The sequence below is a fragment of the Frigoribacterium sp. CFBP 8751 genome, assembly GCF_014841545.1.
Classification (GTDB): domain Bacteria; phylum Actinomycetota; class Actinomycetes; order Actinomycetales; family Microbacteriaceae; genus Frigoribacterium.
In genome coordinates, this window is record NZ_JACYUB010000002.1 from 169,244 (window position 1) to 284,586 (window position 115,343).

At 70.8% G+C, this 115,343-nt stretch carries 103 protein-coding genes, 1 tRNA gene and 1 pseudogene (2 of these 105 running past the window's edge); 62 read left to right on the forward strand and 43 right to left on the reverse strand.

The features are described from left to right. Window positions 1–245 carry the 3' portion of a RidA family protein gene (locus tag IFT88_RS06635; RefSeq protein WP_192119633.1) on the forward strand. The gene continues 226 nt to the left of window position 1, outside the view, so 245 of the gene's 471 nt are visible here — the last part of the coding sequence; the start codon falls outside the window, past its left edge; its stop codon occupies window positions 243–245. 69 nt (window positions 246–314) lie between these two features. Here IFT88_RS06635 and acs read toward each other — a convergent pair whose 3' ends face one another. Then, a complete protein-coding gene (gene acs, locus IFT88_RS06640) occupies window positions 315–2,267 on the reverse strand; it encodes an acetate--CoA ligase (protein WP_192119635.1) in 1,953 nt (650 codons plus the stop codon). 369 nt (window positions 2,268–2,636) lie between these two features. On the opposite strand from acs, the gene IFT88_RS06645 reads away from it, so the two are divergent. From IFT88_RS06645 to IFT88_RS06715, 15 genes are all read left to right on the forward strand, one after another. Beyond that, window positions 2,637–3,719, forward strand: a complete 1,083-nt coding sequence (locus IFT88_RS06645; protein WP_192119637.1) for a TadA family conjugal transfer-associated ATPase — start codon at window positions 2,637–2,639, stop codon at window positions 3,717–3,719. Beyond that, the gene (locus IFT88_RS06650; RefSeq protein ID WP_192119639.1) at window positions 3,716–4,777 is read left to right on the forward strand and encodes a type II secretion system F family protein; all 1,062 of its coding nucleotides are present in this window, start codon (window positions 3,716–3,718) and stop codon (window positions 4,775–4,777) included. The genes IFT88_RS06645 and IFT88_RS06650 overlap by 4 nt, the downstream gene beginning before the upstream one ends. Before the next feature lie 102 nt (window positions 4,778–4,879). Next, on the forward strand, window positions 4,880–5,140 hold the full coding sequence (locus IFT88_RS06655) for a DUF4244 domain-containing protein (RefSeq protein WP_137846666.1): 261 nt from the start codon (window positions 4,880–4,882) through the stop codon (window positions 5,138–5,140). A gap of 8 nt (window positions 5,141–5,148) precedes the next feature. After that, a complete protein-coding gene (locus IFT88_RS06660) occupies window positions 5,149–5,523 on the forward strand; it encodes a TadE family type IV pilus minor pilin (RefSeq protein WP_192119640.1) in 375 nt (124 codons plus the stop codon). After that, a complete protein-coding gene (locus IFT88_RS06665; protein ID WP_056225561.1) occupies window positions 5,520–5,900 on the forward strand; it encodes an Rv3654c family TadE-like protein in 381 nt (126 codons plus the stop codon). Before IFT88_RS06660 ends, IFT88_RS06665 begins: the two co-directional genes overlap by 4 nt. Window positions 5,901–6,059: 159 nt before the next feature. Next, entirely contained in the window at window positions 6,060–9,011 is a 2,952-nt protein-coding gene (gene topA, locus IFT88_RS06670) for a type I DNA topoisomerase (protein ID WP_043594793.1), read from the forward strand. A gap of 40 nt (window positions 9,012–9,051) precedes the next feature. Then, window positions 9,052–10,200 (forward strand): DNA polymerase III subunit delta', encoded by a 1,149-nt coding sequence (locus IFT88_RS06675; RefSeq protein WP_056225566.1) that lies wholly within the window; start codon window positions 9,052–9,054, stop codon window positions 10,198–10,200. Window positions 10,201–10,316: 116 nt separating this feature from the next. Beyond that, window positions 10,317–10,979 carry a TetR/AcrR family transcriptional regulator gene (locus IFT88_RS16785; RefSeq protein WP_199859006.1) on the forward strand — a complete coding sequence of 221 codons (663 nt, stop codon included), beginning with the start codon at window positions 10,317–10,319 and terminating at the stop codon, window positions 10,977–10,979. A gap of 57 nt (window positions 10,980–11,036) precedes the next feature. Further along, window positions 11,037–11,112, forward strand: a tRNA-Thr gene (locus tag IFT88_RS06685). A 209-nt stretch (window positions 11,113–11,321) separates the two neighbouring features. Next, window positions 11,322–12,050 carry a hypothetical protein gene (locus IFT88_RS06690; RefSeq protein ID WP_192119642.1) on the forward strand — a complete coding sequence of 243 codons (729 nt, stop codon included), beginning with the start codon at window positions 11,322–11,324 and terminating at the stop codon, window positions 12,048–12,050. 67 nt (window positions 12,051–12,117) lie between these two features. After that, complete coding sequence (locus IFT88_RS06695; RefSeq protein WP_043594796.1) at window positions 12,118–13,101, forward strand: Gfo/Idh/MocA family protein; 984 nt, start codon at window positions 12,118–12,120, stop codon at window positions 13,099–13,101. A gap of 31 nt (window positions 13,102–13,132) precedes the next feature. Further along, window positions 13,133–14,668: a D-alanyl-D-alanine carboxypeptidase/D-alanyl-D-alanine endopeptidase gene (dacB, locus tag IFT88_RS06700; RefSeq protein ID WP_199859007.1), complete on the forward strand. Its 1,536-nt coding sequence runs from the start codon at window positions 13,133–13,135 to the stop codon at window positions 14,666–14,668. A gap of 38 nt (window positions 14,669–14,706) precedes the next feature. Then, complete coding sequence (locus IFT88_RS06705; protein WP_192119644.1) at window positions 14,707–15,315, forward strand: isochorismatase family protein; 609 nt, start codon at window positions 14,707–14,709, stop codon at window positions 15,313–15,315. Next, window positions 15,312–16,805, forward strand: coding sequence for an NAD-dependent succinate-semialdehyde dehydrogenase (locus IFT88_RS06710; RefSeq protein WP_192119646.1), 1,494 nt, complete (start codon window positions 15,312–15,314; stop codon window positions 16,803–16,805). Before IFT88_RS06705 ends, IFT88_RS06710 begins: the two co-directional genes overlap by 4 nt. Next, window positions 16,802–17,854, forward strand: coding sequence for a Gfo/Idh/MocA family oxidoreductase (locus IFT88_RS06715; RefSeq protein WP_192119647.1), 1,053 nt, complete (start codon window positions 16,802–16,804; stop codon window positions 17,852–17,854). The genes IFT88_RS06710 and IFT88_RS06715 overlap by 4 nt, the downstream gene beginning before the upstream one ends. A 59-nt stretch (window positions 17,855–17,913) precedes the next feature. Here IFT88_RS06715 and IFT88_RS06720 read toward each other — a convergent pair whose 3' ends face one another. From IFT88_RS06720 to IFT88_RS06760, 9 genes and pseudogenes are all read right to left on the reverse strand, one after another. Continuing rightward, the gene (locus IFT88_RS06720; protein WP_192119649.1) at window positions 17,914–18,948 is read right to left on the reverse strand and encodes an enoyl-CoA hydratase/isomerase family protein; all 1,035 of its coding nucleotides are present in this window, start codon (window positions 18,946–18,948) and stop codon (window positions 17,914–17,916) included. Between the two features lie 55 nt (window positions 18,949–19,003). Beyond that, a complete protein-coding gene (locus IFT88_RS06725; protein ID WP_192119651.1) occupies window positions 19,004–20,950 on the reverse strand; it encodes an ABC transporter ATP-binding protein in 1,947 nt (648 codons plus the stop codon). A gap of 174 nt (window positions 20,951–21,124) precedes the next feature. After that, complete coding sequence (locus IFT88_RS06730) at window positions 21,125–22,471, reverse strand: MFS transporter (RefSeq protein WP_192119653.1); 1,347 nt, start codon at window positions 22,469–22,471, stop codon at window positions 21,125–21,127. Between the two features lie 215 nt (window positions 22,472–22,686). Then, window positions 22,687–23,307, reverse strand: a pseudogene (gene ribA, locus IFT88_RS06735) (GTP cyclohydrolase II); the annotation flags it as partial. Window positions 23,308–23,324: 17 nt separating this feature from the next. Continuing rightward, on the reverse strand, window positions 23,325–24,326 hold the full coding sequence (gene ribD, locus IFT88_RS06740; protein WP_192120166.1) for a bifunctional diaminohydroxyphosphoribosylaminopyrimidine deaminase/5-amino-6-(5-phosphoribosylamino)uracil reductase RibD: 1,002 nt from the start codon (window positions 24,324–24,326) through the stop codon (window positions 23,325–23,327). Window positions 24,327–24,364: 38 nt separating this feature from the next. Further along, a complete protein-coding gene (locus IFT88_RS06745) occupies window positions 24,365–25,069 on the reverse strand; it encodes a GNAT family N-acetyltransferase (RefSeq protein WP_052505425.1) in 705 nt (234 codons plus the stop codon). A 2-nt stretch (window positions 25,070–25,071) separates the two neighbouring features. Further along, on the reverse strand, window positions 25,072–26,076 hold the full coding sequence (gene trpS / locus IFT88_RS06750; RefSeq protein WP_082060174.1) for a tryptophan--tRNA ligase: 1,005 nt from the start codon (window positions 26,074–26,076) through the stop codon (window positions 25,072–25,074). Window positions 26,077–26,124: 48 nt separating this feature from the next. Next, window positions 26,125–26,970 carry an exodeoxyribonuclease III gene (locus IFT88_RS06755; RefSeq protein WP_043596874.1) on the reverse strand — a complete coding sequence of 282 codons (846 nt, stop codon included), beginning with the start codon at window positions 26,968–26,970 and terminating at the stop codon, window positions 26,125–26,127. 10 nt (window positions 26,971–26,980) lie between these two features. Continuing rightward, a complete protein-coding gene (locus tag IFT88_RS06760; RefSeq protein WP_192119655.1) occupies window positions 26,981–28,129 on the reverse strand; it encodes a YihY/virulence factor BrkB family protein in 1,149 nt (382 codons plus the stop codon). 165 nt (window positions 28,130–28,294) lie between these two features. Here IFT88_RS06760 and ptsP point away from each other — a divergent pair, with 165 nt between their 5' ends. Then, window positions 28,295–29,944, forward strand: a complete 1,650-nt coding sequence (ptsP, locus tag IFT88_RS06765; RefSeq protein WP_137846654.1) for a phosphoenolpyruvate--protein phosphotransferase — start codon at window positions 28,295–28,297, stop codon at window positions 29,942–29,944. Between the two features lie 42 nt (window positions 29,945–29,986). Here the strand turns inward: ptsP and IFT88_RS06770 are convergent, their stop codons facing one another. After that, a complete protein-coding gene (locus IFT88_RS06770; protein WP_192119657.1) occupies window positions 29,987–30,730 on the reverse strand; it encodes a hypothetical protein in 744 nt (247 codons plus the stop codon). A 189-nt stretch (window positions 30,731–30,919) separates the two neighbouring features. Here IFT88_RS06770 and IFT88_RS06775 point away from each other — a divergent pair, with 189 nt between their 5' ends. Further along, complete coding sequence (locus IFT88_RS06775; RefSeq protein ID WP_192119659.1) at window positions 30,920–32,059, forward strand: DUF6177 family protein; 1,140 nt, start codon at window positions 30,920–30,922, stop codon at window positions 32,057–32,059. Next, the gene (locus IFT88_RS06780) at window positions 32,059–32,406 is read left to right on the forward strand and encodes a hypothetical protein (RefSeq protein WP_043594422.1); all 348 of its coding nucleotides are present in this window, start codon (window positions 32,059–32,061) and stop codon (window positions 32,404–32,406) included. The genes IFT88_RS06775 and IFT88_RS06780 overlap by 1 nt, the downstream gene beginning before the upstream one ends. A 97-nt stretch (window positions 32,407–32,503) precedes the next feature. Here the strand turns inward: IFT88_RS06780 and IFT88_RS06785 are convergent, their stop codons facing one another. The 5 genes from IFT88_RS06785 to IFT88_RS06805 form a co-directional block, all read right to left on the reverse strand. Beyond that, window positions 32,504–33,259: a succinate dehydrogenase iron-sulfur subunit gene (locus IFT88_RS06785; RefSeq protein ID WP_043594421.1), complete on the reverse strand. Its 756-nt coding sequence runs from the start codon at window positions 33,257–33,259 to the stop codon at window positions 32,504–32,506. 1 nt (window position 33,260) lies between these two features. Next, on the reverse strand, window positions 33,261–35,069 hold the full coding sequence (gene sdhA, locus IFT88_RS06790) for a succinate dehydrogenase flavoprotein subunit (RefSeq protein WP_043594419.1): 1,809 nt from the start codon (window positions 35,067–35,069) through the stop codon (window positions 33,261–33,263). A 58-nt stretch (window positions 35,070–35,127) separates the two neighbouring features. Then, window positions 35,128–35,577: a succinate dehydrogenase, hydrophobic membrane anchor protein gene (sdhD, locus tag IFT88_RS06795; RefSeq protein ID WP_043594417.1), complete on the reverse strand. Its 450-nt coding sequence runs from the start codon at window positions 35,575–35,577 to the stop codon at window positions 35,128–35,130. Between the two features lie 4 nt (window positions 35,578–35,581). Further along, entirely contained in the window at window positions 35,582–36,034 is a 453-nt protein-coding gene (gene sdhC / locus IFT88_RS06800; protein WP_082059901.1) for a succinate dehydrogenase, cytochrome b556 subunit, read from the reverse strand. Between the two features lie 185 nt (window positions 36,035–36,219). Continuing rightward, window positions 36,220–37,362 carry a glycosyltransferase family 4 protein gene (locus IFT88_RS06805; protein WP_192119660.1) on the reverse strand — a complete coding sequence of 381 codons (1,143 nt, stop codon included), beginning with the start codon at window positions 37,360–37,362 and terminating at the stop codon, window positions 36,220–36,222. Window positions 37,363–37,458: 96 nt separating this feature from the next. On the opposite strand from IFT88_RS06805, the gene IFT88_RS06810 reads away from it, so the two are divergent. The 10 genes from IFT88_RS06810 (at window position 37,459) to IFT88_RS06855 (ending at window position 47,884) form a co-directional block, all read left to right on the forward strand. Continuing rightward, window positions 37,459–38,577 (forward strand): mannose-1-phosphate guanylyltransferase, encoded by a 1,119-nt coding sequence (locus IFT88_RS06810; protein ID WP_137846646.1) that lies wholly within the window; start codon window positions 37,459–37,461, stop codon window positions 38,575–38,577. A 167-nt stretch (window positions 38,578–38,744) separates the two neighbouring features. Beyond that, window positions 38,745–39,830 (forward strand): BMP family lipoprotein, encoded by a 1,086-nt coding sequence (locus IFT88_RS06815; protein ID WP_043594413.1) that lies wholly within the window; start codon window positions 38,745–38,747, stop codon window positions 39,828–39,830. A 156-nt stretch (window positions 39,831–39,986) separates the two neighbouring features. Then, window positions 39,987–41,507, forward strand: coding sequence for an ABC transporter ATP-binding protein (locus tag IFT88_RS06820; protein ID WP_043594411.1), 1,521 nt, complete (start codon window positions 39,987–39,989; stop codon window positions 41,505–41,507). Continuing rightward, entirely contained in the window at window positions 41,504–42,778 is a 1,275-nt protein-coding gene (locus tag IFT88_RS06825; protein ID WP_043594409.1) for an ABC transporter permease, read from the forward strand. Before IFT88_RS06820 ends, IFT88_RS06825 begins: the two co-directional genes overlap by 4 nt. After that, the gene (locus IFT88_RS06830; protein ID WP_082059900.1) at window positions 42,775–44,064 is read left to right on the forward strand and encodes an ABC transporter permease; all 1,290 of its coding nucleotides are present in this window, start codon (window positions 42,775–42,777) and stop codon (window positions 44,062–44,064) included. The genes IFT88_RS06825 and IFT88_RS06830 overlap by 4 nt, the downstream gene beginning before the upstream one ends. Next, entirely contained in the window at window positions 44,061–44,498 is a 438-nt protein-coding gene (locus IFT88_RS06835; protein ID WP_082059899.1) for a cytidine deaminase, read from the forward strand. Before IFT88_RS06830 ends, IFT88_RS06835 begins: the two co-directional genes overlap by 4 nt. An 83-nt stretch (window positions 44,499–44,581) precedes the next feature. Beyond that, window positions 44,582–45,877, forward strand: coding sequence for a thymidine phosphorylase (locus tag IFT88_RS06840; protein WP_043594407.1), 1,296 nt, complete (start codon window positions 44,582–44,584; stop codon window positions 45,875–45,877). A 135-nt stretch (window positions 45,878–46,012) separates the two neighbouring features. Further along, window positions 46,013–47,134: an adenosine deaminase gene (locus IFT88_RS06845; protein ID WP_056225606.1), complete on the forward strand. Its 1,122-nt coding sequence runs from the start codon at window positions 46,013–46,015 to the stop codon at window positions 47,132–47,134. A gap of 2 nt (window positions 47,135–47,136) precedes the next feature. After that, window positions 47,137–47,583, forward strand: a complete 447-nt coding sequence (locus tag IFT88_RS06850; RefSeq protein ID WP_043594404.1) for a PTS sugar transporter subunit IIA — start codon at window positions 47,137–47,139, stop codon at window positions 47,581–47,583. Window positions 47,584–47,611: 28 nt separating this feature from the next. Further along, a complete protein-coding gene (locus IFT88_RS06855; RefSeq protein ID WP_043594402.1) occupies window positions 47,612–47,884 on the forward strand; it encodes a PTS sugar transporter subunit IIB in 273 nt (90 codons plus the stop codon). Window positions 47,885–47,998: 114 nt separating this feature from the next. Here IFT88_RS06855 and IFT88_RS06860 read toward each other — a convergent pair whose 3' ends face one another. The 4 genes from IFT88_RS06860 to IFT88_RS06875 all read right to left on the reverse strand — a co-directional run bounded on the left by IFT88_RS06860 (window position 47,999) and on the right by IFT88_RS06875 (window position 53,131). Continuing rightward, window positions 47,999–49,714 carry a phospho-sugar mutase gene (locus IFT88_RS06860; RefSeq protein ID WP_231567058.1) on the reverse strand — a complete coding sequence of 572 codons (1,716 nt, stop codon included), beginning with the start codon at window positions 49,712–49,714 and terminating at the stop codon, window positions 47,999–48,001. Then, window positions 49,711–50,544, reverse strand: coding sequence for a purine-nucleoside phosphorylase (locus IFT88_RS06865; protein ID WP_043594401.1), 834 nt, complete (start codon window positions 50,542–50,544; stop codon window positions 49,711–49,713). The genes IFT88_RS06860 and IFT88_RS06865 overlap by 4 nt, the downstream gene beginning before the upstream one ends. Before the next feature lie 60 nt (window positions 50,545–50,604). After that, window positions 50,605–52,362: an acetyl/propionyl/methylcrotonyl-CoA carboxylase subunit alpha gene (locus tag IFT88_RS06870; RefSeq protein WP_192119662.1), complete on the reverse strand. Its 1,758-nt coding sequence runs from the start codon at window positions 52,360–52,362 to the stop codon at window positions 50,605–50,607. 79 nt (window positions 52,363–52,441) lie between these two features. Further along, complete coding sequence (locus tag IFT88_RS06875) at window positions 52,442–53,131, reverse strand: Maf family protein (RefSeq protein ID WP_192119664.1); 690 nt, start codon at window positions 53,129–53,131, stop codon at window positions 52,442–52,444. A 26-nt stretch (window positions 53,132–53,157) separates the two neighbouring features. Here IFT88_RS06875 and IFT88_RS06880 point away from each other — a divergent pair, with 26 nt between their 5' ends. The 4 genes from IFT88_RS06880 to IFT88_RS06895 all read left to right on the forward strand — a co-directional run bounded on the left by IFT88_RS06880 (window position 53,158) and on the right by IFT88_RS06895 (window position 57,521). Beyond that, on the forward strand, window positions 53,158–54,399 hold the full coding sequence (locus IFT88_RS06880; RefSeq protein ID WP_043594396.1) for a class I SAM-dependent RNA methyltransferase: 1,242 nt from the start codon (window positions 53,158–53,160) through the stop codon (window positions 54,397–54,399). Window positions 54,400–54,470: 71 nt separating this feature from the next. Further along, complete coding sequence (locus tag IFT88_RS06885; RefSeq protein ID WP_369700691.1) at window positions 54,471–55,181, forward strand: response regulator transcription factor; 711 nt, start codon at window positions 54,471–54,473, stop codon at window positions 55,179–55,181. Then, complete coding sequence (locus tag IFT88_RS06890; protein WP_192119666.1) at window positions 55,171–56,478, forward strand: sensor histidine kinase; 1,308 nt, start codon at window positions 55,171–55,173, stop codon at window positions 56,476–56,478. Before IFT88_RS06885 ends, IFT88_RS06890 begins: the two co-directional genes overlap by 11 nt. An 8-nt stretch (window positions 56,479–56,486) precedes the next feature. After that, on the forward strand, window positions 56,487–57,521 hold the full coding sequence (locus tag IFT88_RS06895; RefSeq protein WP_342212092.1) for a hypothetical protein: 1,035 nt from the start codon (window positions 56,487–56,489) through the stop codon (window positions 57,519–57,521). Window positions 57,522–57,798: 277 nt separating this feature from the next. On the opposite strand, the gene IFT88_RS06900 is transcribed toward IFT88_RS06895, so the two are convergent. Both IFT88_RS06900 and IFT88_RS06905 read right to left on the reverse strand, forming a co-directional pair. After that, on the reverse strand, window positions 57,799–58,080 hold the full coding sequence (locus IFT88_RS06900) for an acyl-CoA carboxylase epsilon subunit (RefSeq protein ID WP_082059898.1): 282 nt from the start codon (window positions 58,078–58,080) through the stop codon (window positions 57,799–57,801). Next, on the reverse strand, window positions 58,077–59,690 hold the full coding sequence (locus IFT88_RS06905; protein ID WP_043594391.1) for an acyl-CoA carboxylase subunit beta: 1,614 nt from the start codon (window positions 59,688–59,690) through the stop codon (window positions 58,077–58,079). Before IFT88_RS06905 ends, IFT88_RS06900 begins: the two co-directional genes overlap by 4 nt. Before the next feature lie 107 nt (window positions 59,691–59,797). On the opposite strand from IFT88_RS06905, the gene IFT88_RS06910 reads away from it, so the two are divergent. The 7 genes from IFT88_RS06910 (at window position 59,798) to IFT88_RS06940 (ending at window position 66,068) form a co-directional block, all read left to right on the forward strand. Then, window positions 59,798–60,577, forward strand: coding sequence for a biotin--[acetyl-CoA-carboxylase] ligase (locus IFT88_RS06910; RefSeq protein WP_192119670.1), 780 nt, complete (start codon window positions 59,798–59,800; stop codon window positions 60,575–60,577). Between the two features lie 4 nt (window positions 60,578–60,581). Next, window positions 60,582–61,130, forward strand: coding sequence for a PH domain-containing protein (locus IFT88_RS06915; RefSeq protein WP_342212093.1), 549 nt, complete (start codon window positions 60,582–60,584; stop codon window positions 61,128–61,130). 28 nt (window positions 61,131–61,158) lie between these two features. After that, the gene (locus IFT88_RS06920) at window positions 61,159–62,463 is read left to right on the forward strand and encodes a UDP-glucose dehydrogenase family protein (RefSeq protein ID WP_043594386.1); all 1,305 of its coding nucleotides are present in this window, start codon (window positions 61,159–61,161) and stop codon (window positions 62,461–62,463) included. Window positions 62,464–62,561: 98 nt separating this feature from the next. Continuing rightward, window positions 62,562–63,038 (forward strand): hypothetical protein, encoded by a 477-nt coding sequence (locus IFT88_RS06925; RefSeq protein ID WP_043594384.1) that lies wholly within the window; start codon window positions 62,562–62,564, stop codon window positions 63,036–63,038. Next, on the forward strand, window positions 63,035–64,174 hold the full coding sequence (locus tag IFT88_RS06930; protein WP_192119674.1) for a 5-(carboxyamino)imidazole ribonucleotide synthase: 1,140 nt from the start codon (window positions 63,035–63,037) through the stop codon (window positions 64,172–64,174). The genes IFT88_RS06925 and IFT88_RS06930 overlap by 4 nt, the downstream gene beginning before the upstream one ends. A gap of 17 nt (window positions 64,175–64,191) precedes the next feature. Beyond that, the gene (gene purE / locus IFT88_RS06935; RefSeq protein WP_342212094.1) at window positions 64,192–64,728 is read left to right on the forward strand and encodes a 5-(carboxyamino)imidazole ribonucleotide mutase; all 537 of its coding nucleotides are present in this window, start codon (window positions 64,192–64,194) and stop codon (window positions 64,726–64,728) included. Then, entirely contained in the window at window positions 64,725–66,068 is a 1,344-nt protein-coding gene (locus IFT88_RS06940) for an LCP family glycopolymer transferase (RefSeq protein ID WP_192119676.1), read from the forward strand. Before purE ends, IFT88_RS06940 begins: the two co-directional genes overlap by 4 nt. 136 nt (window positions 66,069–66,204) lie before the next feature. Here the strand turns inward: IFT88_RS06940 and IFT88_RS06945 are convergent, their stop codons facing one another. Genes IFT88_RS06945 through rfbB form a run of 3 tightly spaced genes read right to left on the reverse strand, consistent with a single transcriptional unit; the run spans window position 66,205 to window position 69,192 of the window. Next, complete coding sequence (locus tag IFT88_RS06945; protein ID WP_192119678.1) at window positions 66,205–67,344, reverse strand: glycosyltransferase family 4 protein; 1,140 nt, start codon at window positions 67,342–67,344, stop codon at window positions 66,205–66,207. After that, window positions 67,319–68,209 (reverse strand): dTDP-4-dehydrorhamnose reductase, encoded by an 891-nt coding sequence (gene rfbD / locus IFT88_RS06950; protein WP_043594378.1) that lies wholly within the window; start codon window positions 68,207–68,209, stop codon window positions 67,319–67,321. Before rfbD ends, IFT88_RS06945 begins: the two co-directional genes overlap by 26 nt. Then, window positions 68,209–69,192, reverse strand: coding sequence for a dTDP-glucose 4,6-dehydratase (gene rfbB / locus IFT88_RS06955; RefSeq protein WP_056225636.1), 984 nt, complete (start codon window positions 69,190–69,192; stop codon window positions 68,209–68,211). The genes rfbD and rfbB overlap by 1 nt, the downstream gene beginning before the upstream one ends. A gap of 267 nt (window positions 69,193–69,459) precedes the next feature. On the opposite strand from rfbB, the gene IFT88_RS06960 reads away from it, so the two are divergent. The 4 genes from IFT88_RS06960 to rfbA are packed head-to-tail and all read left to right on the forward strand — an operon-like array spanning window position 69,460 to window position 72,114. After that, on the forward strand, window positions 69,460–70,338 hold the full coding sequence (locus tag IFT88_RS06960) for a D-alanyl-D-alanine carboxypeptidase family protein (RefSeq protein WP_192119680.1): 879 nt from the start codon (window positions 69,460–69,462) through the stop codon (window positions 70,336–70,338). 25 nt (window positions 70,339–70,363) lie between these two features. Further along, complete coding sequence (locus IFT88_RS06965) at window positions 70,364–70,594, forward strand: hypothetical protein (protein WP_192119682.1); 231 nt, start codon at window positions 70,364–70,366, stop codon at window positions 70,592–70,594. Between the two features lie 37 nt (window positions 70,595–70,631). Further along, window positions 70,632–71,246 carry a dTDP-4-dehydrorhamnose 3,5-epimerase family protein gene (locus IFT88_RS06970; protein ID WP_192119684.1) on the forward strand — a complete coding sequence of 205 codons (615 nt, stop codon included), beginning with the start codon at window positions 70,632–70,634 and terminating at the stop codon, window positions 71,244–71,246. A gap of 1 nt (window position 71,247) precedes the next feature. Continuing rightward, complete coding sequence (gene rfbA / locus IFT88_RS06975) at window positions 71,248–72,114, forward strand: glucose-1-phosphate thymidylyltransferase RfbA (RefSeq protein ID WP_192119686.1); 867 nt, start codon at window positions 71,248–71,250, stop codon at window positions 72,112–72,114. Between the two features lie 55 nt (window positions 72,115–72,169). On the opposite strand, the gene IFT88_RS06980 is transcribed toward rfbA, so the two are convergent. Together IFT88_RS06980 and IFT88_RS06985 are read right to left on the reverse strand one after the other, a co-directional pair. Next, on the reverse strand, window positions 72,170–73,030 hold the full coding sequence (locus tag IFT88_RS06980; protein WP_192119688.1) for a glycosyltransferase family 2 protein: 861 nt from the start codon (window positions 73,028–73,030) through the stop codon (window positions 72,170–72,172). Continuing rightward, entirely contained in the window at window positions 73,027–74,148 is a 1,122-nt protein-coding gene (locus IFT88_RS06985) for a glycosyltransferase (RefSeq protein ID WP_192120168.1), read from the reverse strand. Before IFT88_RS06985 ends, IFT88_RS06980 begins: the two co-directional genes overlap by 4 nt. Window positions 74,149–74,228: 80 nt before the next feature. Between IFT88_RS06985 and IFT88_RS06990 the strand changes: the two genes are divergently transcribed. Continuing rightward, window positions 74,229–75,653: a glycosyltransferase family 4 protein gene (locus IFT88_RS06990; protein ID WP_192119690.1), complete on the forward strand. Its 1,425-nt coding sequence runs from the start codon at window positions 74,229–74,231 to the stop codon at window positions 75,651–75,653. 30 nt (window positions 75,654–75,683) lie between these two features. On the opposite strand, the gene IFT88_RS06995 is transcribed toward IFT88_RS06990, so the two are convergent. Genes IFT88_RS06995 through IFT88_RS07005 form a run of 3 tightly spaced genes read right to left on the reverse strand, consistent with a single transcriptional unit; the run spans window position 75,684 to window position 78,645 of the window. Further along, a complete protein-coding gene (locus IFT88_RS06995) occupies window positions 75,684–76,667 on the reverse strand; it encodes a glycosyltransferase (RefSeq protein WP_192119692.1) in 984 nt (327 codons plus the stop codon). 8 nt (window positions 76,668–76,675) lie between these two features. Next, window positions 76,676–77,878: an ABC transporter ATP-binding protein gene (locus IFT88_RS07000; protein WP_192119694.1), complete on the reverse strand. Its 1,203-nt coding sequence runs from the start codon at window positions 77,876–77,878 to the stop codon at window positions 76,676–76,678. Beyond that, entirely contained in the window at window positions 77,878–78,645 is a 768-nt protein-coding gene (locus IFT88_RS07005; protein ID WP_249408869.1) for an ABC transporter permease, read from the reverse strand. The genes IFT88_RS07000 and IFT88_RS07005 overlap by 1 nt, the downstream gene beginning before the upstream one ends. 171 nt (window positions 78,646–78,816) lie before the next feature. Between IFT88_RS07005 and IFT88_RS07010 the strand changes: the two genes are divergently transcribed. The 4 genes from IFT88_RS07010 to IFT88_RS07030 all read left to right on the forward strand — a co-directional run bounded on the left by IFT88_RS07010 (window position 78,817) and on the right by IFT88_RS07030 (window position 87,885). Beyond that, window positions 78,817–80,919, forward strand: a complete 2,103-nt coding sequence (locus IFT88_RS07010; protein ID WP_342212095.1) for a glycoside hydrolase family 99-like domain-containing protein — start codon at window positions 78,817–78,819, stop codon at window positions 80,917–80,919. A gap of 855 nt (window positions 80,920–81,774) precedes the next feature. Next, window positions 81,775–83,910, forward strand: coding sequence for a glycosyltransferase family 2 protein (locus IFT88_RS07020; RefSeq protein ID WP_192119700.1), 2,136 nt, complete (start codon window positions 81,775–81,777; stop codon window positions 83,908–83,910). A gap of 178 nt (window positions 83,911–84,088) precedes the next feature. Further along, entirely contained in the window at window positions 84,089–86,515 is a 2,427-nt protein-coding gene (locus IFT88_RS07025) for a hypothetical protein (RefSeq protein ID WP_192119702.1), read from the forward strand. 113 nt (window positions 86,516–86,628) lie between these two features. Next, the gene (locus IFT88_RS07030) at window positions 86,629–87,885 is read left to right on the forward strand and encodes a lipopolysaccharide biosynthesis protein (RefSeq protein ID WP_192119704.1); all 1,257 of its coding nucleotides are present in this window, start codon (window positions 86,629–86,631) and stop codon (window positions 87,883–87,885) included. Between the two features lie 8 nt (window positions 87,886–87,893). Here IFT88_RS07030 and IFT88_RS07035 read toward each other — a convergent pair whose 3' ends face one another. From IFT88_RS07035 to IFT88_RS07045, 3 genes are read right to left on the reverse strand one after another with little or no spacing between them, the layout of a single operon-like run. Next, a complete protein-coding gene (locus IFT88_RS07035; protein ID WP_342212096.1) occupies window positions 87,894–88,901 on the reverse strand; it encodes a glycosyltransferase family 2 protein in 1,008 nt (335 codons plus the stop codon). Between the two features lie 29 nt (window positions 88,902–88,930). Then, entirely contained in the window at window positions 88,931–89,338 is a 408-nt protein-coding gene (locus IFT88_RS07040; RefSeq protein ID WP_192119707.1) for a DUF2304 domain-containing protein, read from the reverse strand. After that, entirely contained in the window at window positions 89,335–90,075 is a 741-nt protein-coding gene (locus IFT88_RS07045) for a glycosyltransferase family 2 protein (RefSeq protein ID WP_192119710.1), read from the reverse strand. The genes IFT88_RS07040 and IFT88_RS07045 overlap by 4 nt, the downstream gene beginning before the upstream one ends. 64 nt (window positions 90,076–90,139) lie before the next feature. Between IFT88_RS07045 and IFT88_RS07050 the strand changes: the two genes are divergently transcribed. Beyond that, window positions 90,140–91,591, forward strand: coding sequence for a hypothetical protein (locus IFT88_RS07050; protein WP_192119711.1), 1,452 nt, complete (start codon window positions 90,140–90,142; stop codon window positions 91,589–91,591). Window positions 91,592–91,697: 106 nt separating this feature from the next. Next, complete coding sequence (locus IFT88_RS07055) at window positions 91,698–92,483, forward strand: polyprenol monophosphomannose synthase (RefSeq protein ID WP_192119715.1); 786 nt, start codon at window positions 91,698–91,700, stop codon at window positions 92,481–92,483. Window positions 92,484–92,547: 64 nt separating this feature from the next. Here the strand turns inward: IFT88_RS07055 and IFT88_RS07060 are convergent, their stop codons facing one another. The 3 genes from IFT88_RS07060 to IFT88_RS07070 form a co-directional block, all read right to left on the reverse strand. After that, complete coding sequence (locus IFT88_RS07060; protein ID WP_052505180.1) at window positions 92,548–93,867, reverse strand: hypothetical protein; 1,320 nt, start codon at window positions 93,865–93,867, stop codon at window positions 92,548–92,550. Continuing rightward, window positions 93,864–95,183, reverse strand: a complete 1,320-nt coding sequence (locus tag IFT88_RS07065; RefSeq protein WP_056225679.1) for an O-antigen ligase family protein — start codon at window positions 95,181–95,183, stop codon at window positions 93,864–93,866. Before IFT88_RS07065 ends, IFT88_RS07060 begins: the two co-directional genes overlap by 4 nt. 64 nt (window positions 95,184–95,247) lie before the next feature. Beyond that, a complete protein-coding gene (locus IFT88_RS07070) occupies window positions 95,248–96,444 on the reverse strand; it encodes an acyl-CoA dehydrogenase family protein (RefSeq protein WP_137846616.1) in 1,197 nt (398 codons plus the stop codon). 154 nt (window positions 96,445–96,598) lie between these two features. On the opposite strand from IFT88_RS07070, the gene manA reads away from it, so the two are divergent. The 5 genes from manA (at window position 96,599) to IFT88_RS07095 (ending at window position 103,735) form a co-directional block, all read left to right on the forward strand. Then, window positions 96,599–97,765 (forward strand): mannose-6-phosphate isomerase, class I, encoded by a 1,167-nt coding sequence (manA, locus tag IFT88_RS07075; RefSeq protein WP_137846615.1) that lies wholly within the window; start codon window positions 96,599–96,601, stop codon window positions 97,763–97,765. Window positions 97,766–97,847: 82 nt separating this feature from the next. After that, the gene (gene galE, locus IFT88_RS07080; RefSeq protein WP_043594330.1) at window positions 97,848–98,807 is read left to right on the forward strand and encodes a UDP-glucose 4-epimerase GalE; all 960 of its coding nucleotides are present in this window, start codon (window positions 97,848–97,850) and stop codon (window positions 98,805–98,807) included. 185 nt (window positions 98,808–98,992) lie between these two features. Then, complete coding sequence (locus tag IFT88_RS07085) at window positions 98,993–99,328, forward strand: WhiB family transcriptional regulator (RefSeq protein WP_167599050.1); 336 nt, start codon at window positions 98,993–98,995, stop codon at window positions 99,326–99,328. 167 nt (window positions 99,329–99,495) lie between these two features. Continuing rightward, a complete protein-coding gene (locus tag IFT88_RS07090) occupies window positions 99,496–102,327 on the forward strand; it encodes a glycosyltransferase family 2 protein (protein WP_043594328.1) in 2,832 nt (943 codons plus the stop codon). Further along, a complete protein-coding gene (locus IFT88_RS07095; RefSeq protein WP_192119717.1) occupies window positions 102,320–103,735 on the forward strand; it encodes a DUF5719 family protein in 1,416 nt (471 codons plus the stop codon). The genes IFT88_RS07090 and IFT88_RS07095 overlap by 8 nt, the downstream gene beginning before the upstream one ends. An 87-nt stretch (window positions 103,736–103,822) precedes the next feature. Here the strand turns inward: IFT88_RS07095 and IFT88_RS07100 are convergent, their stop codons facing one another. Then, entirely contained in the window at window positions 103,823–104,272 is a 450-nt protein-coding gene (locus IFT88_RS07100; RefSeq protein WP_043594324.1) for a metallopeptidase family protein, read from the reverse strand. 71 nt (window positions 104,273–104,343) lie between these two features. On the opposite strand from IFT88_RS07100, the gene IFT88_RS07105 reads away from it, so the two are divergent. The 3 genes from IFT88_RS07105 (at window position 104,344) to IFT88_RS07115 (ending at window position 106,369) form a co-directional block, all read left to right on the forward strand. After that, window positions 104,344–104,556: a DUF3499 family protein gene (locus tag IFT88_RS07105; protein WP_043594322.1), complete on the forward strand. Its 213-nt coding sequence runs from the start codon at window positions 104,344–104,346 to the stop codon at window positions 104,554–104,556. After that, window positions 104,546–105,967, forward strand: a complete 1,422-nt coding sequence (locus IFT88_RS07110; RefSeq protein ID WP_192119719.1) for a phosphomannomutase/phosphoglucomutase — start codon at window positions 104,546–104,548, stop codon at window positions 105,965–105,967. Before IFT88_RS07105 ends, IFT88_RS07110 begins: the two co-directional genes overlap by 11 nt. A 150-nt stretch (window positions 105,968–106,117) precedes the next feature. Continuing rightward, a complete protein-coding gene (locus IFT88_RS07115) occupies window positions 106,118–106,369 on the forward strand; it encodes a metal-sensitive transcriptional regulator (protein WP_233568399.1) in 252 nt (83 codons plus the stop codon). A gap of 40 nt (window positions 106,370–106,409) precedes the next feature. Here IFT88_RS07115 and IFT88_RS07120 read toward each other — a convergent pair whose 3' ends face one another. Next, on the reverse strand, window positions 106,410–107,294 hold the full coding sequence (locus tag IFT88_RS07120) for an RDD family protein (protein WP_192119720.1): 885 nt from the start codon (window positions 107,292–107,294) through the stop codon (window positions 106,410–106,412). An 18-nt stretch (window positions 107,295–107,312) separates the two neighbouring features. Between IFT88_RS07120 and IFT88_RS07125 the strand changes: the two genes are divergently transcribed. Next, window positions 107,313–108,308 (forward strand): stage II sporulation protein M, encoded by a 996-nt coding sequence (locus IFT88_RS07125; RefSeq protein WP_192119721.1) that lies wholly within the window; start codon window positions 107,313–107,315, stop codon window positions 108,306–108,308. A gap of 33 nt (window positions 108,309–108,341) precedes the next feature. Here IFT88_RS07125 and IFT88_RS07130 read toward each other — a convergent pair whose 3' ends face one another. The 5 genes from IFT88_RS07130 to IFT88_RS07150 form a co-directional block, all read right to left on the reverse strand. Further along, window positions 108,342–109,634 carry a DUF58 domain-containing protein gene (locus IFT88_RS07130; RefSeq protein WP_192119723.1) on the reverse strand — a complete coding sequence of 431 codons (1,293 nt, stop codon included), beginning with the start codon at window positions 109,632–109,634 and terminating at the stop codon, window positions 108,342–108,344. 2 nt (window positions 109,635–109,636) lie between these two features. Further along, complete coding sequence (locus tag IFT88_RS07135) at window positions 109,637–110,590, reverse strand: AAA family ATPase (RefSeq protein ID WP_043594313.1); 954 nt, start codon at window positions 110,588–110,590, stop codon at window positions 109,637–109,639. A 70-nt stretch (window positions 110,591–110,660) separates the two neighbouring features. Next, window positions 110,661–111,845 carry a DUF4350 domain-containing protein gene (locus tag IFT88_RS07140; protein WP_192119725.1) on the reverse strand — a complete coding sequence of 395 codons (1,185 nt, stop codon included), beginning with the start codon at window positions 111,843–111,845 and terminating at the stop codon, window positions 110,661–110,663. Beyond that, complete coding sequence (locus tag IFT88_RS07145; protein WP_192119727.1) at window positions 111,842–112,480, reverse strand: DUF4129 domain-containing protein; 639 nt, start codon at window positions 112,478–112,480, stop codon at window positions 111,842–111,844. Before IFT88_RS07145 ends, IFT88_RS07140 begins: the two co-directional genes overlap by 4 nt. After that, complete coding sequence (locus IFT88_RS07150; RefSeq protein ID WP_192119729.1) at window positions 112,477–113,700, reverse strand: hypothetical protein; 1,224 nt, start codon at window positions 113,698–113,700, stop codon at window positions 112,477–112,479. Before IFT88_RS07150 ends, IFT88_RS07145 begins: the two co-directional genes overlap by 4 nt. A 149-nt stretch (window positions 113,701–113,849) precedes the next feature. Between IFT88_RS07150 and mtrA the strand changes: the two genes are divergently transcribed. Then, entirely contained in the window at window positions 113,850–114,530 is a 681-nt protein-coding gene (mtrA, locus tag IFT88_RS07155; protein WP_043594311.1) for an MtrAB system response regulator MtrA, read from the forward strand. Between the two features lie 18 nt (window positions 114,531–114,548). Further along, on the forward strand, window positions 114,549–115,343 hold the beginning of the coding sequence (gene mtrB, locus IFT88_RS07160; protein WP_192120171.1) for an MtrAB system histidine kinase MtrB. The gene runs 969 nt beyond the window's last position; the window shows 795 of its 1,764 coding nt (coding positions 1–795); the start codon lies at window positions 114,549–114,551; the stop codon falls past the right edge of the window.

The following is a 115,343-nucleotide window of genomic DNA, read 5'->3' on the forward strand; positions in this document are numbered from 1 at the left end:
ACGCCCTCGCCGCTGCGGCGACGGTGCTCGATTCGCTCGACGACGTCGTCCGCGTCGTCAAGCTGACCGGTTTCGTCGCCTCCGATCCCGACTTCTCCGGCCAGCCCGGGGTGATCAACGGCGCGTCCGACCTCCTCGGGCAGATCTTCGGCGTGGCCGGGCGTCACGCCCGAAGTGCCGTGGGGGTCGCGGTGTTGCCGCTCGACTCGCCCGTCGAGGTCGAGCTCGTCCTCGAGGTCCGCTGACGCGCCTCCTCGTCCGGTCACGACGACGGCCCCTCCTCTCGACGAGGAGGGGCCGTCGTCGTGCCGGGGTCAGCGCATCTCGGCGGTGATCACCGACATGACCGACGTGTCCGCCAGCGTGGTCGTGTCGCCGACCTCGCGGCCCTCCGCCACGTCCCTCAGCAGGCGGCGCATGATCTTGCCCGAGCGCGTCTTCGGCAGCTCGTCGACGAGCACGACGGTGCGCGGACGCGCGATCGCGCCGATCTGGTGGGCGACGTGCGCACGCAACGCGGCCACCGCCTCCTCGGGTGTCTGCGTGGTCTTCGCCTTGTTCCGCAGGATGACGAATGCCACGACCGCCTGACCGGTGGTCTCGTCGGCCGCACCGACGACCGCGGACTCGGCGACGATCGGGTGCGACACCAGGGCCGACTCGATCTCGGCGGTCGACAGGCGGTGACCCGAGACGTTCATCACGTCGTCGACGCGGCCCAGCAGCCAGATGTCGCCGTCCTCGTCGCGGCGGGCGCCGTCTCCGGCGAAGTAGCGGTCGCCGAAGCGGCTCCAGTACGTCTCGACGTAGCGGTCGGGATCGCCCCAGATGCCCCGCAACATCGACGGCCAGGGCTCGGAGACGACCAGCAGGCCGCTCTCGCCGTTCGCCACGGGAGTGCCGTGGTCGTCGACCACGTCCACCGAGATGCCCGGCAGGGGGGTCTGGGCCGACCCGGGTTTGGTGGTCGTGACGCCGGGCAGCGGCGAGATCATCTGCGCTCCCGTCTCGGTCTGCCACCACGTGTCGACGATGGGCGTGCGGCCGGAGCCGATCACCTCGCGGAACCACAGCCAGGCCTCCGGGTTGATTGGCTCGCCGACCGACCCGAGGAGGCGCAACGACGTGAGGTCGCGGGCCCCCGGGATCTCCCTCCCGGACTTCATGAAGCCCCGGATGGCCGTCGGGGCGGTGTAGAAGATCGTCACGCCGTACTTCTCGACGAGGTCCCACCAGCGGCCCGGCGCAGGGAAGTCGGGGGTGCCCTCGTAGAGCACCTGCGTCGCGCCGTTGGCCAGCGGGCCGTAGACGACGTAGCTGTGCCCGGTGATCCACCCGACGTCCGCCGTGCACCAGTAGACGTCGGTCTCGGGACGCAGATCGAAGACGACTGAGTGCGTGTAGGCGACCTGGGTGAGGTAGCCGCCCGAGGTGTGCAGGATGCCCTTGGGCTTCCCGGTCGTGCCGCTCGTGTAGAGGATGAAGAGCGGGTGCTCGGCCTCGAAGGGTTCGGCGACGTGCTCGTCGTCGACGGTCTCGATCGCGTCGTGCCACCAGACGTCGCGGCCGTCGGTCCACTCGACGTCGTTGCCGCCCCGCCGGACGACGAGGACGTGCTCGACCGTGGAGTCGCCGTCCACCGCCAGGGCCTCGTCGACGGCGGCCTTGAGGGGGGAGACCGCCCCCTTGCGCCAGCCGCCGTCCGCCGTGACGACCAGGCGGGCTCCGGCGTCGTCGATGCGCGCCCGCAGGCTCTCGGCGCTGAAGCCGCCGAAGACGACGGAGTGGACGGCTCCGATCCGGGCCACGGCCAGCATGGTGACCACGGCCTCGGGGATCTGCGGCAGGTAGACGACGACGCGGTCCCCGGCCCGCACGCCGAGCGACAGCAGCAGGTTCGCCGCGCGCTTGACCTCGTGGGTCAGTTCGGCGTAGGTCAGCGAGCGGGCGTCGCCGGGCTCGCCCTCCCAGTGCAGCGCGACGCGATCACCGTGTCCGGCCTCGACATGCCGGTCCAGGCAGTTGTAGGCGACGTTGAGCGTGCCGTCGGCGAACCATCGGGCGAAGGGCGCGTCCGACCAGTCGAGCGTCTCGGTCGGGACCCGGGACCAGGTGAGCCGTTCGCGGGCCTGGTCGCCCCAGAAGGCGAGGCGGTCGGCAGCGGCTCGTCCGGCGAGGTCGGAGCCGGCGACGGCCGTCCGGACGAAGTCGGCGGGCGGGGCGAAGGTGCGTCCTTCGGTGGGCTGGTCGTCGGTGCCGTCGAGCATCGGAAGTCCTCTCGCGTCGTTGCGTGAACCGCGGCACGGAGCCGCGCCGACGACCTTACTCCGCAGGCGACGCCGGGCAGGGGTGGACGACACGCCTGGCAGGAGCGCACGGCGTGGTGTTCCCGGAGCGTTCTGGGGTACAGTGAGCGAGTCGGATTCAATTCCGACGTGCGTCGCGCTGATTCCCCCCAATCGCCCGACGCACGTGGCGGCACCGGTTCCCCCCAACCGGTGCCGCCCCTCTCTTTTAACCCGGTGCTCGCCCGGGTGGTCGGTCGGCTCGTCCCCAACGGCGGCGACGGACGATTCGTCCCCACGCTGCTCCACCGATCTGTCTGTTCCGGTCGGGCCCTCCCTACGGTCGGGACCATGTCCTACGCGCCTCCGGTCGGCACCGCCCGTCACCCCTCCCTCACCCTCGATCACCCCCCTTCTCGCTTCGCCCTGCCTCCTGCGGCGGCGCTCGGTACCATCCGGGGTACAGAAGCCCGTTTCGGGGTACAGGCACGGCTCAGCCGACACGAGCGTTCCGCGTTCGGCCCCCTGGGACGCCTCCTCGACGATCCGGCCGTCACCGACGTGTTCGTGACCGGCGGAGTGGGCGTCTGGGTCGATCGGGGTGACGGGGCCGAGCCCGAGACGAGCCTCCATCTCTCGGAGGCCTCGGCGCGGCAGGTGGCCGTGCGACTGGTCGCGCTCGGGGGACGACACGTCGACGAGTCGAGCCCCTGCGTCGACGTGCGCCTGGGCGACGGTCTCCGGGTGCACGTCGTCCTGCCTCCGTTGGCGGTCTCGGGGACGGCTCTCTCGATCCGTGTGCCGCGTGCCGAGTCGATGACGCTCGTCGACCTCGATCGGCGGGGATTCTTCCCGGCGGGAGCGCTCCAGACGGTGATCGGCTGCGTCGAGCGACGGGCCAACGTCCTGGTCAGCGGATCGGGTGGGGCCGGCAAGACGACCTTCCTCGCCGCGCTGTTGTCCGAGGCTCCCGGCTCCGACCGCATCGTCACCATCGAGGACGTCGCCGAGTTGCGACCTCGTCATCCTCACGTGGTGGCCCTCGAGACCCGTCAGCCCAACCTCGAGGGGGCGGGCGGGGTCGACCTGTCCCGTCTCGTCCGTGAGGCGTTGCGGATGCGACCCGACCGTCTCGTGGTCGGCGAGGTCCGCGGACGCGAGATCCGCGACCTGCTCTCGGCCCTGAACACCGGGCACGACGGAGGCGCGGGCACCGTCCACGCCAACGGTCTCCAGGACGTCCCCGCACGGCTCGAGGCGCTCGGGGCGCTCGCGGGACTCGGGGTGGACGCACTGGCCCGACAGGCCGTCAGCGCGATCGACGCCGTGTTCCACCTCGAGAGACGAGGCGGCCACCGGAGGCTCGCCGAGATCGGCCACCTCGCCGTGACGCCCGACGGGCGGTTGGTCGCGCGGTCGGGATCACGGGGGTGAGCGGCGGCCCGGGTCCCGGACGCCTGAGTACCGGGCGCCTCGGGCCCGGGCGCCCGAGGACGAGGCGGACCCGACCCACGCCGGCCGCCGTCCTGGTCGAACGCCTCGCCGTCCTCGTCGGCGCCGGTGTCGCGCCCGCCCGGGCCTGGGGCCACGTCGCCGCGGTCGAACCCCCGGGGGCCGTCCGACGGCTGGCCGAGGCCGTCGCGCTCGACGGCGACGTCGGCGTCGCGGTCTCCACCAGCCTCGTGTCGTGGCTCGACACCCGGCCCTTCGAGGGTGCCGTGGACTCCGACGGGCACGACCGCACGTGGAGGCAGGTGGCCTGCGCCTGGCGCGTGGCCGAGACGAGCGGTGCACCGATGGCCGACTGCCTCCACTCCCTCGTGTCGGCCCTCCGGGCGGCCGGTGAGGCCCGCCGCGACGTCGAGGTGGCCCTGAGCGGACCACGGGCGACGGCGAACGTGGTCCTCGCCCTCCCGCCCGTGGGTCTCCTCTTCTCCTTGGGGCTGGGCTTCGACACCGGCGCGGTGCTCGCCGGCACCCCGATCGGATGGGCGTGCGTCGGTGTCGCGAGCGGCCTCGTGCTCGTGGCGCGTCGGTGGAACGCGCGACTCGTCCGTGGCGCCCTGCCGTCGTCGAGGGTGCCCGGGTTGCGCCCCGAGCTCCTCGCCGTGGCGCTGTCCGGGGGAGCCTCGTGGTCGTCCGGCCTCGCCGCCGTCGACGAGGCGGTCGCCTCGTGCGGGGTCGAGGCCGTCGCGCCCGACCCACGAGGAGGCGCGGGCTCGGTCGACGAGACCGCCGACCGGATCGAGCGGCGTCGGTGCGAGGCGGTCCTCGACCTGTCCCGTCGTGCCGGGGCGCCGGCGGGGTTGCTCCTGCGCTCCGAGGCTCGCGAGCTGCGCCTGGAGGCCCGCACGGCCGCCCAGACCGCGGCGGGTCGGCTCGGGGTCACCTTGATGCTGCCGCTCGGCGTGTGCATCCTGCCGGCGTTCCTGGTCATCGGCGTCGTCCCGTTGGTGGTGTCACTCGTGTCGTCCACAGCGGGCTCGTGGTGACGGGCCGTCCCCAGCGCGGGACGACGTCCGCTGGCCACCCGCGGACTGCCGCCAGGCTCGATTCGTCACCGGAGAGGTGCCGACACCCACGAGAGGAACATCATGACCGTTGCCGCGAACCCCTCGCCCGCCGTCCCCACGGCGAGCCCTCCGTCCTCCACCTGCCGTACCTCGGCGGCCGGCCGCCTCGCCTCCGCCGCCCGTCGCCTCGTCCGGGCCGACGACGGTGCGGCCACGGCCGAGTACGCCATCGTGATCATGGCCGCGGTGGGCTTCGCCGGCCTCCTCGTCACGATCATGAGGTCGGACGAGGTCCGGGGCATCCTGTCCGACCTGGTCCGGTCGGCCTTGTCGGTCGGGTGATCGCCGTCGTGACGACCAGGGTCCAGGGGCGCCTCGTCCGTCTCTTCCGTCTGGTGGACGGCGAGGGGGGAAGCGCGACGGTCGAGTTCGCGATGACGATGCCCGCCGTGATCCTGGTCGTCGCGATCGTCGTCGCGAGCCTGGGCGTCACCTCGCAGTCGGTCCGCCTCGCCGACGCCGCTGCCGTGGCGGCACGGCAGACCGCCCGGGGCGATCGCGGTTCGGTCGGCGCGACCCTGGCGCGGCTCGCGCCGGGCGCCTCGGTGTCCGAGTCCGTCGGTGCCGACCTCGTCTGCGTCGACCTCCGCCAGGAGGTGCGGGTCGGCCCACTCGGCGAGGTCACGTTGACCTCCCGCAGCTGCGCGCCGACGGCCGGGCGATGACCGTCCGCCACGTCCTGGCGAGCGACCGCGGCAGCTCGAGCGTCCTGTCGGCCGCCGGCCTCGTGACGATCACGGTCCTCGCCGTCGCGCTCGTCGGATCGCACTCGGCCCTCGCCGTCCGGTCACGCACGGCCGGGGCAGCCGACGCCTCTGCGCTCGCCGCGGCCGACGCCCTGTCGGGGCTCGCCACCGGCGCGGTCTGCGACCGGGCCGCCGCGACCGCGAAGGCGAACGACGTCGCGCTCTCGGCCTGCGTCGTCGCGGGCGCGGAGGTCACGGTCGAGGTCTCCACGGCCCTCGGTCCCCTCGTCGTCAGGGCCCGGGCGACGGCCGGTCCACCGCCCGCGACGGCCCCGCCCCGGGGCGGTGGTCCGTGAAGAGAGCCCGAGCGTCGGGTGTGTATGGTGTGGCTGTCGGCTGCACGGCTCCCGACGTTCCTCGGGGTCGGTGGGAGCGATCGAGCACCCCGTCCTCGCCCTGCAGCCCCTCGCCCGGTCCGTCGGACCGGGTCGCCGCACCACCACCCAAGGAGTCCCGTGCCAGGCACGAAGAAACTGGTCATCGTCGAGTCGCCCGCCAAGGCCAAGACGATCGGGCAGTACCTCGGCGACGGATACGAGGTGCTGGCCTCCGTCGGCCACATCCGCGACCTCGTCGAGCCCAAGAACCTCCCGGCCGAGCTGAAGAAGGGGTCGATGGGCAAGTTCTCCGTCGACGTCGAGAACGGATTCGAGCCCTACTACGTCGTCTCGGACGCCAAGAAGAAGACGGTCTCCGACCTCAAGCGCGCCCTGAAGAACGCCGACGAGCTCTACCTCGCGACAGACGAGGACCGCGAGGGCGAGGCCATCGCGTGGCACCTCCTGCAAGAGCTCAAACCCAAGGTGCCGGTCAAGCGCATGGTGTTCCACGAGATCACCAAGGACGCCATCCAGAAGGCGCAAGAGAACACGCGTGACCTCGACACCGCCCTCGTCGACGCGCAAGAGACCCGCCGCATCCTCGACCGCCTCTACGGCTACGAGGTCTCGCCCGTGCTGTGGCGCAAGGTCGGACCGGGGCTGTCCGCCGGGCGCGTCCAGTCGGCCGCGACGCGTCTCGTCGTGGACCGCGAACGCGAACGCCTCGCGTTCGTCTCCGCGTCCTACTGGGACCTCACCGCGACCTTCGAGCCCGTCGCGGCCGAGGGCGAGGCGAGGGTCGCCTTCGGGTCGCGCCTCGTCCGCGTCAACGGGGGACGAGTCGCCGCCGGTCGCGACTTCGACGACCGGGGTCGACTGAAGGGCGAGGCCGTCGCGCTCGACGAGGCGGCGTCGCGGGCACTCGCCGAGGCGTTGAGCTCGTCCGACGTCGAGATCGTCGTCGGGTCGGTCGACTCGAAGCCCTACACCCGTCGTCCGGCTGCCCCCTTCACGACGTCGACCCTCCAACAAGAGGCGGCGCGCAAGCTGCGGTTCTCCGCGCGGCAGACCATGAGCGTCGCGCAGTCGCTCTACGAGAACGGCCACATCACCTACATGCGCACCGACTCGCCGGCGCTGTCCCAGCAGGCGATCGGTGCGGCACGCAGCCAGGCGGCCAAGCTCTACGGGTCCGACACGGTTCCCGACAAGCCGCGGCTGTACACGGGCAAGAGCAAGAACGCCCAAGAGGCCCACGAGGCCATCCGCCCGTCGGGTGACACCTTCAAGACCCCCTCCGAGATGCAGAACGTCCTGCGGGGCAACGACTGGAAGCTCTACGACCTCATCTGGAAGCGCACGGTCGCCTCGCAGATGGCGGACGCCAAGGGATCGACCGCCTCGGTCGTCGTGGCGGCGACCACCTCGGGGACGGTCGAGGGCATCGCCCCGCGTGCCGCCACCGGGACGCTCGCCGAGTTCGCCGCGTCCGGCACGGTGATCACGTTCCGCGGGTTCCTCAACGCCTACGAAGAGGGTCGCGACGAGGACCGCCACGGCGCGGCCGAACCCGCCGAGGCCAAGCTGCCCCCGCTGACCGCCGGTCAGGCACTCGGCCTCGACGAGGTCGAGGCGAAGGGGCACGACACGTCGGCCCCGCCGCGCTACACCGAGGCGAGCCTGGTCAAGACCCTCGAAGAGCTCGGCATCGGACGGCCCTCGACCTACGCCGCCATCATGTCGACCATCGTCGACCGCGGCTACGTGACGCCGCGCGGCACGGCCCTCGTCCCGAACTGGATCGCGTTCTCGGTGGTCCGTCTGCTCGAGGACTACTTCGCCGACCTGGTCGAGTACGACTTCACGGCCAGCATGGAGGACGACCTCGACCTCATCGCCGGCGGCGACGCCGACCGCGTGGACTGGTTGAACGGTTTCTACTTCGGCAACGAGTCGCACCGTGGTCTCCGCAAGGTCATCGACAACCTGGGCGAGATCGACGCGCGCGACATCAACTCCATCGTGCTCGCCGACGGCGTGACCCTGCGCATCGGTCGCTACGGTCCCTACCTCGAGGCGCCGGGCGACGACCCCGAGACGCCCCGTCGGGTGAACGTGCCCGAAGACCTCGCTCCCGACGAGTTGACCGCCGAGAAGGCGCGCGAGCTGATCGACGCCCCCGTCGTCGGCGACCGTGTGCTGGGGCTCAACCCCGAGACGGGCAAGGAGGTCATCGCGAAGGACGGCCGCTTCGGCCCGTACGTCACCGAGCGGACCCCCGAGTCGGCGTCCGACGAGATCGCGGCCGACCCGGCGACGGGCGAGGTGACCGAGCCGGCGGCTACCACGACGACCACGACGGGGGCGAAGAAGGCTCCGGCGAAGAAGGCCCCCGCCAAGAAGGCCGCCGCTCCGAAAGAACGCACGGCGTCGCTCTTCAAGAGCATGGGGGTCGACACGGTCGACCTCGACACGGCGCTGCGACTGCTCGACCTGCCCCGCACCGTCGGCACCGACCCCGAGAGCGGCGACGAGATCCAGGCGCAGAACGGGCGCTACGGTCCCTATCTCAAGAAGGGGACCGACACCCGGTCGTTGACGAGCGAGGACCAGATCTTCGAGATCGACCTGCCCGGGGCGCTCGAGCTCTACGCCCAGCCGAAGTACGGCGCCCGCAAGGCCAGCAGTGCCCTGAAAGAGTTCGAGGCCGATCCGGTCAGCGGCAAGCCCATCAAGGTGAAGGACGGGCGGTTCGGCGCGTACGTCACCGACGGCGAGACGAACGCCACGATCCCGCGCGGTGAGACGGTGGAAGAGGTCGACTTCGATCGCGCCGTCCAGTTGCTCGCCGACAAGCGGGCCAAGGGGCCGGCCAAGCCCAAGACGGCTGCGAAGAAGGCACCGGCCAAGAAGGCGCCCGCCAAGAAGGCGAGCACCACCAAGGCGCCGGCCAAGAAGGCGACGACCGCGAAGGCGACCACCACGAAGGCGTCGACGACGGCTGTCAAGAAGACGCCGGCGAAGAAGGCTCCTGCCGCCAAGGCTCCTGCGGCGACGGCGACGGCGCCGGAGGCCACGGCCGAGTGAACGGCGCGGTCGGTCCCCGAGCCGAGGGTGCACGCTGACCATGCCCCTCTGGGAACACCTCACGGGTCAGCCCGATGCCATCGAGGCGTTGACCGCGGCGGCCTCCACGCAGCCCGGCAACGCCTCGATGACCCACTCGTGGCTCATCACCGGGCCGCCCGGCTCGGGTCGCTCGAACCTGGCCTACGCCTTCGCGGCCGCGCTGCTCTCACGAGAACCGGCCGACGAGGAGGCCACCCTCCGGCAGGTCGCCGCGAGGTCGCACCCCGACCTCGCGGTGCTCAGCACGGAACGCATCATCATCACGATCGACGAGGTCCGGTCGCTGGTCGCGGCGAGCCAGTTCTCGCCGTCGGTGGGTCGCTACCGGGTGGTCGTCATCGAGGACGCCGACCGCATGACCGAGCGCACCTCGAACCTCTTGCTGAAGGCGCTCGAAGAGCCGCCGCCCCGGACGGTCTGGCTGTTGTGTGCCCCGAGCGAGGCCGACCTCATCCCCACGATCCGCTCCCGCGTCCGCAGCGTGCGCCTCCGCATGCCCGCCGTGGGTGACGTCGCCGCGCTCCTCGAGAACCGCGACGGCGTCGACCCCGACATCGCGCTCGTGGCGGCCCGCGAGGCCCAGAGCCACATCGGCATGGCGCGGCGCCTGGCACTCGACGCCTCGGCGAGGTCGCGACGTCGTCAGACCCTCGAGACCGCCCTGGGCATCCGCAGCGTCTCGGACGCCGTCATCGCGGCGGCCACCCTGCTCGCGGTCGCGGGCGACGACGCGAAGGCGATCACGGAAGAGCGCGACGCCGAAGAACGGGCGAGTGCGTTGCGGTCGCTGGGCGTCGAGCCGGGCGGCACCGTGCCCCCGGCGCTGCGCAGCCAGCTGCGTGCCCTCGAGGACGACCAGAAGCGCCGGGCGACCCGGAGCCTCCGCGACGGGATCGACCGCATCATGGTCGACCTCCTCTCGCTGTACCGCGACGTCCTGTTGCTGCAGCTCGGGGTCGACGAGCAGCCCATCAACGAGGCCATCCGGGCGCAGCTCGACGCCGCGGCGGCCGCCTCCAGCCCGGCCGCCACCCTGGCCGTGCTCGACGCGATCGCCCTGGCCCGTCGCCGCATCGAGGCCAACGTGTCGCCGGCCATGGCTCTCGAGGCCATGCTGGTCGTCGTCAGTCGTCACGCCACCCGCTGACCGGCGCGCGCGGCACCGCCACGAGCACCCGTGGCGCTCGCGGCAGCCCCACGAGCACCGGGGCGGCGAGCGGGCCGTCCACCCGTTTCCCCGGGTGCATGCGCGATGATGGCCTGATGAGCGACCCGAACGCCGCCCCCGGCCTGCGCGAGCGCAAGCGTCTGGCCACCCGACGAGCGATCCAGGTCGCCGTCCTCGACCTCATCGTCGAACACGGGCTCGACGCGGTGACGGTCGACATGGTCAGCCGCCGGGCCGACGTCTCGCCGCGGACCTTCTTCAACTACTTCCCGTCCAAAGAAGAGGCCGTGGTCGGCGATCCGCCGGCGCTGCCCGACGGTCGCGACCTCGAGCGGTTCGTGGCCCAGCGCGACGAGCCCGTGTTGTCGAGCCTCATCCAGCTGTTGACGCACGCCGTCGAGTCGGCGACGGTCGATCGAGAACTGGTCGTGCTGCGCCGGCGGGTCCTCCGGGCGCACCCCGACCTGCTGGCCCGTCGCATCGCGTCGACGCGGGTCTTCGAGGAGCGCCTCACGACCGTCGTCGCGCAGCGCATGGCGGCCGACGAGGGCGTAGCGGACGACGCCGTCGACGCCTCGTTGCTCAGCCGCGCGCACCTGGTGTCGCTGGTCAGCATCGCCACCCTCCGCCACGCCTGGGCCGAGTGGATCGACGACGACGACGTGGACCACCTCGGCGACATGCGGTACAGCCTCCGCGCCCGCATGGAGGCCAGCTTCGTCGAGCTCGGTCGCCTCGTGACACGTGAGGTCCGCTGATCCTGTACAGTATCTAATCGTGCCGCGAGGCACGGGCAACCGGCCGAGGTCGGTCCCGCCGCTTTAGCTCAGTCGGTAGAGCGTCTCACTCGTAATGAGAAGGTCATCAGTTCGATTCTGATAAGCGGCTCCACCACAGCCCCGGGTCACGACGACCCGGGGCTGTTCGCATCCGTCGGCCGCGCCGAGGGCGTGCCGGCCTGAGGCCCCCGTCCCGCTCCCTGCGCCCCCAGTAGTGGTGAGCGCGTCGCCGGGTTGTACCCCGATCGGCCCACGGGCCTCGTCCCGTCGCCCTACGGTCGATCTGCGACGCCCACCGCTCGCCGGAAGGAGGTGGCCCGCATGCCCCTCCGAGTGATCTGCACCGCTCTGCTCGCCGCCGTCCTGGCGGGCATCCTCCTCGTGGTCTGGGCCGGAGGCGACTCCTCGGCCCTCGCGACGGCCGGCGTGGCCGACGGGCCGACGACGGTGGTCCTCGCGAGCGGCGACCCCGGACCCGAGGTCGGCCCCGCGGCCGAGGACGCAGGAGGCGCGGGGTGCGTCGACGACGCCACCAGCGCCTCCGTCCCCTCGCCCGTGCAGCCCGGCACCGACGCCCTGAGCGGCGCGACGGGCGCCCCCGACGCGGCGAGCGGCGCGACGGGCACGACCGCCGCCGACCTCGACGCGTTCCGGACGGCCTACGAGGAGCATCGTGAGGCGGCGTGCCTCGGGCTGCTGCCGGCCGCGAACGTGCGTCACGACGCGTGCCTCGAGCAGTACCTCTTCTGGGTCGCCGGCGACCCGAGCCCCGATCCGTTGAGCGCCTGGGGGCACAAGGGCGAGGTGGTCCGCAGTGACGGGGTGCCCCCGGTCGGCTGCGACGGCAACCTCGCGGGCGGCACCGCGACCACGGGCGACGTCGCCGCCGCCAAGTGGTGGGCCTCGGCCCCGCACCGCTCGACCGTCTACCGACCGGACTTCCGCGGAGACCTCGCCCACGCCTGCGTCGGGTTCGCCGCGGTGCACGGGGGAGCGCCGGACGACAGTCCGGACTTCGTCCGCTCGGCCAGTCGCTGGTACGCCTGCTGACCGGAGAGGTGGCACGGGCCTCGAACCGGAGGGCCTCGCCGACGGCGGTGGCTGGTAGACAGTCCGCATGACACTTCGATGGGGAATCCTCGGCGCCGGCGGCATCGCCTCCACCTTCACCTCCGACCTGCAGGGTGCAGGGCTGACCGTCTCGGCCGTCGGGTCGCGCGACCTGGCCAAGGCGCGCGAGTTCGCCGACCGTGCCGGGGTCCCGGGGGCGCACGGCAGCTACGACGACCTGGTCGCCGACCCCGAGGTCGACGTGGTCTACGTCGCCACGCCGCACCCGTTCCACGCCGAGAACGCCCTGCTGGCCATCGCGGCCGGCAAGCACGTCCTCGTCGAGAAGGCCTTCACCGTGAACGCCGCCGAGGCCGAGCGGGTCCACGCGGCCGCTCGCGAGGCCGGCGTGGTCGTCCTCGAGGCGATGTGGACGCGGTACACGCCGCAGAGCGCGCGGCTGCGCGAGGTCGTGCGCTCCGGCGTCATCGGCGAGGTGCGCCTCCTGACGGCCGTGCACGTCCAGTCGCTGCCCACCGATCCCCGCCACCGCATCAACGACCCGGCGCTCGGTGGCGGGGCCCTGCTCGACCTCGGGGTGTACCCGGTGTCGTTCGCGGACGACCTGCTCGGGGCGCCCTCGACGGTCTCGGCCGCCGCCACGCTCAGCGACCAGGGCGTCGACGCCCGCGTCGCGATCCAGCTCGGTCACGCGTCGGGTGCGACGGCCCAGCTGTACGCCGCGCTCGACACCTCGGGCCGCAACACGGCGACGCTGCTCGGCACCGCCGGCCGCATCGACGTCGACGACACCTTCTACGCGCCGGGCGGCTTCACCGTGCGCGACTCGGACGACGCCGTGGTCGAGCGCTTCGACGCCGACGAGGGCGGTCTGCGCGGCATGCACCACCAGGCGCTCGAGCTCGAACGGGTCGTCGCGGCGGGCGAGCGCGAGAGTCCGTTGCTGACCGCCGCCGACGGTGTCGGTGTCATGCGCACGATGGACGAGGTCCGTCGACAGATCGGCGTGCGGTACCCCTCCGAGGGATGACGTCGGCGCGAGGCTCCGTATGATGTCCTCGATGAGCGATCAGGGTGAGCCACGTCACGACCGTCCCGAGGCGACCACGGGTGGTGACGGCGCCGGCCCCCGCGACGCGGCCACGGTGACGTCCGCCGGTTCGGGGTCGTCCGTGTGGCGATGGGTCTCGTCGCGGCCGCGAGGGGTCCTCGTGGCGGCGGGCGTCCTCGTGTTCGCCCTGCTGGGCGGCGGCGCCGTCGCCGCCGGGGCCGCCACCGCGCCCGACGCCGCGACGGTGCGGGCCGCCTCCACCTCCCCCGAGCCGGCGGTCACCATCACACCGACGGTGACTCCCACGGTCGACCCCGCTCGGTCGGTACCGGGCGTCATCCCGGGGGCCACGCGCCTGCGGACCTGCTCGGTCGCCGGTGCCGCGTCCGACGCCCGTCTGGCCCAGTTCGAGGGCAGCGTGGTCAACGCCACCACGGGTGAGGTCCTCTTCGACCGCAACGGCTCGACCCCGGCGCGCACGGGCAGCGTGCTGAAGACCCTGACGAGCGCGGTCGCCCTGTCGGTCCTCGGGCCCGACGCCCGTCTCACCACCCGCGTGACCGGCGACGCCGGGACGGGTGCCGTGTCCCTGGTCGGCGGCGGCGACGCCACGCTCAGCGCCACGGGTTCGAGCGTCTACGCCGGGGCCCCCACGGTCGCCGACCTCGCGACCCAGGTGAAGGCGTCGCTCGGCGAGCAGCCCCTCACGCAGATCACGCTCGACGCCACCTACTGGAATCCCGCCGACAAGTGGGACCCGTCCTGGAAGCGCACCGAGCAGACCATCGGCTACCACTCCGAGGTCACCGCGCTCATGGTCGACGGTGACCGGGCGAACCCCGCCGCGCAGACGAGTCCGCGCAGCACCGACCCCGTCGCCCGTGCCGGCGACGCCTTCCGCTCGGCGCTCGTCACCGCGGGCGTGGTCGGTGCCGACTCCGCCACCATGACCCAGGGCACCGCCTCGAGCGGCACGGTGATCGCCCAGGTGACGTCCCAGCCGGTCAGCCGCCTCGTCTCGCAGCTGCTGCCGACCTCCGACAACACCCTCGCCGAGATGCTCGCGCGCGTCTCGTCGAAGGCGTCCGGTGCCGACGGGTCGGCCGCGTCGCTCACGGCGCTCTACAAGTCCGTGCTCTCGTCGACCTACGGTCTCGACACGTCGTCGCTCACGATCATCGACGGGTCCGGCCTGAGCGAGAACGACGCCGTGCCCTCGACCTTCGTCGCGCGGCTCATGATCCAGGTGCTGAACCGCGAGCACGGCCTCGGCGTCGTCTACGACGCCCTCCCGGTGTCGGGCAAGACGGGCACGCTCGCCTCCCGCTTCACGGGCTCGAACGCCGTGGCCCGAGGCGCCGTGCACGCCAAGACCGGCTGGATCGACACGGCCTACACGCTCGCGGGCACCGTCGACGCGGCGGACGGCACCAAGCTCACCTTCGCCTTCTACGCGATCGGCTCCGTGCAGGACAACGCCCGGGCCGCCCTCGACACCCTGACGACGGCCGTCTACAGCTGCGGCGACAACCTCGCCAACAGCTGAGGCGAGCCGCTGTCGGCGCGGCGCGCGAGAATGGTCGCATGACCAGAGCACTCTTCGTCATCGACGTCCAGAACGACTTCACCGAAGGAGGCGCGCTCGGGGTCACCGGCGGCGCCCACGTCGCGCAGGCGGTCACCGACCACCTCCGCGCCCACCGCGACCGGTACGACCTCGTCGTCGCCAGCCGCGACTGGCACGCGCCCGACGGCGACAACGGCGGCCACTTCAGCGCCGAGCCCGACTTCGTCGATTCATGGCCGACGCACTGTGTGCAGGGTTCGACCGGCGCCGACTACCACCCCGACCTCGACACCGCCCTCGTCGACGTCCACGTGCTCAAGGGCGACGGTCGGCCGGCCTATTCGTTGTTCGACGGGCTCGTCGACGACGGGCGGCCGTTCGGTGACGTCCTCGCAGCGACGGGCGTCGACGAGGTCGACGTCGTCGGTCTGGCGACCGACCACTGCGTCCGGGCCTCGGCCCTCGACGCCGTCACCGCCGGGCTCGGGGTCACCGTGCTGACCGACCTCGTGGCGGGTGTGGCCCCGGCTCCGAGCGAGGCCGCCCTGGCCGAGCTCCGCGCGGCCGGCGTCCGCACGGCCCCGTCGTCGGATGTCGTCGACGGCTCGACCGGGGTCCCGGCATGAGCCGCCCGGTCCTGACGGCCGCCGAGCGTCGTCGCGTGGTCGAGACCGTGCCCACCGGCCTCTTCGTGGGGGGCTCGTGGGGCCCGTCGTCCTCGGGCGACACCATCGACGTCGTCGACCCCGCCACGGGCGAGGTCCTCGTCGCGGTGGCCGACGCGACTCCCGCCGACGGCCTGCGGGCCCTCGACGCCGCGGTCGCCGCGCAGGACGCCTGGGCGGCGACGTCTCCCCGTCACCGCAGCGAGGTGCTGCGCCGCGCCTTCGACCTGCTGATGCAGCGGCACGACGACTTCGCCCTGCTGATGACGCTCGAGATGGGCAAGCCGCTGGACGAGTCGCTCGGCGAGGTCACCTACGGCGGCGAGTTCCTCCGCTGGTTCTCCGAAGAGGCCGTGCGCGTCTCGGGTCGCTACGGCACCAACCCCGAGGGCACCGGCCGGACGACCGTGCTGCACCGCCCGGTGGGCCCCTGCCTGCTGATCACCCCCTGGAACTTCCCCCTCGCCATGGCGACCCGCAAGATCGCGCCCGCCCTCGCGGCCGGCTGCACGGTGGTCGTCAAACCGGCCGAACTGACGCCGCTCACGACCCTCGCCTTCGCCGCGCTGCTCGCCGAGGCGGGCGTGCCCGACGGCGTGGTGAACGTCGTGACGACGCTGTCGGCGAACGACGTGTGCGAGCCCCTGATCCGCGACCCGCGCCTCCGGAAGCTCAGCTTCACGGGGTCGACGCCGGTCGGCTCGACCCTGTTGACCCAGGCCTCCGAACAGGTGCTGCGCACCTCGATGGAGCTCGGCGGCAACGCCCCCTTCGTGGTCTTCGACGACGCCGACCTCGACGCCGCGGTCGAGGGTGCGATGCAGGCGAAGTTCCGCAACGTGGGCCAGGCCTGCACGGCCGCCAACCGGTTCATCGTGCACGAGTCGGTCGCCGACGAGTTCACCGCCAGGGTGGTCGAGCGCGTGCGCGGGCTCCGGGTGGGCGCGGGGACCGACGACGGGGTCTCCGTGGGCCCGTTGATCGACGACCGGGCCGTCGACAAGGCGGACCGGCTCGTCCGCGACGCGGTCGGCCGCGGGGCGGTGGTCGAGACCGGCGGCCATCCCGTCGACGGGCCGGGCACCTTCTTCGAGCCGACCGTCGTGTCGGGCGTCGCCCCCGGCAGCGAGATCCTGACCACCGAGATCTTCGGCCCGGTCCTGGCGATCTCGACGTTCCACGACGAGGCCGAGGGCGTCCATCTCGCGAACGACACCGAGTTCGGGCTCGTCGCCTACGCCTTCACCCGCGACCTCGCCCGAGGGCAGCGGCTCGCCGAACGGCTGCAGACCGGCATGCTCGGTCTCAACGTCGGCGTGGTGTCGAACGCCTCGGCGCCGTTCGGCGGCGTCAAGTCGTCGGGCCTCGGTCGCGAAGGCGGTGCCGAGGGCATCCACGAGTACCTCGAGACGGTGTACGTGCTGACCCCCGACCCGTTCGCCGGCTCATGAGCGCCGTCGAGCCGCTGCGCGTCGGCATCGTGGGCTACGGGCTCGCGGGTCGGGTGTTCCACGGCGCGCTGCTGGCCGCCGACCCGGCCTGGCAGGTCGACGCCGTCGTCACGCGAGACCCCGACCGTGCCGGGCAGGCCGCCGCGGCGCATCCCGGGGCCGAGGTCGTCGCCGACGTCGACGAGCTCTGGGGCCGTGGACTCGACCTGGTCGTCGTGGCCACCCCCAACGACACCCACGTCGAGACCGCGACGCGTGCCCTGCAGGCTGGGGCGGCCGTCGTCGTCGACAAGCCGCTCGCGACCTCGGCCGCCGACGCCCGCGGGCTCGTCGAGCTCGCCGAGTCTCTCGGCCGGCCGCTGAGCGTCTACCAGAACCGGCGGTGGGACGGCGACTTCCTGACGGCGACGCGCCTCGCGGCGTCGGGCGAGCTGGGCGACGTGCACACCGTCGAGTCGCGCTTCGAACCCTGGAAGCTCGAGAACCGCGCCGGCTGGAAGCGTCGGGCGACCCCGGCCGACGGCGGGGGCATCCTGTTCGACCTGGGCCCGCACCTCGTCGACCAGGTGGTACGACTCCTGGGGCCGGCCCGGGCGGTCCACGCCGAGATCGCGACCCGCCGCCCGTCCGGGACGGCCGACGACGACGTGTTCCTGTCGCTCGAGCACGAGGGTGGTCGGCGGTCGCGGCTGGCGATGAGCCACGTGGCAGCCCTCCCCGGGCCGAGGTTCCGTGTGCTGGGGTCGGCGGGGGCGTACGAGGTGCACGGTCTCGACCCGCAAGAGGCCCAGTTGTCGTCGGGACTCGCGCCGACCGACCCCGCCTACGGTGTCGACGCGGGCGATCGTCGGGGCGAGGTGTCCGAGGGCGGCACCCGCCGTGACGAGACGACCGATCCGGGCCGGTACCCCGCGTTCTACTCGCAGCTGGCCAGGGCGTTGGTCGGCGGGGGCGACCTGCCGGTCGACCCTCGCGACGCCGTCCGGGCACTCGAGGTGATCGAGGCTGCGCGTCGTTCGGCCGACGAGGGACGCACGATCCGCCTGTGACCGGCGGCAGCGACACGCGACACGCGGACCACGGCCCGTGGACGACGCTCGCCCCTCGGTCAGAGCCGCGTCGTCCAGTCGACCGTCGCGAGGGTCGCGGCGACGTCGACCTCGGCGAGCGTCGGAGGTGACCAGCGGGGTCGGCGGTCCTTGTCGATCACCCGTGCGCGGACGCCCTCGACGAGGTCCGGCGACGCGGCGAGCGAGGTGACGATGCCCAGCTCCTGCCCCAGCACCGCCTCGAGGTCGGGCAGACGGGCCGCCCGCCGCCGCGCCTCCAGGGTCAGCACCACCGACGTGGGCGAGGCTGCCTCGAGGTCGTCGGCCACGGCTCCGGCGTCGGCGAGACCCGACGCCGAGAGTTCGCGGAGGCGTCGCACGATCGTCCGGGCGTCGTCGCCTCGGTAGGCGTCGTCGATCCACTCGGCGGCCCCGGCGAGATCGGACGGTCCCGCGTCCGTGCCGAGTGCCCGCACGGCCTCGGGGCCCCCGTCGGCCAGTGCCGGCAGGACCCGCGTCAGCTCGGACGACAGGACGAACAGGTCGGCGAAGCCTGTGTGGAGGGCATCGGCAGCCGTCATCGCACGACCGGTCAGGGCGAGATGGGTGCCGAGCTCACCCGGGGCCCGCGACAGCAAGAAGCTGCCGCCCGCGTCGGGGGAGAGCCCGATGCGGGTCTCCGGCATGCCCACCGAGCTTCGTTCGGTGACGATGCGGAGCGTGACGTGACCGCCGAGCCCGATGCCCGCACCCATCGCGATGCCGTCCAGAAGCGACACGATCGGCTTCGACCAGCGTGCCAGGCGCAGCGTTCCCCGGTACTCGCGCCGCCACATGTCGACGCTGCGTCGCGGGTCCGTCGTGGCGGCGGCGTGGATCCACGCGATGTCGCCCCCGGCACAGAACCCCCGGGGCCCGGCACCCCGCAGCAGCACGGACGAGACCCCGGGGTCGTCCTCCCAGACGTCGAGCGCCTGCTCGACGAGCCCGAGCATCTCGATCGTCACCGCGTTGATCTTCTGCGGGCGGTTGAGGGTGATCACGCCGACCCCGCGGTCGACGTGGGTCAGGACGGTGGGGGCGACGTCGCTCATCGGGCCATCGTCGCACGGCGTCGCGGCCGTGCGCCGACACCCCCGCACCCCGGTCTCAGACGAGGAGTTGGTGCTTCGCCAGATCCTTGTAGAGCGGCGTCGTCTGCACGAGTTCGGAATGGGTGCCCACGCCCACCACCCGGCCGGCTTCGACGACGACGATCTGGTCGGAGTCGACCACGGTCGAGAGCCGGTGGGCGATCACGATGAGCGTGCGGTTCTCGGCGACGGCGTCGATCGCCTCGCGGAGGCGCTGCTCGTTGAGACCGTCGAGACTCGAGGTCGACTCGTCGAGCAGCAGGATCGGCGGCGCGTTGAGCAGCGTGCGGGCGATGGCCAGGCGCTGACGTTCGCCCCCGGAGAGCATCACCCCGTCCTCGCCCACCTGGGCGTCGAGACCCTCGTCGCCGCGTTCGACCACCCCGGTCAGGTTCACGGCCTCGAGGACCCGACGGCAGTCGTCGTCCGTGGCCTCGGGCGAACCCAGGGTGAGGTTGTCGCGGATCGTCCCGGCGAGCACGGGTGCGTCCTGTTCGACGTAGCCGATGCGCGACCGCAGGTCGCGCCGGTCGAGGGTGCGGACGTCGGCCCCGCCCACGCGCACGGCACCCGAGGTCGGGTCGTAGAAGCGCTCGATGAGCGACAGGATCGTGCTCTTGCCCGCTCCCGAGGGGCCGACGAGGGCCGTGCGCTTGCCGACGGGCACCGAGAAGCTCACCCCTCGCAGCACCGTGAGGTCGTCGTCGGCGGGGCCCCCGCCCGAGTCGTGGGCCGGGGCACCGGACAGCTGCGGCCCACGCGTCGCCGGCCCGGTGGCGACCGGCGAGTCGGGGTACCGGAAGTGCACGTCGTCGAACCGGACGGCGATGCCGTCCTCGGCCGTGAGACCGGCGCCCGCCTCACGGGTCGCCACCTCGGCCGCGAGGCGTTCGTCGCCGTCGGTCTCGCTCGGCAGGTCGAGGATCTCCTGGATGCGTCCGAGCGCCCCCAGGGCCTGGTTGACGCTGAGCACGGCACCGAGGGCCTGACCTAGCGGCATGATCATGAGGAAGAGGAAGAGCACGAACGAGACGAGCGAGGCGATCTCGATGGCTCCGCTGGCCACCCGGTACCCCCCGACGCCGAGCACGACGAGGAACGAGGCCTGGAGGGCGACGGACGAGATCGGCACGACGAGTGCCGAGATGCGCGCCACCTGCAGCCCCCGTTGGTAGGCGCCCTCGGCGTCGCGTTCGACGGCGACGATCTCGCGTTCGGTGGCGCCCGAGGCGCGGATCGTGCGGACCGAGCTGATGGCGCGTTCGACGGCGGCCGTCAGGTCGCCCACCTTCTCCTGTGCCTGGCGGCTCGCCACGCGGATGCGACCGGACAACAGCACGACGACGACGACCGAGACGGCGACGACGAGCACGGTCAGTCCGAGCAGCACGGGGTCGATCAGGAACATGCCGACCAGGGCGCCGACGAAGGTGAGGCTGCCACCGATCGCCTCGACGAGCCCCTGCGTGAGCACGGCCCGCAGCAGGGTGGTGTCCGAGCCGACCCGCGACACGAGGTCGCCCGTCCGGCGCGTGTCGAACTGGCTGACGGGCAGCCGGAGCATGCGTCCGACGAGGCGACGACGGCTCGAGAGGACGACGCCTTCGCCGGTGCGCTGCAGGAGGTAGTGCTGGAACCCGCTGATCAGCCCGGCCACGACGACCAGCGCGACCAGCGCCCAGACGAGGGGTCCGAGCGTGACGCCCTGCTGCACGGCCGAGATGACCTGCTGCACGAGCAGCGGCTGACCGAGCGACGCGGCGGCACCCAGGACGCTGAGCACGATGATGAAGGCCATGACCTTCTTGTGCTCGAACAGGTAGGGCAGCAGCTGACGGAACGTGGCACGGGGACCCTCGGGCTGCGGGCGGCGACCCCACCGCGACCGGGGCGCGGCCGGTGGGTCGACCCGCGCCTCCTCGCCCTCGGACGTCGTCGTGCGCGCTCGTGTGTCGGAGCTCATGATGCCTCTCGTGCCAGGTGACCGGCGTCGCGGGGTGCGGCGGTCGGATGTCGCGGGCGGTGCCACCGCCGACTACGACCGTACTTCGTCCCGGTGACTTCCACCTGCGTCACGGAACCGGCCCGCGTCCCCGGTCAGGAGGCGCGGGCCGGGCGGCAGGGCACGTCGCGTCGGTCAGCCGGCCGTGTCGTAGTCGACGTCGCGGGTCTCGCGGCTGAGCACGAGCGCGATCAGGGTCAACACCGCCATCGACGACAGGTAGAGGCCCACGAGCCAGGTGCTGCCGCCCGCCGCCGTCCAGAGTGCCACGGCGATGAAGGGGGCCACGGCGGCTCCCAGGATGCTGGCCACGTTGTAGCTGATCGCCGAACCGGTGTAGCGAACGCTCGTGGGGAACAGCTCGGGCAGCACGGCCCCCATCGGTCCGAAGGTCAGCCCCATGAGGACGAAGCCGATGATGAGCAGCGCCTGAGCCCCGAGGGCTCCGGCCGCGAACAGCGGGGCGAACGTGAAGCCGAAGACGAGGATGCCCGCCGTCACGCAGATGAGCATGGCGCGGCGCCCGTACTTCTCGGCGAGCGGCCCCGACACCAGGGTGAAGATGCCGAAGAACACCACGCCGAGGATCAGCATCCAGAGGAACTGCGTCCGGGGGATGCCCAGACCTGCCGGGTCACCCGCGGCGTCGGCCGTGCCGAACGTCAGCGTGAACGTCGTCATCAGGTAGAAGAGCGTGTACGTCGCCAGCATGATGAACGTGCCGAGCAGCAGGGGGCGCCAGCTCGACCGGACGACGCGGGCGAGTGGCAGCGTGGCGACGTTGCCCGAGTCGACGACCTTCTGGAACGCCGGGGTCTCGATGAGCTTGAAGCGCACGTAGAGGCCGATGATCACCAGCACGGCACTCGCCAGGAACGGCAGGCGCCAACCCCAGGCCAGGAACTGCTCCTCGGTGAGGGTCGTGTTCAGCAGCACGAAGAGCAGGTTGGCGATGATGAAGCCGATGGGCGCACCGAGCTGGGGAAACGTGCCGTAGATCGCTCGACGGTTCGCCGGGGCGTTCTCGGTCGCGAGCAGCGCGGCACCGCTCCATTCGCCGCCGAGGCCGAGGCCCTGGCAGAAGCGCAGCACGACGAGGCAGGCGGGGCCGGCGACCGCCCAGCCGGGCGTGGTGCCGGCCGGGATGCACCCGATCAGCACCGTCGCGATGCCCATCGTCAGCAGCGAGGCCACGAGGGTGCCCTTGCGACCGATGCGGTCACCGAAGTGCCCGAAGACGATCGACCCGACGGGCCGGGCGATGAACGCGACGCCGAAGACCGCGAACGAGGCGAGGCGCGCCACGGCGGGGTCGTCGTTGGCGAAGAAGATCGTGGGGAAGACGAGCACCGCGGCGGTCGCGTAGACGTAGAAGTCGTAGAACTCGATCGAGGTGCCGATGAGGCTCGCGACGATGACGCGCGAGCGCTTGTTGGTGGTGGGGGCGGACGACGTCGACGGGTCGATGGTGGGTACGGACACGGGGCACTCCGGGGCAGGGGTCGAGGTCCCGGCGGGCGTCGACGACCGGGCGCGTGATGCGGCGCAGCGGGTCGGACGGAGGCGCGGTGCAGGGATCTGCGGATCGCTCGGCCGGGTGAGACGGGGGCCGCTCGTGACAGCCACGTCCATCGTACTCCGGCTCGTACCCCGGCGGGGACGCGCGTCAGGGCCGCAGGAGCGCCCCGGTCGCGGGCTCAGTCGTCGGAGCCGAGGTGGCCGGGCAACTCGTGACCCATGCGGTCACGCTTGGTGTCGAGGTAGCCCTCGTTGAACGCACCGACGCCGACGACGAGCGGAACCAGTTCGGTGACCTCGATGCCGTGTTCGCCGAGCTGACGTCTCTTCTCGGGGTTGTTGCTGAGCAACCGGACGCGGGTGAGGCCCAGGTCGCGCAGCACGTCGGCAGCCGCGCCGTAGTCTCGGGCGTCCGCCGGCAGCCCGAGGGCGAGGTTGGCGTCGAGGGTGTCGAGGCCGTCCTCTTGCAGGCGGTAGGCCCGGAGCTTGTTGACGAGGCCGATGCCCCGACCCTCGTGGCCGCGCAGGTAGACGACCACACCGCCGTGGTCCCGGATGGTGTCGAGCGCGGCGTCGAGCTGCGGGCCGCACTCGCACTTGAGCGAGCCGAAGGCCTCGCCGGTCAGGCACTCGGAGTGGACGCGGACGAGGGCGTCGTCCGCCGGGGGGAGGCCCGTCGGGTCGCTCGCGATGATCGCCACGTGGTCGGCCCCGGTGACCGTGTCGCGGTAAGCCCTCATGCGGAAGGTGCCGTGGCTGGTGGGGACCGTGGTCTCGACCTCGAACGACACCTGGGACGATGCGGCGGGGGTGGTGGTCATGCGGGTCTCCTGGGGGTGTCGCGGGCGACGACCACCAGGTCGTCGCCGAGGGGGTGCGCGTCGGTGACGCGCAGTCGTCGTTGCCCGTCGATGTGGTCGACGCCGAGGTCGTCGAGGGCGGTCCGAGGGCCGCCGAGCAGCGTGGGCGCGAGGTAGACCACGTAGTCGTCGACGAGTCCGAGCCGGACGAACGCACTCGCCACGGTCGGCCCGCCCTCGACGAACACACTGCGGACCCCGCGGCGTCCGAGGTCGTCGAGCACGGCCTCGAGGTCGTGCGTGCCCGTCGCGACGAGCTCGCGGGGATGCCGGCGCAGGGCGGCGTCGGCGGGCACGGGGCGCGTGCCGACGACGACGGGCAGGGGCTGGTCGGGCAGCAGTTCGCCGCCGTCGCCCCGGGCGGTCAGGCTGGGGTCGTCGGCCAGCACGGTGCCCGTGCCCACCAGGATCGCGTCGTGGGCCGCCCGCTGCTCGTGGACGTGCTGCCGCGCCGCCGTGCCGGTGATCCACCGGCTGCTGCCGTCGGACGCGGCGGTGCGGCCGTCCAGGCTCGAGGCCCACTTGAGCGTCACGAAGGGTCGGCCCGTCCGGGCCGTCACCAACCAGCGGCGAGCCATCTCGGCGGCCTCGTCGGCGAGCACGCCGTCGACCACCTCGACACCCGCCCGCCGCAGCCGGTCGGCCCCGCCACCGGAGGACGCGCCGGGATCGGCGACGGCATGGACGACGCGGGAGACGCCCGCCTCGATCAGGGCGACGCTGCAGGGGCCGGTACGCCCCACGTGGTCGCAGGGTTCGAGCGTGACGACGGCGGTCAGGCCGCGGGCCTCGCCGGGGGAGAGGTGCGAGAGGGCGTCGACCTCGGCGTGCGGGGTGCCGGCACCCCGGTGCCACCCCTCGGCGGCCGTGCTGCCGTCGGGGCGCAGCAGGACGCAACCGACCTGGGGGTTGACCCCGCGGGCCGGCCCCCGGCGGGCGAGCGCGACGGCCCGTCTCATGGCGTGCTCCAGGAGCTCGTGGTCGATCGAGTCGATGCTCACGGGGCCTCCGGGACGGAACGGTCGCGCGCCGGGGCGTGCGCGGTGGGGGACGGGCGGACGACGCCGTCGACGGCATCGGTGAGGGAGTCAACGCCGTCGGCGACGGGGTATTCCGTCGAGCGGCCGGGGCGGGTCCCGGGACGTCCCAGGTCGGGCCAGCCCGGCCGCGCCACCCGCGCGTCGTCCGGTCGCAGGCGGGCCTTCCAGCAGAGGGGGTGGCCCCCGTCACGGTCGGGGTGGAGCCCCGGACCGACACCCTGGTACGTGAACCCCGTGCGTCGGGCGACGGCGGCCGAGGCGTCGTTGCCGACGTAGCCCTCCCAGAAGAGTTCGCGCAGCCCGCCGGCACCGAAGGCCCAGTCGGCCACGAGGCCGAGGGCCTCGGTCATCAGGCCGAGCCCACGCGAGGCCGGGGCCGTCCAGAAGCCGACGTCGGACGAGCGGAGTCGCACGCTGATGACGCCCTCGAGCAGGCCCGACCCCGGGCGGCGCAGCCCCCACGTGAACTCGCGTCCGGTTGCCCACCCGTCGTCCACGATGCGCCGCAGGAAGAACTCGGCGTCGGACCGTGCGTACGGGACGGGCACCGTGGTGAACCGCTGCAGCGTCTCGTCGCGGCAGGCGTCGACGATGGCCGGCACGTCGGCCGCGCTCGGCACCACCAACTCGAGGGTCGGTGACGCGAGCACGAACGGCAGCACGATCAGGCCTTGCGGACGAAGCCGATGCGGTCGTACACGGTGTCGATCGTGGCCTGGGCGATCTCGTTCGCCCGATCGGCGTTGACCGCGAGGATGCGGTCGAGCTCGGTCGGGTCGTCGAGCAGTTCGAGCGCCCGGGTGCGGACGGGTGCGAAGGTCTCGACGACGACCTCGGCCACGTCCTTCTTCAGGTCGCCGTAGCCGCGACCGGCGTAGCGCTCCTCGAGGTCGGCCACGCTGTCGCCCGAGAACGACGACAGGATGGTGAGCAGGTTCGACACACCCGCCTTGGCCCCGCGGTCGAAGCGGATCTCGCGCTCGGCGTCGGTGACCGCCGACTTGATCTTCTTGGCGGTGCGGCTCGGCTCGTCGAGCATCCACACGACACCCGAGTCGGTCGCCGCGGACTTGCTCATCTTCGACTCGGGCGACTGCAGGTCGTAGATGCGCGCGGACTCTTTCTGGATCGTCGCCTCGGGCACGACGAACGTCTCGCCGAAGCGGGAGTTGAACCGGGTGGCGAGGTCGCGGGTGAGCTCGACGTGCTGACGCTGGTCGTCACCCACCGGAACCGTCTCGGCCTGGTAGAGCAGGATGTCGGCGGCCATCAGCGTCGGGTAGGCGAACAGTCCGAGCGAGGCCGCGTCGGACCCCTGCTTCGCCGCCTTGTCCTTGAACTGCGTCATGCGGCTGGCCTCGCCGAACCCGGTCAGGGTGTTGAGCACCCAGGCCAGCTGCGTGTGCGCCGGCACGTGCGACTGGATGAACAGGGTCGACTGCGCCGGGTCGATGCCCGCGGCGATGTACTGCGCGGCGGTGCCACGGATCTGGGCCCGCAACGCCGCGGGGTCCTGCGGGACGGTGATGGCGTGCAGGTCGACGACGCAGAACAAGGCGTCGTGCGTCGTCTGCAGCGACTTCCACTGCTGCAGGGCGCCGATGTAGTTGCCGACGTGGAGCGAGTCGGCGGACGGCTGCATGCCGGAGAAGAGACGGGGCTTGGTCATGGGGTCCTCGGTCGGGGTGGTGCGAGAAGGGAGGGGTGGGGCGCGGGGTCAGAGTCGGTAGTCGACGACGACCGGAGCGTGATCCGACCACCGCTGGTCGTAGGCGGCCGCCCGGTCGACCACGTAGTGCTCGACCTTGTCGGCCAACGCCGGGGTGGCCAACTGGTAGTCGATGCGCCAACCGGTGTCGTTGTCGAAGGCCTGACCCCGCCACGACCACCACGAGTAGGGCCCCTCGACCTCGCCCGCGAAGCGTCGGCCCACGTCGACCCACCCGAGGCCTTCGCCGCCGGTGCCGTCGACCGTCTCGACCTGCTGGCCCGCCGGCCCGAGGAAGCGGTCGAAGTACGACCGCTCACGGGGGAGGAAGCCGGCGCGCTTGACGTTGCCCTTCCAGTTCTTGATGTCGAGCTCGCGGTGCCCCACGTTGAGGTCGCCCGTGACCACCGAGAGCTCGTTGTGGGCGGCGAGCTCGGGGAGTCGCGCCGACATGGCGTCGAGGAACGTCCATTTCTCGTCCTGCTTGGGGGTGTCGACCTCGCCCGAGTGGACGTAGGTGCTGACCACGGTGACCACGGTGCCGTCGATCTCGTAGTCCGCCTCGAGCCAGCGGCCGGCGCTGTCGAAGTCGTCGGGCCCGAGCTCGACGCGGTGCACGTGGGCCGTGCCCCGACTGGCGATGGCGACCCCGGCCCGGCCCTTGGCGGTCGCCGGGTCGTGGACGACGTTCCACTCGGGGCCGAGCAGGCCCTCGAGGTCGTCGGTCGAGGCGCGCACCTCTTGCAGCGTGAGGACGTCGACGTCGCGCGCCGAGAGCCACTCGCCCATGCCCTTGCGGAAGGCGGCACGGACGCCGTTGACGTTGACGGTGGCGAGACGGAGGCGCGTGGACATGGGCTCCAGACTAGCGGCGGGCACCGTCAGGAGGGCTCGTGGGCGGGACGTCGGGCGGGTCACCTCGACGGACGGCACGCAGCGACCGCGAGAGCAGGGCGCGGGCGCCGTCGACGAAGCGACCACCGCGCGACCGGGCCCGCGCCTCCTGGGCTCGCCGTTCCTCCTCGAGGCGCCGCAGACGGGCCGCCTCTTCGTGCGGGTCGGCGAGGACGCCGAGGTCGTCCATGCCGACGGCGATCCAACCGGCGCTGAGCAGCAGCACCTGGCACAGCAGGTTGATCACGATCAGCAGTCCGACGATCGCCGCGAACGAGGCGACGAGGGGGTTCGAGCCCGTGGCGCGCAGCACGACGCCTCCGACCACGGTCAACGAGACGAACCCGGCCGCGCCGATCATGGCCCCCGCGAGGAGTCGACGGAAGGGGATGTGGAGTCCGGCCAGCACGCGGAAGAGCACCGCGAGCACGGCGGTCTCGAAGGCGAACACGAGCACGATGCCGACCACGCGCAGGGTCGCCTCGCCGACGATCGACCGGGTCGAGACGCCGACCCCGGACAACAGGCCCGAGACCGCCGTGGTGCTGAGCAGCGACAGCGTCGCCGAGACGACGACGGCGGCGCCGAAGCAGAGCGCCAGGCCGAGGTCGCGCACGATCAGGCGACCGAGCGGAGTGACGGGTTGGGGTGCCCGGAACACGATGCGGACGCAGTCGCGCATGCTGCCGAGGAGCGTGATGGACGACACGAGCAGGCCGAGCAGGGCGACGGCCCCGGTCCAGCCGAAGACCGACGCGTCGAGCAGCAGTTCCGGGTCGACCACGCCCGTGCCGTCGACGTCCTGGATCAGCCCGGGCACGGCCGACCGGATGAACACGATCAACTCGTCCCGCAGCAGCTGGTCGCCCGAGACGACGAACCCGGCGACCGAGAAGCCCACCCACAGGGCGGCGAACAACGCGAAGAGCGCCTGGTAGGTGAGCCCGGCCGCGAGCAGGGGCCCCTTCGCCGTGACGTGCCGTGCCAGCACCCGGGTCGGGCGCGACCCCGCGACGCGCGACCCGGCCCGCCGGGCACGTCCGGGCGGACCGCCCGCCGAGGAGGCACGGGCCGCCTCGGCCGGGTCGGGCGTCGGTTCTCGGGTCCACGGCGCACGCATGCGTCCAGGGTAGGGGTGGCCGCGCGAGGCGGTCCGGAGCACCGGGATCGGCGCCGGCGACGGTGCAGACCGGACGTCCGGGCGTTCCGTCTACGATGGACCGACCGTGGGCGTGCCCGGCGTCGTGCCGTACGTCCCCATCATCGAGACTCGAAGAGGTTCACCGTGGCACTACAGGGCGTTGGCGTCGGACGTGGAGTGGCCGTCGGCCCCGTCAGGAAGATGCCCGATCCGCTGCCCGAGCCGGGCACCGACCCTCGCACGGCCGACGCGGCCCTCGAGTACGACGCCGTGCTCACGGCACTCTCCGCCGTCGCCGCCGACCTCACGGCCCGGGGCGAGAAAGCCGGTGGCGAGGCGAAGGACGTCCTCGACGCCCAGTCGCTGATGGCGCAGGACCCCACCCTCACCGACGACGTCAAGGCCCGCATCGACGAGGGTCGCACCGGCGAACGCGCCGTGCACGAGGCGTTCTCCGCCTTCCAGGACCTCCTGATCGGCATGGGGGGCTACATGGCCGAGCGAGCCACCGACCTCGGCGACGTGGCGCAGCGCGTCATCGCCTCGCTGCGCGGCGTCCCGGCCCCGGGGGTGCCCGAGAGCGACACCCCGTTCGTCCTCGTCGCGCCCGACCTCGCGCCCGCCGACACCGCCCTGCTCGACCTCGACAAGGTGCTCGCGCTCGTCACGCGCGACGGCGGGCCCACGTCCCACACGGCCATCCTCGCCCGGTCGAAGTCGATCCCCGCGATCGTCGGCGTGACCGGCGCCCTCGACCTGGCCGACGGCACCGTCGTCGTGGCCGACGCCGCGACCGGCGTCGTGACGGTCGACCCCTCCGCCGACGAGGTCGCCGACGCCGAGAAGCGCATCGCCGACCGGGCCGCCGCGGCCGCCGCACCCCTGACCGACGGTGCCCTGGCCGACGGCCACGTCGTCCCGCTGCTCGCCAACCTCGGCGCGCCCGCCGAGGCCGCGGGGGCGATCGAGCTGGGTGCCGAGGGCGTCGGCCTGTTCCGCACCGAGTTCCTCTTCCTCGGCAACTCCTCCGCGCCCACCGTCGAGAGCCAGACCGCGAGCTACACCGCGCTGCTCGAGGCCTTCCCGGGCAAGAAGGTCGTCGTCCGCGCCCTCGACGCCGGCGCCGACAAGCCGCTCAGCTTCTTGAACGACGCCCACGAGGAGAACCCCGCCCTCGGCCTGCGGGGCCTCCGCGCCCTCCGTGTCAAAGAAGACATCCTCCGCGACCAGCTCACCGCCCTGGCGGCGGCGCAGGCCGCCACCACCGCCGACCTCTGGGTGATGGCACCCATGGTCAGCGACGCCGAAGAGACCGAGTACTTCGTCACCCTCGGACGCGAGCTCGGACTGAAGACCGTGGGCGTCATGGCCGAGGTCCCTTCGCTCGCCGTGCTCGCCGACCAGATCTTCGCCACCGCCGACTTCGTCAGCGTCGGCACGAACGACCTGACCCAGTACACGATGGCGGCCGACCGCATGCTCGGCTCCGTCGCGGCCTACCAGGACCCCTGGCACCCGGCCGTGCTGCGCCTGGTCAAGTCGCTCGGAGACGCCGGCGCGGCCGCGGGCAAGCCCGTGGGCATCTGTGGCGAGGCCGCCGCCGACCCGCTGCTGGCCGTCGTGCTCGTCGGACTCGGGGCCACCACGCTCTCGATGACGCCGGCCGCACTGGCCGACGTGCGGCTGGAGCTCTCGCGCTACACCCTCGAGCAGGCTCGCACGCTCGCGACCGCCGCCGTCGCGGCGACCACCGCCGCGGGCGCGCGTCAGGCCGCCGAAGCCGTCACCGTCTGACCCGTTCCGGCGGTCGGCCCCGGGGTCGACCGCCGCCCGTCCTCAGCGCGAGTCGGTCTCGGTGCGACGTTCGTCGAGGTGGTCCGCGAGTTCGCCCCAGGCGACGACCACGTCGCGGAGCGCGCCGGCCGTGCTCTCGTCGAGCACCGAGACGAGACCGCGAGGATCGTCGACGAGGACGAGTGCACTCGACCGCGAGAGCACGGCGTACGACGACGACCGGTCGCCGACGGGCGCGTTCGTGCCCCGCAGTTCGAGGTGCAACCGACCCGACGATCGCGTCAGGCGCGCCCGCACCGGGTCTCCGTCCGACGCGAAGAACTCGGCCAGCGCCTCCCGGTCGTCCGACAGGACGTCACGCTCCCACCCGTTCTCGGCGAGTCGCGAATCGGCGCCGGCCACGGACTGCCAGAGGACTACCGACCTCTCGGTGGGGGATGCTCCGGGACGCAGGCCGAACCGCGCCTCCAGGTTGTCCGCGACGGCGGCGGCCACCGCCGCACGGTCGACCGACGGCGGCGGATCGAGCCGGTCCACCACGACCGTGACGACGGCGTCGAGTTCTCGCGGCCAGACCGACACACGGGTCTCGTCGAGCAGGCGGTCGTGGTCGCCCGAGAGCAGGGTCTTCTCGACGAGCTCGTCGAGGCGGGCGAGGGCCCGGCCGAGCTCGCGGTCGGCGGTGGGGCGCAGGGGCGGCCTCGTGCGGACGGCGGCGGCGAACGCGCGACGGCGTTCGCGCTGGTCGTCGGGGCGTTCGCCGTTGCGGTACGGGCGTCGCCTCACGAGATCGCTCGCGGATCGGACCGGCGGGGTCGTCGGTCGAGACGTCGGACGTCGTGCATGGCGTGCCTCTCGAGGGTCGGGGGCGATGACGGGGACCCAGCCTAGGCCGCGGCGGGCGTCACGGGCCGCGCTGATCCGAGTCCGCCGTGCATCCGGTCGCGGCCGTCCGGCACGGAGCAGAATCGACGAGTGGGCACCCCAATCCGACACCCGTTGGTCGACGCGATCACGTCGCGCGCCGTCCGGGTCGACAGCAGGGCCCGCGTCGTCCGACTCAGTCGTCCGCTCGCGGACCTCCTCGGTCGACCCGCGACGAGTCGACGGGTCGTGCTGGTCACCAGTGAGCGGTCGCGCCTCACGGTCGGACTCCGGGCAGCCCTGGTCGCCGCCGGGGGAGTCTGGGCGGTCCACGACGACCAGGACCTTCTTCGCGACGGCCTCACGGGCGTCCCCTACGAGGACGTCGACGCCGCGGCCACCGAACCGGATGCCTCCGCCGTCGCCGTGCCCGCCGCCGAGCGGCTGCCGGTCATCGCCGACGCCGTCGACACCACCTGCCAGCTCAGCGTCGACCTCACGGTGCTGCACCGGGCGTCCCACGACACGAGCCTCGGAGGCGCGGTCGAGACCCTGGGAGCGGCCGTCTCGGGCTCCGTCCCGACCCGCTGGGGGACGACCGAGCCCCTTGGGCACGTCTGGGACCGGTGGGTCCTCACCCAGCACGCGCGTCACCAGGCGCCCGAGACCGTCCGGGTCGTCGTCGAGGGGCCGCATCTCTCGGCGACCATCACCGCGCGGGTCACCGACCACGGCATCGAAGAGACCACGGCGTTGACGGTCGACGTGACCGACGGGTCGCTCGACGACGCGATCGCGCGACTGACCGACGCCCTCGACCACATCGCCCGGTCGTCGCTGCCGACGTTCGCCCTGGTCATCGCCCGCGAGGGGGAGTCCGACCGGTGCGTCCGGGCAGTCACCTATCCGCCGCCGAACCCGGTCGCCCTGCTGATCGGAGCGCCGTCCGTCCGGCGACTCGGTCTCGAACGTTCCGCCCTCGACGCCGACCGGCCCGTCGTGGTGGTCGGCCGTCCTCGCTTGCCGGCATTCGTCGTCCCGCTGGGTGACGCGGCCACCTCGGGTTGGAACGCCCTGCACCGTACCCTCGAGGCCGTCGGCCCCGAACGGCTCGCCCAACTCGTCGCCAGCCCGCTGCTCCAGGCGTGGGAGGAAGACCTGCACGAACTCGACCTGTTGCACGAGAGCTCGACCGGGGCCGCGGCCGACATCGAGGCCGCGACCGAGCCATCGGCCGAAGACGAGGTCTGATGCCCCGCGACATCACCATCCTGAGTCCGCACGTGTACGACCAGCTCGATCTCGCCACCGCGGCCCATGCTGTCGACGGGTCTCTCGGCGTGCGTGAGATCGACGGCGGTGACGCCCTCCAGGTGTTCGGGGTGGGCGGGGTGCCCCTGCTCACCGTCTACCAGGCGGCCGAGTTGACCGAGGCGGGCGAGCTCGATCGGTTGCTGCCCGACCCTCCTTCGGTGCGCCTCCCGGTGTTCTGGATCGACGCCGTCGCCCCGATGGGCGACGAGGGCGAGACCGGTGTGTCGGTCGCCTTGCGCCTCGCTCTCGGCCTCGAGGCCGCCTGCATCGTCGAGGACGACTGACCGCGCATCGGGGTTCGCCCACGCGCCGCGACGACGCGTGAGACCAGGAGGGCCCGACCACCAGGTGGTCGGGCCCTCTCAGGTCGGTGCGTCGCCGTCAGGCGCGACCGCGCAACACGGCCTGCTTGACCTCGGCGATGGCCTGGGTCACCTGGATGCCACGCGGGCACGCCTCGGTGCAGTTGAACGTGGTGCGGCAACGCCACACGCCCTCTTTGTCGTTGAGGATGTCGAGGCGTACCTGGGCGCCCTCGTCGCGGGAGTCGAAGATGAAGCGGTGCGCGTTGACGATCGCCGCCGGGCCGAAGTACTGGCCGTCCGTCCAGAAGACGGGGCAGCTCGACGTGCACGCGGCGCAGAGGATGCACTTGGTCGTGTCGTCGAAGCGTTCGCGCTGGGTGGCACTCTGCAGGCGCTCCTTCTCGGGCTTCGACGAAGCCATCAGGAACGGCTGGATCTCACGGTACGACTGGAAGAAGGGCTCCATGTCGACGACGAGGTCCTTCTCGAGCGGCAGGCCCTTGATGGCCTCGACGTAGATCGGCTGCGAGATGTCGAGATCCTTGATCAGGGTCTTGCAGGCCAGCCGGTTGCGGCCGTTGATGCGCATCGCGTCCGAGCCGCAGACGCCGTGGGCGCACGAGCGGCGGAAGGTCAGCGAGCCGTCCTGTTCCCACTTGATCTGGTGCAGGGCGTCGAGCACACGGTCGGTCGGCAGCACCTGGACGTCGAAGTCCTGCCAGCGGGGCTCGTCGTCGACCTCGGGGTCGAAACGACGGATGATCAGGGTGGCCGTGAACGTGGGGACGGCGTCGGAGCCCTGGGGCTTGTTCTCGAGGACAGCGGTGCTCATGTCAGTACTTCCGTTCCATCGGCTGGTAGTTCGTGATCACGACGGGCTTGGTGTCGAGCCGGATGTGGTCGCCGGCCAACGACGAGTGGGCGTCGCCGGTCAGGTAGGCCATCGTGTGGACGAGCCAGTTCTCGTCGTCGCGGGTGGGGTAGTCCTCGCGGAAGTGTCCGCCACGGCTCTCCTGGCGGGAGCGTGCCGAGTAGACGACGACCTCGGCGAGGTCGAGCAGGAAGCCCAACTCGATCGCCTCGAGCAGGTCGGTGTTGAAGCGCTTGCCCTTGTCCTGCACCGAGATGTTCTTGAAGCGATCGCGCAGGTCGGCGATCACGTGGGTGACCTCGTCGAGCGTCTCCTCCGTGCGGAACACCTGGGCGTTGCGGTCCATGCTGTCTTGCAACTCTTTGCGCAGCGTCGCGATGCGCTCGGTGCCCGTGGCGTTGCGGACGTCCTCGACCAGACCGCGCACGAAGCCGGCGGGGTCCGCCGGAAGGGGCACGAACGGGGCGTCCTTCACGTACTCGACGGCGTTGTTGCCGGCCCGCTTGCCGAAGACGTTGATGTCGAGCAGCGAGTTGGTACCGAGACGGTTCGACCCGTGCACGCTGACGCAGGCGCACTCCCCGGCGGCGTAGAGGCCAGGCACGACCGTGGTGTTGTCTCGCAGCACCTCGGCCTTGACGTTCGTCGGGATGCCGCCCATGGCGTAGTGGGCGGTCGGCAGCACGGGCACGGGTTCGGTGTAGGGCTCGACGCCGAGGTAGGTACGGGCGAACTCGGTGATGTCGGGCAGCTTGGCGTCGATCACGGCCGGGTCGAGGTGGGTGATGTCGAGGTAGACGTAGTCCTTGTGCGGCCCGGCGCCCCGGCCCTCGCGGATCTCGGTGGCCATGCAGCGCGCCACGATGTCGCGGGGTGCGAGGTCCTTGATGGTCGGGGCGTAGCGCTCCATGAACCGCTCGCCCTCGCTGTTGCGCAGGATGGCACCCTCACCGCGGGCGGCTTCGCTCAACAGGATGCCGAGGCCGGCGAGGCCGGTCGGGTGGAACTGGAAGAACTCCATGTCCTCGAGCGGCAGGCCCTTGCGCCAGATGATGCCCACGCCGTCGCCCGTGAGGGTGTGCGCGTTCGACGTCGTCTTGTAGATCTTGCCGAAGCCACCGGTGGCGAAGATGACGGCCTTGCCCTGGAACACGTGCAGGTCACCGGTCGAGAGCTCGTAGGCGATGACGCCGGCCGGACGTTCCTCGCCGTCGATCTCGCCCATGATGAGGTCGAGGACGTAGAACTCGTTGAAGAAGTTGATGCCGTGCTTGACGCAGTTCTGGTACAGCGTCTGCAGGATCATGTGCCCCGTGCGGTCGGCGGCGTAGCAGGCCCGGCGGACGGGGTTCTTGCCGTGCTCGGCCGTGTGGCCGCCGAATCGACGCTGGTCGATCTTGCCCTCGGGTGTGCGGTTGAACGGCAGGCCCATGTTCTCGAGGTCGAGGACGGCGTCGATCGCTTCCTTGGCGAGGATCTCGGCGGCGTCCTGGTCGACGAGGTAGTCACCGCCCTTGACGGTGTCGAAGGTGTGCCACTCCCAGTTGTCGTCCTCGACGTTGGCGAGGGCCGCAGCCATGCCGCCCTGCGCCGCCCCGGTGTGCGAACGGGTCGGGTACAGCTTCGAGATCACCGCGGTGCTGGCGTTCGGGCCTGCCTCGATGGCCGCCCTCATGCCCGCACCCCCGGCCCCGACGATGACGATGTCGTGCTGGTGGTAGTGGACGCCGTCGACGACGGTGCTGGCGGGGGCGGGGGAGGGTGTGGTCACGGTTCTTTCCGGTGGGGGACGTGCGGCCGGGGGCCGGAGTGGACGGTGGGCCGGGTGGCTAGCCGGCGGTGCAGAACGACGGCAGCAGGTCGGCCGGGGCGTTCGCGGGGCACGGGTCGAACGTGTAGATCACGAGCGTGCCGAGGACGAGCAGGACCACCGTCGACACGATCAGCGTGACGAGCAGCACCTTGCGCACCGTGGGCTTCGACACGTAGTCGTTGACGATCGTGCGCATGCCGTTCGTGCCGTGGATCAGCGCGAGCCAGAGGAGGAGGGTGTCGTAGACCTGCCAGAACGGGCTGGCCCACTTGCCGGCCACGAAGGCGAAGTCGATGGCCTTGACGCCGCCCTCGCTCGCGAGCAGGTTGATGAACAGGTGGCCGAACACGAGCACGACGAGCAGCAGGCCGCTGGCTCGCATGTAGATCCAGCCCCACTTCTCGTAGTTGGTGGAGCGCTGGGCCGCGCGGGCGGAGCGCGGGGCTTCGACGGTCTGGGTGGTCATGGCTCTACTCCGAGAAGACGTTCATCAGGTGGCGCGGCGCGAAACCGGCGAACAGGACCACGGCGAGGCCGATGACGATCCAGAACATGACGCGCTGGTACTTGGTGCCCGGGCCCCAGAAGTCGATCAGGATGATCCGCAACCCGTTGAGGGCGTGGAAGAGGATCGCCGCCACGAGGCCGGTCTCGCCGAGCCCCATGATCGGGTTCTTGTAGGTGCCGATGACCGCGTTGTAGGCCTCGGGACTGATCCGGACGAGGGCGGTGTCGAGGATGTGCACCAGCAGGAAGAAGTAGATGCTCACGCCGGTGATGCGGTGCAGCACCCACGACCACATGCCCTCACGGCCCCGGTAGAGGGTGCCGGCGATCTTCCCGGGCGCTTTGGGCGCACTGATCTTCGGTGCACCCGGTCTGCCTGCCGGTGATGCGACCGTTCCCGTCGACTGCTCGGCCATGAGCACTTCTCCTCGCGGATGGGGCGGACGACGCTCTCACTCGGTCGGTACGAGGGACAGCCGTGTCCGCTGGTGGCGTTCTCAGAACCTGTCCAGTCTATGTTCCCGCCGAGCGGGGCCGCCGCCCCGCCCCGCCGAAGTCGTTCGACGTCGAGACAAGACGGACCCGTCGGCCCGCGTCGCGATCAGCGGACGGAGGCGCGCTCGGCCCCGTCGCGGACGCTCGCCATCGCGCGTCGGTAGTGCTCGACGAGTTCGTCGCCGAGGGTCTCCCACGTGCGTCCGACGACCACGCGCCTCCCGGCCTCTCCGAAGCGGGCCCGCAGCTCGTCCGAGGAGACCAGGGTGCGGACGCTGCGGCGGAGCGAGTGGTCGTGCCGGGGGTCGAAGAGGAACCCGTCGACGCCGTGCCGCACCAGGTCGAGGGGGCCGCCCGCGGCCGGGGCCACGACCGGCAGTCCGCTGGCGTGGGCCTCCTGCACGGTCTGACCGAAGGTCTCGGTCGAGCCCGTGTGCACGAAGACGTCGAGAGCCGCGTAGGCGTCGGCGAGCTGCTCGCCGTGCAGCGGGCCGGTGAAGACCGGGTCGAGGTTCCGCAGCCGGCGGCGCAGGGCGGGCAGCGAGGGGCCGCCGCCGACGACCACGAGGCGCGCCTCCCGCAGGGGGCGCAGGGCGGCGAGCCGCTCGACCTGCTTCTCGGGGGCCAGGCGGCCCACGTAGCCGACGAGCACGCGGTCGGGTGCGCCCCAGCTCTCGCGCAGGGCACGGACCGCGTCGCCCGACTTGCGGTTCGGGTGGAACAGGGCCGAGTCGACCCCCCGGCCCCAGGTCGCGAGCCGCCCCACGCCGGCGGTCTCGAGGTCGCGGAGGGAGGCGCGCGAGGGGACCAGCGTCGTCGTGGCCTGGTCGTGGATGCGGCGAACGAGCCGCCAGGCGACGGCCGAGCCGAGCCCGAGGCCGTTCGTCCCCGCGTACCGGGCGACGTCGGTCTGGAAGACGGCCACCGAGGGCACGCCCAGGCGGGCGGCCGCGGCGATGGCCTGGGCGCCGAGCAGGAACGGCGAGGCGACGTGCACGACGTCGGGTCGGAAGCCGGCGATGCCGGCCGCGACCTGCGGGTTGGGCAGGCCGACCGGGAACTGACGATAGGCGACCGACGGCACCCGGTGGACCGGGAAGCCGGCGTAGCTCGTGGTCCCGCGCCCGGCCGGGGCGATGACCAGGGCCTCGTGCCCGCGTCGGGCCAGGTGGTCGAGCACGCGCAGCACGCTCGTGGTGACCCCGTTGACGGTGGGCAGGAAGCTCTCGGTCACGATCACGACTCGCATCGGTCCTCCTCGGACTGCTCGTGCCACGAGCCTCACCGGCGACGGTGGCGGGAGGGGATCGGCGGCATGGAGGAGGGGCGTCGATAAGGTGAACGCATGACGATCCAGGAAAGCCTCGACCGGTTCTACAGCATCATCCCGGCGGGCGGCATCGGGTCCCGGCTCTGGCCCCTCAGCCGGGCCGACGCGCCGAAGTTCCTGCACGACCTCACGGGCAGCGGCTCGACCCTGCTGCGCGGCACCTGGGACCGTCTCGCCCCGCTCAACGGCGACCAGCGCATCATGGTCGTCACCGGTCGGGCGCACCGTGCGGCGGTCGAGTCGCAGCTGCCCGGGCTCGCCGACCACAACGTCGTCCTCGAGAGCGAGCCCAAGGACAGCACCGCGGCCATCGGTCTGGCCGCCGCCGTGCTCCGTCGGCGCGAGCCGGACGTCATCATCGGCTCGTTCGCCGCCGACCACGTCATCGCCGACACCCGCGGCTTCGGTCGCGCGGTCCGCGAGGCCATCGTCGCCGCCGACGAGGGATACATCGCCACGATCGGCATCACCCCCACCGAGCCCGCGATCGGGTTCGGCTACATCCACGTCGGGGCTCCCCTCGACATCGAGGGGGCACCGAGCGCCCGCACGGTCGAGTCCTTCGTCGAGAAGCCCGACCTCGAGACGGCCGAACGGTACGTCTCCGGAGGCGACTACCTCTGGAACGGCGGCATGTTCATCTCGCGCGCCGACCGGCTGCTCGAGCAGCTGGGCGAGACCCGGCCCGACTTGCTCGAGGGCATCGAAGAGCTCGCGGCCGCGTGGGACACCCCGAGACGCGGCGCCGTCGTCGACAAGGTGTGGCCCGGCCTCGAGAAGATCGCCATCGACTACACGGTCGCCGAACCGGCGGCTGCGGCGGGCCGGTTGGCCGTCGTGCCCGGGGACTTCGACTGGGACGACGTCGGCGACTTCGCGTCCATCGCCAAGCTGCACGCCGGCGGTCGCAAGAGCGACCTGGCCATCCTCGGCGAGAACGCCCGCGTCCTGGCCGACAGCTCGAGCGGCATCGTCGTCGGCAACAGCGGCCGGCTGATCTCGCTGATCGGCGTCAACGACATCATCGTGGTCGACACCCCCGACGCGCTGCTCGTCACGACGACGGCGAACGCGCAACGCGTCAAGAGCGTCGTCGACGCCCTCAAGCTGAGCGGGCGCAGCGACGTCCTCTGAGCTCGTCAGGAGTCGTGGACGTTTCGTGTTCGTTAAGTCGTGGTCGCGACTGTGTAACGCCTCGGCATCGCTACCACCCGAGGGTCGGCGACGCTCGTCACAGTAGGTAATCTGTCAGCCATACCCACCCGGCGCGCCTCGTGCCGGGCTGCACCCTGGAGGACAACTTGACTACAACTGCGCGCAAGGCCGTGCTCAGCGGCCTCGCCCTGGCGAGCACCGCCGTCATCCTGGCCGGCTGTGCCTCGGCCCCCGAGAGCGGCTCTGGCTCGACCAGCGGCGCCTCGAGCGACTTCGTCCCTTGCATGGTCTCCGACGCCGGCGGCTTCGACGACAAGTCGTTCAACCAGCTCGGCTACGAGGGCCTGACCGAGGCCGCGAAGGCCATCGGGTCGACCCCCAAGACGGTCGAGTCGGCCGACGAGACGGTCTACGACGCCAACCTGTCGAACCTCGCCGACCAGGGCTGCAACCTGATCGTCACGGTCGGCTTCGCACTCGCCGACGCGACCAAGTCGGCGGCCGAGGCGAACTCGGGCATCAACTACGCCACCATCGACGACGCGTCGATCACGGCCGACAACGTGCAGCCGATCACCTTCAACACCTCCGAGGCCGCGTTCCTCGCGGGCTACGCGGCGGCGAGCTACTCGAAGACGGGTGTCGTGGGCACCTTCGGCGGCATGCAGTTCCCGACCGTCACGATCTTCATGGACGGCTTCGCCGACGGCGTGAAGTACTACAACGAGCAGAAGAGCAAGGACGTCAAGGTCGTCGGCTGGGACGTCGACTCCCAGACCGGCAGCTTCACGGGCGGCTTCGAGGCCGGCACCACGGCCAAGCAGAGCGCCCAGACGCTGATCGACCAGAACGCCGACGTCATCCTGCCGGTCGGCGGCCCGATCTACCAGAGCGCCGCCGAGGCGATCCGCGACTCCGGCAAGGACGTCGTCCTGGTCGGTGCCGACAGCGACACCTACGAGACCGACAGCGCCAACAAGGACCTCTTCCTCACCTCGGTGCTGAAGGGCATCAAGCAGGCGACCGACGCGGTCGTCACGCAGGCCAGCGAGGACAAGTTCTCGAGCACGCCCTACGTGGGCACGCTCGAGAACGACGGCGTCGGCATCGCCCCGTTCCACGACTACGCCGACAAGGTCGACTCCGGTCTGCAGGACGAGCTCGACACCATCAAGGCCGGCATCATCGACGGTTCGATCGAGGTCGAGTCGCCGTCGGCGCTCACCAGCTGACGAAAGCACCTCCCGTCATCGATTAGCATCGACTGACCCAGGGCCGGGAGCGACGGTCACCCCGTCGCTCCCGGCCCTCTCAACGCCCGTGGGCGGGCCGCCGACCCGGTGCCGTCCGACCGACCCGAATGCCTAGACCCGAGGTAGCCACCTGAGATGAAGCTCGAACTGCGGGGCATCACCAAGCGATTCGGCGCACTGACCGCCAACGACCACATCAGCCTGACCGTCGAGCCCGGCGAGATCCACTGCCTGCTCGGCGAGAACGGTGCCGGCAAGTCCACGCTGATGAACGTCCTCTACGGCCTGTACCAGGCCGACGAGGGCGAGATCCTGCTCGACGACGCCGTCCAGCACTTCTCGGGCCCGGGCGACGCCATGGGCGCCGGCATCGGCATGGTCCACCAGCACTTCATGCTCGTCCCCGTGTTCACCGTCGCCGAGAACGTCATGCTCGGCCACGAAGAGACCAAGTCCGGTGGACGGCTCGACCTCGCCGCGGCCCGTGCCAAGGTGCGTGAGATCAGCAGCCGGTTCGGGTTCGACATCGACCCCGACGCCCTGGTCGAAGAGCTGCCCGTCGGCGTGCAGCAGCGCGTCGAGATCATCAAGGCCCTGTCCCGCGACGCGAAGGTGCTCGTGTTCGACGAGCCCACCGCCGTCCTGACGCCGCAAGAGACCGACGAGCTCATGGTGATCATGCGTCAGCTGCGCGACGCCGGCACCGCCATCGTCTTCATCACCCACAAGCTCCGCGAGGTGCGCGAGGTCGCCACCCGCATCACGGTGATCCGCCTGGGCAAGGTCGTCGGCGAGGCCGAGCCGACCGCCTCGAACGCCGAGCTCGCCTCGCTCATGGTCGGTCGCGCCGTCGAGCTCACCGTCCAGAAGGCACCGGCCCGAGCCGGCGAGCCCGCCCTGGTGGTCCAGAACCTCCGGGTGGTCGATCCCATCGGGCAGGTCGTCGTGGACGACGTGTCGTTCGAGGTCCGCCGGGGCGAGATCCTCGCCATCGCCGGCGTCCAGGGCAACGGCCAGACCGAGCTGACCGAGGCCATCCTCGGCCTGCAGCCACGGGTCGAGGGCCGCGTCTCGCTCGACGGACGCGACATCACCGGTCGCAGCGTCCGCCAGGTGCTCGACGCCGGTGTCGGCTTCGTCCCCGAGGACCGCAACCAGGACGGACTCGTGGGCGAGTTCACCGTCGCCGAGAACCTCATGCTCGACCGCTCGCAGTCCGGCCCCTTCGTGAAGCGTGGCTCGTTGAAGCTCGCCGACCTCGCGGCGTTCGCCGTGGCCAAGGTGAAGGAGTTCGACATCCGCACCCAGGGCATCACGACTCCCGCCGGCCGCCTCTCGGGCGGCAACCAGCAGAAGGTCGTGCTGGCGCGCGAGCTGAGCCGCGACCTGCGGCTCTTCGTGGCGGCCCAGCCCACCCGGGGCATCGACGTCGGCTCGATCGAGTTCGTGCACAAGCGCATCGTCGAGACACGCGACCAGGGCGTGCCCGTCATCGTCGTCTCGACCGAGCTCGACGAGGTCGCCGCCCTGGCGGACCGCATCGCCGTGATGTACCGCGGCACCATCGTCGGCATCGTGCCGGCGGACACCCCTCGCGACGTGCTGGGGCTCATGATGGCCGGCGAGATGCCGCAGGGAACGGAGCAGGCAGCGTGAGCGACGCCACGACCACCACGCAGGGCCAGGGCACACCACCCGCCCCGTCGTCACCGGAGTCGGCCGAGGGACGCGGCTCGCGCCTCCTGCGAGAGATCACGACGGGCAACGCGGCCATCTCGGTGCTCGCCGTCGTGCTGGCCCTCGTCGTCTCCGGCCTGTTGATCGGGTTCACCGACACCACCGTCCAGGGCACCCTGGGGTACTTCTTCTCACGCCCGGCCGACTTCTTCCAGGCGTTCTGGGCCGCGGTCGGCGGGTCGTACTCGTCGCTCTTCCAGGGCGCGATCTACAACTTCCGGGTCGACGGCTTCGCGGCGGGCATCCGTCCGCTGACCGAGACGCTCAACTACGCCGTGCCGCTCATCGCCGCGGGCCTCGGCGTCGCGGTGGCGTTCCGCGTGGGCCTGTTCAACATCGGTGCCCGTGGGCAGATGCTGATGGCCTCGGCCGCCGCCGGGTGGGTGGGATTCTCGTTCCACCTGCCGCTCGCCGTGCACCTCCCGCTCGCCCTCGCCGCCGGCATCGCGGCCGGTGCGCTCTGGGGCGGCATCGTGGGTCTGCTCAAGGCCCGCACCGGCGCCCACGAGGTGATCCTCACGATCATGCTCAACTACATCGCCTTCTACCTGCTCGCCTTCATGCTGCGCACGCAGGGCCTGCTGCAGGCCCCGGGCAGTGCGAACCCGAAGTCGCCCGCCACGCTCGACACCGCGATCCTGCCCGACCTGTTCGGGGCCCGGTACAACCTCAACTGGGGCTTCGTGCTGGTCATCGTCATCACGGCCGTCGTCTGGTGGCTGATCAACCGGTCGACGCTCGGCTTCCGGTTCCGTGCCGTGGGCGAGAACCCGCACGCGGCCCGAACGGCCGGCATGAACGTCAAGAACATCTACCTCTACGCGATGCTCATCTCCGGTGCGCTCGCGGGTGTCGCCGGGTCGACGCAGGTGCTCGGCACGCTCACCAGCGGCTTCACCTCGGGCATCGACGCCGGCATCGGCTTCGACGCGATCACGGTCGCGCTGCTCGGTCGCTCGCGGCCGTGGGGCGTCTTCGGTGCCGGTGTCCTCTTCGGGGCGCTCAAGGCAGGCGGGTACTCGATGCAGGCCGCCAACGGCGTGCCGATCGACATCGTCCTCGTCGTGCAGTCCCTCATCGTGTTGTTCGTGGCCGCGCCCCCGCTGGTCCGAGCGATCTTCCGTCTGCCGGCCCCGGGCCTCCGCCCGGTGCGCAAGGCCTCGAACAAGGAGGCGGTGGTCACCAAGTGAGCACGCTCACCCCCGACACGGCGGTCCCCGCCGCACCGTCGCCCGACCTGGCCCGGACCACGACCCGCAGCCTCAAGGCCCCGATCGCGTTCGCGATCTTCACCGTCGTCGCCGCCGTGCTCTTCCTCGGCCTGGCGAGAGACGGCGAGAGCACCTTCCGCCTGTCGACCGCGACCGACTTCTTCGCCTTGCCCGACGCGGTCCTGCCGGCGGCGGGCACGGGCATCGTGCTCACGGTGCTCCTGGCCCTCATCACCGTCGTCGCCGTGCTGCGCGCCGTCCGTTTCGAGAAGGTGCCGATCTGGCTGATCGCCGTGTTCGGCGTCCTCTTCCTGCTCGGCTTCCTCACGTGGGCGAGCGCCGGTCAGACCATCCCGGTGCCCGGTCTGCTCCTCGGCGCGCTCGCGCTCAGCACCCCGCTGATCTTCGGTGCCCTCGGCGGCGTGATCAGCGAGCGGGTCGGCGTCGTCAACGTCGCCATCGAGGGGCAGCTGCTCGCCGGGGCCTTCGTCTCGGCGATGGTCGCCTCGGCGACCGGGTCGGCCTACGTCGGCCTGGTCGGGGCGATGATCGCGGGCGTGCTCGTGTCGATGGTGCTCGCCGTCTTCAGCATCCGGTACATCGTCGACCAGGTCATCGTCGGCGTCGTGCTCAACGTGCTCGTCACGGGCCTGACCAGCTTCCTGTACTCGCAGGTGCTGTCGAAGTCGGAATCGCTGAACCGCGGGGTGCGCTTCCCGCAGCTCGACATCCCGGTGCTGAGCCAGATCCCGATCGTCGGGCCGGTCTTCTTCCGTCAGACGATCATCGTCTACCTCATGTACATCGCGATCGCGGTCGTCTTCTACGGTCTCTTCCGCACGCGGTGGGGGCTGCGCCTCCGTTCGGTCGGCGAGCACCCGCAGGCGGCCGACACCGTGGGCATCAAGGTCAACGCCACCCGCTTCTGGAACGTCTCCCTCGCGGGGGCCATCGCAGGCCTCGGCGGGGCGTACTTCACGCTCGGCTCGCTCGGCAACTTCCAGAAAGAGATGACGGCGGGGGCCGGCTTCATCGCCCTGGCCGCGGTCATCTTCGGTCGGTGGGACCCGATCCGGGCCACGCTCGCTGCATTGCTCTTCGGCTTCGCGAGCAACCTGCAGAACGTGCTCGGGGCCATCGGTTCGCCGGTGCCCAGCGAGTTCATGCTCATGCTGCCGTACGTCGTGACGATCTTCGCGGTCGCCGGCCTGGTCGGGCAGTCCCGGGGCCCCGCGGCCTCGGGCAAGCCCTACATCAAGTCGTGACCGCCCGCAGCAGCGAGTCGGTCGTCGCCGAGACCGACTGGGACGCCCTCCGCGGGGCCGCCCGCGACGCCATGCGCAAGGCGTACGTCCCCTACTCGAACTTCCCCGTGGGGGCCGCGGCCGTCACGGACGACGGTCGGATCGTCTCGGGCTGCAACGTCGAGAACGCCTCGTACGGCATCACCCTCTGCGCCGAGTGCTCACTGGTGTCCGACCTCGTCATGTCGGGAGGCGGCCGTCTGGTCGCCTTCGCGTGCGTCGACGGCAACGGCGGGGTCCTGATGCCCTGCGGGCGGTGCCGTCAGCTGCTCTACGAACACTCCGACGAAGCCATGGTCCTCGACACCGTCTCGGGCTTCAAGACCATCGACGAGGTGATCCCCGACGCGTTCGGACCGCGGCAGCTCGAGGCGTACCGCGCCTCGCAGGGCTGACCCGCGCCTCCTCGTCCCTCCCGGTCGCGACCCCGTGGTCGCGCCCTCGCACCACCCACCGCACCACCGCTAGGAGCCCCGCCGTGACCCAGAACGCCGTCGAACCGTTCGACACCGTCGACCTCATCCGCGTCAAGCGGGGCGGCGACGCCCTCAGCACCGGGCAGATCGACTGGCTGATCGACGCGTACACGCGCGGCTACGTGGCGGACGAGCAGATGTCGGCACTCACCATGGCGATCTTCCTCAACGGCATGGAGCGTCGCGAGATCCGTGACATGACCATGGCCATGATCCGGTCCGGCGAGACGATGGACTTCACCGGGCTCGGCAAGACGACCGTCGACAAGCACTCGACCGGCGGCGTCGGCGACAAGATCACCCTGCCCCTGGCCCCGCTGGTCGCCTCGTTCGGCGTGGCCGTGCCCCAGCTCTCGGGCCGGGGCCTCGGGCACACCGGCGGCACACTCGACAAGCTCGAGTCCATACCGGGCTGGCAGGCGTCGATCTCGAACGACCGCATGCGCGAGATCATGGCCGACAGCGGCGCCGTCGTCTGCGCCGCCGGTTCGGGCCTCGCCCCCGCCGACGGCAAGCTCTACGCGCTCCGCGACATCACGGGCACGGTCGAGGCCATCCCGTTGATCGCGTCGTCGATCATGAGCAAGAAGATCGCCGAGGGCACCGCGGCGCTCGTCCTCGACGTCAAGTTCGGATCGGGCGCGTTCATCCAGGACATCGAGCGGTCGCGCGAGCTGGCCCGCACGATGGTCGACCTCGGCACCGACGCCGGCGTCGCGACGACGGCCCTGCTCACCGACATGAACGTGCCCCTCGGCCTGACCATCGGCAACGCCCTCGAGGTGCGCGAGTCGGTCGAGACCCTCGCCGGCGGCGGCCCGGCCGACATCCGCGAACTCACCGTCGCCCTCGCCCGCGAGATGCTGACCCTGGCGGGTCGACCCGACGCCGACGTCGAGGCCGCCCTCGACGACGGCCGCGCGATGGACGCCTGGAAGCGCATGATCCGCGCCCAGGGCGGCGACCCGGACGCGGCGCTGCCGACGGCCCGAGAGACGCACGTCGTCACCGCCGAGCGCACCGGCTACCTGACCGAGCAGCACGCGTTGCCGTTCGGCATCGGTGCCTGGCGCCTCGGTGCCGGTCGTGCCCGCAAGCAGGACCCGGTGCAGGCGGCCGCGGGCATCGAGCTGCACGCGAAGCCGGGCGACCGGGTCACCGAGGGCCAGCCCCTGTTCACACTGCACACCGACGAGCCCGGCCGCTTCGAGCGCGCCCTCGAGGCCGTCGACGGGGCGTGGGCGATCGGCGACGAGGCGCCGGCGGCGCGCTCCATCGTCGCCGAGCGGATCGGCTGACCGGGCTCGTCCGACGGACGATCCTCCGGCACCGCGCCTCCGTCCAGGAGGCGCGGTGCCGGTTCTCGCTGTGCGCGCACCTCTCTCGTGGCGCGCGTCCAGAGTCGTCGGCCGGACCGCTAGTAGATTGAGGGCATGAGCGCTCCCGACAAGGACTACCGGCTGCCGAACGGGGGCCCGCGGCTCGCGGCCCTGCCCAAGGTCTCGCTGCACGACCACCTCGACGGGGGCCTCCGACCCGAGACCGTCGTCGACCTCGCGGTCGAGGCCGGCGTCGACCTCCCCGCCTCCGAACCCGAGGCGTTGCGTCGCTGGTTCGTCGAGAACGCCGACTCCGGCACCCTCGTCGACTACCTCGCCACCTTCGAGCTCACGGTCGCGGTCATGCAGACCGCCGACCAGTTGACCCGGGTCGCCCACGAGTTCGTCCTCGACCTGGCCGCCGACGGTGTCGTCCACGCCGAGGTCCGCTGGGCCCCCGAGCAGCACCAGCGGCAGGGGCTCACCCTCGACCAGGCGGTCGAGGCGGTGCAGGCGGGCTTCGCGTCGGCTGTGCGCTCGCTCGCCGCCGACGGGTACGAGATCTCGGTCGGGCAGATCCTCAGTGCGTTGCGCCAGGGCGAGCGATCGCTCGAGATCGCCCAGCTCGCGGTCCGCCATCGCGAGAACGGCGTGCTGGCCTTCGACATCGCCGGTCCCGAGGCCGGGTACCCGGCCGCCGACCACAAGGTCGCCTTCGACTTGCTGGCCCGCGAGTTCATGCCCGTCACGGTGCACGCGGGCGAGGCCGACGGCCTCGACAGCATCCGTGGCGCGCTGATCGACGGGCGGGCCCTCCGACTCGGCCACGGTGTCCGCATCGCCGAGGACATCCGCGTCGTCGCGAGCAAGGGGTCGACCTCCACGGTCGAGATCGGGCCCATCGCCTCGTGGGTGCGCGACCGCGAGATCCCGCTCGAGCTGTCACCGCAGTCCAACCTGCAGACCGGTGCCATCGCGGCCTGGGGCACGGACCTCGACGACCACCCCTTCGACCTGCTCTACCAGCTCGGTTACGGCGTGACGGTCAACACCGACAACCGTCTGATGAGCGACACGAGTCTCTGCAAAGAGCTCGCCCTCCTCAGCCAGGCCTTCGACTACGACCTCGACGACCACGAGACCTTCCAGCTCAACGCCGCCGCGTCGTGCTTCCTGCCCCTCGAAGACCGCGAAGCGCTGGCCGACCGCATCACCGCCGGCTTCGAGGGGGTCTGAGCATGGCTCTCCCTCCGCTGCCCGACGAGGCGGTCGTCATCGGTGCCCGGGTCGCCGACTGGCGCGAGGCCGTCCGTGTCGCGGGGCACGCGTTGGTCGACTCCGGCGCCGCCCGCGAGGGCTACGGCGACGAGATGGTCCGCATGATCGACGAGCACGGCCCCTACGTGGTCATCGCGCCGGGCCTCGTGTTGGCCCATGCCCGTCCGGGCGACGACGTGGTGCGCGACGGCCTCGCGGTGGTCACGTTGGCCGAGCCCGTGCCCTTCGGCCACCCACACAACGATCCCGTCAGCGTGGTCCTCGGCCTCGCGATCGTCACCGTCGGCGGCCACCTCGAATCGATCGCCGACCTCGCGAACGTCTTCAACGAGGCCTCCGTCATCCCCGCCCTCGCGGCCGCCACCTCGGTCGACGAGGTGCGTCGGTTGATGGGCGTCCCCGCCTGACCCTCCCACGACGGATCGAGACAGCCCCATGAAGATCGTCACCATCTGCGGCGCCGGCATCGGCAGCAGCGGAATCCTCAAGGTCAACGCCGAGCGCGTCCTGGCCAAGCTCGACATCGAGGCCGACGTCGTCGCCGCCGACATCGGCTCGATCGCCTCGGTCGGAGACGACGCACAGGTCATCCTCACGTCGGCCGAGTTCGTCGAGGCCATCGGCTCCACGTTCGCCGACGTCATCGTCATCCAGAACCACTTCGACCAGGCCGAGCTGACCGAGAAGCTGCAGAAGTCGCTCGGCTGAGCGCGGCGGGCGGCACCGGGGCGAACCGCACCGGCCACGACGAGGGAGACCCCGGAGGCGCAGATCGTGCATCCGGGGTCTCTTCCGTCGTCCGGGCGGTCACCGCCCCGACCGTCAGGTCAGCAGGGCCCGCATGCCCGCGTCGAGGTCGGCCACGGCCGCCTCGGCAGCCGTCCGACGGGCGACGGCGTCGCCCTCGGTGCTCGACGCGTCGATGTAGACCTTGAGCTTCGGCTCGGTGCCGCTCGGGCGGACGATGACGCGCGAGCCGTCGGTCAGCCAGTAGCGCAGGATGTCGCCCGCGGGGAAGGCCCCGAAGCCGTCGCGGAAGTCGTCGACGCGGTCGACGCGGTGCGAGCCGATCGTCGCCGGGGGTCGTCGACGCAGACCGTCGGTGAGCGCCGTGATGGTGGCGAGGTCGTCGACCCGGATCGAGATCTGCGACGAGGCGTAGGCGCCGAACCGCTCGTCGAAGGCGACGAGGTGCTCGGCCAGGCTCGACCCGGCCGTGTGCAACTCGGTCGCGAGGGCCAACAGGTCGACGGCGGCCGAGATGCCGTCCTTGTCGCGGACGACGTCCGGGTCGACGAGGTAGCCGAGGGCCTCCTCGTAGCCGTAGAGCAGTCCTCCGACGCGGGAGACCCACTTGAAGCCGGTGAGGGTGTCGACGTAGTCGAGCCCGTGCACGCGGGCGATCTCGCGCAGGGCGGGGGACGAGACGATGCTCGCGGCCAGGGTGCCGTCGCGGTCGTCCCGACGCGCGCGCTCGGCGGCGCGCCAGCCGAGCAGCGAGCCGACCTCGTTGCCGCTGAGTCGACGCCACCCACCGTCGACGGGGATCGCCACCGCGAGCCGGTCGGCGTCGGGGTCGTTGGCGATGACCAGGTCGGCCTCGACACGTTCGGCCGTGGCGAACGAGAGATCCAGGGCCCCGGGCTCTTCGGGGTTGGGGAAGGCCACGGTCGGGAACGCCGGGTCGGGGGCGCTCTGCTCACCGACGGGGATCGGCTCGGCGAAGCCCGCGGTCGCGAACACGCGTCGCGCGACCTCCCACCCGACGCCGTGCATCGCGGTGTAGACGACGCGCGGCTGACGACCGGTCGCAGCCGTCCCGGCCACGGAGGCTGTGCGTCGGACGTACTCCATGACGAGGTCGTCGCCGGCCTCGCGGTAGTCGTCGGAACGCGCCAGGTGGGTGACGGGAGACTGCGCCGCCTTCTCGATCTCGGTCGCGATCTCGCCGTCGACCGGCGAGACGATCTGCGATCCGGCGTCGACGCCCCCGAGATAGACCTTGTAGCCGTTGTCCTGCGCCGGGTTGTGACTCGCGGTGACCATGACGCCCGCACTGACGTCGAGGTGGCGCACGGCGAAGGCCAGCACCGGTGTCGGCAGGGCCCGCGGCAGGATCGTCGCGGTCACGCCAGCCGCCGCCATGATCTCGGCGGTGTCGCGCGCGAAGACGTCGGAGTTCTTGCGCCCGTCGTAGCCGATGACGATCGAGGGATGCGCCTCGCGGCCCCGCAGGAAGGCCGCAAAGCCGGCCGCGGCCTGCGCCACGAGCACGCGGTTCATGCGGTTCGAGCCCGAGCCCAGGGCACCGCGCAGGCCGGCGGTGCCGAACTGCAGGCGACCGGCGAAGCGGTCTGCGAGGTCGGCGGCGGCGTCGGCGTCGTGGGCACCGGCACGGCTCAGCAGCCGGCCGAGCTCGTCACGCGTCTCGTCGTCGGGGTCCTGGTCGCGCCAGGCCGTGGCCGTCGCGATGAGCTGCTCGAGGTCGGACGAGACCGCGGAGTCCTCGTTGCGGGCCCCCGTCACGTCGCCGCTCACAGGGCCGCCACGATGCGGGCGAGCAGGTCGCTGATCTTGGCCTCGGCGTCGCGCCCGGCCTCGAGCACCTCGGCGTGGCTGAGGGGGGTCTTCTGGATGCCCGCGGCGAGGTTCGTGATCAGCGACATGCCGAGCACCTCCATGCCGGACTGGCGGGCGGCGATGGCTTCGAGGGCCGTCGACATGCCGACGATGTGGCCGCCGATCGCCTTCGCCATCTGCACCTCGGCCGGCGTCTCGTAGTGCGGGCCGCGGAACTGCGTGTAGACGCCCTCGTCGAGGTCGGGGTCGATCCCGCGCGCGATGTCGCGCAGTCGCGTCGAGTAGAGGTCGGTCAGGTCGATGAAGGTCGCGCCCTCGAGGGGCGAGTCCGCCGTGAGGTTGATGTGGTCGCTGATCAGCACGGGTGTGCCGGGCTTCCAGGTCTCTCGGATGCCGCCGGCACCGTTCGTCAGGATCATGGTCGACGCGCCCGTGGCGGCGGCCGTGCGCACGCCGTGCACGACCCGACGCACGCCGTGGCCCTCGTAGTAGTGCGTGCGGGCACCCATGACGAGGGCGTGCTTGCCCGAAGGCAGGGCGATGCTGCGGATCGAGCTCGTGTGGCCGACCACGGCCGACGCGGCGAACCCGGTGATCTCGGTGGCCGGGACCTCGGCCACGGTCTCGCCGATCAGGTCGGCGGCCTTGGCCCAACCGCTGCCCAGCGTCAGGGCGATGTCGTGTCGGGCGATGCCGGTCTTCTCGGCGATCTCGGCGGCGGCGGTGCGGGCGACCTCGAAGGGGTCGGCGGCGCGGTCGTCGAGTGGGTGCGTGGTGGTCTCAGACATGGCGTCCACTCTAAGGTCTGCCGACCCGCGTCCCCGGTCGCCGCGGGGCCCGGCGCGGGCTCAGTCGATGCTGAGCAGGACGTGGCCCGACGAGACGGTCTCGCCGACGACGGCCGCGATGCCCGAGACGGTGCCGTCACGGTGGGCGGCGACGGGCTGTTCCATCTTCATCGCCTCGAGCACGAGCACCAGGTCGCCCTTGACGACCTGCTGACCGGCCTCGACGGCGAGCTTCACGACGGTGGCCTGCATCGGCGCCTTGACCTCGGCGCCGGTCGCGGTCACGACCGACGAGCGGGGCGCACCGCGGCGTTTGGGGGCGACCGCAGGAGGTGCGGTGCGCGACCCGAGACCGGCCGGCAGCGAGACCTCGAGTCGCTTCCCGTCCACCTCGACCACGACGGTGTCGCGTGCGTCGGTCGGGCGCGGGGCCTCGGCCTCGCCGCTCCAGGCGGGGATGGTGTTGTCGAACTCGGTCTCGATCCAGCGGGTGTAGATCGAGAACGGGGCGCCGTCGGCGGGCGCGAAGGCGGGGTCGTCGACGATCGCGCGGTGGAACGGCAGCACCGTCGGCAGGCCGGCGACCTCGAACTCGGCCAGGGCCCGACGCGAGCGCTCGAGGGCGTCCTCACGCGACGAGCCGGTGACGATCAGCTTGGCGAGGAGCGAGTCGAACGAACCGCTGATCTCGTCACCCGCCTGGACGCCGCTGTCGACGCGGACGCCGGGGCCTCCCGGGGCCTTGAAGACGTGGATCGGACCGGGGGCGGGCATGAATCCACGGCCGGCGTCCTCGCCGTTGATGCGGAACTCGAACGAGTGGCCGCGGGCCTCGGGGTCGTCGTAGTCGAGCACGCCGCCCTCGGCGAGACGGAACTGCTCGCGGACGAGGTCGATGCCGGTGACCTCTTCGGACACGGGGTGCTCGACCTGCAGGCGCGTGTTGACCTCGAGGAACGAGACGGTGCCGTCCTTGCCGATCAAGAACTCGCAGGTGCCCGCGCCGACGTAGCCGACCTCGCGCAGGATGGCCTTGGACGACTCGTACAACTTCGTGGTCTGCTCGTCGGTGAGGAACGGCGCGGGGGCCTCCTCCACGAGCTTCTGGTGGCGGCGCTGCAGCGAGCAGTCGCGGGTCGACACGACGACGACGTTGCCGTGCGAGTCGGCCAGGCACTGCGTCTCGACGTGGCGCGGCTGGTCGAGGTACTTCTCGACGAAGCACTCGCCGCGGCCGAAGGCGGCCACGGCCTCGCGGGTGGCCGAGTCGAACAGCTCGGGGACCTCGTCGCGGGTGCGGGCCACCTTGAGGCCGCGCCCACCGCCGCCGAAGGCGGCCTTGATGGCGACGGGCAGGCCGTGCTGGTCGACGAACTCGAGGACCTCGTCGGCGCCCGAGACGGGGTTCAGGGTGCCGGGGGCGAGCGGCGCCCCGACGCGCTCGGCGATGTGACGAGCCGAGACCTTGTCACCGAGCTGCTCGATGGCCTCGGGCGACGGGCCGATCCAGACGAGGCCCGCGGCCTGGACCGCTCGGGCGAAGTCGGCGTTCTCGGCGAGGAAGCCGTAGCCGGGGTGGACGGCGTCCGCACCCGAGCGGCGGGCGACCGAGAGGATCTTGTCGATGACGAGGTAGGTCTCGGCGCTCGTGGTGCCACCCAGGGCGTAGGCCTCGTCGGCGAGGCGGGCGTGCTGGGCGTCGCGGTCCTGGTCGGCGTAGACCGCCACCGAGCCGATTCCGGCGTCACGCGCGGCCCGGATCACGCGGACGGCGATCTCTCCACGGTTGGCGATGAGGACCTTGCTGATACGCGGCATAGTTCCCCACCCTATTGCGCGGTTCGCGCCTGCCTTTGGCTGACGTGCACAAAAAGGACCAGGAGGCGCGAGGCAGAACCTACAAGGACCCGGCGGTCGCCGAGGTCCACAGCTCGTGCCACGGCACGCCGAAGCCCCGGACGAGCGACCGCAACACGGGCACCGAGAGACCCACGACGGCGCTCGGGGTGCCTTCGACGTGCGTGATGAACGCGGACGCACGACCGTCGATCGTGAAGGCACCCGCGACCTCGAGCGGCTCGCCCGTCTCGACGTAGGCCGAGAGTTCGTGCGGGTCGAGGTCGTCGGCGAAGGTGAGGGACGCGCTCGCGACCCGGCCCGCGCCTCCTGACGGGGCGTCGGCGGTGACTCGGGGAGCGCCGCCGCGGTGGTCCACCAGCCAGTGGCCCGACCAGAGGGTGCCGTGGCCGATCTCGGCCATGCGACGCCACCGGTCGAGCGCCAGCGCGGGCTCGTGCGGTTTGCCGTGCACCTCGCCGTCGAACTCGAAGGCGCTGTCGCCCCCGAGCACCAACCCGTCCAGGGGGCGGCCGTCGACCACGGTGTCGAGCACGGCCTCGGCCTTGAGCCGGGCGAGGTGCTGCACCGTCTCGGCCGCCGTGAGGTCTCGGCCGAGACGTGCCGACTCGGCGGCGACCGCGGCCTCCTCGTCGACGCCGGGGCTGATCAGCACCGGCTCGATGCCGGCGGCGCGCAACAGTGCGAGACGGGCGGGGGAGGTGCTGGCCAGGTAGAGCGGGACGGTCATGCCGCCCAGCCTGTCAGACTCGACGCATGGGAGACATGCTGGGCCGCGAGGTCGAACTGGACGTGACGGGCATCGCACACGGGGGCATCTCGGTGGCCCGCCTCGACGGGCGGGTGGTGTTCGTGACCGACACCCTGCCCGGCGAGAAGGTCGTGGCGCGCATCGCCGACGACCGCAAGAAGGCCTTCTGGCGGGCCGACACGGTGAGGGTCCTCGAGGCGAGCGAGCACCGCCGACCACACGTGTGGGGAGCGGCCGCCCTCGAGGTCGATCCGGCCGACCGCGCCGGAGGGGCCGAGTTCGGGCACATCGAGCTCGCCCACCAGCGCGAGCTGAAGCGGCGCGTGGTGGTCGACGCACTCACCCGGATGGGCGGGGTCGCCGACGCCGACGGACGGGTCTCGGTCGAGGCACTGCCCGGCGACGACGACCGCGGCGGCACGGGGTGGCGCACACGCCTGCGCCTGCACCTCGACGCCGAGGGGCGTCCCGGTCAGTACGCCGCGCGCTCGCACCGGGTCGTGCACGTGCCCGACCTGCCGCTCGCGTCCCCGGAGGTCGCCGAGGTGGCGCCGCTGGGCGATGCCTTCCCCGGCGAGGAACACGTCGACGTCGTCGCCCCGAGCGTGGGAGGCGCGCGCCTGATCATCGGACGTCAGGCCCGCTCGACCATCACCGAAGTGGTCGGTGACCGCGAGTTCCGCCTGGACGACGGGGGGTTCTGGCAGGTCCACCGCGAGGCCGCCGCCACGCTCACCGCCGCCGTGCAGACCATGATCGACCCCGAGCGCTTCGACCCGAAGGGTGCCAACCTCGACCTCTACGGCGGGGTCGGACTGCTCGCCGCCGCCGTGGGGGACCGGTTCGGTGCGGGGACCCGCATCACGAGCGTCGAGAGCGACGAGCGGGCCACCGAGCACGCCTCCGAGAACCTGGCCGAGTGGATCGGTGCGTCGGCCGTGACCGGACGGGTGGAGCGCTGGTTGCGGCAGACCGCGTCACAGGCCGGCGACGCCGAGCGCGAGCGCCTCGCGGCCGCGACGGTCGTCCTCGATCCGCCCCGCTCGGGTGCGGGACGCGACGTCGTGTCCGAGATCGCGGCCCTGCGCCCCGCCCAGGTCGTCTACGTCGCGTGCGACCCGGTGGCCCTCGCCCGCGACGTCGCCCTCTTCGCCGAGCGCGGCTACGAACTCGACGCCCTGCAGGCCTACGACCTCTTCCCGAACACGCACCACGTCGAGACGGTGGTGCGCCTGCTGCCGGCCTGAGCCGCGATCCCGTTACGATGTACCCCGTGCACGCCCGGGATTCAGGGACCAGGGCACACGCCGACAGAAGGATCACCGTGTCAGACCTCACGACCGAGACCCCCACCGCCACCCGCGAGACCGTACCCGTGCGGGTCGCGGTCGTCGACGACCACGAGTCGGTGCGTCTCGGCATCCAGGCCGCCTGCCAGAACGAGGGCTTCGAGGTGATCCTCACCGCGGCCGGCGTCCAGGAGTTCGTCGAGAACCTCGCGGGTCGCGAGGTCGACGTCGTCGTCCTCGACCTGTCGCTCGGCGACGGCTCGACCGTCACCGAGAACGTCAAGCGGGTCCAGGCCACGGGCTCCGCCGTCCTCGTCCACAGCATCGCCGACCGGGTCGCCTCGGTGCGCGAGGCGCTCGCCGCGGGGGCGGCCGGGGTCATCCCGAAGTCCTCCGCGACGAAGACCGTCATGGCCGCCGTCGCGACGGTCGCCCGGGGTGACGTGCTGAACAACCTCGAATGGGCGAGCGCGATCGACGCCGACCGCGATTTCGCCAAGGCCCAGCTCGGCCGTCGCGAGCGCGAGATCCTGCACCTCTACGCCTCGGGCCTGCCGCTGAAGCTCGCCGCCCAGCAGCTCGGCATCGGCTATTCGACGGCCCGCGAGTACCTCGACCGCATCCGGGTCAAGTACGTCGAGGTCGGCCGACCGGCGCCCACCAAGGTCGATCTGCTCCGTCGCGCCGTCGAGGACGGCATCCTGCCGGGGCTCGACGCAGACGGCGGCGATGGCCGTTGAGGGTCGACTGAGCGCCCCGATCCCGCTCGGAGCTCTCCGGCCCCCGCGCAATCCGATCAGCCGCGCCCTGCTCGACAAGGTGCTGGGGCGCATCATCGCCGCGGCCGGACTCGTGTTCGGCCTGCAAGCACTGCCCGGCATGATCGGTCAGGTCGACAGCATGCAACTCGCGTGGGCCTGGGTCATCGGCTTGGCGATGTTCGGCGGGTTCTTCGCGCTGGTCGTGGCGAGCCTCGTCCAGCGCGGCGTCACGACGGTGGAGGCCTTCGTCGCCATCGCCTACCTGATCGCCCTGGTCACCTGGCCCCTCGCCGTCGACGACCCCAGCGAGGTCCAGTCGAGCGTGCCGTGGCTCTGGTACCTCTGCACCGTCGCGACGGCCTCGGCCGCCTCGGCGTTCTCGACCTGGATCGCCACCGGCTACCTCTTCGTCGCCCCCGCCGTCTACGGCTTCATCCGCCTCACGCCGTCGGGCGGCGCGGTCTCCCCGCAGCGGGCGACCCTCGACTCCGTCTACGCGATCCTGCTCGGCGGCGCCGTGCTGATCCTCGTGGTGATCCTGCGCCAGGCGGCAGCGAACGTCGACCAGGCCCAGGCGACCGCCGTCGCGCGGTACTCCGAGGCCATCCGCGAGCACGCCACCGAGCTCGAGCGGGTACAGGTCGACGCCATCGTCCACGACAGCGTCCTCACGACCTTCATCCAGGCGGCCAGGGCGTGGTCGCCGGACGAGCGCGAGTTGTCGACCAACATGGCCCGGAACGCGATGTCCCACCTCTCGGCCGCGGCGAGCACCACGCCGTTCGACGAGTCCGACACCACGATCGCCGACATGGTGGACCGCCTCGAGGCCGCCGTGGCCGACCTGGGTGTCGAGGTCGAGCTGCGCCGGGGCCCGATCGAGGGCGACGGCATCCCGTCCACGGCCGCCGAGGCGCTCTACTCGGCCGCCGTCCAGGCCCTCGTCAACAGTTCGCAGCACGCCGGCGACGGGCCCGGTGTGGAGCGCTGGGTGGGCGTGACCCGTGACCAGGCCGGCCTGACGACCGTCGAGGTCGGCGACACGGGCAAGGGCTTCGAGCCGACGACGGTGCCGACGGAGCGTCTCGGAGTCCGCGTCTCGATCCACGAGAGGCTCAACAACGCCGGCGGGCTCGCGACCATCGACTCGGCACCGGGTCGGGGGACCCTCGTGCGCCTGCGGTGGCCGGTCGACGCTCTCCTCGACGGCGGCCGGACCCCCGACCGTTCGGCCGACCCCACCGACGCGGCGGGCGCCTCGGGCGGCACCGCGTGAGGGTCTCCGTGCCGCGGTGGCTGATCGTGTCGCTGGCCGCGGTCTTCTCGGCGTACCACCTGGTCCTGGCCGCGGTGTCACTGGACCGCTTCACCGATCCGCTGCCCGTCGTCGCGTGCATGGCGTTGTACGCCGCGGCGACCGTGGCGGCGCTGTGGCCCAGCAAGCACGTCATCATGCCCGTGTGGATGGCCTCGTTCTGCTTGGCCGTGAGCATCGTCCTGCCGCTCGTCGTGACCTCCGGGCTCGACAGCTCGGTGAAGAACGGCTACGCCACCTGGTACGTGGCCGCCGTGGGCACGCTCATGGTGATCGTGTCCACGAGGCGTCGACAGGGCTTCGCCTGGCTCGGGGTCGGTTTCATGGCGGTGCACGGCGTGCTGTGGGCCGGGCTCGAACAGATCGCCGACCTCGGCATCGTCGGCAGCGTGGTCTGGGTCGCCTTCAGCCATGCGATGTCGAGCACGCTCACCCGCGCGGGGCGCGAGACGCGCGAGTTCATCCTCGCCGAGCACGAAGCGGCGGACTGGCAGGCCGCGCAGGAAGCCCACGTGAACGAGCGTCAGTACCGGTTGCTCCAGACGGGTCGGACGGCGCGGCCGATGCTCCAGACCATCGTCAGCCGACACGGCGACCTGACCGCGGCCGAGCGACAGGAGTGCCTCAACCTCGAGGGAGCGATCCGGGACGAGATCCGGGGCCGGCGCCTCCTCGACGACGACGTCCGTCACGAGGTCATGGCGGCGCGCCGCCGCGGAGCCGTCGTCAGTCTCCTCGACGAAGGAGGCATCGACGACCTCGGACCGACGGATCTGCGACGGGTGCATGGCGTGCTCGCCGGGGCCCTGCGCGAATCCGTCGCCGATCGCATCATCGTCCGGACCGTTCAGGGCGGGGGAGACGACGCGGTCACGGTCGTCGGGCTCGGCTCGGCAGACCTGTCGTCGAGCGCGCTGGGCCGCGGGGTCTCGGCCGACGCGGACGAGGACGACGACGGGGACGAAGTCCAGCTCTGGCTGCAGATCCCTCGCTCGGCCCCCTGATCGTCCGGCGGCTCTCGGCGCGGGCGGCACCCACGACGTGAAGAAGGGCCGGACGATCGTCCGGCCCTTCCGAGACCTCGAGTCAGGGCGGCAACCCGAATGCCGCCCTGACTCCCCCCGACAGCGACCCGTTCACCCTGGTCGGCCCCTGCTCGGTGGTGTGACTCGACGAGACACCCCGCACCAGCAAGCATGGTCGTTCCGGGACGCGTGTGCAGTCGTCATTTAGGAGGACAGATGGGTGAGGACGGCCGTGCCCATCGCCGTTCCCGGGGCGTCAACCCGCGAAACCCCGCCAACGGCCCTCGCCGGACACGATGGACGGACGGGGTGCACGGGCCGAACGCGTCCAGGCCGACGTCGCGGTTCGCGAGGACGTCGTCGCCGCCGCCTCGGCCCGGCCTGCCTCGACGGCGGCCAGCAGTGCCGTCACCGCCGCGAGCTCGTCGGGCGTCGGATCTCCGGCGACGATCCTGAGCAGGGGTGCCGACGGCTGCTCGACCGCGGCGGTGGGGCGGTCCGTCGCGTCGGGGGACGCGGCTGCGTGGCGCCCGCTCACAGGGGGATGTTCCCGTGCTTCTTCGGCGGCAAGGTCGCCCGTTTGGTCTTGAGCGCTCGCAGCGCCTTGATCACGGCGACCCGGGTCGCCGCCGGTTCGACGACGCCGTCGAGTTCGCCCCGCTCGGCGGCGAGGAAAGGGCTCGCCACGTTGTAGGTGTACTCGTTCGCGAGCCGCGTGCGCACGGCTGCGACGTCCTCGCCGGCCTCGGCCGCCGCCTTGATCTCGTTGCGGTACAGGATGTTGACGGCACCCTGCCCGCCCATCACGGCGATCTCTGCCGTCGGCCAGGCGAGGTTGATGTCCGCGCCCAACTGTTTCGAGCCCATGACGATGTAGGCGCCGCCGTAGGCCTTGCGGGTGATCACCGTCACGAGCGGGACCGTGGCCTCGGCGTAGGCGTAGAGCAGCTTGGCTCCGCGACGGATCACGCCCGTCCACTCCTGGTCGGTGCCGGGCAGGTATCCGGGCACGTCGACGAGGGTGAGGATCGGGATGTTGAACGCGTCGCAGAAGCGCACGAAACGGCTGGCCTTCTCACCCGCCTCGATGTTGAGGGTGCCGGCCATGGCGGACGGCTGGTTGGCGATGACACCCACCGGGCGGCCCTCCACCCGGCCGAAGCCCACGACGATGTTGGGCGCGAAGAGCGGCTGGACCTCGAGGAACTCGCCGTCGTCGACGACGTGCTCGATCACCGTCATCACGTCGTAGGGCTGGTTCGGGCTGTCCGGGATCAGGGTGTTCAGCTGTCGATCGTGGTCCGTGGTCTCGAGTTCGACCGGTACGTCGAAGACGTGCGGGTCGGCCAGGTTGTTGTCGGGGAGGTACGACAGCAGGGCCCGGGCGTAGTCGAGGGCGTCGTCCTCGTCGCTCGCGAGGTAGTGCGAGACGCCCGAGACCTTGTTGTGGGTCAGGGCTCCGCCGAGTTCCTCGAAGCCGACGTCCTCGCCCGTCACGGTCTTGATGACGTCAGGCCCGGTGACGAACATGTGGCTCGTCTTGTCGACCATGATCACGAAGTCGGTCAGCGCGGGGGAGTACACCGCGCCTCCGGCCGCCGGGCCCATGATCAGCGAGATCTGGGGGATGACGCCCGAGGCGGCCGTGTTCAGCCGGAAGATCTCGCCGTACTTGCCGAGGGCGACGACGCCTTCCTGGATCCGCGCCCCGCCCGAGTCGAGGATGCCGATGATGGGCACCCCGGTCTTGAGGGCCAGCTGCATGACCTTGATGATCTTCTCGCCCGCGACCTCGCCGAGCGAGCCGCCGAAGATGGTGAAGTCCTGCGAGTAGACCGCGACCTGGCGGCCGTGGATCGTGCCCGTGCCCGTGACGACCGCGTCACCGTAGGGTCGCTTGGCCTCCATGCCGAAGGCGTGGGTGCGGTGCCGGACGAACTCGTCGAGCTCGACGAACGAGCCCGGGTCGAGCAGCTCGTCGATGCGCTCTCGGGCCGTCTTCTTGCCCTTGGCGTGCTGCTTGGCGATCGCGGCCTCGCCGCTGGCCGTCACGGCCTCGTGATAGCGGGCCTTGAGGTCGGCGAGCTTGCCCGCGGTGGTGTGCAGGTCGGGCGCGGCGTCGGTGAGGGGCGCGGAGTCAGGAGTCACGCGCCTCACTCTACTGACCGACCCGCAGCCATCCGTTGGAGGTTTCCACGCGTGGACGCCCCCGGACGTCGTAGGAGTCGTCAACGGCGGCCCCCTAGGCTGAGTTGATGGCCTTCCCCCTCAGCACGTCCGTCAGTCCCCGACTCGTGGCGCTCGAGTCCACCGGGTCGACGAACGCCGACCTGCTCGCAGCCGTCGACGAGCCGCACCTGGCGACCTGGCTGACGCTCGACCAGTCCGCGGGGCGGGGCCGGCTCGACCGACGGTGGGAGACCGCGCCCGGTCGTTCCCTCGCGGTCAGCGTGCTGCTGCACCGGGGCGACCTGCCGGTCGACTCGCTCGGCTGGGTGCCGCTCCTCGCCGGGGTGGCCATGCGCGCCTCCGTCCGGGGTGTGGTCGAGAGCGGCGACGTCACGCTGAAGTGGCCCAACGACGTGCAGGTCGACGGTGACAAGGTCAGTGGCCTGCTCGCCGAGCTGCGGTCCGACGCGAGCGCCGTGGTCGTGGGTGCCGGGGTCAACCTCACGGTGCCCGCCGGCGACCTGCCCACCCCGACCTCGACGTCGCTCGGTCTGCACGGAGCGCGGGGCACCGCCCTCGAACTCGCGGACGCCGTGACGTCGTCGTGGGTCTCGGGCCTGGCGCGACTCGTCGGCGACCTCGCCGCGGCCCGGGGCGACGCGGTCGCGAGCGGCGCCCTGGCGTCGGTCCGCGCGAACTGCGCGACCCTGGGACGCGGAGTCCGCGTCGAACTCCCCGGAGGCGCGGCGCTGGTCGGCGAGGCGGTGGACGTCGACGAGGCGGGCCGGTTGGTCGTGCGTTCCGCCTCGACCGGCGCGCTGACGGCCGTCGCTTCGGGTGACGTCACGCATCTGCGGTATGAATGAGCCTGTGAGCACCGACGGACCGCAGCCGACCGAGTACGTCGTCGCGCGGCTGCGGCCCCACGCCCGCGTGCTGTTCTGGCCGTCGCTCGCGCTCGTCGGCATCTGCGCGGCGACCGGTTTCTTCGGTGGTCGCTTCGACGTCGAGTGGCAGAACTACGTCGTGTTGGGCGCCGCCGTCGCCCTGATCGTGCTGCTCTGGCTGGTGCCCGTGCTCATCTGGCTCGGCAAGCGCTACGTCATCACCTCGCGGCGCCTCGTCGTGCGCAAGGGGCTGTTCGTGCGCACCCGTCAAGAGCTGCTGCACAGTCGTGGGTACGACCTCACGGTGCGCAAGAACTCGGTGCAGAGCGCGTTCCGCAGCGGAGACGTCCTGATCAACACCGGCCTCGACCGTCCGCTCGTCCTCTGGGACGTGCCGTCGGCCGACCTCGTCCAATCGACCCTGCACGACCTGATGGAGTCGAACCTCAACAGCGTCGCCCAGCGTCGCCAGCACGAGCAGTCCGTCGGACACTCCGACACCACCTCGTGGGGCGACGACCGGGTCGTCTGACCCGACGCGCGTGACATAGGATATTACAATGCGAATCTCAGTCATCGGTTGCGGTTACCTCGGAGCCGTGCACGCCGCGTGCATGGCCGACCTCGGGCACGACGTGGTCGGCATCGACGTCGACCCGGGCAAGATCGCCCTGCTGTCGTCGGGTCACGCCCCGTTCTTCGAGCCCGGTCTGCCCGAGGCCCTCCGCCGGGCCATCGACTCGGGGCGACTCCGGTTCTCGACCGACCCCGCCGACGCCGCGGGTTCCCAGGTCCACTTCGTCGCCGTCGGCACCCCGCAGACCGCGGGCAGCGACGCCGCCGATCTGACCTACGTCGACGCCGCGGTCCAGGGGCTGTTGCCCCACCTCGCCGACGGCGACCTCGTGGTGGGCAAATCCACCGTTCCCGTCGGCACCGCGAGCCGACTCGCCGACCTGGTCCGCGCCTCCTCGGGGGCCGACCTGGCCTGGAACCCCGAGTTCCTCCGCGAGGGGTTCGCCGTGGCCGACACCGTCGCACCCGACCGCTTCGTCTACGGGGTGCCCTCCGGCGACGCCGGCGAGCGTGCGACGGCCGTGCTCGACGAGGTCTACGCGACGGCTCTGGCGACGGGCACGCCCCGGCTCGTGACCGGGTACGCGACGGCCGAGCTGGTCAAGGTCTCGGCCAACGCGTTCCTCGCCACGAAGATCTCGTTCATCAACGCGATGGCCGAGATCGCCGAGGCCACCGGTGCCGACGTGACGCAACTGGCCGACGCGATCGGGCACGACGCCCGCATCGGTCGCCGGTTCCTCAATGCCGGCCTCGGCTTCGGCGGCGGGTGCCTGCCGAAGGACATCCGGGCCTTCCGCGCCCGTTCGCGCGAACTGGGGCTAGAGTCCCTCGACTTCCTCGCCGACGTGGACGCCGTCAACCTGCGCCGCCGCGACCGCGTCGTCGACCTCGCGGGCGAGCTGCTCGGCGAGGTGCGTGGTGCGCGCGTCGCCGTGCTGGGCGTGGCGTTCAAGCCCGACAGCGACGACGTCCGCGATTCGCCCGCCCTCGACGTCGCCCGCCGACTGCACGCCGCCGGTGCCGACGTGGTCGTCCACGACCCCGAGGCCAACGAGACCGCCGCCCGGCTGGCTCCCGACCTCACCTACGTCGACGACGTCCCGACCGCTCTCCGTGACGCCGACATCGTCCTGGTCCTCACCGAATGGAAGCAGTTCAAGGCACTGCGTCCGGCCGAGGTAGCCGCCCTGGTCTCCGGCCGACGCATCGTCGACGCCCGCAACGTGTTCGACCCCGCCGAGTGGCGCGAGGCCGGCTTCGAGTTCCGAGGACTCGGGCGCCCGTAGCCGAGTGCCGGTCAGAGGGCGCCTGGTCCCGTGCCGGTGTCCGGCCCCCTCCGGCAGGTCGACGCCGTCCGACGAGGTGCCACCGATACGATGACCGCATGACGAACCGGGCCCTCATCGCCGTGCTGACCGCCGGGGCCCTGGCCCTCACCCTCTCCGCGTGCACGAGCGGCGGCGACGACCCGACGCCGACCATGTCGAGCTTCAGCCCCACGTCGACCGCATCGCCCTCGGCGCCCGACACGGGGGCCGAGACGGCCGCCCCCACGGCGCCGGCCGACGACCCGACCGGCACCGTCGAGACGCCCGTCCCCGTACCGTCCGACGAGGCGGACGGCTGGACCGACGCCCGCGCCTACGATGCCTGCCGGAACGAGGCCACGAGGTCGCAGGGTGCCGATTACACCTGGAACGACCGTTCGTCGCAGATCCTCGTGCAGGGCTCCGGGGGGCGGAGCATCGACGTCGCCGGCCTCTACTCGGGCGGTGACGTCGGCGTCGCCAACGTCACCTACCGGTGCACGGTCGGAGGCACTCCGGACTCGCCGCAGCTGAGCGGGACGGTCGTCCGATGACGGCTCTCCGTGTCGGCGTCATCGGCGGCGGCCAGCTGGCCCGCATGATGATCCCGCCCGCCGTCCACCTCGGCATCGAGATCAGCGTCCTCGCCGAGACCGAGGGCAGTTCGGCCCGGTTGGCAGCGACCCGGGTGGGCGATTACCACGACGTCGACGTCGTCATCGATTTCGCGCGCACGGTCGACGTGGTCACCTTCGACCACGAGCACGTCCCCCAACACGTCCTCGCCGCCCTCGTCGACGCGGGCGTGCGGGTGCACCCCGGGCCGTCCGCACTGGCCGTCGCGCAGGACAAGATCGTCATGCGTCGACGGCTCTCCGAGCTCGGCTTGCCCGTTCCCGACTGGGCGGCCGTCCGTGACGCCACCGAGCTCGAGGCGTTCCTCACCGACCACGGTGGCCGGGCCGTCGTCAAGACCGCGCGGGGTGGTTACGACGGCAAGGGCGTTCGCGTGGTCTCGGCGGCCCACGACGCCGACGACTGGTTCGGCGCCCTGGCCGAGGACGGCAACGGAGGCGCGCTCCTGGTCGAAGAGCTCGTCTCGTTCCGGCGCGAACTGTCACAGCTCGTGGCCCGTCGGCCGAGCGGTGACATCGCCCTCTGGCCTCTCGTCGAGACCGTCCAACGCGACGGGGTGTGCTCCGAGGTCTTCGCCCCGGCACCCTCGAGCGCCGGTCGCTTGGCCGACGCCGCCGACGAGATCGCGCGGACGGTCGCCCAGCGGCTCGACGTCACCGGCGTCCTGGCCGTCGAGCTCTTCGAGACGACCGACGAGCGCCTCCTGATCAACGAACTCGCCATGCGGCCGCACAACACGGGGCACTGGACGATCGACGGGTCGACCACGAGCCAGTTCGAACAGCACCTCCGGGCCGTGCTCGACCTGCCGCTCGGCGACACGGACTGCCACCGTCCCTGGAGCGTCATGCTGAACGTGCTCGGCGGGCCGGCGACGGGGTCGATGGCCGACCGTCTGCCCGCCCTGATGGCCGACCAGCCGGCGGTCAAGGTTCACGACTACGGCAAGGACCCCCGGCCCGGGCGCAAGGTCGGCCACGTCACCGTGGTCGGCGACGACCTCGACGAGGCCGTCTTCCGGGCGCGTGCCGCTGTCGAGTTCTTCACCGACTGACGGCTATCCTCTAGTCCGTGTCCGACCCGAAGAGCACCGACGTGCGCCCGAACGACCCCGCCGTACCCGCGAAGGTCGCCATCGTCATGGGCTCCGACAGCGACTGGCCCACCATGCAGGGGGCGTCGACGATCCTGACCGAGCTGGGCATCCCGCACGAGGTCGAGGTCGTCTCGGCCCACCGCACGCCGGACAAGATGATCGCCTTCGGTCGCGACGCGGCAGGTCGCGGACTCTCCGTCATCGTCGCCGGGGCCGGGGGAGCAGCGCACCTGCCCGGCATGATCGCATCGGTCACGACCCTCCCCGTGGTCGGTGTGCCCGTCGCCCTGGCCAAGCTCGACGGCCTGGACTCGCTGCTCTCGATCGTGCAGATGCCGGCCGGCATCCCCGTGGCGACGGTCTCGATCGGAGGCGCGGTGAACGCCGGTCTGCTCGCGGCCCGCATCATCGGCTCGCACGACCCGGTGGTCGCCGAGCGGCTGGCCCGCCACGCCGAGTCCCTCGCCGAGCTGGTCGAGCAGAAGAACGCCGACCTGCGTCGATCACTGTGAGCACTGCGCTGCCCGTCCGCCACCCGGACGTCACCTCCGAGCCGTTCATGACGAAGCGGGCGTGGGTTCTCGTCCTCCTGAACGTGGTCGTGCCCGGGTCGGCGCAGGTGCTCGCGGGCAGTCGCCGACTCGGCCGGTGGGGACTCGCCTCCACCCTCGTCTTCTGGGTGGTCGCGGTCGTCGTCGTCGTCCTGGCGTTCGCCTTCCGCTCGCCCCTGATCGAGATCGCGACCAACGTCGTCGCCCTCACCGTCGTCCAGGTCTTCCTCGCGTACTACGCGGTGCTGTGGGTGGTGCTGACCGTCGACACGCTGCGGTTGGCCCGCATCGTCCGGACGGCCCCGTCGGCCCGGGGACTTCTCGCCGGGGCGATGGTGCTGTTGATGGTGGTGACCGTCGGACCCGCCGCCTACGGGGCCTACCTCGCCGGTGTGCAGCACGGTCTGCTCAACAGTCTGTTCACCTCGAGGGCCGACGCCGCGCCTCCTGTGGACGGGCGCTACAACATCATGTTGCTCGGCGGGGACGCCGGGGCGGACCGCACCGGTCTGCGCCCCGACAGCATCTCGGTCGCCAGCATCGACGCCGAGACCGGTGCGACCACCATCGTGGGCATCCCGCGCAACCTGTACGACGCACCCTTCGTCGCGGGGTCGCCGCTGTACGGCGACTACCCGGACGGCTACGACTGCGGCGACGACTGCCTCGTGAGCTTCCTGTACACCTACGGGGAAGAGCACCCCGACCTCTACCCCGACGCCGAGTCGAAGGGCAGCAATCCCGGTGTCGAGGCGATGCGTGACGCCGTCGAGGGCATCACGGGCCTGACGGTGCAGTACTACGCCCTCATCGACATGCAGGGCTTCGTCGACCTCATCGATGCGCTCGGCGGCATCCAGGTGGACGTGCAACAACGCATCCCGATCAACGGAGGCGTCGACGGCAACGGTCAGCCGATCAACGTCGACGGGTGGATCGAGCCCGGCGAACAGAAGCTCGACGGCTACCACGCCCTCTGGTACGCGAGGGCGCGGCACGGCACCAGCGACTACGACCGGATGGCTCGTCAGCGTGAGGTGCAGCAGGCGCTGCTGTCGCAGTTCCAACCGGCGACGGTCCTGTCGAAGTTCCAGGCCGTCGCGTCGGCAGGGGTGCAGACCGTCGACACCGACATCCCGCAGGGCGCGCTGGCAGCCTTCGTCGACCTGGCCGTGAAGGCCAAGTCCCAGCAGATCACGAGTCTCGAACTCGTCCCGCCGACCTACGACAACGTCTACCCCGACTACGACGCGATGCGGGCCGCGGTGGCCCAGGCCACCACCCCGGTTCCCGCGCCCTGACGGACGACCTCGGATCGTGCCCCCGAGGCTCGCCGCCTGACGGCGCGCGCCGACCGGACGAGGAGGCGCGGTGCGTCACCGCAGGGCGCCCACGGCTCCGGGGGCATCCGCGTCGCCGCTCGGGTCGCCCCGTGGTTCAGAGATCGGCGTGGAGCTGCCACACCTTGTCGGCCGAGTCCCGCCAGCTGAAGGCCCGTGCGCGGTCGATCCCGGCGATGCCGAGACGCGTCGACAGCTCGACGTCGGTGACGACCTGGAACATGGCCTGCGCGAGACGCTCCGGGTAACCCGCAGCGTCCTCCCGAGCCACGCTGACGGCCGCGTCGGCCGCTACCTCGAGCAGGGCAGGGGCGTCCGAGACGATGGTGGGCGTGCCCAGGCTGAAGGCCTCGACGACCGGCAGCCCGAACCCTTCGGCGAGACTGGGGAACACGAAGACCGCGGCTCGCTGCAACAGCACCGCCAGCTGTTCGTCCGACACGAAACCCATCGTCCGGACCTTGTCGGCGGGCAGGCCGGCAGCGGCCACCAGGTCGGCGACCTTGACGTCTCCCCACCCCTCAGGCCCGACGATCAGCAACGGCAGGTCGGGGGCGTCGGGGTGGGCGAGAGCCTGGATGAGCGGCTCGATGCCCTTGCGCGGTTCGAGCGTGCCGACGCTCAGTGCGTAGCGCTCGGGCAGGTCGAGGGAGTCGGCGACGTCGTCGGAGTCCGCGGGGACGGCGAGCTTGGGACTGACGGCGCCGCCGATGACACGGAGGCGGTCGCCGAAGGGGAACAGCTCGGCCAGTTCGCGGGCCACGCTGTGGGTCGGCACGACGACGCCGTCGGCGTGCTTGAAGGCGCGCTTGGCCATGGCCTTGTGCCAACGGACGCCGCGCGGGGTGAGGGTCTCAGGGTGAGTCCACGGGACGGTGTCGTGGATGGTGACGACCGTCTGCGTTCCCGGGTCGAGCGTGCGATCGTGCCGGTAGAGGGGGGCGAACAGGCTCGTCGCATGGACCATGCCGCGCCCGGGGAGGCCGACGACGCCACCCTGCCACGCCAGTGCCAACTCACGGCGACCGAGCGGTGACTTGGTGACATGGGACAGGCCGGGCAGCAGATCGGTCAACCGGTCGTAGTCGATCTGCGGATGGGCCGCCACGACCCCTTCGACCTCACAACCTCGGGGAGCGGTCTCGACGAGGGCGCGGGTCAGTTCTTCGGTGTAGCGCCCGATGCCTCCGGGGATGGGAGCCAGGATCTGGTCAACGACTACTCGCAGCGTGGTCATCGGTCTGCAACACTCCCCTGTTCGCGGCCTCGGCCAGCGCTTCTCTCCACGGACGCATGGGCGTCAGTCCGGCTCGTGCCCAGGCGTCGTGGCCGAGGACGCTGTAGCTCGGTCGCGGTGCGGGGCGGACGAAGGCCGAGCTGTCCGTCGGGAGGACCCGGGCAGGATCGAGCCCGGCCTCGTCGAAGACCGCCTGGGCGAACTCGAACCAGCTCGCACTGCCCGAGTTGGTGCCGTGGTAGACGCCGGCAGGGGCGTCGGAGTCGAGCAACGCGACGATCTGCGTCGCGAGGTCGGCCGTCCAGGTCGGCTGCCCGAGCTGGTCGTCGACGACCTTCACCGTGTCGTGCGATGCCGCGAGCTTGACCATGGTCTTCGCGAAGTTGCCCCCGTGGGCGCCGTACAACCACGCCGTGCGCACGACGTAGGTGCCCTCGGGGTTGGCGGCGAGCGCGAGCTGTTCTCCCTCGGCCTTGGTGCGGCCGTAGGCGCTCACCGGCGCGATGGTGGCGTCCTCGGGGTAGGGCTCGGTGGCGTCGCCGTCGAAGACGTAGTCGGTCGAGACCTGGACGAGCTTCGCCCCGACCGATGCGGTGGCCCCGGCCAGGAGGCCGGCTGCGGTGCCGTTCACGGCCAGCGCGGCCTCTTCGTCGGTCTCGGCCGCGTCGACGGCGGTGTACGCGGCGGCGTTGATCACGACGTCGTGCCCCTGGACGGCGGCGAAGACGGCGTCCCGGTCGGTCACGTCGAGGTCGGCACGACCGAGCACCGTGACGTCACGTCCGAAGAGGGCTTCGAGGAGGTCGGTGCCGAGCATGCCTCGGGCCCCGGTGACGAGGTACTTGGAGTTCTGGGCGGCGGCCATCAGAGGGCGGCGCGCTCTTTGAGCGGCTGCCACCACTCGCGGTTGTCGCGGTACCACTGGACGACGTCGGCGAGGCCCTTCTCGAAGGGGACCTGGGGCTCGTAGCCGAGCTCGTCGCGGATCTTGGAGATGTCGACGGAGTACCGCAGGTCGTGGCCCAGACGGTCCTGGACGCGGTCGACGTACGACCAGTCCTTGCCGGTGGCCTCGAGCAGCATCTCGGTCAGTTCTTTGTTGGTGAGCTCGGTGCCGCCGCCGATGTTGTAGATCTCGCCGGCGCGGCCGTTGACGAGCACCATGGCGATGCCGCGGGTGTGGTCGTCGACGTGCAACCAGTCACGGATGTTGTTGCCCTCGCCGTAGAGCGGGACGTGCACGTCGTCGATCAGGTTCGTGACGAAGAGCGGGATGACCTTCTCGGGGAAGTGGTACGGGCCGTAGTTGTTGCTGCAGCGCGTGATCGAGACGTTCAGCCCGTGCGTGCGGTGGTAGCTGCGGGCGAGCAGGTCGCTGCCGGCCTTCGAGGCGGAGTAGGGCGAGTTCGGCTCGAGCGGGCGGTCTTCAGCCCAGGAGCCCTCGGCGATGGAACCGTAGACCTCGTCGGTCGAGACGTGGACGAAGCGCTTCAGGTCGTTGCGCAGGGCGGCGTCGAGCAGCTGCTGGGTGCCGAGCACGTTGGTCTCGACGAAGATCGAGGCGTCACGGACCGAGCGGTCGACGTGCGATTCCGCGGCGAAGTGGACGACGGCGTCCACCTCGGGGAAGAGCGTGTCGAGCAGGGCCCCGTCACGGATGTCGCCCTTGACGAACGTGTAGCGGGGGGAGTCGGCGACGCTCGCCAGGTTCGCCTCGTTGCCCGAGTAGGTGAGAGCGTCGAGGACGACGACCTCGGCCCCCTCGAGGCCCGGGTAGGCGTCTTCGAGCGTGCGGCGGACGAAGTTGGAGCCGATGAAGCCGGCTCCGCCGGTGACGAGGATTTTCACAGTGGTCCCTTGGGGTCGATCGCAGGCGGTCGGTAGATCTTAGCGGAAGCGAGACGGGGGAGCCCTGCCGGGGGGGGCTCCTGGCAGTGGCATCCGGAGGGCGTGACGAGGTGCCCCCAGTCGTGGGGGGCGTGGAACTCGGCATCCGTGGATTTCCGGTGCCGCTCAGCCATGCGGGCGGTGCACTGTCCCGATAGGGCTAGACCGATCGGGTCCTCTCATGCAACCGTCGCATCCATGCTTCGTGACGATTCCAGGTCAGTCGTAGTGCCCGCGACCGCTTCCGCCATCGAACGCCGGAGGCTCCTGGCCTACGCCGGGGCGGTCGGCGCCGCGGCCGTCGTCGTCGGTGCTGCGGACTCGCTTCGACCCCGATCGGCACGCGCCGCCCTCCTGCTCGCCGAGGCCGAGGCCGGGGTCGACACCATCCAGGAGGCCCAAGCCGTCGCCGCGGAATCGGCGTGGGGAGGCCAGTCGAACGGACGGATCGCCGCATTGACGCTGACGGTCGTGCCCGCGAACGTCGCCGGTAGCGGTTTGCTCCGTGACGATGCGGCCAGGCAGTACTTCGGCCTCAGCCTCGCCTTCCAAAGCGCCCTCAACCGCGCGCTCGTGATCACCGAGGCATACCGCTCGTACGAACGCCAGGTCGATTACTGGAACCGCTACCAGGCGGGGACGGGAAACCTCGCCGCCTATCCGGGGACGTCCAACCACGGCTGGGGCATCTCCTGCGATTTCGGCTCCGGCGTGGACGTCGCCGGGTCGGCCGCCAAGCGCTGGATGGACGCCAACGCACCCCGGTTCGGCTGGTCCCCGACCGGGAACACCTTCTCACGGCCGGAGCCGTGGCACTTCGACTTCGAGGGTGCCTACACGGGTCCCGCGAGCTCGGCTGCGAACGAGGGCGGTCTCGTCGCCCTCCGGGTGCCCGAGAACATGCCGGGGGTGGGTACGAGTTACACCTGCGTCGTCGGCCTGCGATTCCTGCGGCACTTCACCACGATCGAGAAGGTGAACGCCTTCCGGGCGATCGGCGTTCCCTATTTCGACAACGTCTCGCGGAGCCACTTCGAGCTCCTCGTCGACGCCCTGTCCATCCCACGTTCTGCTGTCACGACCAACGCCGACTACTGGCGAGCCTGACGCTCGCACCTCGACAAGGAGACCCATGATCGTCCTGCACTGCTACGACACCCTTCCCGAGGTCGGGCGGGGTTACGTGTGCGTCGTCGCACCCCGCATGCTCCGCCACGTCACCACGGAATCGACCGTGACGGCCCTGCGAGCCGTGGGCTTGGCTCCGCGTGACATCAACGCCGCCGGCTTCTACGACATCCTCGCTTCGCTGTCCATTCCGAGGACTGAGTTGAAGACCGGCGCCGACTACTCACGACGATGACCTCGGTCGGCGTCGGTGGCATTGGTAAGCTTCCGGGGTGCAGATCCGAGAACTGAAGATCCCAGACAGCTACGAGATCACGCCGAAGCAGTTCGGTGACGACCGAGGAGTGTTCCTCGAGTGGTACCGCTTCGACGCCCTCGCCGACGTGGTCGGACACTCCGTCGATCTGCGGCAGGCGAACACCTCGGTGTCCAAGAGGGGTGTCGTCCGAGGCATCCATTTCGCCGATGTCCCCCGGGGCCAAGCGAAGTACGTCACTGCTACCCACGGCGCCGTCCTCGACTACGTCATCGATGTCCGTGTCGGGTCCGAGACCTTCGGTCAGTGGGACACGGTCCTGCTCGACGACGTCGACCGCCGGGCCATCTACCTCGCCGAGGGGCTCGGCCACGCCTTCGTCGCCCTGACCGACGACGCGACGGTCAGCTACCTGGTGACCGACACCTTCCATGCCGAGCGCGAGCACGGCATCAACCCGCTCGATCCCGAGATCGGCCTCGTCTTCCCCGAAGCTGCCGGCCGGCCACTGCTCTCGCCGAAGGACACCGCCGCTCCCTCGCTCTCCGAGGCGGCGTCGGCGGGCCTCCTTCCGACCTGGTCCGACATGCGGGCGTTCTACGCTTCGCTCGACGCCCAGGAAGGCAACTGACATGAAGGGCATCATCCTCGCCGGCGGATCCGGCACACGCCTCTGGCCGATCACCAAGGGCATCTCGAAGCAACTCATGCCGATCTACGACAAGCCGATGGTCTACTACCCCTTGTCGACTCTCATGATGGCCGGCATCAACGAAGTGCTCATCATCACCACGCCTGAGTACAACGAGCAGTTCCGTGCCCTCCTGGGTGACGGTGGTCACCTCGGCATGCGAATCGAGTACGCCGTACAACCCTCTCCGGACGGCCTGGCACAGGCCTTCGTCATCGGCGAGGAATTCATCGGCGACGACAGCGTCGCGCTCGTCCTCGGCGACAACATCTTCCACGGAGTAGGTCTCGGGTCGAACCTCAAGAAGAACGCCGACGTCGAAGGCGCCACGATCTTCGCCTACCACGTGTCCGATCCCACCGCCTACGGCGTGGTGGAGTTCGACGAGTCCTACAGGGCGGTCTCCATCGAGGAGAAGCCGGCCGCTCCCAAGAGCAACTTCGCGGTCCCCGGCCTGTACTTCTACGACAACAAGGTCGTAGAGATCGCCAAGACCATCGAGCCCAGCCCTCGGGGCGAGCTCGAGATCTCGACCGTGAACGAGCGTTACCTCGACGCCGGGGATCTCCAGGTCCAGGTCCTCGACCGGGGCACGGCGTGGCTCGACACGGGGACGTTCGAGTCGATGATGCAGGCGTCGGAGTACGTCCGGGTCATCGAAGACCGCCAGGGCCACAAGATCGGTTGCATCGAGGAGATCGCCTGGCGAAACGGATGGATCGACGACGAGCATCTCGCCGTCCTCGCGGCCCCGCTCGCCAAGAGCGGTTACGGCGTGTACCTGCAGAAACTGCTCGCCGCGGGCTGACAGCGGCCTCGGTATGAGACCGGAGGGGGGTCCCCGTGCGGGACCGCCCTCGGCTTCACCGGCGTGTCACCCACCACGATCGTGCGGCGAGTCCGATCCGGAGGGCCAGGCGAAGAGGCGCCAACTGTCGTGAACCATAACGCCGGGTCAGGAACAGGGCCGCACTCCGGTGGTGTTCGCGTTCCATCACCGCGCTGTTCTGCGCCGTGCTGTGAGCTCCCGTGTGGGTGACCACCGCGTCGGGGACGTAGACGTTGGACCACCCGGCACGGCCGAGGCGGGCGCCGAGGTCGACGTCCTCGAAGTACATGAAGTAGGAGTGGTCGAAGCCTCCGACGTCCTCGTAGGCCTCTCGTCGGACGAGAAGGCATGCACCGGAGAGCCAACCGGCCTCGCGTTCGTGTTCCGTGTGTCGCTCGGCCTTGTAAGACCTCGACCAGGGATTCGAGGGCCAGACCCGTCCGAAGACAGCATGGCCTACCCCGGTTCGCAGGGACGGCAAGGCCCGGGCCGAGGGGTAGGTGTCACCGTGGGCATCCAGGATGCGGGGCCCAACCGCGCCAGCGTGCGGCAAGCGGTCGATGGCCACGACGAGTTCGTGCACGGCCTCTCGGGCCAGCACGACGTCTGGATTGGAGATGAGGACGAGATCGACGTCAGGCGGGAGCGCCTGGATCGCCGCATCGACTCCTGCGCCGTATCCGTCGTTGTTCCGTCTGCCGACGAACACAGCGCCGTGCTCACGAGCGATCTCTTCCTCGGCTCGGGCGTCGGTCGAGGCGTTGTCGGACACGGCCACCTCGATGCGAGACACCTCGGTGGCCTGACGGGCGGCAGGAGCGACGCTGTCGAGGAATGAACGAAGTGTCTCTCCTGAGTTGTGGGTGACGGTCACGATTCCGAGAACGTGAGTCATGCAGCGTCCTCGTAGGCGGTGACGTGGACCTCGGCACAAGCAGCCCAGGTGAAGCCTGCCGCCCGCGCGATGCCTGCCCTGCCCAGGGCGGCACGACGGTCGGGATCGTCGAGGAGGGTGCGGAGTGAGGCGGTCAAGGAGTCGACGTCCGTCCGGCTGTAGGCGACGGCCTGACCGCCCACCTCGGGAAGCGCGCTCGCATCGGTCGTCAGGACGCACGAGCCACAGGACATGGCTTCGAGCACAGGCAGACCGAAGCCTTCGGCTGAACTCGGATAGGCGACGACGGTGGCGCCACCCAAGAACGCCGGCAGTGATGCGAACGGGAGATACCCGACTTCACGGACACCGTCGTCCGGACCCAGTCGGTCGAGTGCGGCTGACGCGTCAGCATCCCAACCTCGTGCGCCCGCGACGACGAGGTCCGGCACGTTCGACGCACCCCGCTCACCGCGTAGTCGCGCATGCGCCGCGAGCAATGCTCCGACGTTCTTCCGGGGCTCGATCGTCCCCAGGAACGCGAGCCACGGCCGCCCAGGCGCAAGACCGAGGACGTGGCGGACCTCGTCGATCTCTTCACCGGTGGGGGGTAAGAAGGTCTTGTGATCTACGCCGTGGTGAGCGACGGACACCGAGGCACGTCCGGAGCCGACGAATCGTAGCAATTCGGAAGCCGTCGAGTGACTCGGGACGATGCACACGAGACGGCATCGGAGGGAGGCTCTTATCCAGAAGGAGAAGAAGGCACGCTTGAGTCGTCCGTGGCTCGCCGGGTCGCTGAAGAAGGTGGCATCGTGGATCGTCACCACTCTGTGTCTGGCCCAGAGAGGAAAGGTGTAATGGGGCGAATGCAGGGCCCGAGCACCCGACCGGATGCGAAGCCACGGCAGGCAGAGTTGCTCCCACGCGAATCGGAACGGTTTGACGTCGACGAAACGAGGAGCGGTGATGACGTCGGCATCGGGAGCCAGCCGGCGGAAGTGTTCTTCGTGCTCACGTCTGACGACGAGGGCGAAAGATCGGTGGCTCTCGGTGAGGCCGACGACGAGCCCCTCGAGATATCGGCCCACACCGCCCAGTTCGGACGGGACGGCCGTTCCGTCGATCAGGACGGACACGGACTTCGACAAATGGACCCCTCACGCAGACTCGGCCGCGACAAGCATATCGAAGACCGCCAGGTACTAAGGTCGGTCCGGTGACCGCTCCGCATCCCGACCTGCCCCGCGTCCTCATCGTCATCGGCGAACCCGTCTCCGAACGCCTCGCCGGCCCTGCGATCCGCGCGTGGGAGATCGCGACCATCCTCCACGACGAGGGGCACGCGGTGACGGTCGCTTCCCTTCGCTCGGTATCCCGCTCGACGGACGACTTCCATGTCGTGGAGTTCACGCCGGAGAATGCCGAGGCTCTCGTGGACGCGCACGACATCTTGTTGTTCCAGGGCGGTTTCTACGCCAGCATGCCGTGGCTCCGGGACAAGCCCCAGGTCCAGATCATGGACCTCTACGACCCCTTCCACCTCGAGTTCCTGCATCGGCAACACGGAATGGACAAGCGTGAGGTCGACCGGGTGTTCGCCGAACTGACGACCGAGCTGAACGCACAGCTCTCCCGAGCCGATCTCGTCCTATGCGCGAGTACTCGTCAGCGCGACCTCTGGATCGGGCAGCTGGCGGCATTGGGCAGGGTCCGTCCGTCGGTCGAGGACGTCGAGGACGACGTCATCGACGAGCTCGTCCGCATCGTGCCTTTCGGGGTGCCGGACACTCCTTTCGCGCCGACCCGGCATGCTCTGCGCGGAGTCGTGCCCGGGGTGGGTACCGACGACTTCGTCCTGATCTGGGGCGGTGGCATCTATGACTGGTTCGATCCGCTCACGCTCATCCGGGCCGTCGACGTCGCGAGGGCGGAGATCCCACAGATCCGCTTGTTCTTCCTCGCCAAGGTGCATCCGAACGCGGGCATCGACGGGCACGCCGTTCCCGATCAAGCAGTGAGTCTCGCCAAGGAGCTCGGCATCTACGGAACGCATGTCATCTTCAACGAGGACTGGGTGGCCTATGACGATCGAGCCTCGTATCTTGGCGACGCAGACCTCGGCGTGACCACCCACCCCGTGGGACTCGAGACACGATTCAGTTTTCGGACCCGGAACTTGGATTACATCTGGGCTGGACTGCCCCTCATCACGACCGAGGGTGACGTCTTCGAGGACCTCATCGTCCGACACGGATTCGGGACGACGGTCAAGGCCGGAGACGTCGAGGCATTGGCGTCCGCCATCGTGGCGGCTGCCTCGGACGACGATCTTCGCGCTCGCTGGTCGCGTGCCGCCCGAGACCTGGCCGCCACGATGACCTGGCGCAAGAACCTCGCACCCCTGGTGTCGTTCTGTCGAGATCCTCGTCGAGCCTCCGTCGATCCGTGGAACCTCGTGACGGCGCCACCCCCCGTGGTCGCCCGCACTCGCGTGGACGACGTCAAGACGTTCGTCACCCTCCTCAGGGCAGGGGGTCCGGCGCTCGTGGCGGAGCGTGTCCGGGACCGCAGACGCCGCGGCGCCCTGGCTCGACTCGTTCCTCTCGACGCGAACCCTGAGCAGACGCCGCCCTCGGACTGATGATCGGCGGCCTGCGGCGTCGTCCTGCCGTCACTGCGGTGCGAGTCCCGTGGCGTCGAGGACCGCATCGCGGTCCACCGTGGCCTCGTCGTCGAACCGTCGGCGTTGCCTGAGCGTCGCCGGAACTGCCTGCAAGAATCCGACGAGCCCGCGTCCTCTCCAGACGGCCTTGCGCCCCGATGCGGAATCCCTGATGCCAACCAGTGCGTCCAGAGCGAGGCGAGCGGCCGTGCGGAGCAGCGCACGACGCACCATGCCCCATGGCGCGTGCCTCAGGGCGACGACGAGGCGGTTGCGTGTGTTCGTCACGACGAACAGTTCACTGTCCGCTCCTGACGACGAGGCATGCCGGTGAAGCGCGATGGCGTCTCGTACGTACCGGATCGTCCATCCTTTCCGCCTCAGCCGCCAGCTCAGGTCGGTGTCCTCGTAATACATGAAGAGGCTCTCGTCGAGCAAGCCGACGTCGGTGACGGCACGCGTCCTCAGGGCGCAGGCCCCGCCGCAGAAGCCGAAGACGTCGGGGGGAGAATCGGTCGGGTCCGGAACGAGCCAATCCCGGTCACCACCGTTCGCACTGGCGTCGAGCACGTTTCCCGTGGAATTCGTGAGTCTGCTCGTCCCGTCCTCTTCGAGCAAGAGGAGACGAGCAGTCGTAGCGCCGAGCTCAGGGTCGCCGTGGAACGGTTCGATCAGATGATCGACGAACCCCGGAGTAGCGAGGGCATCGTTATTGAGGAGGACGACGATGTCCGCGCTCGTCCGGGCCAACGCTGCGTTGACCCCTGCGGCGAATCCGCCGTTCTCCGAGAGGGCGATGAGGTCCACCCAGGGAAACTCGTCCGCCAGGCGTTCGGCTGATCCGTCTTGAGACCCGTTGTCGACGACGGTTACCTTGCGAGAGGGATCGACGACTTCAGGACGAAGCGAGTCGATGCACGCCGTCGTCAGGTCGTACCTTTTCCAGTTGACGACGACGATCTCGACGGTGGGGAGTGAGGGGGGGTGCGACACGGACCGCCTCAGAAAGAGAGCGTCGCTGCGGCACCGACCGGGCCGTAGGTCTTGACAGGCGACTTCACCGTGAAGGTCGCTCCGTCGGTGAGACGATGCAGCTCTTGACCTCCTGTTCCGAAGACGGCGCTCGTCACTCGGTATTCTCCGCTGCCCAGGTGGGCATCGGACAGGGTGAACCGGACCGTACGTCGACCCGAGAGCTCCGGAACCGTCACCGGGAGGACGCTCGAATGGGTCCCGACCACGACCTGACCGAAGGGATTGTCCACGTGGACGCCGATGCCCCAGTCCGTCAGACGGGTACGAGCATCGACGGTGATGTCGATCACGAGGGGTTTGTCGGCTTCCACGATGATCTGTTCGCCGGTGTCGCGGCCTCCGACGGAGATGCTCTCGACACGAGCGATCTGGAAGTCCTTGACCTCCACCTGATCAGCGACGATGCGCTCCTCAGCCGCATCGGTAGCCGTCTTGAACCCCGAGCGGAGGACGCTGACGGCGTCGATCGGATCACCGTCGAAGACGACAGACCCGCGGGCGAGGACGAGGGCCCGCGAGCAGAGGTCGGTGATCTGGTTGAGGGTGTGGGTCACGAGGACGATGGTGCGCCCCTCGCGTTGGAACGAGGCGATCTTGTCGAGGCACTTCTTCTGGAACGCTTCGTCGCCCACGGCCAGTACCTCGTCGACGAGGAGGAGGTCCGGGTCGACGTGCACCGCGACGGCGAAGGCCAACCTGACGTACATTCCGCTGGAATAGAACTTGACCTGGGTGTCGATGAATTCTTCGATGCCCGAGAACTCGACGATGTCGTCGAAGTAGAGATCGGTCTGACGTCGACTCAGGCCCAGGATCGAAGCGTTCAAGTAGACATTTTCGCGGCCTGTCAGGTCACTGTGGAACCCTGCTCCGAGTTCGAGGAGCGCAGCCATCCGTCCCCGGCGGACGACCGACCCGCTGGTCGGCTGGATGATGCCCCCGATCGCCTTGAGCAGCGTGCTCTTGCCCGAGCCGTTCGGTCCGATCAGGCCGATGGTCGACCCGGCGTCGATCTCGAGATCGATGTTGCGCAGCGCCCAGAAATCCTCTCGGTGGACCTTGCCACGACCGAGGCTCACGAGACGTTCCTTGACGCTCTTGTCCTTGTGGAGGATGAACCTCTTCGATACGTCGTGGACCTGGACGATGGGGACGATTTGGGATGACATCAAAGCTCCTGAGCGAAGTTGCCCTGCAACCTCGAGAAGACGCGCTGGGAGATGAACAACAGGACGAGACCCACGAGGCCGGCGACGACCATCCGGGTGAAGAGGTTGTCGGGAGCCGTGCCCGGCGTCCCCGCCGACCAGAACGCTTCCTGGAATCCGATGACGGCAAGTGTGACGGGATTGTTCAGGTAGACCTGCACGAGCCACCCCGGCAGGTGGTTCTGGACCTGGGTCCAGGAGTAGACGATCGGCGAACCCCACATGACGAGCATGAGGATGACCTCGACGAGGTACTGGATGTCCCGGAGGAAGACGTTCAATGCTCCGAGCAGGAGCCCCAGGGCCACGGCGTAGACGAGAACGAGGACCAGTCCCGCCAGACCGTAGAGCAGATGGGGGCCGAAGCGGAGCGACTGCGTCACGAGGGCCGCGATCAGGAGGATCACGAACTGGATGGCGAAGTTGAAGAGGGAGGAACCGACGCTCGACAGGGTGAAGACCTCGCGGGGAAGGTAGACCTTCTTGACCAACCCGGCATTGGCGACGATGGACGCCGTGCCCGCGCCGACGATCTCCGAGAAGACCGTGTAGACGGTCAGGCCGGCGAAGATGTAGATGGCGAAGTTGGGGATGTTCCGCGCTGCGCCGAGGAACTGTCCGAGGACGACGTAGTAGATGAACAGTTGGGTGAGGGGCCGCGCCAAGCTCCAGAGGAAGCCCAGGGTGCTGTCTTTGTAGCGGGCTTTGAGTTCCCGTTTCGTGAGCATCCCGAGGAGCTCCCTGTGGGCCCAGATGTCACGAACCGACGACGTGAAACCCGAGAGGAAAGTTCCTGTGGCCCCGGCGTCCTGCCAATCGGTCTTCTCGAGACGCCGTAGGCGCTCGCTGGCCACATTCTTCGCATCAGCCATGTGTGTCGCGGCCTCCAGCCGATACGGGTGCGTGGGTCCGGTCGAACCACCCGTAGACAATACAATAGACATCTTCGCCCGACGGAAAGGACCGTGCTCATCGTCAGGATTCCGACATGGGCTGGCGCCAAGCGCCGCCTCATGAGGGGACGCATCACCCTCGGACAGAAGCTCCTCCGTGATCAGGCAAGGCTCGAGACGAGCCACCGGACCCCATCCGATTTCCGTGGTTGGTCGTCTCGTCGATCCACCAGCCGGTTCGTGGGATTCCCGGAACACTGGAGGGACGCGGAGCGCCCCCCGGAGACGGGGCGGCCGTCCTTGGTCGTGGTGTTGCACGTCCATTACCCGGATCTCGTCCCACAGATCATGGACAGGCTCACCGCCGTCCCGGAGCCCTTCGACCTCGTCGTCACCGTGACGGAAGGCGTCGACGTCGACATCCCGTCCGCGGCGGCTGGCCTGGACCGACTCCGCAGCGTGATGGTCCTCCCGGTCGAGAACCGGGGGCGGGACATCCTCCCCTTGGTGTCCGTGGTCAACGCCGGGCTGATCGACGGGTACGACGCGGTCCTGAAGGTGCACACGAAGCGGTCCGCGTGGCGGGCCGCCCATTCCGAACTCGCGGGCTCGGGGGAGGCCTGGCGAGACGGGCTCCTGCAATCCGTGCTCCCCTCGATCGAGGCGTGCGAGCGCATCCTCCACTCGATCCGGAACACCGGTGCGGGAGTCGTCACGGCCGGTGACTCCATCGTCGGACCCGAGCACTGGGGAGCCGACCACGGCCTCGTCGTGGACCTCCTGCGTCGAGTCGAACTCGACGACCTCGTCATCGACCTCCGCTTCGCGGCCGGGTCGATCTGGTGGGCCGACGCGTTCGTCGTCCGCGGGTTGCGAGCGTTCCGCTTTGACCGTGAGGACTTCCCGGATGAGGACGGTGCCGTGGACGGAACGACGGCGCACGCCATCGAGCGGCTGCTGGGAATCATCTGTGTCGAGAGCGGTCTGACCGTGTCGGCCACGGATGAGCTGGCGAGCACGGAGGGCGACACCGGACGCCGAGCCAGGATCGTGCCGTTCTACCTCCCCCAGTTCCATGCGTTCTCCGAGAACGATCGTTGGTGGGGCAAGGGATTCACCGAATGGACGAACGTCGCGCGGGCCGTCCCCGACTACGAAGGTCACGCTCAGCCGCTCCTTCCCGGCGAGTTGGGCTTCTACGACCTGTCTCGAGACGAAGTTCGGGATGCGCAGCACACCCTGGCTCGACGAGCCGGCGTCTCGGCTTTCATGTATTACCACTACTGGTTCGCCGGCCGCCGACTCATGGACATGCCATTGGCCCGCCTCGCCGACAGCGACTTGCCCGAGGGATTCTGCGTCATGTGGGCGAACGAGGACTGGACCCGCACCTGGGATGGTCGAGGGGACAGCGTCCTCATCGCCCAGGATTACGACGCGGCACCCGCCGAGGACTTCATCGAGCACCTGTTGCCGCTGATGCGTGACGACCGATGGCTCCGGATCGGTGGCGCTGCCGTCCTGGCCGTTTACCGCCCCGCTCACCTGCCCGACCACAGGGCGGCCTTCGCCCACTGGCGGCGGAGGGCCGACGAGGCCGGCGTGGGGCCCTTGCACCTCCTCGGTGTGGACGTCGGGGCGGTGTTCGAAGGCCTGGGCTCGGACGACCTCGCCGGCTCCGGACTCGACGGATTGATGGGTTTCCCACCCCACAATCACGAGTGGCACTGGCAGGAACGAGGCGGACTGGGTGTGCGGCCCGAATTCGAGGGCCGCATCCTGAGTTACCGCGGGATGGCGGACGGAGCCGTCTCCCGACTTCGGCTGCCCGAGGGATACGGCGACGTCGTTCCCACGGTCATGGCAGGTTTCGACAACACAGCGCGGCGGCAGTTGGCTCCGGACATCTGGTACGGAGCGAATCCCTTCACCTTCCGGCGCTGGCTCGACGAGGCCGCACGGTCCGCCGTCCGTGTGTCGTCAGGGGACCCCGTCGTGTTCGTCAACGCCTGGAACGAGTGGGCCGAAGGTGCAGTGCTCGAGCCTACCGAGAAGTTCGGCGCGACCTACTTGGACGCCGTGGCGTCGGTCGCCCACCCACGGACCTGACCGCCTCTCACGAGGTCGTACGACCGGGCCACCGCTACACTCGACCGACGCGATCTACTGGGAGAAGACACATTGCTGCACCGCTTCAGGGTTTGGGCCGTATCGACAGCGCGAGCGCGACTTCCGATCAACTCACGCGGTCGGGGCATCGCCATCGCCAGTTTCCATACGTACAAGGGTGCTCGGGCGTTGGTCAGTGATGCCCGCACCTTGTTCGAGAAAGTACCGCAGGGCAAGGCCGGTCTGGACTCCTACAAAGAGTTCCTGGCGCAACAGAAGCGTCTTCCCCACGCTCCGGCCGACCTCGTATCCCAGACGACCTTCGCGATCGTCGTCGAAAGCCGCGGAGATACTGCCGATGCCAAGACCGTCGCGAGTGTCCGGGAGCAGCACGGCAACACGCGCGCATCGTCGATGGTCGTGCCACAAGGCACGTCCCTCGAGACCGTCCTGTTCCAGACAGACGCCGACTTCGTCTTGTTCCTCCGGGGCGGCAGCCAACTCCGGTCACACGCCCTGACAGACCTGGCCAAGCAGCATCGAGTCGATCCGGCGCTGGAACTGATCGCCTTCGACTCGGACCACGTCGGGAAGAACGGTTCGCGTCGCGACCCGGTGTTCCGCCCCCAATGGTCGCCCGAGATCCTGTTGGGCGCCAACTACCTCGATCGTGCCTTCGCCGTCTCGCGCCGAGCTCTTCTCAGATCTCCCCGGTCGGACGTCTCGGACACGGGCATCTGGAGGATGCTCCTCGAGATCGACCTCCCGACCCGGGCCGTGGGACTCATCTCGCGTGCCCTCCTCAGCGAGCCGATCGACATGAAGTCCTTGCCCGTCCGTCCGCAGGACGCGACGATGGTCCGCGACGCCCTCCACGCTCGCGGTGAGACGTCGGTCGTGGCAGTCAAGTCCGGTGTCACCCGCGTCCTCTTCGAGCCCGATGCCTGGCCGACGGTCTCGATCGTCACACCGACCCGACACGGGCGTTCCAACCTCGAGCGCCTCCTCCCGAGCCTGGCGAAGACGGACTACCCCGCCGACTTCGATTTGACGATCATCGACAACGGTCGCGAGAGTCCCGAGAACGTCCAGTGGTACGCCGAAACCGAGTTCTCCGTCAGCCCAAACGTCATCTGGTGGAGTGAGACGCCGTTCAACTACTCTCGCGTGAACAACGTGGCCGTAGCCGCCACGGCCGGTGAGGTCGTGGTGATGTTGAACGACGACACGGAGATCGTCGATCCCGTGTGGCTTCGCGAGATGGTCGGACACCTCATGCGGGAGGGAGTGGGCACAGTCGGCGTACAACACCGACAGGCCGAAGGCTTGATCCAGCACGGCGGCGTGACGATCGGGCCCAACGGATTCGCCGACAACACGTTCGCGGGCATGACGCCCGGCGACGACTCCTTGATCGGTTCGACGCGCTGGTACCGCAACAGTCTCGCCGTCACCGGGGCATGTGTCGCCATCCGACGTTCCGATTTCGAGGCCGTCGGCGGTCTGGACGAACGCTTCATCTTGTGTGGCAGCGACGTCGTCCTCGGACTCGATCAGGTCATCGCCGGACGGCGCAACGTCGTGATCCCCTTCGACACCGTCAGACACTACGAGTCCATCACCCGAGGGTCCTCGGTTCCCATGGAGGACTTCTACGCCAGCTACTGGCGCTACCACCCGTGGCTCCAGAACGGTGACCCGTATTCAAGTCCCAACGTCTCTCGCCTGTCCGCGATTCCTCGTTTCGCGAGCACCAGGGACGTCAAGCCCGTTCAGCTAGCTTTCGCGGTCATGGGACGGGCCTACACGAAGGTCGCCCAGAGTGGTTCGATCTCCGAGGAGGCCCAGTCGCTCCTGGCCACAGCCTCCGTCTCCCGTGCCCACGTGGAACGAGTCGTCGAATCCCACCGATCCGTCTCGGGCTTCGCGGACGTCAAGACCATTAACTGGTTCATTCCCGACGTCGACATGCCGTTCTTCGGCGGGCTCAACACAGCGTTCCGCATCGCCGACAAGCTCTCGCGTGATCACGGGGTCAAGCACCGCTTCATCGCCTTCGCCCAGCCGAACCATGCCTACATCTCGTCCGCCATCGCGGCAGCCTTTCCGAGCCTCGCCGACGCCGAGGTGATGTTCTACGACGGGTCTCAAGAGCAGATCGACGCAGTTCCCGCTGCGGATGCAGCCGTGGCGACGCTCTGGCTGACGGCTATGCACGTGGCCAAGTCGACGTCGGCCCCGCGCAAGTTCTACCTCATGCAGGACTACGAACCGGGCTTCTACCCGGCGAGCAGCATGTATGCGATGGCCGAAGAGAGCTACAGGCTCGGGCTCTACGGGATCTGCAACACGTCGAGCATGCACGACATCTACCGGTCCTACGGCGGTAGCTCGATGTACTTCACGCCAGCCGTCGACAGGGGCATCTACCATGCGGAAGGTCGGCGAACGAAGGCCCCGGATGAGCCCATCACGATCTTCGCCTATGCCCGTGACCACTTCCGCAACTGCTGGGAGCTCGTGTTCGCCGCGTTGACCGAGATTAAGCGACGGCACGGAGACCGGGTCCGCATCGTGGCGGCGGGTGCCAGGTACCTGCCGAACAGCGCCGACTTCATCGACATGGGTCTGCTCGACTACCGGGCCACGGGGGCCATGTATCGAGAGACGGACATCGGTCTCACCATGCAGATCTCGAGGCACCCGTCCTACCTTCCCCTGGAGCTCATGGGGAGCGGTGTGCCCATGGTCGCTCCCGACAGCGCGTGGTTCACGTGGCTCTTCGAGGACCGTCGGAACTCGCGACTCACCATGAGGACCGTCGATGACATCGTCGAGAACCTCGAGGCGCTCATCCTCGATGCCGAGGCGAGGCGCGCCATGTCTCACGAGGCGCTCGAGACCATCGACTCCAACCACAACTCGTGGGACGACGCTCTCGCCGGCATCTTTGATTACCTGACCGATCCGGAGGCTGACAGGAACGCCTGAGAGGCAGCTCGTTCGTGCACGCCCCCTGACCCCCCGATTGGGGTGGTCGGGGGGCGTTGTCGTTTGATAAATCCTTTAGTCTTGTCACATGTGCTGAGGCTGAATGCCTCCTGGCGGGAGGTTGAAGCTGCCGACCCGGGTGCAGGACCCGCGTTCGACTAAGGCGAGAGGCCCATCCATGACCCATCCGTTCCTCCGAGCAGGTGCCTTCCGTCTGGTGGCGTCGGCGGCGTCGCTCTTGATGGTGGTCTCCGCTCTGGTCGTCCTGCAGCCGGCGAGCCCGGCCAGCGCCGCGTCCTTCGACGCCGGAAACATCATCAGCGACCAGAACTTCTACGACCCCAACGCGATGTCACAGGCGCAGATCCAGAGCTTCCTCGAAGCCCAGGTGCCTTCCTGTGGAAACGGGAACTGCCTCAGGTCGAAGCGGACCGACACGTCGTCGCGACCGGCTGACGCGATGTGCGCCGCGTACTCCGGGGCCGCCGGCGAACTCACGTCCCAGATCATCTTCAAGGTCCAGCAGGCCTGTTCCATCAGTGCCAAGGTCCTACTCGTCACCTTGCAGAAGGAACAGACCCTCATCACGGCCACCGCACCGAGCGACGCCCGCATCGATCGGGCCATGGGCTACGCGTGTCCCGACAACCCTGCTCAGCCCGGTTACTGCGACCCGGCCTATGCGGGCCTGTACAACCAGCTCTATCGGGCTGCTTGGCAGTTGAAGAGGTACGGCAATCCGGCCGGCACCAGCAACTACTTCACGTGGTACCCCGTCGGACAGGTCGCGCAGGTCCGTTATAACCCGAACGTGTCCTGCGGTAGCAGCGGAGTCTTCATCAGCAACAAGGCGACCGCGGCGCTGTATTACTACACGCCTTACCAGCCCAACGCCGCAGCTCTGGCCAACCTCACCGGGACGGGCGACGCGTGCTCGGCCTACGGCAACCGCAACTTCTGGCGTTTCTACACGTCGTGGTTCGGGGCGACCACGGGGCCGACGAACCCCTTCGGGAGCGTCGACGTGGTCGAGGGGGGCGCTGAATCGGTGAGGATCGCCGGCTGGGCGGTCGACCCGGATGCCCTGGGTCAGTCCCTGGACGTCCACGCCTACGTCGACGGCGCCTGGGGTGGGTCCTACAAGGCATCCAAGGCGCGGACGGACGTCGCTGGTGCGTATCCGGGCGCAGGCTCGGCGCACGGATTCGACGAGACGATCCCTGTGCCCGGCGGGGGGCACGAGATCTGCCTCTATTTCATCAACGTGGGGGCTGGAGCCAATTCGTCAGCGGGCTGTTTCAACTTCGGAGCGGTGTACGTCTCTCCCATCGGCAACCTGGAGTCGATCACGGCGGCCGGTTCGACGGTGACCGTCGGGGGATGGGTGTTCGACCCGGACGTCGCGTCCCCGGTGACGGTCCGTGTCGACGTCGACGGGGTCAGGAAAACCAGTTTAGTTGCGGACGCCTCCCGGCCCGACGTCGCCTCCGCTTATCCGGCCTACGGATCGCGACACGGCATCGCGGCGACGTTCCCCGTGGACCCCGGGCAGCGTGAGATCTGTCTGACAGCGGTCAACATCGGCGCAGGATTGGATCGCTCCCTCGGTTGTGCGACCGTCACCATCGTCGCGGGGCCGTCGGAGAAGGGGCGCGTGCCCGAGGGGAGCGTCGAGGTGGCGGAGGGCCTGCCGACCGGTCTCCGGATCAAGGGATGGGTCGTCGACAGAGACACCACCAACCCCGTGACGCTGCGCGTGACCGTCGACGGTGTCCAGCAGCCTGCGGTCGTCGCGGACAAGTCGCGACCCGACGTGGGGTCCGTCTTCCCTGGGCTCGGCGATTCCCACGGGTTCGACGTGACCCTGGACACCACGACGGGCAGCCGCACGGTCTGCGTCGTCGCTGTGAACTCCGGTTCGGGGGGCGACAAGGATCTCGGGTGTCGCACGGTATCGGTTCCCACCATCGACAAGGGTCGACTTCCGACGGGAAACTTCGAGGTCGCCACTGCCACACCCGGCTCGATCCGGGTGGCCGGCTGGGCGATCGACCCGGACACGTCCGCGTCCCTCGACCTCGTCTACAGTGTCGGGTCCACGACGGTCGCAGGCAAGGCCGACAAGCGCCGCGCAGACGTGGCCGCGATCTACCCGGCCTCGGGGCCCCTCCACGGCTTCGACGACACGCTCTCGGTCCGATCGGGATCTCAGCAGGTGTGTGTGACGGCCCGGAACACCGGAACGGGGGGCGATTCGTCACTGGGGTGCAAGGCGGTCACCGTCCCCAAGCTCCTTCCCGTCGGGAACCTCGAGGTCTTGAGCGGCGGGAAGGGGGCCCTGACCCTGAAGGGTTGGGCACTCTTGCCTGGCAAGACGACCACCGTCCCCGTGCACGTCTACGTGGATGGTGCGGGATCGGCTCATTCCGCCGACACGTCGCGCCCTGACGTCGCGAATGCCTACCCGGGAACGGGACCGGCGCACGGATTCCAGATCACCCTTCCGGCGACACCGGGCCCGCACCAGGTCTGCAGCTATGCCATCGACGAGCTGGAAGGCGGCTACCACCAAGCCTTCGGCTGCCGCACCGTCGTCGTCGACTGACACTCGACTCCCTTCGTGAGGCCGGTCCCGATGACGGGACCGGCCTCCGTGCGTCCGAGCGATCGTCGCTAGGATCTTCAAGGCGCCGTCGCGTCGCAGATCGAGGGAGCATCATGTCCACGTCCCCGGGCACGCGCGGGGTGGCATCATCAGCCGTCCTCTCCACAGTCGGCATCGGGCTGCAGGGCGTCTCACGCCTCGCCTACACGGTCCTGATCGGACGGTTCCTCGGGACCGAGACCCTCGGGCACGCGAGCACGCTCATGTCCTTCTCCATCCTCGCCGCGCTTCTGTGGCCGACAGCCGCGGGAAACACCGCTTCTCGAGTCTTCGCCGTCGCGCTGCATGCGAGACGTCCGGACGTCGACATCATCCGCCTCCTCTCTCGCTCGATGCTGATCTCGTCGGCGGTCCTGGCAGTCGTGGCCTTCCCCGTTGCGCTCCTTCTCGGGAACACACCCTTGACGGCGGCGGGAGCGAGCTGGCTCGTCGTGGGTTACGGTCTCTACGCGTTCGCCCGGGGGGCGCAGTTGGGTTACCACGGCGCCGGCAAGACGGCTGTCTGGGACGGTGTGACGTCCGTCATCAGTTTGGGTCTGCTCCTCGCCGTCTGCGTGGGAGGCCTCGAGGGGATCGTCCTGTTGCCCCTGTCGATCGGGTACACGGTGTTCGCCGTGGCCTGTTGGCCCCGGGGGAACAGCATCGCGGACGGCAGTCCTGCGGGGAAGGACGGGCTGCTCAAATTCGCGGCCTGGAACGTCCTCGCCGGAATCACGACCAACGGCCTGCTCCAGGTCTGCATGCTCGCCGCCCAGGTGGTCGGCACCGATCGGCAGGCGGGTGTCTACGCGGCAGCGTTCTCACTGGCCACTCCGGCATCCATGCTGGGCCAGGCCGTCAGTCAGGTGGTCATCCCCGCTTTCGCTCACAAGGACCAGGCTGCATCCCTGCGGCAGTCGGGACCACGACGCCTCTTCATCGGTTTCTTCGTGGCCTCGACCGTGGTCTTCGGCCTCGCGATCCTGCTTGCGCCCGTCTACCTGCCGTGGTTCTACCCGACGGAGGCGAGTGAGGCCGTTCCTGTCCTGCGGTTCCTCCTGCTCGGAGTCTTCGTCTTCACGGTCGCTCTCGTGCCGGCCGCCCTTCTCCTCGCGGCGGGCCAGTCGAAACGCGTCGCGGTGACGTCTCTCATCGGGTTCACGATCGGAATGATCGCCGTGCTCGGGGCAGCCGTGCCGAGCGGCGTCGAGGCCGGAAGCGTCGGCTTCTTGATCGGTTCCGCGGTCAACCTGATCGTCATGATCGTCCTCAGCGTGCGCGGGCCGGCCGCGCCCGTCGAGGTCGAACCGCCGACCGCCCCGGCGACCTGAGGCGCCTCTCAGACGAAGATGCGGACGGCACGCCAGTAGAGAGACATGGCGAACTGCAGGACCGCCGCACCGGGGGGCAGCGGGAAGACCTGCTGGTCGAGTCGCGCGGTCAGGAGTTCCGCCATGCGAGAGTCGTCGACGACCCTCGCATCCTGGACCTCGCGTCGGCGCCGTGTGATCCACGCACGGTTGTCGCGGATCCACTTCTTCGCGCGCTTCTTCTCGGGCCCCCAGCCCTGCGCCTTCGCGACGACGGTCAGCGCCACGTCCAGAGCGGTGACGGGTAGCCACGTCGCGACTCGCAGGCGCTTCCCGTAGAGGGTCTTGACGAAGATGAGCCGGTTCTTCTCGAGGAGGTACATCTTGAGCGAGTTCCGGCTGAACTCGTAGTGGTGGACGACGACTGCCTCGGGGACGTAGACGACCCTGAGCCCCTGTTGCCACGTCCGCCAACTCAGATCGACGTCCTCGTGATAGGCGAAGTACATGTCGTCGAAACCGCCGAGCCGATCCCACAGATCGCGGCTGAGGACCAGGGCGGCACCCGAGGCGGAGGTGACGTCCCGTTCCGCCGTGTGTTCGCTCGCGAGAGACCCGAGGCCACCGGCCCAACTCAACCCGGTCACGTGCACAGGGTTCCCGACGGTGTTGATGGTGTCGGGGGATTCGGCCAGTCGAATGCTTCCACTGGCGATGCCCACACCGGGTCGCTCGGCCACGTCGACCAGGTGCTCGAGTGCGTTCGGCGCCACCTCGGCATCCGAGTTGACCAGGCCGATGAACGTGCAGGGGGCGACGTGACGCACGCCGAAGTTCACCCCGCCCGCGAAACCCAGGTTCTCGTGGGGGCGGACGATGACCAGGCGAGAATCGCCAGGCAGGTCGGTGACGGCGTCACTCGTGCACCCGTTGTCGACGAGCACGAGCTGCTTCACCGGGGGCTGACTCGCGAGGACGCTCCGGACCGCGTCGGCGAGGAAGGGTTCGTCGCCGTACGCCAGCATCACGACGGACACGCTTCGACCTTCGGTCCTCGCCGCATCGCTCATCGTGTCGCCTCGTCTGTCCCGGCAGTTCTGACGTCGTGCGCGCCCCGGGTGTGGTGGACCGCTTCGAGACGCCGGATGCGTTCGTCCTGCAGTGCGACGTGTTCCGCCAGAGTCCGACTCTTCTCTTCGAGAACCGTCAGCTCGGCGCTCGACTGGACTGAGACGAGGAACAGGATGACCAGGGCGAGGAAGAAACCGAGGTTGGTCGGAACGCTGATGCCGAGGGCAAGCGCCAGGTTCTCGAGCAGCACCGGGAAGACGGCCACGACGAGTGCCAGCACACCCGCGAAGATCCACCAGAGGGCGTGTCTCTCACGGACCCTTCGGCGCCGGAGCATCTCGAAGACGACGCCCAGGACCAGGGCGGCCGAGACGATTCCGAATACGTAGGTTGTGATGCTCATGGCTGGGTGGTCATCTCGTGTCGAAGGGTGATGGGTGGCCGCCAGAGTGCGATGACGAGGGCGAGCGCTGCCCGGCCCAGGTAGACGGCAGCCTTTCCGGGGTTGTGCGAGGGCGTGCCTCCCGCGCGTGACCTCATCGAGACGGGGACCTGTGTGATCGTGCAACCGGCGCGAGCAGCCAGGACGAGCGACTCGACCGTGTCACCGAGGTACTCCGCCGGATAGTGTTCGGCGAAGATGGCGATCGCCCGAGGGCCGGCACCCCGGAATCCCGAGGTGGTGTCGGTGAGACGCGTCCGGGCGATGCGTCCGATCACCGAGGCGAGGACCTTCATCGCCCACTTGCGAGGACCTCGGACCTCGTAGTCACCCTGCCCCGCGAAGCGGGCCCCGATGGCCACGTCGTGGCTCCGGAGGGCGGCGAGGATGCTGGGGACTCCGTCCGGGTCGTGTTGGCCGTCCGAATCGACCTGGACCACGTAACGGAACCCGTGTGCTTGGGCGTACTTGAACCCCGCGCGCATGGCACCGCCGACTCCGAGGTTAAACGGCAGATCGATGACCGTCGCGCCCGCGGAGGACGCTTGCGCCACCGTGGAGTCTCGGGAGCCGTCGTTGACGACGAGGACGGTCGCGCCCGGAAGCTTCGCGAAGACCTCGGCGACGACCCCGGCGACGGCCGCCTCCTCGTTGAAAGCGGGCATGACGATGAGGGTCTGCGCCAGGTCGGAGGACATGGTCGGATCCTAGCGTCGAGCTCGTCGGCTCGAAGGGACCCGGGCCGGTCGGTAGGGTGGCTCCGTGAACAGGGATCGTGGCAGTCGTGTGTCCGAGCAAGGCGAGCGAGGCGCGGGCGGCCGCCTCCGGGCGGCTCTCCGACGCTTCGGGGCCCCGCTCCTGCTCGTCCTGTTCGCCTTCGTGACGGTCCTCGTCCATGTGCCGCAGAACGAACAGATCTCACCCATCGACGAGTTCGTCTACAGCGACTACCTCGCGAAGATCCCCACCGAGGGCGTGGTCCGTCAAGGCGAGGACACCGGCGACTACGCCCGCTCGCTCGTCAAGTGCCGTGGTGTGATGCTCTACATCGAACCGGTCGCCGCGGAGTGCCCGGTCGCAGGGGACCTGCCCGACGGAGACTTCCCCTTCGGGGGCAAGACGTCGGCGGACATCTACACACCGGCCTATTTCGCGGTGACGTGGGCGGTCGCCCAGCCGATCCGGTGGCTGGGCGTCGGCGACCTCCTCGACGCCGGATCGTACGTGGGTTTCTTCTGGTTGGCAGGAGCGCTCCTCTTCCTCTACGCAGCTTCCAGACGGATGGCCATGCCTCGCGCGCTCGCACTCGCCCTCGGGCTGCTCGTCGCGGCCTCCCCGGCGGCGTTCTGGTCCTCGACATACGTGAGCACCGACGCCCCGGCCATGTTCTTCGGTGGTGCCATCCTCCTCGTCACGATCCGGCTCCTGCAAGGCCGTTCGGGAAGCGTCGTCTTGGTCGTGCTCGCCGTCCTCGCCGTCTTGTTCAAGGTCCAGAACGTCGCCGTCGTGGGATTCGCGTGTCTGGCCCTGTTGGCGAGCGGCATCCTCGGCATGGTGGAACGTCGCCGGGGCCTGTCCCGCGCGGGCAGCGCTCCGACGGCTGGGAGAACGGACTCGACCGAGGCCGCCGAAGTCACCGTGGCGACCGCGACCACCGTGTCGGAGGTCAGGCGGGCGTCGCCCCTCCGGTTCGTCGTCCTGGCGATCGTGGCCGGTGTGCTGTCGATCCTCGGACAGGCCGCATGGATCGTCGTGCGTCAGTCCATCTCCACGGGACCCTCGCCCGATCAGGCGACGGGATCGCCTCTCTCCGCACGGGCCCTGGTCGCCGAGGCCTTCAAGTTCCTGGGCGGAGTTCCCCTCGATCCCACCGCCGCAGCCAACGGGGCGGCGATCTCGTTCGCCGGGATGTTCCTCTGGGTCTTGACCCTGGCAGGTCTCCTGGCCCTCGCCCTGACCGCCCGGACCTTCGGCCTGCCGTGGCTCCTGGCATGGTCCGCCATCGTCATCTCGCTCTTGCTCGGTCCTCTCCTCGTGCTCGGCGTCAGCGCCTCGGAGGGGTACTACTTCCCTCTCCCGGCTCGGTACGGTCTCAGCCTGCTGCCGGCCTACGTCCTGCTCACGGGGGTGTTCTTGGCGAAGCGACGGCTGGTGGGGCGCTTCCTCCTCGCCCTCGCGGCCCCGCTGGCCGTGGTCACCCTCTTCTCGTCGTGACGGGGGTGGCCGGTCTGTCGTGGCCGACCGTTAGGATCGGGGACGTCCCTTGGCACAGCCTCTTCCCTCCCGTCGTCCGCACGGCCCCGCAGCTCCCGGAGTCCTCTTGAACACCATCACCGGCGCCGGCGCCCTCGTCGTCCTCCCCACCTACGACGAGGTCGAGAACCTCCCGATCATCCTGGGTCGACTCTTCGCCGCCGTCCCCGAGGTCCACGTCCTCGTGGTCGACGACGGCAGCCCGGATGGCACGGGCGAGCTCGCCGAGACGATGGCCGCGGACGACGAGCGCATCCACGTGGCACACCGCACCGGCAAGCTCGGGCTCGGCTCCGCCTACGTCATGGGCTTCGGCTGGGGCCTCGAGCGCGATTACGACGTCGTCATCGAGATGGACGCCGACGGTTCGCACCCGCCCGAGAAGCTGCCCGAGATGATCTCGCTCGTCAGCGCGGCCGGTACGTCCGCCCCGAGCCTCGCGATCGGCTCGCGGTGGGTCCCGGGTGGTTCGGTCGTCAACTGGCCGGTCTCCCGCCAGGTCCTCAGCCGCGGCGGCAACCTCTACGCGCGTCTCGCCCTCGGCCTCCAGCTCAAGGACGTCACGGCCGGGTTCCGCGCCTACACCCGCCAGGCCCTCGAGGCGATGGACCTCACCGGCATCGACTCGAAGGGCTACTGCTTCCAGGTCGACATGACGCTCCGCGTCCTCGACGCCGGCGGCCGGGTCGTCGAGGTACCCATCGAGTTCCGCGAACGCGAGCTCGGCGAGTCCAAGATGAGCCAGGCCATCGTCGTCGAGGCCATGCTCCGGGTGACGAAGTGGGGTGTCCAGCGCCGCCTGCAGACCCTGCTGGGCAAGCGCCCCGGGCCCCGCTGGGTCGTCGAGGACTGACCCCGACCGGGGCACCGGAGCCGTTCGCGGTCGGCGTCGGGGTGACCGACCCGACCCGCGCCTCCTACCGGCCGGCCGCCTGCGGCAGCCGTGAGCGCCAGGACCGCTTGCGGGCCGCGATCGTCGCGATGGCGACGAAGGTCATGAGGGTGCCCTCGAAGAGCACGAAGCTCTCGGCGACGGCCGTCACCCCGATCAGCACCAGCACGAGAGCCGGCCAGACGTAGGCCACGATCGGGTGGCCCGAGGCCGTGATCCAGCTGCGCACGAACGCGAGGGTGCCGGCCACGACGAGCAGCAGGCCCCCCACGAGGCCCAGTTGCAACCAGATGTCGAAGAACGCGTTCAGGCCGGTCTCGTGTGGCCGGCCGTTCGGGGCGATGATCGTCGAGTAGGGGAAGATCTCGGTCGGCCACTGCCCGACGAAGCCCCAGCCGACGATGTCGTGTACCGCGGCCAGTTCGCGGATGCGAGCCCAGAGCAGTGACCGGACCGACAGGTCGTTCGTGGCGTCGACGGCATCGAGGAGGCGCGAGCGGCCCGCATAGGCCAGCGCGCCCCCCAGCACCACGATCACCGCGAAGACCGACTGCATGAGCGACCGTCTCGACTCGGGGGCCCGCCGCAGCGCGTCGAGCGCCACGCCCGCCACGACGAGGACGATGACCGCGATCGCCGTCGCGGGGGAGCGGGCGAAGCCGAGCGCCGTGAGGGCGAGCACGCCCGAGGCCACGGCCTGACGTCGCGGGACGGACCGGGTGAGGAACTCGACGGCGAAGGTGATGACGGCAAGCGTCGCCAGGAACCCCAGGTAGTTGCGGGTGCCCGAGATGCCCTGGATGGGCCCGCCCGCGGCGAGGTTGCCCTGGATGCCCAGGAACGCGATCGGCTGGTCGATGAGCAGCCCGCTCAGCACCTCGAGGGAGAGTGAGACGACGAGCAGGATGCGCAGGGCGTCGCCGAAGGCCCGCACGACCTGGACCAGGTCGCGTCCCAGGGCGAGGTAGAGCCCCAGGGCGCCGAACCCGACGGCGTAGGCGACTCCGCCGACGGTGACCCAGGTGTAGTCGCTCCAGAAGACGCTGAGGCCCATGAACCCGAAGAGGGCGATCAGTGACACGGGCAGGATGCCGTGCCACTCGATGTGGTGCCGACCGCCGACGAGGGAGAGGGCCGCGAGGACGACGAGGGTGCCGAGGACGGCGAGCGAGCCCGGCCACCCCATCAAGGCCCGGACCGTCTGGGTCGAGAACGCGTAGAGCACGATGGCGACCGAGAGGGCCTGCGAGAAGTGCCCGCCGGCCGAGAAACCGATCCAGGCCGAGAGGTACCGGCGCAGGGGATCGCGGCTGTGGTCGAACCCGTGGCCGTGGCCGGAGGTCACCGGTCGTGGCCCGTCCAGCCGAAGGGATCGCGGCGCGTCACGAGCACGACGACCACGAACGTGGCCCAGCCCCACTCGACGATCAGCCGGGACTCGGTCACGCCGTGGACGAGCAGAGCCGTCACGAGCAGCAGCGGCAGGAGGTCGAGGGCCGACCACGGGGCCGCGACCTCGCGCGAGAGCATGCGCCGGTCGACGGCCCACCACCACGATCTCAGGACGACGCCGACGATCGTGAGCCCGAACAACGCGAGGCCGATCCAGCCCAGCTGGAACCAGACGTCGAGGTACGCGTCGTGCGCCTGCAGGTACACGACGCCGTTGCGCTCGGCGAGGTCGCTGAACGGTTCGACGAACGGGAACCAGTAGCTGACCCAACCCCAGCCCACGACGGGGTGTTGGACGCCGAGGTCGTAGACGGCCGACCAGATGTCGGTGCGGCCCGTCAGGTCGCCGCTCTTGCCGAGCACCGCGAGGAGGGGGCCGCGGGCGAACACGGCGACGGCGACACCCACGACGACGACGAACGCTGCCGCACCGAAGACGGGGGCGCGGCGACCGGGCTCGCGACGGCGGGTCGCCAGCACCAGCAGCAGGACGAGGCCGACGGCGACCGCGACCACCGCGACCGTCGCCGACCGGGTCAGCGCGAGCGCCAGCAGCGCGGCGGCGAGCCCGACGACCGTCGAGCCGCGGGTGATCGACCGGTCCGCCGCCTGGACGGCCGTGACGATGAGGGCGAGCAAGGCGATGATCGCCAGGATGTTGCTGTTGCCCTGCAGTCCCTGGATGCGTCCGCCCTCGAACAACACGTCGCGCGACCAGAACCACGCCGCCGGCCGCCCCGTGCAGTCCAGGTAGACCGGGCAGACCGGCTGCCGGACGAACAGCCCGACGACGACCTCGAACAGCAGGGAGGCCACGACGTGGATGCGTAGCGCTCGTCCGAGAGCGGCCACGATGGCCGGCCACGGGGCGACGACGGTGATCGCCAGGGCGCCCACGCTCGTCATCAACGTGAGGACGATGCCGATCGCCGACCCGGCCGGGTACTGGGACCACGCGATCGAGGCGACGGCGAAGACCAGGAAGAGGACGAGGAGGCGCGGGAGGGTCCGCACCCGGGGTGGGTGCCGCACGACGAGGACGACCGCCGCGACCACCATCGCGACGCAGGTCGCCCCCCAGCCCCACCAGCCGGTGCCGTTGCGCAGGACGTCGCCACCGAAGAGCACGAGGAACGCGAGCGTCGCGAACGTCGTGGCTCCGCGTGCCGGCGCCGTTCGGGCGGGGCGCGCGGGCAGCGTCGAGGTCATGGGCACCAGGCTAGACGACGGGGGAGGCGCGGCGGGGCGACCGGGGGCCACCCCGCCCGTCGGATCAGACGAAGGCTGCCTGGCCCGTGATGCTGCGGCCCACGATGAGGGTGTTCATCTCGCGGGTGCCCTCGTAGCTGTAGAGCGCCTCGGCGTCGGCGAAGAACCGGGCCACGTCGTAGTCCAGCACGATGCCGTTCCCGCCCATGACCTCGCGGGCGTACCCGACCGTCTCGCGCATGCGCGCCGTGGTGAACGCCTTGGCGAGCGAGGCGTGCTCGTCGCGCTGGGTGCCCTCGTCGAGCATCTGAGAGCAGCGCACCACCATGCCGATCGACGCGGTGATGTTGCCGATGCACTTGACCAGCAGGTCCTGGATCAGCTGGTGCTTGGCGATCGGCTTGCCGAACTGCACGCGCTCGTTGGCGTACGCCAGGGCGGCCTCGTACGCGCCGATGGAGTTGCCCACGGCCGCCCAGGCGACCTCGGCCCGGGTGAGGCGCAGCACGGCCGCCGTGCTGCGGAACGAGTCGGCCTGCTGAAGCCGGTTGCGCTCGGGCACGCGGACGTCCTCGAGGGTGATGTCGGCGTTCTGGACGATGCGGAGGCTCTGCTTGTCCTCGATCTTGGTCGCCGTGTAGCCCGCGGTGTCGGTGGGGACGATGAAGCCCTTGACCTGGCCGTCCTCGGCGCTCTTGGCCCAGATGATCGTGATGTCGCTGAACGTGGCGTTGCCGATCCACCGCTTGGAGCCGTTCAGCACCCAGTCGTCGCCGTCACGCGTGGCGATCGTGCGGAGGCCCTGGGCCGAGTCGGACCCCGACAACGGCTCGGTCAGGCCGAAGGCGCCCACCAGGTCGCCGCTCGCCATGCGGGGCAGCCACTCGGCGCGCTGCTCGGGCGAACCACCGACGCCGATCGAGCCCATGGCGAGGCCGTTCTGCACGCCGACGAAGGTCGCGACGGACGCGTCGACACGGGCGAGCTCGAGGGCGACCCAGCCGCGGAAGACGGCGGAGTTCTCGAACGGGCGCGTCTCTTCCCACGGCATGCCGAACAGGCCGAGGCCGGCGAGGCCCTTGACGATCTCGTGCGGGAAGGTCGCGTCCGCCCAGTGGCGGTTCACGCCGGGCTTGACCTCGGTCTCGAGGTAGCGGCGCAGGTCGGCCAGCACACCCTTCTCGCGGTCGGAGAGCAGGTCTTCGTAGCCGTAGAAGTCGCTGACGAGAGAGGTGAACGAGGTGAGGGTCGCTGATGACATCCGTGCTCCATTGCTTCGTGTCGGGACGACAGGAGCCTAGGCAGCGCCCCGGCCGTGACCAAGGGATTGGTAGCTTTGGTCAACGCCCCGGCGTCGTCGACCGTACGGCTTTGTAGGGGGCGACCAAGCACGACCTCGACAAGCAGGTAAAGCCATGTTCCTCGCCATCACCAACACGCCCCGCGACTACGCCTGGGGTTCGACGACGGCCATCGCCGACCTGCTCGGTCGTCGACCGAGCGGCCGCCCCGAGGCCGAGCTCTGGCTGGGCGCGCACCCGGGCTCGCCGAGCGTCGTGGTGGCCCCGGCGGTGGTGGGCGGTGCCGACACCCTCGCCGACTGGTTCGCCGCGGAGCCGGGCCGGGCCCTCGGTCGCGACCGGGACCACCTGCCGTTCCTGCTCAAGCTGCTCGCGGCCGACGGACCGCTGTCGATCCAGGCGCACCCGACCCCCGAGCAGGCCCGCGAGGGGTTCGCTCGCGAGGACGCCGCCGGCGTCCCGCTCGACGCCCCCGAGCGCAACTACAAGGACTCCTCCGCCAAGCCCGAGATCATCGTGGCCCTGAGCGACACCTTCGACGCCCTCTGCGGGTTCCGCGAGCCAGCCGAGACCCTGGCCGACGTCGACCTGCTCGACGACGGCTCGGGGCGCCTCGACCGGCTCCGTCACCACCTGGGCGAGTCCCTCCGCTCGACCCTCGCGTTCCTCTTCCGGGCCGACGACGAGTCGGCCGCGACCATCGCCGCGGTCAGCGAGCTCGCCGCCGCCCACCGGGCCGAGGGCGCCAGCGTCGCGACGGTCGTGGACCTGGCCGAGCGCTACCCGGGCGACCCCGGCGTCGTGCTCTCGCTGTTGCTGAACCGGGTGACGCTGCGGGCCGGCGAGGCCCTGTTCCTGCCCGCCGGCAACGTGCACGCCTACCTGGGTGGCTTCGGCGTCGAGCTCATGGCCCCGTCCGACAACGTTCTGCGTGGCGGGTTGACGCCGAAGCACGTCGACGTCCCCGAACTGCTGAAGGTCCTCGACTTCGAACCCCTGCCGGTGCCTCGCCTCGAGCCCGTCCCGGTCGCCCGTGGGGTCGAGCGCTTCGCCCCCGGCGGCACGGCCTTCGCCCTGTTGCGGGTCGACGCCTCGGGACCCGGGGCCGTCGTCGAGATCGGCGGGCCGAGCATCGTCCTGGTCACGGACGGCGAGGTCCACGTCAAGGGGCAGGACGGCACCATCCGGCTCGGCCGTGGTGAGTCCGCGTTCGTGACGCCCGACGAGGTCCGGCTCGCGATGACCGGCGACGGGACCGCGTACGTGGCCACGCCGGCCTGAGTCGGGGGCGGGGCCGCCGACCGCCCCGCGCGGCCCGTGCCGGGCGGGCCGCCACCCGTCGGGCACCCGGTAGGTTGGCCCCATGTCATGGTTGGTCACCGGCGGTGCCGGGTACATCGGTTCTCACGTCGTCCGCGAGTTCACGGGGGCGGGCATCGACGCGGTGGTGCTCGACGACCTCTCGTCAGGCCTCGAGGGGTTCGTGCCCGCCGGCGTTCCGTTCGTCCGGGGCTCGATCCTCGACCGCGAGCTGATCGAGCAGACCATCGACCGTCACGGCGTCACGGGCGTCGTCCACGTCGCGGGATACAAGTACGCCGGGGTCTCGGTCCAGCGTCCGCTGCACACCTACGACCAGAACGTCACCGGGACGGCCCGCCTCCTCGAGGCCATGTCGAGCCGCGGCGTCGACCGCATCGTGTTCTCGTCGAGCGCTGCCGTCTACGGCACGCCGCCGACCGAACTCGTCACCGAGGACACGCCCAAGGCGCCCGCGTCGCCGTACGGCGAGAGCAAGCTGATCGGCGAGTGGCTGCTGCGCGACCAGGCCGTGGCCGAGGGGCTGCGCCACACGAGCCTGCGCTACTTCAACGTCGTGGGCTCGGGCCGACCCGACCTCTGGGACGCCAGCCCGCACAACCTCTTCCCGCTCGTGTTCGCGGCTCTCGCCGAGGGACGCGTCCCGCGGATCAACGGCGACGACTACGACACCCCCGACGGCACCTGCGTCCGGGACTACGTCCACGTCGCCGACCTGGCGGTCTCGCACGTCGCCGCGGCTCGGCGACTGGACGCCGGCGCGCCCGTCGAGCCCGCCTACAACCTCGGTTCGGGCGGGGGAGTCTCCGTCGCCGAGATCATGGCCGCGATGCGCGAGGGCACCGGCATCGACTTCACCCCCGAGATCGCTCCGCGTCGCCCCGGCGACCCCGACCGCATCGTCGCGGACGGCAGCCTGGCCGCGCGCGACCTCGACTGGGAGATGCGGCACACGCTGCTCGAGATGGTCACGAGCGCCTGGCAGGCCGCGCCTCGCGGCTGACGCACGACTCCGCGCACGACATCACCCGTTCCTGCCGAAACGTCCCCCGACACGCCGGGGCCCCCTTGCCCCTGATCGGGGGGTGGAGGGTTTATTGGCCCTCGACTTGACGGATGGGTAATGACACCGGTGTAATTACCTTGTCGCGTACATTCACGGGCGATCGACACGAGGGGAGATGCGCTGTGGGCATCCACGAGAACCGCGCCGGCGTCCCGGACGACTGGCACGTCGACCCGATCCAGCTGGGCGTCCCCGGCGTCGGATCGTCGGCGTCGCGAACCACCGTCGCCGACGACGAGAACCAGCTGGCCTGGCAGGCGGACTCGCTCTGCGCCCAGACCGACCCCGAGGCCTTCTTCCCCGAGAAGGGCGGCTCCACGCGGGACGCCAAGAAGATCTGCGCCTCCTGCGACGTCCGGGCCCAGTGCCTCGAGTACGCCCTGCAGAACGACGAGCGATTCGGCATCTGGGGCGGGCTGTCCGAGCGCGAGCGTCGCAAGCTCCGCAAGCGGGCCTGACCCGCGCCTCCTCGGCTCTCGACGGCATCGACCCCTCCGGGTCGGTGCCGTTTCGTCGTCCCGGGCCGGGGTCGAGAGGACCAGGAGGCGCGGGTCGCCACGTCTCGCTCGTCGCGTCGGCGCGCCGAGCCGGTGCCCGCGTCGGTGCGACCTAGGCTGCACGAGTCATGCAGCCGAGAGTCACAGCGATCCTCGTCGCCCCTGGTGGAGCGACCTACCTCGACCGAACCCTCGACGGGCTGTCGCGTCAGACGCGGCCCCCCGAGGCGCTGGTGGTGGTCGACACCGGCGGCAAGGACTCGGCCGCGGGCCGGCTCTCGCTCAGCGGCGCCGCCCAGCTTGCCTCGCTGCCCGATGCCAAGACGTTCGGCGCCGCTGCCGCGCATGGCGTCCGGCTCTCCGACCCGGGCGACGGCGACCCCGACGAATGGGTCTGGCTGCTCGGCCACGACAACGCGCCCGCACCCGAGGCGCTCGAGCACCTCATGACGACCGTCGAGGTGTCGCCGTCCGTGGCGGTCGCGGGGCCCAAGTTGATGCGATGGGGCCAGCCCGGCGTCATCGCCGAGTTCGGCGAGACCGTCACCCGGTACGGCGCGTCGCTCGCCCGCGTCGAGAACGAGCTCGACCAGGGCCAGCACGACGTCACCGACGACGTGCTCGGCGTCGCGGCGGGCGGCATGCTCGTCCGTCGCACCGTCTGGACCGCGCTGGGCGGCTTCGATCCCGCGCTGCCGCACGTCGACGCAGCGCTCGACTTCTCGATCCGTGCCCGTCTCGCCGGTCATCGCGTGGTGCTGGTGCCCGATGCGAAGGTCGACAGCGCCGGACCGCCCGAGGAGTTCGGCCACGGACCCGTCGGTCACGCGCGTCGGGCGCGCCTCCACCGCGCGGCCCAACTGCACCGGCGCCTCGTCTACTCGGCAGCCGTCCTCTTGCCGCTGCACTGGCTCAGCCTCGTGCCGCTGGCGGTCGTGCGCAGCGTGTGGCACCTCCTCACCAAGAACCCCGGAGCCGTGGTGGGCGAGTTCGCCACCGCGTTCCGGGCTGCCTTCGGCGGCTCGCACGTGCGGGCCGCCCGCCGGGCCCTCGCCCGGACCAAGAGCGTCGGTTGGAGCTCGGTCGAGCCCCTGCGGGCGTCGCGCGCACTGTTGCGAGAACGACGCGTCACCGAGCGGGACGCCCAGGTCGCCGTCGTCGAGGACGCGCCCGATCCGCGGGCCAGCTTCGTCCACTCGGGCGGTCTCTGGGTCGTCCTGGTCGCCGCCGTCGTGGGCGTGGTCGCGTTCCTGCCTCTGCTCGGCAACCCGGCCGTGACGGGTGGCGGGCTCCTGCCGCTCAGCACCTCCGTGGGTCAGCTGTGGTCGTCGGTCGGCTACGGCTGGCGCGAGATCGGCACCGGGTTCCTCGGGCCCTCCGACCCGTTCGCCGCTCTCGTCGCCGTCCTCGGCAGCCTGACGCCCTGGTCGCCGTCGACCGTGGTCGTGGGGGTCTACGTCGTGGCCCTGCCGCTCTCCGCGCTCGGGGCCTGGTTCGCCACCCGCCGCGTCACCCGCCGGAGCTGGGTGCCCGCCGTCGCCGCCGCCCTCTACGCGCTCTCGTCACCGCTGCTCTCGGGGCTCCAGTCCGGCCACCTGGGTGCCGTCCTCGCGCACGTGGCGCTGCCGTTCCTGGTCTGGGCCATGATCGGGGCCGCGAGGTCGTGGACGGCCGGGGCCACCGCCTCCTTGCTGTTCGCCGTCGTCGCCGCCGCCGCACCGTCGCTCGTCCCGGCCCTGCTCGTCGGCTGGCTCGGATCGATCGTCAGCCGCCCGCGCGGCACCCATCGCCTCGTCGCGGTGCCCCTGCCCGCGGTGGCCCTCTTCGCGCCGCTCGTTGTCACGCAGCTGCAACGGGGCACCTGGTGGGCCGTGTTCGCCGACCCCGGGGTGCCCACGAGGTCGGACCCGGCGTCGCCGCTGCAGCTGCTGCTCACGTCGCCCGAGACGGGTCTCAACGGCTGGACGGCCCTGATCGCCGGAACGGGCTTCTCGTCCGCCACGCTCGCCGTGCTGGTCGCCGTCGCGATCGCCCCGTTGGCGCTGCTCGCCGTGGCCTCACCGTTCGTCGGCTCGCAGCGCCGTGCGGTCCCCGCCCTCGCACTCGCCCTGCTCGGCTACCTCACCGCCGTCGCCGCGACCCACGTGTCGATCACGGGCGTCGGCAGCGAGACGACCACGATCTGGGCCGGCAGCGGACTGAGCCTGTACCTGCTGGGACTCGTCGGCGCCGCGGCCGTCACCCTCGATCGGCTGCCCAGGGTCGCCCCACCGGCCGGTGCCCTGGTCGCCGTTCTCGCGCTGGCGGCCGCGGCCCCCACCGTCGTCGCCTCGTTCGGTCCCGTGGCCGACGTCCGCCCGAGCTCGGGCCGCATCCTGTCGGCCTACGTCACGGCCGAGGCCGAGGCGACGCCCGACGTCGGGACGTTGGTCCTCACACCCCAGCCGGACGGCTCGCTCGCCGTGTCGCTCGAACACGGGCAGGGAGCGACGCTCGACGACCAGTCGACGCTCGACTCGACCGCCCAGCGCCTCACCTCGGTCAACGAGGACCTCACCGTCCTGGCCGGGAACCTCGTCAGTCGCAGCGGTTTCGACCCGACCGACGACCTGCGTCGACTCGGCGTCGGGTTCGTGCTGTTGACGGCCACCGACGACGACGGTGACGCCGACCGTCTCGGCCAGCGCGCGGGCGAGGCGCTCGACGCCGACGCCGACTTCCTGCCCGTCGGCGACACGTCCAACGGCCTCCTCTGGCGCTACGTGGAGGCACAGGACGAGCGCGACGCGCGTCCGGCTGCCGGGCCGCTGCGTCCGATCGTCCTGATCAGCTGGGGACTCGTCTTCGGCTCCGCCCTTCTGCTCGCCATCCCGACGTCGCCGCGACGACGTCGATCCCGGGCCGGGACGCCCGAGGCCGAGCAGCCCGCCACGACCTTCGACGAGGAGCGAGATGAATAAGCGATCGGTCTTCTCCACGACGGGACGCGTGGCGGTCGGCGTCGTCGGCCTCGCCGTCGCCGCCGCGGTCGTCGGGGGTGCCGCCGTCGTGCGCCTGCCGTCGTTCGAGACGGTGCCGGCGGGTCAGCTCGTGACCCCGGTGCCCGTCGACCAGCAACGGGTCTGCACCGGGGCGCTGCTGCAGCTCTCGGACGCCGAGGGTCAGCAGGCCACGACCGCGAGTTCGGTCGGTCGAGCCGCCGTCGCCCGGCAGTCGAGCGAGGGCGACGTCGACGTCGACGAGCTCGCCGGTGCCGACGGCGGTGACTCGCGGCCGTCCGTGGTCACCGCGCCCGTCGAGGGTTCCGACGTGCCCCTCGTCGCGGCGGCCCAGAGCCAGTCGGTCGACGAGGGCGACCTGCGCGGCTTCGCCTCGGCGCCCTGCACCGAGCCCACGAGCTCGACGTGGCTGATCGGCGGCTCGACCGAGACGGGGCGCGTCTCGCTGATCAGCCTCGTGAACCCCAGCGACGTGAACGCCACCGTCGACCTCGACATCCGGTCCGAGACCGGCGAGGTGCAGGGCCCCGGAATCGACGGGATCGTGGTCGCCCCCCGCAGCCAGAAGGTGGTGCCGCTCTCGGGCTTCGCCACCGGACTCGTCTCGCCGGCCGTCCACGTGACGAGTCGAGGTGGGCAGATCGTCGCCACCCTCCAGCAGAGCGTCGTCCGGACCCTCGAACCCGGGGGCGTGGACATCGTGACCGGGTCCGCCGCGCCCTCCCGCGAGTCGGTCGTCACGGGGATCGTCGTCCGCGACTCGGCGAACCTCGAGGGTGCGCTGGCCGACCCGTCGTCCTCCGACCTCCAGTCCGTGCTGCGCGTCCTCGTCCCGGGCCAGGACGCCGCGCAGTTGAGCGTCTCGTTGGCCACCGACGACGGCACCGGCACCACGTTCGAGACCCGGGTCGAGGGCGGACGCGTCACCGACGTGCCCATCGACGGGCTCGAGGACGGCGTCTACACCGCCACCGTGCGGTCGTCCACGGCCGTGGCCGTGGCCGCCCGGACCTCCGCCGTCGCCGCCGACGCGGGGGGCGTGGACCTCAGCTGGGCCGCCTCGTCGCCGCGCCTCTCGGGTGACACCGGGGCCGTCGTGCCCGACGGTGAGGGCGGACGCCTCTGGCTCGCCAATCCGGATCAGGACGCCGTGACGGCCAAGGTCACCGTGGGTGACGGCGACGAGCGGGACGTCGAGGTGGCCGGTGGGTCGACGGTCGGCATCGACGTGGGCCCGGGCGACGCCGTCCGGCTCGAGGACGCCGACGGCCTGCGGGCGGGCGTCAGCTTCTCGGCACCCGCGGCCATCGCCGCCTGGCCGGTGACCTCGCCGTTCCCGGCGTCGACGCCCGTGACCGTCTACCCCTGACGACGTGGGCGCCGTCCCGCGGGCGTTCGGGGTGTCTTCGGGTGTCCCGGGACGTCCCGGCCTGCTCCGACGCCGGACGGGCCCGGTTCAGCCGTCGCGCCAGCGATCGGGCGCGAGCTCCCACGGGTCCTTGCCGAGCAGGTCGGCCACGGCCCGGAACACGTAGCCCTCGACGAGCACGCGGTGGTTCCACTCGTCCTCGGCGGCACCCCGTCGGTCGTGCGACGGAGCGAGTCGTTCGATCGGCAGGCGGTACAGCACCACCCGGCCGGCGGCCCGGTCGACCGACCAGCGTTCGACGCGGGTGCGGTCGGGTTCGGCGGGGAGGCCGGCGACCTCGAACGACGTGTCGGCGAGTTCGTCGGGCCACGCCTCACGCAAGTAGTCGGCGGTGGCGGCGACGATGTCGTCGAAGAGGTCGACCCGCGTGCGCAGGAAGGGCAGGTGGGGCCCGGCGGCGGACGACCGCAATCCGCGGCCGTGGCGGTCGCGCCGACGGGACCGGTCGGTGACGCGTGCACGGCGGGCCTTGCTCATCCGCCCATCGTAGGCCCGCCGAGGAGGCGCGGGTCGGCCCCCGGGGGACCTCGCGATAGTCTGTCCGCCAGATGAACGGTCGACCCTGCAGCAAGGTGACGTGCCACGACGAGGCCGTCGCGACGCTGACGTACGTGTACGCCGACTCGATGGTCGTCGTCGGTCCCCTGAGCGACCGCGTCGAGCCGCACGGTTACGACCTCTGTGCCCGCCACGCGGGCACGTTGTCGGTCCCGCAGGGCTGGCAGGTCCTGCGCCGGGTAGTTTTGGGCCATGACCTCTGAGAACACCCCCGTCGACCTGACCGCCTTCGTCAAGACCTACGACGTCCGTGGGCTCGTCGGCAGCCAACTCACCGACGAGGTGGTCGAGGCGTTCGGGGCGGCCTTCGCCGACGAGATCGAGGGCGCCGGCCGCGACCTGGTCGTCGGCCACGACATGCGCGACTCCTCGCCCGGCTTCGCCGAGGCCTTCGCCCGGGGTGCCCGCGCCCGGGGCGCCGACGTCGTCGCACTCGGCCTGTGCTCCACCGACGAGTCGTACTTCGCCTCAGGCTCGCTCGACGCCCCGGCGGCCATGTTCACCGCGAGCCACAATCCGGCCACCTACAACGGCATCAAGATGAGCCGGGCCGGCGCCCAGGGCATCAGCCTCGACACGGGACTGTCCTCGATCCGTGACCGCGCCTCCTCGTTCCTCGCCGACGGCATCGAGGCCGTCGCCGAACCCGGCACCGTGCGAGAGCACGACGCGCTGCCCGACTACGCCGCCTACCTGCGTGGACTGGTCGACCTGTCCGGCATCCGGCCGATCACGGTCGTCGTCGACGCGGGCAACGGCATGGGCGGGCTCACCGTCCCGGCGGTGCTGGGCGAGGCCGCGGGCCTGCCGAAGCTGCCGATCGAGATCATCCCGTTGTACTTCGAGCTCGACGGCACCTTCCCGAACCACGAGGCGAACCCCCTCGATCCCGCCAACCTCGTCGACCTCCAGAAGGCCGTCCTCGAGCACGGGGCCGACCTGGGCCTCGCGTTCGACGGTGACGCCGACCGCTGCTTCGTCGTCGACGAGAAGGGCGACGCCGTGACCCCGTCGGCCGTGGCCGCGATCGTCGCCGTCCGCGAGATCGCCCGCGTCCGCGCCGCCGAGCCCGACGCCGAGATCTCGGTGATCCACAACCTGATCACGTCGCGGGCGGTGCCCGAGGCCATCGAGGCCGCCGGAGCGACCCCGGTGCGCACCCGAGTCGGCCACTCGTTGATCAAGGACGAGATGCGAGCGACCGGCGCGATCTTCGGCGGCGAGCACTCGGCGCACTACTACTTCCGCGACTTCTGGAGCGCCGACAACGGCATGTTGGCCGCCATGCACGTCCTGGCCGAGTTCGGGGCGCAGACCGAGCCGCTCTCGACCTTGACCGATCGGTACACGCCGTACGCGGCGAGCGGCGAGATCAACTCGACCGTCACCGACGTGCCGGCGGCGTACGCGCGAATCGTCGAGGCCTATGCCGGGGTCGGCGACTTCGACGAACTCGACGGGCTCACGGTCAGCGGGACGTCCGACGACGGGTTCTGGTGGTTCAGCGTCCGTCCCTCGAACACCGAGCCGCTGCTGCGCCTGAACGCCGAGGCGGCGACGCCCGGTGGCATGGAGCGCGTCCGTGACGACGTCCTCGGGCTGATCCGCGGCTGACGGTCGACCGGCTCCGCGGCCGCGGAGCCGAGCTCGCTACCCCCTGGGGGTATCCTGGCGACCGGACGACACAGGCAGGAGGCGCGGGTGGCGCAGCAGGGTGATCACGCGACGACGACGCACGTCGGCTACAGCGGCGACAAAGAGCAGATCGTCAAGCGTCTGCGCCGCGCCGAGGGCCAGGTGCGGGGCATCCAGCGGATGGTCGAGGACGACACGTACTGCATCGACGTGCTGACCCAGGTCAGTGCGGCCACTCGTGCCCTCGAGACCGTGGCGCTCCAGCTGCTCGAGGACCACCTCGCCCACTGCGTCGCCCAGGCCGCCCGCGAGGGAGGCGACGTCGCGGACGCCAAGGTGCGCGAGGCGTCCGCGGCGATCGCGAGGCTCGTCCGGTCGTGAGCCTGCGGGCCACGGTTCGCCGCGACGACGTCGACGACGATCAGCGCCGGGGGAAGCCCGGGACGGTCTCGGTCAGGGCCGGGGTGAGGCGGTCGAGCAGGGCGGACTCGCGAGCCAGGGCCGCGGACTCGCGTTGACGACGAAGCGCCGAGACACCGGCCAGGAGGAACTCGGGATCGCCCGACGGCACGGGCGAGACGTACGGCGTCGCCTCGGCCGCGAGGTCGTCGGCGACACGTCGTCGACTGGCGGGGGAGAGCTGCGGGGCCTGCTGCAGGAACGACGCGATGCGACGGGCCAGGCCGTCGGTCAGGCGCCCGACGTCCGCGATCTCGGCCCAGCCCTGCAGGTGGGACGGCACGCCGTAGACCACGTGAGCGGCCTTGGACACGCGCTCGTTGCGACTGTACGTGCCGGCCATCAGGTCGCCCAGGCGGCGGGACGACCCGTTGAGCAGGGCGACGACGACGGCCAGGCCGCCACTGGTCAGAACGATCTCGAGCAGCCCCACCAGTGCCCGGGTGAGGGCGTGGCGCAGGCCGATCGCCCCTCCGTCGGTGCGGACGATGCGCGCACCCACGGCGAGCTTGCCCAGGGACCGACCGTGGCTCGCCGTCTCGACCACCGTCGGCACGACGATGAAGCAGATCGCGATCGACGCGACGAGGAAGGCCTGCGACAGGGCGTCGTCCAGCACCCCGCCCTCGTTGAGCAGCGAGACGAGCAGCAACGCGCCGACGAGCAACAGGGCGTAGGCCAGGTAGTCGATGAGCACGCCGGCGGCTCGCAGCACGAAGCTCGTCGGCCGGAGGTCGAGAGCCACCGCCTCGCCCGTGACGAGCTCGTCCCCACCCGCCGCGAAGGCCTCGACCTGGTCGGGGCGCAACACCACCGGGGAGGCGCCTCGTGCCTTCGTGCGGGACATGCCTAGTATCTAAGCAGAATGGACATCGACGCCTACGCCGCCGCCCACGGCCACGACTGGGCCGAGCTCGACCGCCTCGCCCGACGCAACCGACCGAGCGGACCCGAGGCCGACGAGCTCGTGCGCCTGTACCAGTCCGGAGCCGGGCAGCTGTCCGCGCTGAGGACGGCGACCGGTGACTCGGTGGTGGCCGACCGCCTCTCGATGTCCCTGTCGCGCGCACGCCTGCGGTTCACGGGAGCGGGCCGCAACCTGTTCAGCCAGCTGCCCGCCTTCTTCGTCGCGCAGCTGCCGGCCGCCCTCTACCGTGTGCGGTGGCTGTCGCTCGTGCTGACGCTCGTGACCGTCGTCGTCGCGGCGGTGTTCGCGGTCTGGGCGGCGAACACGCCCGCGCTGCTGGCCTCGTTCGGCAGCGAGGAGTTCCGTCGGCAGTTCGCCGAGCAGGACTTCGTGAACTACTACTCGGAGAGCGCCTCGACCTCGTTCACCGGCCAGGTGTGGACGAACAACGCGTACATCGCGGCCCAGTGCGTGGCCTTCGGGATCACCGGGGTCTGGGTGCCGTACGCGATCCTCAGCAACGCCATGAACGTCGGCATCTCGGCCGGGCTCATGGCCGACCAGGGGCGGTTGGACCAGTTCTTCCTGTACATCGCCCCGCACGGCCAGCTCGAGCTCTACAGCATCTTCGTCGCCGGGGCGGCTGGCTTGTTGATCTTCTGGTCCTGGGTGGCTCCCGGTGCCCGCACGCGGGGGCAGGCGTTGGCCCAGGACGGACGCGCACTCGTGACCATCGCGGTCGGGCTGACGCTCTCGTTGCTGGTCTCGGGCGTCATCGAGGGGTTCGTCACCCGGCAGGCCTGGCCGTGGCCGATCAAGATCGGGATCGGCACCGTGGCCCTGCTCGGCTTCCTGGCCTACCAGTGGCTGCTCGGCGGTCGGGCCCATCGGGCCGGACAGACAGGCGACCTCGACGAGTTCGAGGCCGGGGCGACGCAACTCGTCGCCGACTGATCCCGCGGCATCGCCCCCGGCGCCTCCGCTGCGTCAGAGGCGGCCGGCCGCTTTGAGCGCGAGATACCGATCCGCGAGCGCCGGCGGAAGGTCGGCCGGCGCGCCGGTCACGACGTCGGCGCCGAGTTGACGCAGGGCGGCACCGACACGACCCTGGTCGAGCCGGGCGCGTTCGGCCGACGCCGCTCGGTAGACCTCGTCGCGGGTGCCGCGTCGGAGGACCGTCTCGTCGAGCGCCGGATCGGTGACCGACGCCACGACGACGAGGTGCTGGCGGGTGAGTTGGGGGATCGCCGCGAGCATCGACCGTGAGGCACCGGGGCTGTCGACCGTCGTCGCGAGAACGACAAGCGCCCGGTGGGACGTCACCGACCGGACGAGGGCCGGCACGGCGGCCCAGTCGGTCTCGACGAGTTCGGGATCGACCGGCGCCATCGTCTCGACCATCGACGACAGCAGGGCGGGCCCGGTCGCGCCCTGGACGCGGCCCCGGACCCGGCGGTCGAAGAGGACGACGTCGACCCGGTCGCCGGCCCTCGACGCCAGGGCCCCGAGCAGGAGGGCCGACTCGAAGGCCGTGTCGAGCCGGGGCTCGTCGTCGATGCGGGCCGCCGAGGTGCGCCCGGTGTCGACCACGACGACCACACGGCGGTCGCGCTCCGGTCGCCAGGTGCGCACGACGAGGTCGTCGCGGCGTGCGGTCGCCCGCCAGTCGATGGAACGGACGTCGTCCCCTCGCACGTACTCGCGCAGGCTGTCGAACTCCGTGCCCTGGCCGCGGATCATCACGCTCGTGCGGCCGTCGAGCTCGCGCAGCCGGGCCAGACGGGAGGGCAGGTGCTTGCGCGACGAGAAGCGCGGCAGGACGCGCACCGCGCCGGGCACCTCGTGCGTCGCCTGGCGACCGGCCAGCCGGAGGGGGCCGACGGTCCGGACGGTGACGCCTCCGGCTCGGCGTTCGCCCCGGCGGAACGGGGTCAGCGTGACCGTGAGGGTGGCGGCCCCTCCCGGCCGCAGGGAGAGACGGCGGCGGGTGGGGGTGGCGCCGGCCGACGGCTGCCAAGCGTCCCGGAGGAGTCCGCGCAGGGTGCGTCGACCGTCGTTCACGACGGTCAGCCGGGCGGGCGCGCTCTCGCCGAGGCGGATCGCCCCGGGCAGCTCGCGCCGGATCGTGAGCGACCGGGGCGATGCCGCGAGAGCCACGTCGACCACGGTCAGCGCGGTGACGACACCGAGCCACCCCACGATCGCCCATCCGCTGCCCGTGACGACGACGGGCACGACGCCGAGCGCGACGAGCGCGACGAACCAACCGGTGATCGCCATGGCTAGAGCGGCACCCGGACCTGCTGCAGCACCGAGCGGACGATGCCGTCCGCGTCGACGCCCTCGAGTTCGGCCTCGGGGCGTAGCTGCAGGCGGTGCCGCAGCACGGGCAGGGCCATGGCCTGGACGTGGTCGGGCGTGACGTGGTCGAAGCCGGTCAGCCACGCCCACGCCTTCGAGGCGGCGAGCAGGGCCGTGGACCCGCGGGGGCTCACGCCGATCTTCACCGACGGGCTCTCGCGTGTGGCCCGGGCCAGGTCGACCATGTAGGCGAGCACGTCGGGGGAGGCACCGACGCGGGCCACCTCGGCCTGTGCGCGGGCGAGGTCGTCGGGGCCGAGCACCGGGGTGACGCCGGCGGCCCGCAGGTCGCGGGGTGAGAAGCCCGCGGCGTGGCGGTTCAGCACCTCGACCTCGGCCTCGCGCGGCGGCAGGTCGAGGGTGAGCTTCATCAGGAACCGGTCGAGCTGGGCCTCGGGCAGCGTGTAGGTGCCCTCGTACTCGACGGGGTTCATGGTCGCCGCGACCAGGAACGGCGTCGGCAGTGCGCGACTGACCCCGTCGACCGAGACCTGGCGCTCCTCCATGGCCTCGAGCAGCGCGGACTGCGTCTTGGGCGGTGTGCGGTTGATCTCGTCGGCGAGCAGGACGTTGGTGAACACCGGGCCGGCGCGGAACTCGAACTCGCCCGACTTCGCGTCGTACACGAGCGACCCGGTGATGTCTCCGGGCATCAGGTCGGGCGTGAACTGCACCCGTGCGGTGTCGAGCGACAGCGAGTGGCTGAGTGCGCGCACGAGCAGGGTCTTGGCCACGCCGGGGACGCCCTCGAGCAGGGCGTGCCCCTGCGCCAGCAGGGTGACGATCAGGCCCGTCACGGCGCCGTCCTGGGCCACGACGGCCTTCCCGACCTCGGTTCGGACTCGGGCGAAGGTCTGCTGCAGTTCTGAGCTCATCTGGTGGTCACTTCCGGGGTGGGGATCGATGCGGGGACGGACGGACGAGGCCCAGGAGGCGCGGGTCGGGTCACGACGGAGCCACCGCCCGTCGCACCTCGCGCTCGAGGTCGAGCAGGCTGTCGCTCAGCGAGACGAGCTCGCGGTCGTCGGCCGGGTCGGCGTCCACGAGCACGTACCGCAGGCCCCGCGGGTCGGCCGAGGTGAGCGCGGCCACCCGGGCGACGACCTCGTCGACCGAGGCGGTCGACGACAGGCCCGTCGTTCGCGCGAGTCGCCCGAACGTGCCGATGCGGAGCTGGTCGAGGGCGTGGCGGCGCTGCCCGGACCGTTCGTAGAGCCGGGCGCGACCCTCGGTGGTCTCGGACGCCTTGACGGTCACCGGCAGTCGCTCGACGACGAGGGCACCGAGGCGTCGACCCCGCCACACCATGGCGGCCACTCCGGCCAGGAGCAGGACCGCCAGCGAGGGCGTCACCCACGGAGGCGTGAGCGTGGCGAGCGTGCCCTGGCCCTCGGGCAGGTCGCCGGCCGAGGGCAGGTACCAGGTCAGCTCGGATGACCCGCCGAGCAGGGCGAGTGCGAAGGCCGCGTCGTCGTCCGTCGCGATGGCGCCGTTGGTCAACGCGCCCGTGGCACCCAGGACGGACACCTTCGTGCCACCGTCGTCGAGCTCGACGAGACCGTAACCGTCGTCGGACGGGAGGCAACGGACGGCACCCGGGGCGTCGACGGCGTAGGCGACACCCGCGACGTCGACCCGGGACGCCTGTCCGAGGGCCGGCGACGTGCAGGCGGGCGCGGCCGTGCCGTCCTCGACCGGGGCGGCCGTCGAGACGCCCGGGGCCACGCTGTCGAGTGCGGCGGACCCGGGGGAGAGGAGCACGAGGTTCGAGGTCGCCGTCGCGAGGCGCCGCCACTGGTCGCCGACCAGGAACCCGGAGGCGTCGTCGACGAGGAGCGTGCCGTCGCCGGCCTCGAGCCGGTCGAGGGTGTCGCCGAGGGTGGTCGTCACGGTCACGTCGACGCCCTGCCGGCCGAGCACCTCCACCAGTGCCTTCGCCCCACCGGGGGCGGCGTTCGCGGGGCCGAGGGCGCGCCCCTCGCCCGAGCCCGAGCCGACGAGGAGTGTGGCCGCGACGCCGAGCGCCAGGACGAGGGCGAGGGCTGCCCAGAACCGGGCACGTCGGAGCATCGCCGTGACGGTGGGGGTCGAGACCGTGCCGGTCTCGGCGGAGGGCGCGGTGACGGTCACGCGTCCACCCGCCGGGACGAGGCCACACGCCGGTCGAGCTCGACGACGGCCTGGTAGGCCTCGTCGGTGCCGGGGCGGTCGAGGTAGCGGACGCCGTCGAAGGCGGTGGCGGCGTCGGCGAACCCGGCCCGGAGGTCGGGGAAGACGTCGCCCGCCCGGCGGGCCACGTCGCGGGCGGTGGTGCCGGGGGAGACCGCGACGTCGCCCCGCTCGGCCAGCGAGCGGGCGATCGCCCGGAAGGCCTCGGCGACGGCGAGCGTCAGGTCGCCCCGGGAGGCGGCCTCGCGGGCCGCGGCACGCATGGCATCGCTGTCACGGACGTCGTCGTCGCCGAAGAGGACGAGGTCACGGGCGGACCGTCGGTTGAGCCGCGGCACCCCGTAGACGAGCAGCACGACCACGACGACGACCACGACGACTGCGAGCAGCACGATCGCCGCGACCGCCGGCGCCCCCTCCGTCCCCCCGAACCGGATGGAACCGAGCCAGTCCCAGAACGCCTGCGCCGCGCGGTCGAGCCAGGACGGTTGCGCCGCCACGTACTCGGGCCCGGTGAGCTCGCGCAGGACCTCGCGCCGGGCGTCGTCGGCGTCGGGGGTCAGCGGGGGCCCCGCGGCGAAGGGCAGGGGACTCACCAGCGGGGTGCTCCCGGGTGCGTCGTCGGGGCGAGCGGGGCCTCGGGCGTGCGGTACGGATCGGGTTGCCCCTCGGTCGACCGGCCCCCGCGCTCGACGTAGCGGACGAGTTCGAGGTCGAGCCCCTCGGTGCGGATGCGCCGGTCGACGTAGACGAGACCGGCCGACGCCGCCTGGAGGACGGAGCCGATCGCGCCGATGACCGCCGTGATGCCCAGGGTCACCGCGTAGGTGCCCGCCGTCAGGGCGAGGAAGGTCGGATCGGTGACGTCGCCCGTCGGCGCGAGCGTGCTGGTCAGGACGCTGAACAGCACCGAGAAGGGCGTCGCGACGACCTGCGAGGCGACCTGGATCATGAGGAACACCAGTGCGATCACGCCGAAGGTCCGCCAGAAGGAGGCGCGGGTCAGCGCCCATGAGCGCCTCACCGCCGCGCCGAGCGTCATCCGCTCGAGCATGATCGCGCTCGGAACGAGGCAGGTCTTGACGGTCAGCCACACGCCGAGCACGAGGAGGCCCAGCCCGAGCAGGACCCCGACCCCGACGCCGACGGCGATGCTCGGGCCCGAACCGAGGGCCACGCCCACGACGACGACGCCCGCCACGAGGGCCAGCGCCACGACGTAGGCGGCGGTCAGCAGGGCGGACCAGCCCACGAGCGTCCCCAGACGGCCCTTGGCCAGCGCCCAGAGGCCGCCGAGTCGGAGCTTCTCCCCGAGCGTCTGACGAGCGGTCTCGAGCACGAAGAGCCCCTGGAGCAGGGCCGTGACGATCACCTGCAGGGCGATCGGCACGAGAGCCGACGCGGCCACGATGGCGACGGCGCCGGCCAGCACCGCGTCACGGTCGCGGGGCAGGGCCTGTTCGACCCGTCCGAAGGCGAGGAAGGCGCTGCCGCCGGTGATCGCCACGGTCACCACGAGCAGGACGACCTGCGACAACAGGGCCGTGCCGAACGTGGTGCGCGGATTGCGGCGGAAGACCTGGAACGAGGCGCCCAGGATCTCGCCGAAGGTCAGGGGACGCAGCGGCACGAGGCCGGGTCTCGGCGGCGGGGCCCAGCCAGGGGCCGGCGGCGGGGTGGACCCGCCCGGGGGCGCCACGGGCACGGATGCGGGCCCGGCGGGGACGGAGCCGTCGGACGACGGGTCGACGCGCTCGCCCCAGCGCGGCGGGGACGTGTCGCCCCCCGGTGTGCTCCAGGTGTTCGGATCGGTCATGGTCCCCCTGGTCGTCCTGACCGTGAGGTCGTCCTCACGGGTGTGTTCATGTTTCCACACCGGACCGGGCGCTGCCAGCCGATGCGCGCCTCCTGCACTAATCTGTCCTGACGTGCCGCCTCCCGAGCGGCCCAGCCCAGACGGAGAACATGAACCCGCGCATCCTCGTGGTCGACGACGACCCGGCGCTCGCCGAGATGATCGGCATCGTCCTACGCGCCGACGAGTTCGACCCCCACTTCTGCGGCGACGGCGCGGGCGCCCTCGAGGCCTTCCACGAGGCCTCACCCGACCTCGTCCTGCTCGACCTGATGCTGCCGGGCCTCGACGGCATCGAGGTCTGTCGCCTCATCCGTGCCGAGAGCGGTGTGCCGATCATCATGCTGACCGCCAAGGGCGACACCGCCGACGTGGTCCGGGGTCTCGAGAGCGGGGCCGACGACTACGTCGTCAAGCCGTTCAACCCGAAAGAGCTCGTCGCGCGCATCCGCACCCGGCTGCGCCCGGCCACCGAGCCGACCAACGACGTGCTCACGGTGGGCGACCTGCGCCTCGACGTCGCGGCACACGAGGTGCGACGCGGTGACACGCCGATCGCCCTGACCCCGCTCGAGTTCGAGCTGCTGCTCGCGCTCGCCTCGAAGCCGCAACAGGTCTTCACGCGCGAGATGCTGCTCGAGCAGGTGTGGGGCTACCACTACAAAGCCGACACCCGGCTGGTGAACGTCCACGTGCAGCGGCTGCGCGCGAAGGTGGAGCACGACCCCGACGCGCCCCGCATCGTCACGACCGTGCGCGGCGTCGGGTACCGCGCCGGCGCGGGTTCGTAGCCCGGTCGGGTGGCGCTCGTGTCGACGGTCGCGGGGCCCGACCAGGGCGGGCCCGCCCGGTCGGGCGGGCCGTGGTCGTGGCGCGCGCCGGCCTGGCGCACGTGGCCGACCCGTGTGGTCGGGTTCTGGCGGTCGTCGTTGTCGTTCCGCACCGTCGCGCTCACGGTGGTGCTGTCGACCGTCGCCGTCACCGTCATCGGCACGCTCATCTCGGTGACCATCGGCACGAGCCTCTACGACCAACGCCGAGAGCAGGTCGAGGCCGAGAGCGTGCGGGCCACGCTGCTGGCGCAGAACATCTTCGACTCGGCCACGGCCACCGAGGACGCCAACCAGGTCGAGCTCGACGCCCTGCAGAACGAGGCCCAGACCGCCATCCTGGGCTCGACCTCGAGTCCGGGCGGAACGAGCATCGCCATCCTCCGGACCCCGGGGCAGAACAGTCCGCAGACCATCCAGAACATCGCCAGCCCCGACTTCCCGGACTCCGTGATCTCGCCGGCCCTCCGCGAGGCGGTGGCGGCGGACGACGGTCGCCTCTCGATGCAGTCGGTGTCGCTGCCCCCGACGTCGCTGGGCGGCGGCTCGCCGGGCATCGCCGTCGGCTCGACCCTGCAGGTACCCACCGCGGGCCAGTACGAGCTCTACCTCGTCTACGACCTCAGCGACGCGCAGGCCACGCTCGACCTGATGCAGCGGACGCTCGGCATCGGCTCGCTCGCTCTCGTGCTGTTGATCGGTGCGATCACCTACCTCGTCGTCCGTCTGGTCGTGGGTCCCATCCGCACGGCGGCCGAGACCAGTCAGAAGATC

Bases quoted from the DNA above. Each gene is read 5' to 3' on its own strand.
- acs (WP_192119635.1), bottom strand. From the start codon at position 2,267: ATGCTCGACGGCACCGACGACCAGCCCACCGAAGGACGCACCTTCGCC.
- IFT88_RS06645 (WP_192119637.1), top strand. From the start codon at position 2,637: ATGTCCTACGCGCCTCCGGTCGGCACCGCCCGTCACCCCTCCCTCACC.
- IFT88_RS06655 (WP_137846666.1), top strand. From the start codon at position 4,880: ATGACCGTTGCCGCGAACCCCTCGCCCGCCGTCCCCACGGCGAGCCCT.
- IFT88_RS06665 (WP_056225561.1), top strand. From the start codon at position 5,520: ATGACCGTCCGCCACGTCCTGGCGAGCGACCGCGGCAGCTCGAGCGTC.
- IFT88_RS06675 (WP_056225566.1), top strand. From the start codon at position 9,052: ATGCCCCTCTGGGAACACCTCACGGGTCAGCCCGATGCCATCGAGGCG.
- IFT88_RS16785 (WP_199859006.1), top strand. From the start codon at position 10,317: ATGAGCGACCCGAACGCCGCCCCCGGCCTGCGCGAGCGCAAGCGTCTG.
- IFT88_RS06690 (WP_192119642.1), top strand. From the start codon at position 11,322: ATGCCCCTCCGAGTGATCTGCACCGCTCTGCTCGCCGCCGTCCTGGCG.
- IFT88_RS06695 (WP_043594796.1), top strand. From the start codon at position 12,118: ATGACACTTCGATGGGGAATCCTCGGCGCCGGCGGCATCGCCTCCACC.
- dacB (WP_199859007.1), top strand. From the start codon at position 13,133: ATGAGCGATCAGGGTGAGCCACGTCACGACCGTCCCGAGGCGACCACG.
- IFT88_RS06705 (WP_192119644.1), top strand. From the start codon at position 14,707: ATGACCAGAGCACTCTTCGTCATCGACGTCCAGAACGACTTCACCGAA.
- IFT88_RS06710 (WP_192119646.1), top strand. From the start codon at position 15,312: ATGAGCCGCCCGGTCCTGACGGCCGCCGAGCGTCGTCGCGTGGTCGAG.
- IFT88_RS06715 (WP_192119647.1), top strand. From the start codon at position 16,802: ATGAGCGCCGTCGAGCCGCTGCGCGTCGGCATCGTGGGCTACGGGCTC.
- IFT88_RS06720 (WP_192119649.1), bottom strand. From the start codon at position 18,948: ATGAGCGACGTCGCCCCCACCGTCCTGACCCACGTCGACCGCGGGGTC.
- IFT88_RS06725 (WP_192119651.1), bottom strand. From the start codon at position 20,950: ATGAGCTCCGACACACGAGCGCGCACGACGACGTCCGAGGGCGAGGAG.
- ribD (WP_192120166.1), bottom strand. From the start codon at position 24,326: ATGAGACGGGCCGTCGCGCTCGCCCGCCGGGGGCCGGCCCGCGGGGTC.
- trpS (WP_082060174.1), bottom strand. From the start codon at position 26,076: ATGACCAAGCCCCGTCTCTTCTCCGGCATGCAGCCGTCCGCCGACTCG.
- IFT88_RS06755 (WP_043596874.1), bottom strand. From the start codon at position 26,970: ATGTCCACGCGCCTCCGTCTCGCCACCGTCAACGTCAACGGCGTCCGT.
- IFT88_RS06760 (WP_192119655.1), bottom strand. From the start codon at position 28,129: ATGCGTGCGCCGTGGACCCGAGAACCGACGCCCGACCCGGCCGAGGCG.
- IFT88_RS06780 (WP_043594422.1), top strand. From the start codon at position 32,059: ATGCCCCGCGACATCACCATCCTGAGTCCGCACGTGTACGACCAGCTC.
- IFT88_RS06785 (WP_043594421.1), bottom strand. From the start codon at position 33,259: ATGAGCACCGCTGTCCTCGAGAACAAGCCCCAGGGCTCCGACGCCGTC.
- sdhD (WP_043594417.1), bottom strand. From the start codon at position 35,577: ATGACCACCCAGACCGTCGAAGCCCCGCGCTCCGCCCGCGCGGCCCAG.
- sdhC (WP_082059901.1), bottom strand. From the start codon at position 36,034: ATGGCCGAGCAGTCGACGGGAACGGTCGCATCACCGGCAGGCAGACCG.
- IFT88_RS06805 (WP_192119660.1), bottom strand. From the start codon at position 37,362: ATGCGAGTCGTGATCGTGACCGAGAGCTTCCTGCCCACCGTCAACGGG.
- IFT88_RS06810 (WP_137846646.1), top strand. From the start codon at position 37,459: ATGACGATCCAGGAAAGCCTCGACCGGTTCTACAGCATCATCCCGGCG.
- IFT88_RS06820 (WP_043594411.1), top strand. From the start codon at position 39,987: ATGAAGCTCGAACTGCGGGGCATCACCAAGCGATTCGGCGCACTGACC.
- IFT88_RS06845 (WP_056225606.1), top strand. From the start codon at position 46,013: ATGAGCGCTCCCGACAAGGACTACCGGCTGCCGAACGGGGGCCCGCGG.
- IFT88_RS06850 (WP_043594404.1), top strand. From the start codon at position 47,137: ATGGCTCTCCCTCCGCTGCCCGACGAGGCGGTCGTCATCGGTGCCCGG.
- IFT88_RS06855 (WP_043594402.1), top strand. From the start codon at position 47,612: ATGAAGATCGTCACCATCTGCGGCGCCGGCATCGGCAGCAGCGGAATC.
- IFT88_RS06865 (WP_043594401.1), bottom strand. From the start codon at position 50,544: ATGTCTGAGACCACCACGCACCCACTCGACGACCGCGCCGCCGACCCC.
- IFT88_RS06870 (WP_192119662.1), bottom strand. From the start codon at position 52,362: ATGCCGCGTATCAGCAAGGTCCTCATCGCCAACCGTGGAGAGATCGCC.
- IFT88_RS06875 (WP_192119664.1), bottom strand. From the start codon at position 53,131: ATGACCGTCCCGCTCTACCTGGCCAGCACCTCCCCCGCCCGTCTCGCA.
- IFT88_RS06880 (WP_043594396.1), top strand. From the start codon at position 53,158: ATGGGAGACATGCTGGGCCGCGAGGTCGAACTGGACGTGACGGGCATC.
- IFT88_RS06890 (WP_192119666.1), top strand. From the start codon at position 55,171: ATGGCCGTTGAGGGTCGACTGAGCGCCCCGATCCCGCTCGGAGCTCTC.
- IFT88_RS06910 (WP_192119670.1), top strand. From the start codon at position 59,798: ATGGCCTTCCCCCTCAGCACGTCCGTCAGTCCCCGACTCGTGGCGCTC.
- IFT88_RS06920 (WP_043594386.1), top strand. From the start codon at position 61,159: ATGCGAATCTCAGTCATCGGTTGCGGTTACCTCGGAGCCGTGCACGCC.
- IFT88_RS06925 (WP_043594384.1), top strand. From the start codon at position 62,562: ATGACGAACCGGGCCCTCATCGCCGTGCTGACCGCCGGGGCCCTGGCC.
- IFT88_RS06930 (WP_192119674.1), top strand. From the start codon at position 63,035: ATGACGGCTCTCCGTGTCGGCGTCATCGGCGGCGGCCAGCTGGCCCGC.
- IFT88_RS06945 (WP_192119678.1), bottom strand. From the start codon at position 67,344: ATGACCACGCTGCGAGTAGTCGTTGACCAGATCCTGGCTCCCATCCCC.
- rfbD (WP_043594378.1), bottom strand. From the start codon at position 68,209: ATGGCCGCCGCCCAGAACTCCAAGTACCTCGTCACCGGGGCCCGAGGC.
- IFT88_RS06965 (WP_192119682.1), top strand. From the start codon at position 70,364: ATGATCGTCCTGCACTGCTACGACACCCTTCCCGAGGTCGGGCGGGGT.
- rfbA (WP_192119686.1), top strand. From the start codon at position 71,248: ATGAAGGGCATCATCCTCGCCGGCGGATCCGGCACACGCCTCTGGCCG.
- IFT88_RS06980 (WP_192119688.1), bottom strand. From the start codon at position 73,030: ATGACTCACGTTCTCGGAATCGTGACCGTCACCCACAACTCAGGAGAG.
- IFT88_RS07000 (WP_192119694.1), bottom strand. From the start codon at position 77,878: ATGTCATCCCAAATCGTCCCCATCGTCCAGGTCCACGACGTATCGAAG.
- IFT88_RS07005 (WP_249408869.1), bottom strand. From the start codon at position 78,645: ATGCTCACGAAACGGGAACTCAAAGCCCGCTACAAAGACAGCACCCTG.
- IFT88_RS07020 (WP_192119700.1), top strand. From the start codon at position 81,775: ATGGTCCGCGACGCCCTCCACGCTCGCGGTGAGACGTCGGTCGTGGCA.
- IFT88_RS07025 (WP_192119702.1), top strand. From the start codon at position 84,089: ATGACCCATCCGTTCCTCCGAGCAGGTGCCTTCCGTCTGGTGGCGTCG.
- IFT88_RS07030 (WP_192119704.1), top strand. From the start codon at position 86,629: ATGTCCACGTCCCCGGGCACGCGCGGGGTGGCATCATCAGCCGTCCTC.
- IFT88_RS07040 (WP_192119707.1), bottom strand. From the start codon at position 89,338: ATGAGCATCACAACCTACGTATTCGGAATCGTCTCGGCCGCCCTGGTC.
- IFT88_RS07045 (WP_192119710.1), bottom strand. From the start codon at position 90,075: ATGTCCTCCGACCTGGCGCAGACCCTCATCGTCATGCCCGCTTTCAAC.
- IFT88_RS07065 (WP_056225679.1), bottom strand. From the start codon at position 95,183: ATGACCTCGACGCTGCCCGCGCGCCCCGCCCGAACGGCGCCGGCACGC.
- IFT88_RS07070 (WP_137846616.1), bottom strand. From the start codon at position 96,444: ATGTCATCAGCGACCCTCACCTCGTTCACCTCTCTCGTCAGCGACTTC.
- manA (WP_137846615.1), top strand. From the start codon at position 96,599: ATGTTCCTCGCCATCACCAACACGCCCCGCGACTACGCCTGGGGTTCG.
- galE (WP_043594330.1), top strand. From the start codon at position 97,848: ATGTCATGGTTGGTCACCGGCGGTGCCGGGTACATCGGTTCTCACGTC.
- IFT88_RS07090 (WP_043594328.1), top strand. From the start codon at position 99,496: ATGCAGCCGAGAGTCACAGCGATCCTCGTCGCCCCTGGTGGAGCGACC.
- IFT88_RS07095 (WP_192119717.1), top strand. From the start codon at position 102,320: ATGAATAAGCGATCGGTCTTCTCCACGACGGGACGCGTGGCGGTCGGC.
- IFT88_RS07100 (WP_043594324.1), bottom strand. From the start codon at position 104,272: ATGAGCAAGGCCCGCCGTGCACGCGTCACCGACCGGTCCCGTCGGCGC.
- IFT88_RS07105 (WP_043594322.1), top strand. From the start codon at position 104,344: ATGAACGGTCGACCCTGCAGCAAGGTGACGTGCCACGACGAGGCCGTC.
- IFT88_RS07110 (WP_192119719.1), top strand. From the start codon at position 104,546: ATGACCTCTGAGAACACCCCCGTCGACCTGACCGCCTTCGTCAAGACC.
- IFT88_RS07120 (WP_192119720.1), bottom strand. From the start codon at position 107,294: ATGTCCCGCACGAAGGCACGAGGCGCCTCCCCGGTGGTGTTGCGCCCC.
- IFT88_RS07125 (WP_192119721.1), top strand. From the start codon at position 107,313: ATGGACATCGACGCCTACGCCGCCGCCCACGGCCACGACTGGGCCGAG.
- IFT88_RS07130 (WP_192119723.1), bottom strand. From the start codon at position 109,634: ATGGCGATCACCGGTTGGTTCGTCGCGCTCGTCGCGCTCGGCGTCGTG.
- IFT88_RS07135 (WP_043594313.1), bottom strand. From the start codon at position 110,590: ATGAGCTCAGAACTGCAGCAGACCTTCGCCCGAGTCCGAACCGAGGTC.
- IFT88_RS07150 (WP_192119729.1), bottom strand. From the start codon at position 113,700: ATGACCGATCCGAACACCTGGAGCACACCGGGGGGCGACACGTCCCCG.
- mtrA (WP_043594311.1), top strand. From the start codon at position 113,850: ATGAACCCGCGCATCCTCGTGGTCGACGACGACCCGGCGCTCGCCGAG.